Annotated in this window: 115 protein-coding genes, 3 tRNA genes and 2 pseudogenes (2 of these 120 running past the window's edge); 58 read left to right on the forward strand and 62 right to left on the reverse strand. The window is 69.9% G+C overall.

The features are described from left to right. The 8 genes and pseudogenes from lipA to J7656_RS04155 form a co-directional block, all read right to left on the reverse strand. Positions 1-882, reverse strand: partial view of a lipoyl synthase gene (lipA, locus tag J7656_RS04125; RefSeq protein ID WP_017344031.1) — the 5' portion only. It extends 57 nt beyond the left edge of the window; 882 of the gene's 939 nt are visible here — the first part of the coding sequence; its start codon is at positions 880-882; the stop codon falls past the left edge of the window. A 90-nt stretch (positions 883-972) separates the two neighbouring features. Continuing rightward, on the reverse strand, positions 973-1,974 hold the full coding sequence (locus J7656_RS04130; protein ID WP_017344032.1) for a hypothetical protein: 1,002 nt from the start codon (positions 1,972-1,974) through the stop codon (positions 973-975). 75 nt (positions 1,975-2,049) lie between these two features. Further along, the gene (locus tag J7656_RS04135; RefSeq protein ID WP_017344033.1) at positions 2,050-2,526 is read right to left on the reverse strand and encodes a toxin-antitoxin system TumE family protein; all 477 of its coding nucleotides are present in this window, start codon (positions 2,524-2,526) and stop codon (positions 2,050-2,052) included. Positions 2,527-2,529: 3 nt separating this feature from the next. Beyond that, complete coding sequence (locus J7656_RS04140) at positions 2,530-3,120, reverse strand: DUF7342 family protein (protein ID WP_211554193.1); 591 nt, start codon at positions 3,118-3,120, stop codon at positions 2,530-2,532. A gap of 52 nt (positions 3,121-3,172) precedes the next feature. Further along, positions 3,173-3,456: pseudogene (locus J7656_RS15155) on the reverse strand (type II toxin-antitoxin system RelE family toxin). Continuing rightward, the gene (locus J7656_RS04145; protein WP_017344035.1) at positions 3,449-3,727 is read right to left on the reverse strand and encodes a ribbon-helix-helix domain-containing protein; all 279 of its coding nucleotides are present in this window, start codon (positions 3,725-3,727) and stop codon (positions 3,449-3,451) included. The pseudogene J7656_RS15155 and the gene J7656_RS04145 overlap by 8 nt, the downstream one beginning before the upstream one ends. 357 nt (positions 3,728-4,084) lie before the next feature. Next, positions 4,085-4,156: transfer RNA gene (locus tag J7656_RS04150), tRNA-Thr, on the reverse strand. Positions 4,157-4,246: 90 nt separating this feature from the next. Then, positions 4,247-4,912 carry a DUF7114 family protein gene (locus J7656_RS04155; RefSeq protein WP_017344036.1) on the reverse strand — a complete coding sequence of 222 codons (666 nt, stop codon included), beginning with the start codon at positions 4,910-4,912 and terminating at the stop codon, positions 4,247-4,249. A gap of 59 nt (positions 4,913-4,971) precedes the next feature. On the opposite strand from J7656_RS04155, the gene J7656_RS04160 reads away from it, so the two are divergent. From J7656_RS04160 to J7656_RS04170, 3 genes are all read left to right on the forward strand, one after another. After that, on the forward strand, positions 4,972-5,679 hold the full coding sequence (locus tag J7656_RS04160; RefSeq protein WP_211554194.1) for an enoyl-CoA hydratase/isomerase family protein: 708 nt from the start codon (positions 4,972-4,974) through the stop codon (positions 5,677-5,679). Between the two features lie 91 nt (positions 5,680-5,770). Continuing rightward, positions 5,771-5,841, forward strand: a tRNA-Gly gene (locus J7656_RS04165). A 624-nt stretch (positions 5,842-6,465) separates the two neighbouring features. Further along, entirely contained in the window at positions 6,466-7,632 is a 1,167-nt protein-coding gene (locus J7656_RS04170) for an inorganic phosphate transporter (RefSeq protein ID WP_211554195.1), read from the forward strand. Positions 7,633-7,684: 52 nt separating this feature from the next. Here J7656_RS04170 and J7656_RS04175 read toward each other — a convergent pair whose 3' ends face one another. Next, complete coding sequence (locus J7656_RS04175; RefSeq protein ID WP_017344040.1) at positions 7,685-8,344, reverse strand: undecaprenyl diphosphate synthase family protein; 660 nt, start codon at positions 8,342-8,344, stop codon at positions 7,685-7,687. Between the two features lie 79 nt (positions 8,345-8,423). Here J7656_RS04175 and J7656_RS04180 point away from each other — a divergent pair, with 79 nt between their 5' ends. The 6 genes from J7656_RS04180 (at position 8,424) to J7656_RS04205 (ending at position 13,634) form a co-directional block, all read left to right on the forward strand. Then, positions 8,424-8,966, forward strand: coding sequence for a DUF8056 family protein (locus J7656_RS04180; RefSeq protein WP_017344041.1), 543 nt, complete (start codon positions 8,424-8,426; stop codon positions 8,964-8,966). A gap of 60 nt (positions 8,967-9,026) precedes the next feature. Further along, a complete protein-coding gene (locus J7656_RS04185) occupies positions 9,027-9,497 on the forward strand; it encodes a DUF5812 family protein (protein WP_017344042.1) in 471 nt (156 codons plus the stop codon). A gap of 80 nt (positions 9,498-9,577) precedes the next feature. Then, positions 9,578-10,462 carry a protein translocase subunit SecF gene (gene secF, locus J7656_RS04190; protein ID WP_017344043.1) on the forward strand — a complete coding sequence of 295 codons (885 nt, stop codon included), beginning with the start codon at positions 9,578-9,580 and terminating at the stop codon, positions 10,460-10,462. Further along, complete coding sequence (locus tag J7656_RS04195) at positions 10,462-12,054, forward strand: preprotein translocase subunit SecD (RefSeq protein WP_211554196.1); 1,593 nt, start codon at positions 10,462-10,464, stop codon at positions 12,052-12,054. Before secF ends, J7656_RS04195 begins: the two co-directional genes overlap by 1 nt. 177 nt (positions 12,055-12,231) lie before the next feature. Then, complete coding sequence (locus J7656_RS04200) at positions 12,232-12,936, forward strand: metal-dependent transcriptional regulator (protein ID WP_017344045.1); 705 nt, start codon at positions 12,232-12,234, stop codon at positions 12,934-12,936. Then, positions 12,933-13,634, forward strand: coding sequence for a TMEM165/GDT1 family protein (locus J7656_RS04205; protein ID WP_017344046.1), 702 nt, complete (start codon positions 12,933-12,935; stop codon positions 13,632-13,634). The genes J7656_RS04200 and J7656_RS04205 overlap by 4 nt, the downstream gene beginning before the upstream one ends. Before the next feature lie 31 nt (positions 13,635-13,665). Here the strand turns inward: J7656_RS04205 and rnhB are convergent, their stop codons facing one another. The 3 genes from rnhB to J7656_RS04220 all read right to left on the reverse strand — a co-directional run bounded on the left by rnhB (position 13,666) and on the right by J7656_RS04220 (position 16,566). Beyond that, positions 13,666-14,373, reverse strand: coding sequence for a ribonuclease HII (gene rnhB, locus J7656_RS04210; RefSeq protein ID WP_017344047.1), 708 nt, complete (start codon positions 14,371-14,373; stop codon positions 13,666-13,668). A 48-nt stretch (positions 14,374-14,421) separates the two neighbouring features. Further along, the gene (locus J7656_RS04215; protein WP_017344048.1) at positions 14,422-14,793 is read right to left on the reverse strand and encodes a 30S ribosomal protein S8e; all 372 of its coding nucleotides are present in this window, start codon (positions 14,791-14,793) and stop codon (positions 14,422-14,424) included. A 138-nt stretch (positions 14,794-14,931) separates the two neighbouring features. Next, positions 14,932-16,566, reverse strand: a complete 1,635-nt coding sequence (locus J7656_RS04220; RefSeq protein ID WP_017344049.1) for a potassium channel family protein — start codon at positions 16,564-16,566, stop codon at positions 14,932-14,934. Positions 16,567-16,734: 168 nt separating this feature from the next. Between J7656_RS04220 and J7656_RS04225 the strand changes: the two are divergent. The 4 genes and pseudogenes from J7656_RS04225 (at position 16,735) to J7656_RS04240 (ending at position 18,789) form a co-directional block, all read left to right on the forward strand. Beyond that, positions 16,735-17,132, forward strand: a pseudogene (locus J7656_RS04225) (ArsR/SmtB family transcription factor). Next, the gene (locus J7656_RS04230; RefSeq protein WP_017344051.1) at positions 17,129-17,407 is read left to right on the forward strand and encodes a DUF7521 family protein; all 279 of its coding nucleotides are present in this window, start codon (positions 17,129-17,131) and stop codon (positions 17,405-17,407) included. The pseudogene J7656_RS04225 and the gene J7656_RS04230 overlap by 4 nt, the downstream one beginning before the upstream one ends. Positions 17,408-17,472: 65 nt before the next feature. Beyond that, positions 17,473-18,174: a helix-turn-helix domain-containing protein gene (locus J7656_RS04235; RefSeq protein WP_017344052.1), complete on the forward strand. Its 702-nt coding sequence runs from the start codon at positions 17,473-17,475 to the stop codon at positions 18,172-18,174. 69 nt (positions 18,175-18,243) lie between these two features. Beyond that, positions 18,244-18,789 carry a DUF1684 domain-containing protein gene (locus J7656_RS04240; RefSeq protein ID WP_017344053.1) on the forward strand — a complete coding sequence of 182 codons (546 nt, stop codon included), beginning with the start codon at positions 18,244-18,246 and terminating at the stop codon, positions 18,787-18,789. Between the two features lie 96 nt (positions 18,790-18,885). Here J7656_RS04240 and dpsA read toward each other — a convergent pair whose 3' ends face one another. After that, on the reverse strand, positions 18,886-19,434 hold the full coding sequence (dpsA, locus tag J7656_RS04245; RefSeq protein ID WP_017344054.1) for a DNA starvation/stationary phase protection protein DpsA: 549 nt from the start codon (positions 19,432-19,434) through the stop codon (positions 18,886-18,888). 214 nt (positions 19,435-19,648) lie between these two features. Between dpsA and J7656_RS04250 the strand changes: the two genes are divergently transcribed. The 6 genes from J7656_RS04250 to J7656_RS04275 all read left to right on the forward strand — a co-directional run bounded on the left by J7656_RS04250 (position 19,649) and on the right by J7656_RS04275 (position 23,471). Beyond that, positions 19,649-20,302, forward strand: coding sequence for a DUF7384 family protein (locus J7656_RS04250; RefSeq protein WP_017344055.1), 654 nt, complete (start codon positions 19,649-19,651; stop codon positions 20,300-20,302). A 24-nt stretch (positions 20,303-20,326) separates the two neighbouring features. Next, a complete protein-coding gene (locus J7656_RS04255; protein WP_017344056.1) occupies positions 20,327-21,274 on the forward strand; it encodes an HhH-GPD family protein in 948 nt (315 codons plus the stop codon). Between the two features lie 62 nt (positions 21,275-21,336). After that, a complete protein-coding gene (locus J7656_RS04260) occupies positions 21,337-21,912 on the forward strand; it encodes a DUF7342 family protein (RefSeq protein ID WP_211554197.1) in 576 nt (191 codons plus the stop codon). Continuing rightward, entirely contained in the window at positions 21,909-22,352 is a 444-nt protein-coding gene (locus J7656_RS04265) for a toxin-antitoxin system TumE family protein (protein WP_017344058.1), read from the forward strand. The genes J7656_RS04260 and J7656_RS04265 overlap by 4 nt, the downstream gene beginning before the upstream one ends. A 68-nt stretch (positions 22,353-22,420) precedes the next feature. After that, positions 22,421-22,819: a DUF5778 family protein gene (locus J7656_RS04270; protein ID WP_211554198.1), complete on the forward strand. Its 399-nt coding sequence runs from the start codon at positions 22,421-22,423 to the stop codon at positions 22,817-22,819. A 34-nt stretch (positions 22,820-22,853) separates the two neighbouring features. Next, positions 22,854-23,471 carry an alpha/beta hydrolase gene (locus J7656_RS04275; protein ID WP_211554200.1) on the forward strand — a complete coding sequence of 206 codons (618 nt, stop codon included), beginning with the start codon at positions 22,854-22,856 and terminating at the stop codon, positions 23,469-23,471. A gap of 20 nt (positions 23,472-23,491) precedes the next feature. Here J7656_RS04275 and J7656_RS04280 read toward each other — a convergent pair whose 3' ends face one another. The 7 genes from J7656_RS04280 to J7656_RS04310 all read right to left on the reverse strand — a co-directional run bounded on the left by J7656_RS04280 (position 23,492) and on the right by J7656_RS04310 (position 30,900). Further along, positions 23,492-24,736, reverse strand: a complete 1,245-nt coding sequence (locus J7656_RS04280) for a glycosyltransferase family 2 protein (protein WP_211554202.1) — start codon at positions 24,734-24,736, stop codon at positions 23,492-23,494. Between the two features lie 355 nt (positions 24,737-25,091). Further along, a complete protein-coding gene (locus J7656_RS04285) occupies positions 25,092-25,421 on the reverse strand; it encodes a transcription factor S (protein ID WP_211554204.1) in 330 nt (109 codons plus the stop codon). 539 nt (positions 25,422-25,960) lie between these two features. After that, entirely contained in the window at positions 25,961-27,052 is a 1,092-nt protein-coding gene (locus J7656_RS04290; protein WP_211554206.1) for a putative sulfate/molybdate transporter, read from the reverse strand. An 88-nt stretch (positions 27,053-27,140) separates the two neighbouring features. Next, complete coding sequence (locus tag J7656_RS04295; RefSeq protein ID WP_211554207.1) at positions 27,141-27,881, reverse strand: DUF8135 domain-containing protein; 741 nt, start codon at positions 27,879-27,881, stop codon at positions 27,141-27,143. Continuing rightward, entirely contained in the window at positions 27,878-28,861 is a 984-nt protein-coding gene (locus J7656_RS04300; RefSeq protein ID WP_211554208.1) for a hypothetical protein, read from the reverse strand. The genes J7656_RS04295 and J7656_RS04300 overlap by 4 nt, the downstream gene beginning before the upstream one ends. 110 nt (positions 28,862-28,971) lie before the next feature. Beyond that, positions 28,972-29,808 carry an RAD55 family ATPase gene (locus J7656_RS04305; protein WP_211554209.1) on the reverse strand — a complete coding sequence of 279 codons (837 nt, stop codon included), beginning with the start codon at positions 29,806-29,808 and terminating at the stop codon, positions 28,972-28,974. A gap of 3 nt (positions 29,809-29,811) precedes the next feature. Further along, entirely contained in the window at positions 29,812-30,900 is a 1,089-nt protein-coding gene (locus J7656_RS04310; protein ID WP_211554210.1) for a beta-ribofuranosylaminobenzene 5'-phosphate synthase family protein, read from the reverse strand. A gap of 168 nt (positions 30,901-31,068) precedes the next feature. On the opposite strand from J7656_RS04310, the gene hemC reads away from it, so the two are divergent. The 4 genes from hemC to J7656_RS04330 all read left to right on the forward strand — a co-directional run bounded on the left by hemC (position 31,069) and on the right by J7656_RS04330 (position 34,518). Further along, a complete protein-coding gene (hemC, locus tag J7656_RS04315) occupies positions 31,069-32,253 on the forward strand; it encodes a hydroxymethylbilane synthase (RefSeq protein WP_211554212.1) in 1,185 nt (394 codons plus the stop codon). Beyond that, positions 32,246-33,142 carry a uroporphyrinogen-III C-methyltransferase gene (gene cobA / locus J7656_RS04320; RefSeq protein WP_211554214.1) on the forward strand — a complete coding sequence of 299 codons (897 nt, stop codon included), beginning with the start codon at positions 32,246-32,248 and terminating at the stop codon, positions 33,140-33,142. The genes hemC and cobA overlap by 8 nt, the downstream gene beginning before the upstream one ends. Further along, on the forward strand, positions 33,139-33,900 hold the full coding sequence (locus tag J7656_RS04325; protein ID WP_026046276.1) for a uroporphyrinogen-III synthase: 762 nt from the start codon (positions 33,139-33,141) through the stop codon (positions 33,898-33,900). The genes cobA and J7656_RS04325 overlap by 4 nt, the downstream gene beginning before the upstream one ends. 216 nt (positions 33,901-34,116) lie before the next feature. Then, positions 34,117-34,518: a hypothetical protein gene (locus tag J7656_RS04330; RefSeq protein WP_211554215.1), complete on the forward strand. Its 402-nt coding sequence runs from the start codon at positions 34,117-34,119 to the stop codon at positions 34,516-34,518. Here J7656_RS04330 and J7656_RS04335 read toward each other — a convergent pair whose 3' ends face one another. The 3 genes from J7656_RS04335 to J7656_RS04345 form a co-directional block, all read right to left on the reverse strand. Further along, the gene (locus J7656_RS04335) at positions 34,519-35,610 is read right to left on the reverse strand and encodes a DUF4382 domain-containing protein (protein WP_211554217.1); all 1,092 of its coding nucleotides are present in this window, start codon (positions 35,608-35,610) and stop codon (positions 34,519-34,521) included. A gap of 129 nt (positions 35,611-35,739) precedes the next feature. After that, complete coding sequence (locus tag J7656_RS04340) at positions 35,740-37,065, reverse strand: 5'-deoxyadenosine deaminase (protein ID WP_211554218.1); 1,326 nt, start codon at positions 37,063-37,065, stop codon at positions 35,740-35,742. A gap of 551 nt (positions 37,066-37,616) precedes the next feature. Continuing rightward, positions 37,617-38,117, reverse strand: coding sequence for a CBS domain-containing protein (locus J7656_RS04345; protein ID WP_026046277.1), 501 nt, complete (start codon positions 38,115-38,117; stop codon positions 37,617-37,619). Positions 38,118-38,231: 114 nt separating this feature from the next. Between J7656_RS04345 and J7656_RS04350 the strand changes: the two genes are divergently transcribed. Then, entirely contained in the window at positions 38,232-38,726 is a 495-nt protein-coding gene (locus J7656_RS04350) for a metal-dependent hydrolase (RefSeq protein ID WP_211554219.1), read from the forward strand. 125 nt (positions 38,727-38,851) lie between these two features. After that, positions 38,852-40,492, forward strand: a complete 1,641-nt coding sequence (locus tag J7656_RS04355) for a hypothetical protein (protein ID WP_017344075.1) — start codon at positions 38,852-38,854, stop codon at positions 40,490-40,492. 255 nt (positions 40,493-40,747) lie between these two features. On the opposite strand, the gene J7656_RS04360 is transcribed toward J7656_RS04355, so the two are convergent. From J7656_RS04360 to J7656_RS04370, 3 genes are all read right to left on the reverse strand, one after another. Then, positions 40,748-41,368, reverse strand: a complete 621-nt coding sequence (locus tag J7656_RS04360; RefSeq protein ID WP_155118216.1) for a PIN domain-containing protein — start codon at positions 41,366-41,368, stop codon at positions 40,748-40,750. Between the two features lie 6 nt (positions 41,369-41,374). After that, a complete protein-coding gene (locus J7656_RS15245; RefSeq protein WP_082224272.1) occupies positions 41,375-41,593 on the reverse strand; it encodes a UPF0175 family protein in 219 nt (72 codons plus the stop codon). A 202-nt stretch (positions 41,594-41,795) separates the two neighbouring features. Further along, a tRNA-Met gene (locus J7656_RS04370) sits at positions 41,796-41,949 on the reverse strand. Positions 41,950-42,143: 194 nt separating this feature from the next. Between J7656_RS04370 and J7656_RS04375 the strand changes: the two genes are divergently transcribed. Both J7656_RS04375 and J7656_RS04380 read left to right on the forward strand, forming a co-directional pair. After that, on the forward strand, positions 42,144-43,532 hold the full coding sequence (locus J7656_RS04375; RefSeq protein WP_017344077.1) for a DUF7115 domain-containing protein: 1,389 nt from the start codon (positions 42,144-42,146) through the stop codon (positions 43,530-43,532). Positions 43,533-43,638: 106 nt separating this feature from the next. Continuing rightward, entirely contained in the window at positions 43,639-44,874 is a 1,236-nt protein-coding gene (locus J7656_RS04380; RefSeq protein WP_017344078.1) for a mechanosensitive ion channel family protein, read from the forward strand. A 39-nt stretch (positions 44,875-44,913) separates the two neighbouring features. Here the strand turns inward: J7656_RS04380 and J7656_RS04385 are convergent, their stop codons facing one another. The 3 genes from J7656_RS04385 to mutS all read right to left on the reverse strand — a co-directional run bounded on the left by J7656_RS04385 (position 44,914) and on the right by mutS (position 50,262). Continuing rightward, on the reverse strand, positions 44,914-45,435 hold the full coding sequence (locus J7656_RS04385; protein ID WP_211554220.1) for a hypothetical protein: 522 nt from the start codon (positions 45,433-45,435) through the stop codon (positions 44,914-44,916). A gap of 104 nt (positions 45,436-45,539) precedes the next feature. Continuing rightward, entirely contained in the window at positions 45,540-47,369 is a 1,830-nt protein-coding gene (gene mutL, locus J7656_RS04390; protein WP_017344080.1) for a DNA mismatch repair endonuclease MutL, read from the reverse strand. Next, positions 47,359-50,262, reverse strand: a complete 2,904-nt coding sequence (gene mutS, locus J7656_RS04395; RefSeq protein WP_017344081.1) for a DNA mismatch repair protein MutS — start codon at positions 50,260-50,262, stop codon at positions 47,359-47,361. The genes mutL and mutS overlap by 11 nt, the downstream gene beginning before the upstream one ends. Positions 50,263-50,371: 109 nt before the next feature. Here mutS and J7656_RS04400 point away from each other — a divergent pair, with 109 nt between their 5' ends. Next, entirely contained in the window at positions 50,372-50,929 is a 558-nt protein-coding gene (locus J7656_RS04400; protein ID WP_017344082.1) for a DnaJ domain-containing protein, read from the forward strand. Between the two features lie 27 nt (positions 50,930-50,956). On the opposite strand, the gene mobA is transcribed toward J7656_RS04400, so the two are convergent. Next, the gene (gene mobA / locus J7656_RS04405; RefSeq protein WP_211554221.1) at positions 50,957-51,643 is read right to left on the reverse strand and encodes a molybdenum cofactor guanylyltransferase; all 687 of its coding nucleotides are present in this window, start codon (positions 51,641-51,643) and stop codon (positions 50,957-50,959) included. Between the two features lie 140 nt (positions 51,644-51,783). Here mobA and pdxS point away from each other — a divergent pair, with 140 nt between their 5' ends. Next, on the forward strand, positions 51,784-52,692 hold the full coding sequence (gene pdxS / locus J7656_RS04410; RefSeq protein WP_211554222.1) for a pyridoxal 5'-phosphate synthase lyase subunit PdxS: 909 nt from the start codon (positions 51,784-51,786) through the stop codon (positions 52,690-52,692). A gap of 355 nt (positions 52,693-53,047) precedes the next feature. Here the strand turns inward: pdxS and J7656_RS04415 are convergent, their stop codons facing one another. The 5 genes from J7656_RS04415 to J7656_RS04435 all read right to left on the reverse strand — a co-directional run bounded on the left by J7656_RS04415 (position 53,048) and on the right by J7656_RS04435 (position 58,086). Continuing rightward, positions 53,048-53,524, reverse strand: coding sequence for a hypothetical protein (locus J7656_RS04415; protein WP_211554224.1), 477 nt, complete (start codon positions 53,522-53,524; stop codon positions 53,048-53,050). A gap of 96 nt (positions 53,525-53,620) precedes the next feature. Continuing rightward, complete coding sequence (locus tag J7656_RS04420) at positions 53,621-54,028, reverse strand: hypothetical protein (RefSeq protein ID WP_026046279.1); 408 nt, start codon at positions 54,026-54,028, stop codon at positions 53,621-53,623. A gap of 488 nt (positions 54,029-54,516) precedes the next feature. Continuing rightward, positions 54,517-55,620 carry an ABC transporter permease gene (locus J7656_RS04425; RefSeq protein ID WP_249191506.1) on the reverse strand — a complete coding sequence of 368 codons (1,104 nt, stop codon included), beginning with the start codon at positions 55,618-55,620 and terminating at the stop codon, positions 54,517-54,519. Positions 55,621-55,702: 82 nt separating this feature from the next. Continuing rightward, positions 55,703-56,626, reverse strand: coding sequence for an ATP-binding cassette domain-containing protein (locus tag J7656_RS04430; RefSeq protein WP_211554229.1), 924 nt, complete (start codon positions 56,624-56,626; stop codon positions 55,703-55,705). Beyond that, the gene (locus J7656_RS04435; RefSeq protein ID WP_211554231.1) at positions 56,623-58,086 is read right to left on the reverse strand and encodes a hypothetical protein; all 1,464 of its coding nucleotides are present in this window, start codon (positions 58,084-58,086) and stop codon (positions 56,623-56,625) included. Before J7656_RS04435 ends, J7656_RS04430 begins: the two co-directional genes overlap by 4 nt. 232 nt (positions 58,087-58,318) lie before the next feature. On the opposite strand from J7656_RS04435, the gene psmA reads away from it, so the two are divergent. After that, positions 58,319-59,131: an archaeal proteasome endopeptidase complex subunit alpha gene (gene psmA, locus J7656_RS04440; RefSeq protein ID WP_211554232.1), complete on the forward strand. Its 813-nt coding sequence runs from the start codon at positions 58,319-58,321 to the stop codon at positions 59,129-59,131. Positions 59,132-59,249: 118 nt separating this feature from the next. Continuing rightward, on the forward strand, positions 59,250-59,648 hold the full coding sequence (locus tag J7656_RS04445) for a helix-turn-helix domain-containing protein (protein WP_017344090.1): 399 nt from the start codon (positions 59,250-59,252) through the stop codon (positions 59,646-59,648). 330 nt (positions 59,649-59,978) lie between these two features. On the opposite strand, the gene J7656_RS04450 is transcribed toward J7656_RS04445, so the two are convergent. Together J7656_RS04450 and J7656_RS04455 are read right to left on the reverse strand one after the other, a co-directional pair. Continuing rightward, on the reverse strand, positions 59,979-60,362 hold the full coding sequence (locus J7656_RS04450; RefSeq protein WP_211554233.1) for a DsrE family protein: 384 nt from the start codon (positions 60,360-60,362) through the stop codon (positions 59,979-59,981). 2 nt (positions 60,363-60,364) lie between these two features. After that, the gene (locus J7656_RS04455) at positions 60,365-60,610 is read right to left on the reverse strand and encodes a sulfurtransferase TusA family protein (protein ID WP_211554234.1); all 246 of its coding nucleotides are present in this window, start codon (positions 60,608-60,610) and stop codon (positions 60,365-60,367) included. Between the two features lie 160 nt (positions 60,611-60,770). On the opposite strand from J7656_RS04455, the gene J7656_RS04460 reads away from it, so the two are divergent. The 3 genes from J7656_RS04460 to J7656_RS04470 all read left to right on the forward strand — a co-directional run bounded on the left by J7656_RS04460 (position 60,771) and on the right by J7656_RS04470 (position 62,976). Continuing rightward, positions 60,771-61,028 carry a DUF7542 family protein gene (locus J7656_RS04460; RefSeq protein WP_017344091.1) on the forward strand — a complete coding sequence of 86 codons (258 nt, stop codon included), beginning with the start codon at positions 60,771-60,773 and terminating at the stop codon, positions 61,026-61,028. A gap of 63 nt (positions 61,029-61,091) precedes the next feature. Continuing rightward, positions 61,092-61,940, forward strand: coding sequence for a universal stress protein (locus J7656_RS04465; RefSeq protein ID WP_211554236.1), 849 nt, complete (start codon positions 61,092-61,094; stop codon positions 61,938-61,940). A gap of 97 nt (positions 61,941-62,037) precedes the next feature. Next, a complete protein-coding gene (locus tag J7656_RS04470) occupies positions 62,038-62,976 on the forward strand; it encodes an acetamidase/formamidase family protein (RefSeq protein WP_211554237.1) in 939 nt (312 codons plus the stop codon). A gap of 36 nt (positions 62,977-63,012) precedes the next feature. Here J7656_RS04470 and J7656_RS04475 read toward each other — a convergent pair whose 3' ends face one another. Continuing rightward, complete coding sequence (locus J7656_RS04475; RefSeq protein WP_211554239.1) at positions 63,013-65,049, reverse strand: ATP-binding protein; 2,037 nt, start codon at positions 65,047-65,049, stop codon at positions 63,013-63,015. Between the two features lie 193 nt (positions 65,050-65,242). Here J7656_RS04475 and J7656_RS04480 point away from each other — a divergent pair, with 193 nt between their 5' ends. Continuing rightward, positions 65,243-65,605 (forward strand): DUF5518 domain-containing protein, encoded by a 363-nt coding sequence (locus tag J7656_RS04480; RefSeq protein WP_211554241.1) that lies wholly within the window; start codon positions 65,243-65,245, stop codon positions 65,603-65,605. Between the two features lie 542 nt (positions 65,606-66,147). On the opposite strand, the gene J7656_RS04485 is transcribed toward J7656_RS04480, so the two are convergent. Both J7656_RS04485 and J7656_RS04490 read right to left on the reverse strand, forming a co-directional pair. Continuing rightward, positions 66,148-67,812, reverse strand: coding sequence for a tryptophan--tRNA ligase (locus tag J7656_RS04485; protein WP_211554243.1), 1,665 nt, complete (start codon positions 67,810-67,812; stop codon positions 66,148-66,150). Positions 67,813-67,904: 92 nt separating this feature from the next. Beyond that, the gene (locus tag J7656_RS04490) at positions 67,905-68,714 is read right to left on the reverse strand and encodes a TOBE domain-containing protein (RefSeq protein WP_211554245.1); all 810 of its coding nucleotides are present in this window, start codon (positions 68,712-68,714) and stop codon (positions 67,905-67,907) included. A 104-nt stretch (positions 68,715-68,818) separates the two neighbouring features. Between J7656_RS04490 and J7656_RS04495 the strand changes: the two genes are divergently transcribed. From J7656_RS04495 to J7656_RS04505, 3 genes are all read left to right on the forward strand, one after another. Next, on the forward strand, positions 68,819-69,814 hold the full coding sequence (locus J7656_RS04495; RefSeq protein ID WP_211554247.1) for an ABC transporter substrate-binding protein: 996 nt from the start codon (positions 68,819-68,821) through the stop codon (positions 69,812-69,814). Between the two features lie 71 nt (positions 69,815-69,885). Continuing rightward, positions 69,886-70,599 carry an ABC transporter permease gene (locus tag J7656_RS04500; RefSeq protein ID WP_211554547.1) on the forward strand — a complete coding sequence of 238 codons (714 nt, stop codon included), beginning with the start codon at positions 69,886-69,888 and terminating at the stop codon, positions 70,597-70,599. Beyond that, a complete protein-coding gene (locus J7656_RS04505) occupies positions 70,599-71,351 on the forward strand; it encodes an ABC transporter ATP-binding protein (RefSeq protein WP_017344100.1) in 753 nt (250 codons plus the stop codon). The genes J7656_RS04500 and J7656_RS04505 overlap by 1 nt, the downstream gene beginning before the upstream one ends. Before the next feature lie 479 nt (positions 71,352-71,830). On the opposite strand, the gene J7656_RS04510 is transcribed toward J7656_RS04505, so the two are convergent. Genes J7656_RS04510 through J7656_RS04520 form a run of 3 tightly spaced genes read right to left on the reverse strand, consistent with a single transcriptional unit; the run spans position 71,831 to position 73,587 of the window. Then, the gene (locus tag J7656_RS04510; RefSeq protein WP_017344101.1) at positions 71,831-72,382 is read right to left on the reverse strand and encodes an HIT family protein; all 552 of its coding nucleotides are present in this window, start codon (positions 72,380-72,382) and stop codon (positions 71,831-71,833) included. After that, a complete protein-coding gene (map, locus tag J7656_RS04515) occupies positions 72,382-73,290 on the reverse strand; it encodes a type II methionyl aminopeptidase (protein WP_017344102.1) in 909 nt (302 codons plus the stop codon). The genes J7656_RS04510 and map overlap by 1 nt, the downstream gene beginning before the upstream one ends. Before the next feature lie 60 nt (positions 73,291-73,350). Further along, on the reverse strand, positions 73,351-73,587 hold the full coding sequence (locus tag J7656_RS04520; RefSeq protein ID WP_211554549.1) for a DUF2249 domain-containing protein: 237 nt from the start codon (positions 73,585-73,587) through the stop codon (positions 73,351-73,353). Between the two features lie 130 nt (positions 73,588-73,717). Between J7656_RS04520 and J7656_RS04525 the strand changes: the two genes are divergently transcribed. Continuing rightward, positions 73,718-74,050 (forward strand): CGCGG family putative rSAM-modified RiPP protein, encoded by a 333-nt coding sequence (locus tag J7656_RS04525; RefSeq protein WP_211554248.1) that lies wholly within the window; start codon positions 73,718-73,720, stop codon positions 74,048-74,050. Positions 74,051-74,056: 6 nt separating this feature from the next. Here the strand turns inward: J7656_RS04525 and J7656_RS04530 are convergent, their stop codons facing one another. Further along, on the reverse strand, positions 74,057-76,108 hold the full coding sequence (locus J7656_RS04530) for a histidine kinase N-terminal 7TM domain-containing protein (RefSeq protein ID WP_211554249.1): 2,052 nt from the start codon (positions 76,106-76,108) through the stop codon (positions 74,057-74,059). 74 nt (positions 76,109-76,182) lie between these two features. On the opposite strand from J7656_RS04530, the gene J7656_RS04535 reads away from it, so the two are divergent. The 4 genes from J7656_RS04535 to J7656_RS04550 all read left to right on the forward strand — a co-directional run bounded on the left by J7656_RS04535 (position 76,183) and on the right by J7656_RS04550 (position 80,351). Continuing rightward, complete coding sequence (locus tag J7656_RS04535; protein ID WP_211554250.1) at positions 76,183-76,650, forward strand: peroxiredoxin; 468 nt, start codon at positions 76,183-76,185, stop codon at positions 76,648-76,650. Positions 76,651-76,733: 83 nt separating this feature from the next. Further along, a complete protein-coding gene (locus tag J7656_RS04540; protein WP_211554251.1) occupies positions 76,734-77,927 on the forward strand; it encodes a hypothetical protein in 1,194 nt (397 codons plus the stop codon). Positions 77,928-78,099: 172 nt separating this feature from the next. After that, entirely contained in the window at positions 78,100-79,281 is a 1,182-nt protein-coding gene (locus J7656_RS04545; protein WP_211554252.1) for a S49 family peptidase, read from the forward strand. Next, the gene (locus tag J7656_RS04550; protein WP_017344106.1) at positions 79,278-80,351 is read left to right on the forward strand and encodes a hypothetical protein; all 1,074 of its coding nucleotides are present in this window, start codon (positions 79,278-79,280) and stop codon (positions 80,349-80,351) included. Before J7656_RS04545 ends, J7656_RS04550 begins: the two co-directional genes overlap by 4 nt. Positions 80,352-80,414: 63 nt before the next feature. On the opposite strand, the gene J7656_RS04555 is transcribed toward J7656_RS04550, so the two are convergent. The 3 genes from J7656_RS04555 to J7656_RS04565 all read right to left on the reverse strand — a co-directional run bounded on the left by J7656_RS04555 (position 80,415) and on the right by J7656_RS04565 (position 83,825). After that, the gene (locus tag J7656_RS04555) at positions 80,415-81,329 is read right to left on the reverse strand and encodes a DMT family transporter (RefSeq protein ID WP_211554253.1); all 915 of its coding nucleotides are present in this window, start codon (positions 81,327-81,329) and stop codon (positions 80,415-80,417) included. A 100-nt stretch (positions 81,330-81,429) separates the two neighbouring features. Continuing rightward, on the reverse strand, positions 81,430-82,476 hold the full coding sequence (gene idsA3, locus J7656_RS04560) for a geranylfarnesyl diphosphate synthase (protein ID WP_211554255.1): 1,047 nt from the start codon (positions 82,474-82,476) through the stop codon (positions 81,430-81,432). Continuing rightward, positions 82,473-83,825, reverse strand: coding sequence for a ribonuclease J (locus J7656_RS04565; RefSeq protein WP_121596176.1), 1,353 nt, complete (start codon positions 83,823-83,825; stop codon positions 82,473-82,475). Before J7656_RS04565 ends, idsA3 begins: the two co-directional genes overlap by 4 nt. Positions 83,826-84,112: 287 nt before the next feature. Here J7656_RS04565 and J7656_RS04570 point away from each other — a divergent pair, with 287 nt between their 5' ends. From J7656_RS04570 to J7656_RS04590, 5 genes are all read left to right on the forward strand, one after another. Then, entirely contained in the window at positions 84,113-84,766 is a 654-nt protein-coding gene (locus J7656_RS04570) for a hypothetical protein (RefSeq protein WP_211554257.1), read from the forward strand. Then, positions 84,763-86,085, forward strand: coding sequence for a hypothetical protein (locus J7656_RS04575; protein WP_211554259.1), 1,323 nt, complete (start codon positions 84,763-84,765; stop codon positions 86,083-86,085). Before J7656_RS04570 ends, J7656_RS04575 begins: the two co-directional genes overlap by 4 nt. Positions 86,086-86,166: 81 nt before the next feature. After that, positions 86,167-86,409, forward strand: coding sequence for an LSM domain-containing protein (locus J7656_RS04580; protein WP_017344111.1), 243 nt, complete (start codon positions 86,167-86,169; stop codon positions 86,407-86,409). Next, positions 86,406-86,582: a 50S ribosomal protein L37e gene (locus tag J7656_RS04585; protein ID WP_017344112.1), complete on the forward strand. Its 177-nt coding sequence runs from the start codon at positions 86,406-86,408 to the stop codon at positions 86,580-86,582. The genes J7656_RS04580 and J7656_RS04585 overlap by 4 nt, the downstream gene beginning before the upstream one ends. Positions 86,583-87,008: 426 nt before the next feature. Further along, positions 87,009-88,043, forward strand: a complete 1,035-nt coding sequence (locus J7656_RS04590; protein ID WP_017344113.1) for an LLM class flavin-dependent oxidoreductase — start codon at positions 87,009-87,011, stop codon at positions 88,041-88,043. 492 nt (positions 88,044-88,535) lie between these two features. Here the strand turns inward: J7656_RS04590 and J7656_RS04595 are convergent, their stop codons facing one another. The 4 genes from J7656_RS04595 to J7656_RS04610 all read right to left on the reverse strand — a co-directional run bounded on the left by J7656_RS04595 (position 88,536) and on the right by J7656_RS04610 (position 92,706). Further along, positions 88,536-89,648, reverse strand: coding sequence for a deoxyhypusine synthase (locus J7656_RS04595; protein WP_017344114.1), 1,113 nt, complete (start codon positions 89,646-89,648; stop codon positions 88,536-88,538). Between the two features lie 73 nt (positions 89,649-89,721). Then, a complete protein-coding gene (locus J7656_RS04600; RefSeq protein ID WP_017344115.1) occupies positions 89,722-89,994 on the reverse strand; it encodes a ubiquitin-like small modifier protein 1 in 273 nt (90 codons plus the stop codon). Positions 89,995-90,016: 22 nt separating this feature from the next. Beyond that, positions 90,017-91,441: a DUF8167 domain-containing protein gene (locus tag J7656_RS04605; protein ID WP_017344116.1), complete on the reverse strand. Its 1,425-nt coding sequence runs from the start codon at positions 91,439-91,441 to the stop codon at positions 90,017-90,019. Further along, a complete protein-coding gene (locus tag J7656_RS04610) occupies positions 91,438-92,706 on the reverse strand; it encodes a potassium channel family protein (RefSeq protein WP_017344117.1) in 1,269 nt (422 codons plus the stop codon). The genes J7656_RS04605 and J7656_RS04610 overlap by 4 nt, the downstream gene beginning before the upstream one ends. A gap of 139 nt (positions 92,707-92,845) precedes the next feature. On the opposite strand from J7656_RS04610, the gene J7656_RS04615 reads away from it, so the two are divergent. Beyond that, complete coding sequence (locus J7656_RS04615; RefSeq protein WP_017344118.1) at positions 92,846-94,021, forward strand: NAD-binding protein; 1,176 nt, start codon at positions 92,846-92,848, stop codon at positions 94,019-94,021. A 27-nt stretch (positions 94,022-94,048) separates the two neighbouring features. On the opposite strand, the gene J7656_RS04620 is transcribed toward J7656_RS04615, so the two are convergent. From J7656_RS04620 to sdhC, 6 genes are all read right to left on the reverse strand, one after another. Continuing rightward, entirely contained in the window at positions 94,049-94,684 is a 636-nt protein-coding gene (locus J7656_RS04620) for a uracil-DNA glycosylase (RefSeq protein ID WP_017344119.1), read from the reverse strand. Positions 94,685-94,752: 68 nt separating this feature from the next. Further along, positions 94,753-94,980 carry a hypothetical protein gene (locus tag J7656_RS04625; protein ID WP_007345225.1) on the reverse strand — a complete coding sequence of 76 codons (228 nt, stop codon included), beginning with the start codon at positions 94,978-94,980 and terminating at the stop codon, positions 94,753-94,755. A 301-nt stretch (positions 94,981-95,281) separates the two neighbouring features. Then, the gene (locus J7656_RS04630; protein ID WP_017344120.1) at positions 95,282-97,111 is read right to left on the reverse strand and encodes an FAD-binding protein; all 1,830 of its coding nucleotides are present in this window, start codon (positions 97,109-97,111) and stop codon (positions 95,282-95,284) included. A gap of 53 nt (positions 97,112-97,164) precedes the next feature. Beyond that, positions 97,165-98,049 (reverse strand): succinate dehydrogenase/fumarate reductase iron-sulfur subunit, encoded by an 885-nt coding sequence (locus J7656_RS04635; RefSeq protein ID WP_017344121.1) that lies wholly within the window; start codon positions 98,047-98,049, stop codon positions 97,165-97,167. Between the two features lie 7 nt (positions 98,050-98,056). Continuing rightward, the gene (locus J7656_RS04640; protein ID WP_004596874.1) at positions 98,057-98,428 is read right to left on the reverse strand and encodes a succinate dehydrogenase hydrophobic membrane anchor subunit; all 372 of its coding nucleotides are present in this window, start codon (positions 98,426-98,428) and stop codon (positions 98,057-98,059) included. Between the two features lies 1 nt (position 98,429). Beyond that, positions 98,430-98,855 (reverse strand): succinate dehydrogenase, cytochrome b556 subunit, encoded by a 426-nt coding sequence (gene sdhC, locus J7656_RS04645; RefSeq protein WP_017344122.1) that lies wholly within the window; start codon positions 98,853-98,855, stop codon positions 98,430-98,432. A 203-nt stretch (positions 98,856-99,058) separates the two neighbouring features. On the opposite strand from sdhC, the gene J7656_RS04650 reads away from it, so the two are divergent. The 5 genes from J7656_RS04650 to J7656_RS04670 all read left to right on the forward strand — a co-directional run bounded on the left by J7656_RS04650 (position 99,059) and on the right by J7656_RS04670 (position 102,797). Next, positions 99,059-99,253, forward strand: coding sequence for a cold-shock protein (locus J7656_RS04650; protein ID WP_004596869.1), 195 nt, complete (start codon positions 99,059-99,061; stop codon positions 99,251-99,253). Positions 99,254-99,425: 172 nt separating this feature from the next. Then, a complete protein-coding gene (locus tag J7656_RS04655) occupies positions 99,426-100,142 on the forward strand; it encodes a TetR/AcrR family transcriptional regulator (RefSeq protein WP_211554261.1) in 717 nt (238 codons plus the stop codon). Beyond that, positions 100,139-101,515 (forward strand): MFS transporter, encoded by a 1,377-nt coding sequence (locus J7656_RS04660; RefSeq protein ID WP_017344124.1) that lies wholly within the window; start codon positions 100,139-100,141, stop codon positions 101,513-101,515. Before J7656_RS04655 ends, J7656_RS04660 begins: the two co-directional genes overlap by 4 nt. A 296-nt stretch (positions 101,516-101,811) precedes the next feature. Next, a complete protein-coding gene (locus J7656_RS14915; protein WP_249191495.1) occupies positions 101,812-102,186 on the forward strand; it encodes a hypothetical protein in 375 nt (124 codons plus the stop codon). Between the two features lie 134 nt (positions 102,187-102,320). Beyond that, a complete protein-coding gene (locus J7656_RS04670; protein ID WP_004596863.1) occupies positions 102,321-102,797 on the forward strand; it encodes a 50S ribosomal protein L11 in 477 nt (158 codons plus the stop codon). A gap of 109 nt (positions 102,798-102,906) precedes the next feature. Here the strand turns inward: J7656_RS04670 and J7656_RS04675 are convergent, their stop codons facing one another. Beyond that, the gene (locus tag J7656_RS04675) at positions 102,907-103,638 is read right to left on the reverse strand and encodes a DUF4013 domain-containing protein (protein ID WP_017344125.1); all 732 of its coding nucleotides are present in this window, start codon (positions 103,636-103,638) and stop codon (positions 102,907-102,909) included. Between the two features lie 107 nt (positions 103,639-103,745). Here J7656_RS04675 and J7656_RS04680 point away from each other — a divergent pair, with 107 nt between their 5' ends. Beyond that, positions 103,746-104,033, forward strand: coding sequence for a DUF8072 family protein (locus tag J7656_RS04680; RefSeq protein WP_211554263.1), 288 nt, complete (start codon positions 103,746-103,748; stop codon positions 104,031-104,033). A 30-nt stretch (positions 104,034-104,063) separates the two neighbouring features. Here the strand turns inward: J7656_RS04680 and J7656_RS04685 are convergent, their stop codons facing one another. Both J7656_RS04685 and J7656_RS04690 read right to left on the reverse strand, forming a co-directional pair. Next, positions 104,064-104,519, reverse strand: coding sequence for a universal stress protein (locus tag J7656_RS04685; protein ID WP_211554265.1), 456 nt, complete (start codon positions 104,517-104,519; stop codon positions 104,064-104,066). A gap of 103 nt (positions 104,520-104,622) precedes the next feature. Next, positions 104,623-106,527, reverse strand: a complete 1,905-nt coding sequence (locus tag J7656_RS04690; RefSeq protein ID WP_211554267.1) for an ATP-binding protein — start codon at positions 106,525-106,527, stop codon at positions 104,623-104,625. Positions 106,528-106,631: 104 nt separating this feature from the next. Between J7656_RS04690 and J7656_RS04695 the strand changes: the two genes are divergently transcribed. From J7656_RS04695 to J7656_RS04705, 3 genes are all read left to right on the forward strand, one after another. Then, positions 106,632-106,967, forward strand: coding sequence for a DUF7113 family protein (locus J7656_RS04695; protein ID WP_017344129.1), 336 nt, complete (start codon positions 106,632-106,634; stop codon positions 106,965-106,967). 69 nt (positions 106,968-107,036) lie between these two features. Next, positions 107,037-107,744, forward strand: a complete 708-nt coding sequence (locus tag J7656_RS04700; RefSeq protein ID WP_017344130.1) for a DUF2270 domain-containing protein — start codon at positions 107,037-107,039, stop codon at positions 107,742-107,744. 135 nt (positions 107,745-107,879) lie between these two features. Beyond that, complete coding sequence (locus J7656_RS04705; RefSeq protein ID WP_211554269.1) at positions 107,880-109,268, forward strand: M28 family peptidase; 1,389 nt, start codon at positions 107,880-107,882, stop codon at positions 109,266-109,268. A 65-nt stretch (positions 109,269-109,333) separates the two neighbouring features. Here the strand turns inward: J7656_RS04705 and J7656_RS04710 are convergent, their stop codons facing one another. After that, complete coding sequence (locus J7656_RS04710) at positions 109,334-109,525, reverse strand: hypothetical protein (RefSeq protein WP_017344132.1); 192 nt, start codon at positions 109,523-109,525, stop codon at positions 109,334-109,336. A 47-nt stretch (positions 109,526-109,572) separates the two neighbouring features. After that, on the reverse strand, positions 109,573-109,821 hold the 3' portion of the coding sequence (locus J7656_RS04715) for a helix-turn-helix domain-containing protein (RefSeq protein ID WP_017344133.1). Its footprint extends 492 nt past the window's final position; the window shows 249 of its 741 coding nt (coding positions 493-741); its start codon lies beyond the right edge, outside the window; the stop codon is at positions 109,573-109,575.

Consider the following 109,821-nt stretch of genomic DNA (forward strand, 5'->3'; position numbering starts at 1 on the left):
GCGCACCAGCGCCTCGACGAACAGCTCGCCGGCCTTGTACGACGACCGAACCATGGCGCCCGACGCGCAGTAGAGGAAGTCGAACTCCTCCTCGGCGACCCGCCGCCACGTCTCGAAGACGTCCGGGTGGACGTACTCGAACACGTCGAGGTGCGAGCGCGACGGCTGGAGGTACTGGCCGAAGGTGACGACGTCGACGCCGACCTCGCGGAGGTCGCCGAGCGTCCGGTACACCTCGTGGTCGTACTCGCCGACGCCGAGCATGAGGCTCGTCTTCGTGTGGATGTCCGACTCGCGGTCGACCCGGTCGAGGACCGCGAGCGACTGCTCGTAGTTCGCGCGGCGGTCGCGGACCGGCCACTGGAGCCGCTCGACGGTCTCGACGTTGTGGGCGATCACGTCCGGCTCCGCCTCGATGATGCGGTCGATCGCCTCGGGGTCCCCCTGGAAGTCCGGGATGAGCGTCTCGACGAGGATCTCCGGGTCGCGGCGCTTGATCTCGCGGATCGTCTCGGCGAAGTGCGCCGATCCTCCGTCCGCGAGGTCGTCGCGGTCGACGGACGTGAGAACGACGTAGTCCAAGCCGATCTCCGCGACCGCGTCCGCGACGTTCGCCGGCTCGTCAGGGTCGAGCGGCTCCATGCCGCCCGTCTCGACGTCACAGAAGTTACAGCCGCGCGAGCAGCGGTCGCCCATCAGCATGAACGTCGCCGTGCCGGGGCCGTCCTCTCCCGACCAGCACTCGCCCATGTTCGGGCAGTTCGCCTCCTCGCAGACCGTGTGAAGGTCGCGGTCGCGGAGGGTGGACTTGATCTCGGTGAAGCGACTCCCGGACGGCGGGCGCGACTTCAGCCAGTCCGGCTTCCGGCGGCCGCGTTGCATAGTCGACCCTTAGCGTCCGAGCGCAAAAGCGTGCGGGTCGGCGGGGGTCGCCGCCGGTTCGAGCCGGAGCGGCGCGGCGGTCCCCTCGACTCAGGCCTCGGGGACGAAGACGTTCATCGACGGCGTCTGGATCCCCTGGAACTTGTTCTTCCAGTTGTACGCGATGTTCAGCACGCGCCGCCGATTCTCGGGCGGTCCCGTCACCACGCTCACGGAGGTCCCGTCCTCCGGGATCTCGACGCGCGTGTCCGCCCACTCGAAGCCGGCGAGCAGCTCCGAGGGGTTCTCGACCGTCACCGCCCCGCTGTTCTTGTTCACCTCGTAGAGGCGGTAGGAGTCGGTTTCGAGGAGCCGCTTGATCTCGTCGAGGTCGTCGTCGAAGTGTTCCTCCAGCGCGTCGGCGGTGTGGTAGCCACAGATGATCAGGTGCGCGAACGTCTCGACGTTGCGCGGGTTCTGCTCGGCCTCGCGGAGGTGATCGAAGTACGCGAACTTCTCCTCGCGGTCGAGTTCGAGAATCGCGTTGACGATCCGCGCCGCCTCGCGCTGCCTCTCCGTCGAATCTGGGTCCGCGAGGACCTCATCCGCCCGCGACCCCGTTTTCTGGCCCCGCGACACGTCGAGGACGTTTTTGAGGTGTTTCGCGCGGTCGTACACCGCCGACTTGTACGACCAGTCGCGGACGTCGTCCGGGTAGTCGTCGAACCGCCGGAGGAGGGCCTCGCGGTCCTCGGGGAACCCGATCTCCTCGCGGAAGTCGCTCCACGCGGTGGCGTCTTCGAAGAGTCCGAACTGCGTCAGGGTGTCCTGTCCGAGGTTCGCCCGCGTGCCCCCGCTCGCGACGAACTTCGCTTCGAGGAACGTCTCGCCGTCGGCGGCGTCGACGATCAGGTCGCCCAGCGAGTCGTAGGAGTTGCCGGCGTGTCGCACCGCGGTCCGGTCCGGGAAGTCGGCCCGGATGCGCTCCGCGAGGGCCTTCGCGAGGTCGGGTTCCCCCTGTTCTTCGAGGTCGGGGTCGGGTGCCGTGCCGTTCGCGAGCTGCGCCGTCAGCTTCTCCGTGGCCTCGACCCAGCCGCGCTCGTGTTTGCCCATGTGTCGTGTCAGTCGGAGAGTGGGAAATAAAAAAGCGCCTACCGCGGGGAGATTCGATCGCTTACCGGCGCCGGTTCAGGGCGGGTTGCTCACGGCGTTGAGCGGCGCGTACGAGTCCGCGTGATAGGCGACCCGCCACAGTTTACAGACGGCGCGGGTGACCAGCTCCTCGGGAGACTGCGTGATACAGGACGCCTCGACCTCGTCGGGGTCCGAACTCGCGTCCGGAGGCGGATGGTAGTGCTCCGGCCCGGTGGCGTGAACGTAGTCGCCGTCGTGGGGATGGTTTCCCCACCGGAGGTTCACGCCCGTGGGATCCGTGTAGTGGTACTTGTAATCGCCTCGCGTCGTCCACGTGACGTCGAGGCGGGCCTCGTCGGCGTCGCGGAGTCCGTCCGCGAGTTCGACTTCGAGCGCGGACGGATTGATATAGTCGTCGAGGCGGGCCGTGGCGAGCGGCTCCATCTCCTCGACGGTGTCGCGGATCGCGAGCAGCGCCGGGCGGTCGGTCGCCCCGCGGAGGGCGTGGGCCTCATGTTGTGGCTCCGGCATCGATCACACGGGAACGCCGTCGTCGCCGGAGCGACGGTCGTCGTCGACGAACCGCTCCGCGTTGCCGACTGCGAGGGCCGCGTTCGCGAACGCGAGGTTCCGCCGGAGCGTCTTCCACTCGCGAATCGTCTCCGGATCGGGGTCATCTGACTCGGACTCGGACGCCGCGAGCGCGTGGTTCGTCTGGTCGACGGTCAGTTCCTCGGGCGATTCGACGCCGTACTCCGACTGGAACTCGCCGAGCCGCGTCCGCATCTCTCGGATCCGAGCGACGAGGTCGTCGGTGGAGACGCGTTCGAGGATCTCCGCGGCCTGCTCGACGACCAGCGACTCCGGCGAGCGGCGGTACAGCGTCCCGCCGTGGTCGCCGTTCTCCGTCTCGACGAACCCCTCCGTCGCGAGCGCGTTCAGGTGTTTGCGGGCGGTTTTCGGCGCGGTCCGCGCCTCCTCCGCGACCGTCTCGGCCGAGACGGGGTCGTACGCGTGCTCGATGACGCGCCGGACGCGTTCGTACGGCGTCGTTTCGGCCTCCCACTCGGCGCCGACCGCCTCATTGACGTCTTCGAACTCCCCCGGTGGGCTTCCGTCGTCCATGCGATCACACTGGATATGAAGGAATATAGTAGTTCGGAGAGGATCATGTTACTTAATCGTCGTTAGCGGTGTACGCGCCGCCCCGACGCTTGATACGTGCAACGACGAGCCGCTCGTCGTCCTGCCGGAAGCTCACGGAGAGCCGGAACTCCCCGATCGGATTTTCTTGTACGGACTGTTCCGGAGCGGTTCACCGTAGTCGGGCGGGTCGCGCCACGGTGAGTCGACGATCTCGTCGAGCTTATCGAGAATTTGTTTTTGATCGGCAGGAGGGAGTCCGTCGAGGTCGTCTTCGGCCGTCGCGGAGAGTTCCCACGCCCTCCCGTTGTCATTCATCCGTGTCGAACCGCTCGCGGGCTTCCTCGGCGCTCGTCGTTCGTCCCTCGCGGATGTCTTCTTCGGCTTCGAGCAGGGCGACGAGTTCGTCGCGGTCGAACGTCGGGAACTCGACGGCGTCCCGAAGCGTGTACCGGATGAACTCGCTCCGGCTGTTGAACCCGCGTCCCTGCCACGTATCGTCTATCTGTTCGAGGAACGACTCGGTGAGTTTGAAGTTGACCGTGGCGATGTCGTCGCCGCCGTCGTCGTTTGTGGTTGCTTCGGACATATAAACGTAATACGCTGGTCTTACCGATAGTCGTTTCGGCGGAGGCTCACTCACCGCGTAACCGACGTGGATAGCCGCATCGAGGAGCAGTTCTATCACATTCCTGACTACGGTTCATCGTCCATCCCGTGAGTGTGGATTAGTGAAATCCGGGGTGTCGATTGAGGGGACGCACCCCCGGTCAATTTTGGGTCTAATCCGCCGCTGTCTGTGAATCAGTTTGTGTGTCCTGACACTTCACCGAATCGCATTACGGCGAGGGATGCCCTGTTTAGCGAGAGACGCGAATCTCGAACGGGTTTCGTTCAGACGAGTGTATCGATAAAAGTGTGCGTACAAGGAGTGTACGGAGGAAAGAGCCTGAGGGGGGATTTGAACCCCCGGTCTCGTCCTTACCAAGGACGCGCTTTACCGCTAAGCTACCCAGGCACGCAACCAGTCGTTGACCGGATTCGACTTTAGGGGTTTCGATTCGTGGGCGCGGCGTCGGGGGATCGACTCCGCCTCGTCGTCCGCCGGTCAGCGGTCCGTCGCGCTGACGGCCCGCTCCGAGATGTCGGCGATGCGGTCGGCGGTCGCGTCCGGCAGCGCCCGGCCCGCGGGCGGGAACTCGCCGTCGCAGTCGGCGGCGAGGTCGCGGGCGTATTCGAGCAGCTCCTCGGGCGGGTCGCCGCCGACGGCGGTGGTGCCGGCGACGACGGCGAGCTCGAGGGCGTCCACCTCCAGGTTGCGGTCGAGTCCGGCCGCCGTCTCGGCATCCGTGCCCTCGCGGTCGCGCAGCGTCTGGTCGCGGCCGAACGAACGCACCACGTCGACCGCGGGGCGGGCGGCGTCGGTACAGGCTAAAAGCGAGAAGCCGCGGGAGACGAGCACGTCGGCGGCGAGGATATCCATGTCGGCGTCGATGTCGGCCGCGGCGGTCGCCGCCGTCACCCACGGCTCCTCGCGGGCCACCGTGCGGGTGAGTCGCAACCCTTCGTAGATGAGCTGCACGCCCGCGGCGCGGTCGGCCACGTCGCCGAGGTCGACGTCGGGCTCCAGCGCGCGAGCGGTGACCAGCGCCAGCACGCCGGGGGTCACCGCCGCGTCGAGGAGCCGACCGTCAAGGGCCTCGCGGAGCTGTTCGGGTTCGACGTCCGCGAGCGCATCGCGCGCGGCGTCACGCGCTCGCGCGGCATCGTCCATTGCCGTTCGGTAGACGAGCGAAGGGCAAAGACCTTTGGAAACGAACGGGATCCGGTACCGTGATCCGGACCCGAACCGACGGCGACGTGCGCGTCGTCACGCTCGACCGCCCGGAGGCGCGCAACGCGCTTCGGCCCGCGGACCTGACCGCCCTGCGCGAGGCGTTCGCGGAGCCGGAAGCCGAGGAAGGCCCGCCGGTGACGCTCCTGCGCGGCGCGGGCGACGCCTTCTGTGCCGGCGCCGACCTCGACGCGGTCGCCGCGCTCGACGATCCGGAATCGTTCGCGCGGCGAGGGCAACGCGTCGCCGCCGCCATCGAGGAGTCGCCGTCGGTCGTCGTCTGCGGGATCGACGGCGCTGCCCGTGGTGGTGGAGTGGAGTTGGCGCTGGCGGCCGACGTTCGAGTTGCGACCCCGCGGGCGACGCTGGCCGAGCCCGGCGTCTCCTTGGGGCTGTTCGGCGCCTGGGGCGGGACCGTCAGGCTCCCGCGCGTCATGAGCGAGGGTGACGCGCTCGACTTCGCGCTCTCGGGGCGGGTCCTCGACGCGGACGCCGCGCTGCGGACCGGGCTCGTCTCGCGCGTCGTCGACGACCCGCGCTCGGTGGCCGACGAGATCGCGGCTGGCGAGTCCGACGCGCTCGCGGCGATCAAGCGCCGGATGCGTGACCGGCGTGAGAGCGGGACGCAGGAAGATGCGGAGGCCGCCACGTTCGCCGATCTTCACGACGCGCACGCGGACGAGATCGCGCGACTGCGGGGAGAGTGAGCGACGAAGCGGCGACGAGGACAACGACGCACCGCAGTCCCGATGTGACAGGTTTAAGTGAGTCTCCGACCAACTGCGAGATGCGAAGCACGCACCGGTAGTGTAGTGGTATCACGCAACCTTGCCATGGTTGCAACCCGAGTTCAAATCTCGGCCGGTGCACTCCTTTCAGTCGTGCCCCGGCCTGACTCCCGCTCGCTGCGTCGCCGGCGCTACGCGCCGGCTGCCAGAGGGACCCTCGGTCCCTCGCTGCTCGCGGGAGTCTCGGCCGGTGCATTTCTCGAACGTAGTGAGAGGAATCGCCGAGAGGGATTTGAACGCTATCAGTTATTTATAAATCGGCGGCAGGTCGGCGGAGCACACCTCCAAAGCCCCAGCCGCGAGGCGGACGCACACTCGCTGCGCTCCGCACTCGGTCGCTACCGCTCCCTCGTTGCGGTGCTTGCGTCGTCTGCGCCCGCCTCGCGACTGCCCCTTTGAGTCCCGCCCCGCACCGCAACCGCGCCTCACGCCTCCCCAGCCTCGTCGCTGGCGGCCTTCGCTGCGCTCCGGCCGCCAGCGACTCCCTCGCGCGTGCTCCTCGCGGCCGCCTTCGGCGGCCACTTGGAGGCACGCGCCACCGCCCCGTTCATTTATAAACAACTCAGAACTGCTCGCATCGTCATTTAAATACCGTCCGCGTTCGCATCCGTCTCGCTCGTGACCGCTCCGCGAGCGCCGTGTGTGCGGAGCTGACAGCGACAGACCCGGTCCGTTTAACAGCGCGTGTGTTCTCTGTTCGGGTATATGGTTGAGCTTCTTCTTTTCGTCGGCATCGCGGTGGCAGCGTTCGTCGGATACAACATCGGCGGGGCGACGACGGGGCCGGCGTTCGGACCGGCCGTCGGCGCGGACGTGATATCGAAGGCGGGCGCGGCGGCGCTGATGTCGGTGTTCTTCTTCGTCGGTGCGGGGACGCTGGGCCAGCGCGTGGTGACGACGCTGGGCGAGGACCTCGTCACCGGCGCGAACGTGTTCACGCTGGAGACGAGCATCATCGTCCTCTTCTTCATCGGCGGCGCGCTGTTCGTCGGCAACTACGCCGGAGTCCCGGCGTCGACATCGATGACGGCGGTCGGCTCCATCGCCGGGCTGGGAATCGCGACGAACACCCTCGACTGGGCGGTGATGGGCGAGATCGCGATCTGGTGGCTCGTCGCGCCGATCATCGGGTTCTGGGTGTCGGGCGTCGTCGGGCGCTACTTCTACTCGGCGATCGACCGCTGGGTGGCGATCGAGAGCACCGACGGGGCGCTGTTCGAGTTCGACCGCTCCGGACTGATCCCGCGGCCGGTCCTCGGCCCGAACACGACGCGGCGCGAGCTGACGGGCGGAATCGTCGTCATCTCCATCGGCTGCCTGATGGCGTTCTCCTCCGGGACGTCGAACATCGCGAACGCCATCGCGCCGCTCGTCGCGCTCGACGGCGTGGAGATGACGCCGATGATCCTCCTCGGGAGCGCCGCGGTCGCGGTCGGCGCGTTCACCATCGCTCGGCGGACGCTCGACACGCTCGGCAACGACATCACCGACCTCCCGCTGACGGCCGCCATCGTCGTCGCGGTCGTCTCCTCGGGGATCGTCATCAGCCTCTCGGCGGTCGGCATCCCCGCCTCGTTCGTGATCATCGCGACGATGTCGATCGTCGGGCTGGGCTGGGGGCGCGCAACGCGCACGGTGACGGTGCGACAGGGGATCAAAGGCGAGAAGGAGCCGACGGTCTCCGTCGGCGCGCTGACGGCCGACGAGATGCCGGAGATCGGCGAGGGGGACGCGAGCGACATCCCCTCGGCCTCAGACCTGTTCAACCCGGGCACGAGCGCGCGCGTCGTGTTGATGCAGAACATCGTGCCGATCCTCTCGACCGTGGGCGCGCTGGTGACGTTCACCGCGCTCTTCGCGTTCGTCTGGTAGGCGGTCTTCGGGGGTGCCGAGCGGCGCCCGCTACCTGCCGAACCGGCGCTCGCTACCTACCGAACCGGCGCTGTCGGTCCTGGAAGTCTAAGACCGCGCGGAGGTACTCGCGTCTGCGAAAGTCCCGCCAGTTCACGTCGGTGAAGTAGAGTTCGGCGTACACCGACTGCCAGATGGCGAAGTCGGAGAGCCGCTCGGCGCCGGTCTTGATGACTAAGTCGGGCTCTTCGGGGAACAGCAGCCGCTCCGCGACGTCGGTCTCGTCGATGGCCTCGGGCGTGATCTCGCCGGCCGCGACGTCGCTCGCGAGCTCGCGGACCGCGCCGGCGAACTCTGCCTTGCCGCCGAGGCCGACCAGAATCCGGACCGGGGCGTCGGCGTCAGCGGCAGTGCCCGCCTCCGTCGCCGCGTCCGGGCTCCCCTGCTCCGGCCCCCCGTCGACTTCCGGACCGCGGACCACGGTCTCCGTCGGTGTGTCGAGCCGCCGTAACTCACGAACGAGCGTCGGGGCGACCGCGCGGTCGAGGACGGAGACGGAGACGGTGACGCGCTCCGCGCCGTACTCGAACGCCCAGCCGATCGCCGACGAGAGCGTGTCGAACGCGCCGTCGGCGAGGAGGTCGCGCTCGGTGACCACCAAGGCGACGTGTGCCGGGGGCTCGGCGTCGTGGAGGCGGTGGCGCGTCGCGAGGTAGGCGTCGTAGAGACCCACGTAGGGAGGATCCGGTCGCGCCTATAAATGGCTTCCCGCCGACGAGGGATTTAATCCGCCGACGCGCCTACCGCGTGTAATGGCAGAGAGTTACCGCGGGGTGTTCGGCGCGATCCCCTACGCGTTCCGCGCGACCGAGTCGCTGACGATGCGCGCGTACGCCGCGCTCGGCGCGCTGGCGGCCGCGTTCGTCGCGCTCATCGTCACGCTCGCCCTCGTCGTCTGGATGGGCGAGACCGTCTCAGCGCAGGGGGGGACGTTCCTCTTCTCGCGGTCGCTGTTCGTGGTCGCCGGGCTCGGCGCCGTCGGCCCGCTGCTCGCGCCGATCCTGTTCGTCGCCCGCCGCCACCGCCGCGGCGACCGCGTCGCGGACACGTACGACCGGTGGATGGGGGTCGCCGGCTTCCTGTTCCTGCTCTCCCTATACCTCGGGATGGTCATCTCGGCGCCCGAAGGCCTCCGGGACCCGACCGACTCCGCCGTGATCGGGGCGCTGTACGCGCTTCCGCAGTTAGCCGGGTTCGTCCCGCCCGTCGCGGCCGCGCTCGCCGTCTTCGCGACGCACTTCCGGCTCCGCGGCGGGTCGGACGACGACGCGGACGTCAACGACGTGGCGACGTAGACGCGAGTCACCGCCGACGGCTCGAAAGCCGGAAGTCGGCCGAGCGACTACCCGGACGCAATGACCGACGAGAAGGAGAGCACGTTCCTCGTCACGCACGTCGAGAGCGACTCGGCCGTGCTGAAGGACGTCCACGACGGGCAGGTGCACACGCTGAGCTCGAACCCCGGTCTCGACGTCGACGACGCCGTCGAGGCGACCGTCGCCCCCGATCCGCCGATGGAGGTCACCTATCAGGTGATCGAGGTCGCGGAGCGCCGGTCGCTGTCGATCGAGGAGAGCCCGGAGCCGCCGACCGTCCACGAGCGCGAGCTCGCCGCGGAGACCGAGACGGGAGAGCTCTCCCGAGAGGAGCGCGCGGGCGTCGGCGAAGTCCACGTGTTGACGCCGCCGGAGTCGGAGACGGAAGCGGCGGTCGCCGACGTGATAGACGATCGCGAGGGGACGCTCTCGCGTGCGGCCCGGCTCGGCGTGAACCGCGTCGAGGTCCGGTCGGAGCCGGGCGTCGTCGCCGTGCGGTACCTTCCGTAGCGCGGCCGACCGGAGCGCCGTCGTCGCCGTACCCTCGGAGATAAGAAGGCTTATTCGCGCCCGCGGAGGAAGCGGTATTTATGGTAGCGATCGAGGTGCCGGAGGTCAACTACACCGACTACTCGAACCGGCAGCTCGCGGCGGTGCCGCTCGCGTTCCTGGTCCTCGCGCTGGCGATCATCGGCGGCTGGTTCGTGGCCACCGGTGCGCCGGCGAACCTCGGACTGGAGTTCACCGGCGGCGTCGAGCTGCGAGTCGCGGACGAGGCGAACGGCGACGTCGAACAGCAGATTCAGACGGCCTTCGACCGCCAGCCCGACTCGGTCCGGACGATCCCGGGCGACGACGTCGTCGTCGTCACGTTCCAGGCGGCCGAAGACGACCCGGAGGGACTCGCGAACGACCTCCAAGACCAGGCGGAGGCGGCGGGGTTAACCACGACCGCCGTCGATCAGGTGTCGCCGAGCTTCGCGAGCGACACCGCGCGGACCGCGCTGTTCGGCGTGGCCCTCGCGTTCCTCGGGATGAGCGTGCTCGTGTTCGCGCTGTTCCGGACGTTCGTCCCCTCGCTCGCGGTCGTCGCGTCCGCGTTCTCCGACCTCGTGATACCGGTCGCGGCGATGAACCTCCTCGGCATCGAGATGACGCTCGGAACGATCGCGGCGCTTTTGATGATCATCGGCTACAGCGTCGACTCGGACATCCTGTTGAACGACTCCGTGCTGCGCCGGACCGGCGAGTTCTACGAGTCGGTCAGCCGCGCGATGCGGACCGGGGTGACGATGACGCTCACCTCCATCGCCGCGATGGTCGTGATGGCGGTCGTCGCCTCGGTGTTCGGCGTCGGACTGCTCCGTGACATCGGGATCATCCTCTCGGTCGGGCTCTGTGCCGACCTGATGAACACGTACCTTCTGAACGTCTCGCTGCTTCGCTGGTACAAGTTCGAGGGGGTGGCGCGATAATGCTCGAACCGATCAAGGAAAACTGGCGGATCCTGCTGCTTGTCGTCGTCGTGCTCGGGTCGACGGTGGCGCTGTTCGGCCCCGGATTCGGCCCGGAGCCGGCGCCCGGCGAGAACGCGAGCGAGGCCAAACAGGGGATCACGAACCTCCAGTACGGGCTCGACCTCGCGGGCGGGACGCGCGTCCGAGCGCCGCTCTCGGGGTACACCGCCACCGACGTGGCGCTCGGAGGTGAGAGTCCCGAGGCGGTCGCGGAGGCGGTCGCGGCCGAGCTGGACAACGCCTCGACGCGGGATGTCGGCGTCGTCCCCGACGAGAGCGCGGTGGAGGTCACGGAGCCGTCCGTGACCGAGTCCCAGTTCCGGGCGGCGATGGACGCCGCCGGCTACGAGTACGGCGGGATCCGCTCGGGCGTCACTCAGGAGACCCGAGACGCGACGATGGAGATCATCCAAGGGAAGATCAACGAGGCGGGCCTCTCCGGCGGGAGCGTCCAGCAGGTCCAGTCGATCACCGGCGAGTACTTCATCCTCGTCGAGGTGCCGGGACAGGGCCGGCAGGAAGTGATCGACCTCCTCGAGGACCGCGGGACCGTCCGGATCGACATCGCGTACCCCGACGGGAACGGCACCGCGGTTCAGGAGGGGGCGCTGATCCAAGACGACTTCGAGGAGATCGGGACCGCGACACAGAGCGACCGCGGCACCGGCGCGTACGTCCCCGTCACGGTGCGTAACACCGCCGAAAGCGGCCAGTCGCCGGCACACGCCTTCCAAGACGCCGTGGCGCAGCGCGGCTTCGCCGACGCGTACCAATCCCAGGCGGACCGATGCGGGTACAACTCGGAGACCGGGGAACTCGAGAACTCGAACCCGTGTCTCCTGCTCGTCGTCGACGGGGAGGTCGTCAACTCCTTCGGGATGGACCCCGGCCTCGCCGGCAGCATGGCGGCCGGCTCGTGGGCCGACACGGGGAACTTCCGTCTCACGACCGGCGAGTTCACCGAGGCGCAGACCATCTCGCTGAACCTCCGCGCCGGCGCGCTCCCGGCCGACCTCGACATCAGCGGCGAGGGGACCTCCTCGTCCATCTCGGCCTCGCAGGGTGAGAACTTCCGGACCTACTCGCTCATCATCGGCGTGCTCTCGGTGTTCGCCGTCGCCGGGATGGTGTTCCTCCGCTACCGGGAACCGCGCGTCGCCCTGCCGATGATCGTCACCGCGCTGGCGGAGGTGTACGCCCTGCTCGGGTTCGCGGCGCTGCTCGGCTACCCGCTGGAGCTCGCGGTGATCGCGGGCTTCATCGCGGTCGTCGGGACCGGGGTCGACGACCTCGTCATCATCGCCGACCAGGTGATGAGCGAGGGCGACGTGAGCTCCCGGACGGTGTTCAACTCGCGGTTCCGGCAGGCGTTCTGGGTCATCGGCGCGGCCGCGGCCACGACCATCATCGCGATGTCGCCGCTGATGGTGCTGTCGCTCGGCGACCTCTCCGGGTTCGCCATCTTCACCGTCCTCGGCGTGCTGATCGGCGTGCTGATCACCCGCCCCGCCTACGGCGACATCCTGCGCCGCCTGCTGACGGTCAGGTGACCCGGCTCTGACCCCGCGGTCGCCTGTTCCCCGGCCATATGTGACGCTCGATCAGTTGTCTCGCGTCCGGCGCGCTCTTTTTCTCGTTCGTGATCCCGATAGGGGCGGCACTAGGGCTCTATCAGAAAACGGCAGATGATCCGACAAACTATTAGTTTAGACCAGTCAAAAAAGTCTATGCCCACCGACGCCGTCGAAGATTATCTCAAGGCGATCTATCGGATCGAGTCGCGGGCGGGGCCGCCCGTCTCGACCTCGCAGGTCGCGGAGGCGCTCGACAAGACCCCCGCGACCGTGACGAGCATGGTGGAGACGCTCTCCGACCGGGGGCTGCTCTCCCGCGAGAAGTACACAGGCGTCGAACTCACCCCCGCCGGGGAGGTCGCCGCGCTGGAGGTCGTGCGCCGGCACCGCCTCATCGAGGCGTTCCTCGCCGAGCAGCTGGACTACGAGGCGACCGAGGTGCACGACGAGGCCGACGCGCTCGAACACCACGTCAGCGAGGAGTTCACGCGACGCGTCGAGCGGGTCCTCGACTACCCCGCGGCCGACCCGCACGGCGACCCCATTCCCCCGGCGGACCTGTCGACGCCGGAGGACGCCGGGACCGCGCTCGTCGCAGCCTTGGCGCCCGGCGAACGGGGAACCGTCGCCCGCATCAGCGACCGCGACCCCGACGTGTTGGAGTTCCTCGTCGACGCGGGGATCACCCCGGGAACGACCGTCGAGGTCGTCGACGTGGCCTCGTTCGGGCTCGTCACCGTCCGGACGAGCGACGGGGACGAACACGGGCTGCCCGAGGCGGTCGCGGACCGCGTGTACGTCCGCCGCGCCGCGGAGTCGAGCGCCGCCGGAGACGGCCAGGAGGCAAGCGACGCATGACCGGCTACGTCGAAATCCTCGTCGTCGCGTTCGCCGCCCAGCTCGCGGTGCTCCCGGGCGAGAAGGTACAGCTGATGATCGCCGGGCTCGCGACGAAGTACGACCCGAAGATCGTCGTCGCCGCCGCGGGGTCCGCGTTCGCCGGGTGGACCGCCGTCGAGATCGCGTTCGGTCAGGCCCTCCAGTCGGCGCTCCCGCCGCTCGTGCTCAACGCCGTGACGGCGGTCCTGTTCTTCGTCTTCGCGGTGCTTCTGTACCGCTCCGCCCCGCCCCGCGGGACGAGCCCCGAGGCGGAGCGCACGGACGGCGGGATGGCCGCGTTCGACGACCTCTCGCTGCCGGGGCGGCTCGATCGGTACTCGGGGTCGCTCGGCGGCTTCCTGCCGATCTTCGCGCTCACCGCGACCGGCGAGTTCGGCGACAAGACCCAGCTGGTCACGATCGGCTTAGCGGTCCAGTACGGGGCGACCTCCGCCATCTGGTTCGGCGAGATGCTCGCGATCATCCCGGTGAGCCTCGCGAACGCGTACTTTTTCCACAAGTTCGCCGGGCGGGTCGACATGCGCCTCGCTCACCTCGGCTCCGCGCTGCTGTTCGCCTTCTTCGGCGCGGACACCGTGTTGGCGATCGCGACCGGCTTCTCGGTGTGGGAGGCGTTCGTCGGGGCGGTCGGCGGGCTCGTCGCAGGACTGTTCTGAGGGCGACCCTCCGTCGCCCTTTCGAATCGGCTCAGAACTCGTCGAGCGCGGACTGCTCGGCGGCCGCGAGAACGTCGTCGCAGGTCGCCCACGAACGGCGGGCGCAGTCGGGGAGGTCGCCCGTCTCGGCGACGTACTCGCGCAGGAACGACCGGGTCGCGGGGTCGCTCGGGTAGCCGCTCCCGAGGTCGTCGTACTCGGGGTACTCAGCGTTTATCGCAGCCATTCGCCGGTCGCGGCTCACCTTGGCGACGACGCTCGCAGCGCCCACGACTGGATCGTCTTCGTCGGCGCCGTGGGCGGCCGTCACGTCGACCGCCGGGAGCGGTCCCCCGTCTGGGGGGTCGCTCTCGCCGTCGCCCTCGACGAACTCGCTGAGGCGCCGCGCGAACCGCTCCTCGCTGGTGTCGCCCGCGTCGGCGACGACGCGGACCGGTTCGGCGACGTCCGCGGGGAGGTCCGCGAGCGCGTCGCGGACCGCCCGCGCCTGCCCCCGAACGGTGAGCGTGTTCATGTCGGTGTCCGGGCGGTCGATCTCGGCGGGCTCGACGCGGGCGACGCCGACGGCGACGTCGGGGTCGCTCCTGAGGGCCGCGGCCATCTCCTCGCGCCGAGCCGGCGCGATCCGCTTCGAGTCGCCGACGTCGGCCGGCAGGCTCGCCGGGTCGGCGATCACCGCGGCCGCGACCATCGGGCCGAGCGCGGGCCCCTTGCCGGCTTCGTCGACGCCGAGGTACACGCGTGGCTGGTGGACGTGCGAGGGGAAATACCTTCAGAAAGGTCGCGCTTAGTCGAGCAGGACCGCGCTGACCTGGCCGGTCTGGCCGGGGCGGGAGGTGACGCGCGCGCGGCCGGCGGACGTCTCGATGATGGCGCCCTTGGTGACGATGTTCCGGCGGGCGTAGTTGACGTTCGCGGGGTTGTCGACGACGTTCTCGATCTCGGCCTCGCTGACCTCGCCGTCGTCGGCGACCTGCGCGACGTTCGTCGAGAGCGCGCGGACCTTCTTGTCCGTGCCGCGGGCGTCGATGTACTGGAGTCGCGTCTCGCCGACCGTGGTCTCGGCGGGCTCGCGGCCGAGCTGGTGGCGCTTCTTGTTCGAGGCGTGCTTGAGTCGGCCGCCGGTCCGCTTGCGCGCGGAGCGTCCCTGGTCTTTCATACGGGTACGAACAGCCAGCGAATACTTGAAGCGTTCGACTCGTCCCGGCGGGATCGGCGGTGCGAGCGGGATCAGCGCCGCGACCCGGACCGGCGGCGCGGGCCGAATTCGTAGAGCGAATCCGCAGAGCGAACCCGCTCAGGCGAACGCGCGCTCGAACGCGCGGACCCCCTCGTCGGTGCCGGCGACGACGAGCCCGTCGCCCCGCTCGATCCGGGTCTCCGGGCCCACGTCGGTGACGAGCTCGTCGCCGCGCTCGACGGCGATGACGGTACAGCCGGTGGTCTCGCGGACGGCCGCTTGCCCGACCGTACGGCCGGCCAACGCGGGCGCCTCGCTCTTGACGACCTCGACGTGGGTGTCCAGCGAGAGCACGTCGCGGTCCGCGAGGACGGCCGACGCCGACATCCGCCCGGTCACCGTCGAGAGGGAGAGGACGTAGTCGGCGCCGGCGCGGTGCATCTTCGGCACGCTCTCCGGGTCCTCGACCCGCGCGAGCAGCTCCACGTTCGGCGCCAGATCGCGGACCACGAGCGTCGCGAACTCGGCCGTCGTGTCGTCGGGAAGGGCGAGGACGACGGTGCGCGCGTCGTCGACGCCGGCCTCCCGGAGCGTCTCCGGCTCGGTCGCGTCGCCGACTACGTCGATCGCCTCGCCGCCGTCGCGGTCGACGACGGTCACCGGGAGGTCGGCCGCTTCGAGGGCGTCCACGACGGTCTTCCCGACCTGTCCGTACCCGACGACGACGGTCTCGCCCGCGCCGAACCGGCGGGCCGCCGAGTTGGTCAGGTCGACGAGCCGCTCCACCTGCCCCTCGGTCCCCGAGACGAGGAGGACCGTCCCCGCGGACAGCGTCGCGTTCGGCGGCGGCGCCGCCTCGAACGACCCGTTGAACCACGCGCCGATCACGTCGACCCCCGTGCGTTCGCCGATCCGGCTGCCGGCGAGCGTCGAGCCGGCGAGGCCGCTCCCGTGGTGGATCGACACCTCCGCGATCCGCAGGTCACCGACCGCGACCGCCGAGTCGAGGTCGGTCCGCACCGCGGTCGTCACCTTGGAGGCGAGGCTCTCTCCGAGCAGCGACCGCGGGGAGAGTACCTCGTCCGCGCCGGCGAGGCGGTGGTACCGCTCGCGGCTCGGGTCCTCGACGACGCTTATCGCGCGGACGTCCGTCGAGAGCTCCTTCGCCGCGAGGACGATGCTCGCGTCGACGCGGTCGGAGACGTCGGTGACTAGGGCGCGCGCCGACCCGAGGCCCGCGCGCTCGAGCCCCCCGGTCGTCTCGGGGTCGGCCCGGATCACCCTGTGGCCCGCCTCGTAGAGGTCCAGCGCCCGGTCCGGGTCGCGCTCGACGACGACGTACGGAACCGATTCCGACTCGAACTCGTCTAAGAGCGCATCGGAGCGCGCCGTGTCGGAACACACCACGACGTGTCCCTCCAGGTCCCCCTCTAGCGATCGGGGGACGGTCGTCGAGAACGCGGACTCGAGGAGCGGGGTCGCGACGACGGGGAGCGCGCCGATGAGGAGCATCATCCCGACGAGGTCCATCACGGCGACGAACGCGTGTATCTGCTGGCTCTGCCACGAGGACGAGTCGCCGCCGAACCCCGTCGTGGTGAACATCTCGATCGCGAACTGGACCGACTCGATCAGGGTCCGGGGGTCGTTCTCGTACACGCGCATCCCCCACCGGTAAGCGACGGCGGTGAAGGTGAGCACGACGCCGAGAAATATCGTGTACAACACGACTCGTCGCTTCCACGTGTCCATCGAGCCGCGATACGCCGCGGCCGTACAAAAACGGGGGGACTCGCTCGGGTCGACTCCCGCGCCCATGCGCAGTCCCTCTGCGGGTCGGACCGGGAGGTGGACGGTCGAACCGTCCCGGCACTGGACCGAAGTTCGATGGTTTAAGTTCCGGGGGCCGAACCGTCAGGCATGGTGCGGGACCCGTCGCGAGAGTCGGAGCCGCCGTCGGTCGACGAGGTGCTCGACGCGCTGGCCGACGACGCGGCCCGGCAGATCGTCGCGGCGCTCACCGAGCCGAAGACCGCGAGCGAGCTCTCCGAGGAGTGCGACATCCCCTGTCGACGACCTACCGGAAGCTGGAGAAGCTCACGGACGCCTCCCTGCTGTCGGAGTCGACCGACATCCGGCGGGACGGACAGCACACGACGCGGTACTCGGTGTCGTTCGACGCCGTCACCGTCTCGGTCGACGGCGACGGCGAGGAAGACGCGGACCGCCGCGAGTTCGACGTGGAGTTCTCTCGGCCGGAGCGGACCCGAGACGAGCGACTTGCCGACCTGTGGTCGGAGCTACGAGAGGAAACATGAACCCCTACATCGACCTGACTATCATCGCCGCAAAGACCGCCATCCTGGCCCTCGGTGGCAGCATCACCTACTACGCGCTCCGCGCGTACAACCGGACCGGCGACCGCTCGCTGCGGGAGCTCGGCGTCGGCTTCGGCATCGTCACCGTCGGGGCGCTGCTGGGCGGCGTCTCCCACCAGATTATCGGCGCCGACCTGGCGGTCGGCATCGCCATCGACGGCCTCCTCACGGCGGTCGGGTTCGCGGTCATCGTTTACTCGCTGTATCTGGAGTAGGCTTCGCGGCTTTCGACGCGCGACGAACGGTACCCTTTTGCGGCGCTCGGCCGTCCGTTCATGGCATGAGCGACGCACGCGAGGAGCTCTCCCGCCGGATCGCCGGCGAGATAACGCTGAGCGACGACCCGGGGGCGACGCTCCGGAAGTGGCGGACCGACTTCGACGTCTCGCAGACGGAGCTGGCCGAGCAGCTCGGCGTCTCCTCGTCGGTCGTCTCCGACTACGAGAGCGGTCGCCGCGAGAGCCCGGGGATCGGCGTCGTCCGCCGCACGGTTGAGGGCCTGCTCGACATCGACGAGCGGCGCGGCGGCGGGCGGCTCCGACAGCACGCCCGGGTGCTTTCGGCCGGGTTCGAGAGCGACATCGTCCACGACCTCCGCGAGTACTCGACGGCGGTGCCCTTAGCGGAGTTTTACGAGGCGATGGGCGCGACGGAGATCGTCCGCGGCGACCACGACCACGTGAACGGGCACACAGTCATCGACTCGATCCAGGCGATCACGCGGCTCTCCAGCGAGGAGTTCTACCGGCTGTACGGCCAGTCGACGAACCGCGCGCTCGTGTTCACGCGGGTGACGCGCGGCGAGTCGCCGCTCGTCGCGCTCCGGGTCGTGAGCCCCACCCCAAACGCGGTCGTGCTCCACGGGATCGAGGACGGCGACCTCTGGGACCACGCCGCCGACCTCGCCCGCGTCGACGGCGTCTCGCTGGCGACGTCGAACCGCGACCTCGACGACTGCCTCGCGGACCTTCAGGCGCTGTGAGCTGACGGCGGGGACGGAGAGGGCAGCCGAACCGCGGGCCTGAAACGGCCGGCGCCCGTCGGTCCGGCCATGAGCGAGGACTACGCCGAGCGGCTCCGCGCGAACCGCCGGGAGAAAGACGAGTTCTTCGACGACCACCCGCAGTCGCCGATTCCGCCGGAACAGCGCGACGAGTTCGACGGGCTCGACTACTTCCCGCCGAATCCGGACTACCGCGTCGAGGCGACCGTCACGGTCCACGACGATCCCGAGCCGGTCGAGATGGAGACGACCGCGAGCAACCCGGTCCGGTACCTCCGGGTCGTCACGTTCGCGTTCGAGGTCGACGGAGAGGAACACACCTTGGCGGGCTACCGACAGGAGGGCGACGACGGCGCCATCTTCGTCCCCTTCCGCGACAAGACGACCGGTCAGCAGACGTACCATCAGGGGCGCTACATGGAGCTGGCGCCCGAGCGCGACCTCGACGACGGCGACAGCGTCACGATCGACTTCAACCTCGCGTACAGCCCGTTCTGCGCGTACAGCGAGACGTTCTCCTGTCCGCTCCCGCCCGAGGAGAACTGGCTGGAGATCGTGATCCCGGCGGGCGAGCGGGCGCCGGACATGGACTGAGCGGCGGGAGCGTCGCTGGCGTCGCCACTCTGCGGGGCGTGAAAAACACGAAAATCGGATTCCGGAACGGCCCGAGAGCAGTCCGTCGCGGTCGGCTTACTCGAGCGTCTCGCTCGTGACGAGCGTGTCGTCCTCGAGGTAGTGCTCGAGGTGGTGGCCGTGTTCCTCGACGTCTTCGAGGACCTCGCGGAGCTGCTCTTCGGTGTTGTAGTCGCCGAGGTTGTTGGCGAGCTGGATGTGCTCGCGGAGCTGCTCGGTGATGTCGCCGAAGATCTCGAGGTCGTGTTCCAGCGACGTCCGGATGTCGTAGGCGTCGGCGTCCTCGGGGGTCACCGGCGCGTGTTCCTCGTAGTTCGCGCCGCCAGAGAGCGGCACGCCGCCGAGCGCCTGTGCGCGTTCGGCGAGCACGTCGGCGCCCTCCTCGAGGTCGGCCGCGACCTCGCCGAGGTACTCGTGGATGTCGAGGAACTCGGCGCCCTCGACGAGCCAGTGGTGTTTCTTGACCTGATGGTAGAGGACGTACGTCGCCGCGAGGTCGCTGTTGAGCGCGTCGACGAGCTGTTCGGCCTTCTCCTCGGGGACGCGGAGCGCTTCGCTCTCGTGAACGTCGCCGTATCGCTGACGGGCCTGCTTTTGGGTACTCATTTCAACTGTACATACGCGCGCGACCTACTTAATAGTTCCTACTTAGAAAACTACTTTTTCAATATTCAAAAGAATATTTTCAAACTTATCGACGGCGCCGACCGGATCCCGCTGTGGGGCGAGCGTCTCGCGGTCGAGCGTCGCGGTCAGCGTCGCCGGCGCCCGGTCGAGTTCGGCCGCAAGGACGATACGGGCGCGGCGCCGACCGACGCGTATGACCTTCGCCGACTTGTTCGAGCGCGCGGCCGCGTTCGACGGCGACCTCGACGAGGCGGACGTGCGCTCGGCGCTCGACGACGTGCGATCAGCGTCAGACCGGGACGACGGCGACGCCTCCCGCGACGGCGACGCGGTCGCCGACCCCCTCGACCCCACCCCGGCCCGCGTCGTCGCCGACGCGGACGCGCTCGCGGCGGACCTGCTCGTCGGCGGCGCCGCGCGCGATGCGCTCGACGCGCTCCGATCGCACGCGTGGACGACGCTGGTCGCCAGCGACCCGCTCCTCGACGACGCCGAGGCCGTGATCGCGTCGCTCTCGGACGCCGACCTCGCGGCTGACTGGCGGGCCGCGGTCGAGACGTGGCGCGAGCCGGTCGCGCAGCCGCCGGGCGATCACCCCGCGCTGGCCTCCGCCTACCGCGGCGGCGCGATGCAGGTCGTGAGCCTCGACCCCTCGCTGACCGGGCCGGGGGCCGCCGCCGGGCTGCGCGACCGCATGCCCGTGAGCGTCCGGGAACCGCGCGCGTTTGCGACGGTGTTCGACCCTGCGAAGCTGTACCCGGACGCCGTCGGCGGAGAGTATCCGGGTCCCGACCGCGACCCACGGACGATGGCGGCGGTCGACGCCGGCGGCGACCAGCACCGATAAACCGCCGCCGGTCGGACCGGAGGTATGACCGACTCGGAGGGTGCCGCCGCGGGCGACGACGCCGGAGAGTCGCCGGCGCTGCCGGCCGACCTCGACGCGGTCCGCGACGCGCTCGTCGACTGGTACGAGGCGGACCACCGGGAGTTCCCGTGGCGCCGCACCGAGGACCCCTACGAGGTCCTCGTCAGCGAGGTGATGAGCCAGCAGACTCAGCTCGACCGCGTCGTGCCGGCGTGGGAGGACTTCCTCGACGAGTGGCCGACCACGGCCGACCTCGCGGCCGCCGATCGCGCCGACGTGGTCGCCTTCTGGTCGGACCACTCGCTCGGATACAACAACCGCGCGAAGTACCTCCACGAGGCGGCCGGCCAGGTCGAGGACGACTACGACGGGTCGTTCCCGGAGGACCCCGACGGCCTGAGCGAACTGATGGGCGTCGGCCCGTACACCGCCAACGCGGTGGCGTCGTTCGCGTTCGACAACGGCGACGCCGTCGTCGACACCAACGTGAAGCGGGTCCTGTACCGCGCGTTCGATGTCCCGGACGACGACGACGCGTTCGAGCGGGTCGCGTCCCGGCTCATGCCGGCGGGCGAGTCGCGTGTCTGGAACAACGCGATCATGGAACTCGGCGGCGTCGCCTGCGGGAAGAAGCCCCGCTGCGACGAGGCCGGCTGTCCGTGGCGCGAGTGGTGTCACGCCTACCAGACCGGCGATTTTACCGCCCCGGACGTGCCCGAGCAGCCGAGCTTCGAGGGGAGCCGCCGGCAGTTCCGCGGGCGGATCGTGCGGCTGCTCGGTGAGTACGACGAGATGAAGTTGGACGCGCTCGGCCACCGGATCCGCGTCGATTACGCACCGGACGGCGAGCACGGCCGGGAGTGGCTCCGCGGGCTCGTCGACGACCTCGCGGACGACGGGCTGGTTCGACTCGAAGAGCGGAGCGATCGGGCGGTCGTTCGATTGCGGTAGGGGAGTTCGTGGAATATTCCGTGCGAGAAAGTTTTATCCCGTAATACCCCGAAGAGCGGCGTATGGACGACCCCCGTGACGAACTGAAGGCGGGCGATGCGGAGCGCGCGGACGCGCCCGACTTCGAAGCGTTGGCGCCGCCGGAGGAGGCGGTCCACGGCGATCGAACGCGGGACGACTTCCTCGACGCCGTCCTCGCGCTCGATTCGCCGGCGACGGCGGGCGAGGTCGCCGATCTGGCTGGCCACGGCGTCGACGCCGCCCGGGAGTACTTGTCGTGGTTCGAGCGCATGGGAGTCGTGACGAAGGCCACGAACTCGCCGGCCACCTACGAGCGGAACCAGGAGTACCTGAACTGGCGACGCGTCCAGCGCCTCCGCCGGGAGTACACGACCGAGGAGCTCATCGGCCTGCTGGAGGAGGAGTCCGAGCGTGCCACGGCGCTGCGACGGGAGTTCGACGCCGACGACCCGACGGACGTCGCGATCGCGGCCCGCGCCGAAGCGACCGACCGCTCCATCGAAGCGGTCTGGGAACGGCTCGCCGCGTGGCAGACGGCCCTCCGACGGGTGGCACTGCTCGAACGCGCGCTCGCGGCCGAGTCCGGTGACGCCGCCGACCGGCGATCCGCTGTATGAGCGGCGGAGCGGGAGACGAGTCGGACTCGCCGAGCGGTGCGCCCGTCGATTTCGACCGACTCGACGCGATCCGCGAGCGGTTCGCGACGGACGACCGGTTCAGTCGAGTCGACGGGGAACCGGCGGGCGCTCCGGACCGATTGGTCTGTGTCTACAACGACCGGTTCTACCCGGGGCGAGTCCGCGCCGCTCGGCTGGAGGTGGTCTGGTACGAGAACGGGGACTTCTCGATCCACTACCACGAGGAGTACGAAGCCGGGGCGTTCGACCATCGGTGGGACAGACACCCTTCCGACCATAACGCGCGCGACCACGTCCACCCGGGACCGGATGCGCCGACCCCCGGTGACGACGCGTCCCACCCGCCGGACTGGCGAGACGTCCTGTCGGGCGCGCTCTCGGAGGTTGAAGCGCGGCAACGGGCGTTCTGGGAGGAGTAGCGCCCGGTCCGGTTCGGTCCGCCCCGTGAACCGTCACCCGTTTATTACGGGAGCCGGAAGGGAGACGCATGAGCGAGACCGTCGACTCGGACCTGTACGCCCGGACGAAGGCCCTGTTAGAGCCCGGCGACATCGAGTTAGTGGGCTGTATCGTCCACACGGACCTCGACGGCCAGCAGGACCTGGAGATGCACGAGCTGACGGTCGCCGCCAACGAGGTCATCGCCGACCACGCGGGGAAAGGCGAGACGTACATCGAGGCGGGCAACGACGACACGAACTTCTCGTCGAACCAGTTTCAGGGACTCACGCTCGACGGCGAGGAGTTCGTCTGGGAGTGTCAGCAGCTCCTCCGCGACGGCGCCTTCGACATCGTGTTCTACTACGAGGCGACCGTCGACCAGGAGGCGCTCGCGGCCGACCTCGCCGATCTCGACGACGTCGACCGCGTGACGCAGGTCCCCTGAGCGGGAGCGACAGCGAGCCCCAGATCCGACTCCCGTGACCGACACCGTCCTGATTCCCGGCGGCCGCGACGTGCGCGCCACGCTCGACACCGCAGCGAGCGACGCCGACACGGTCGTCGTCGCCTGCCCGCCGCACCCGCAGCAGCGCGGCCACCGCGGCGACGAGCGGCTGGTGGCCGTGAGCGACGCCCTGACCGACCGGGGGATCGACTGCCTCCGGTTCGACTACGGCGACTGGGACGAGGGGTACGGTGAGACCACCGACGCGGATCGGGCGGTCGGCTGGGCGCTCGACCGCTACGACCGCGTCGGGCTGTTCGGCTTCTCGTTCGGCGGCACGGTCGCGCTCGTCGCGGCCGCGTCGCGGCCCGAACTGGCCGGTGTCTGCGCGCTCGCCCCGACGGCGCGCCTGAACCCCGACGTCGACGCGGTCGCGGCGCTCGACGACCTCGTCGAACGCGGCGTGCCGGTTCGGATCCTGTACGCGACGCGCGACTCGACGGCGGACTGGAAGCCAGTGGTCGAGCGGGCGGAGGAGTTGGGCGTCGAGACGGTCGCGTTCGAGTCCGACCACTTCTTCATCGGGCGGATCGGGGAGATAAGCGAGGCGGCCGCGGCGTTTCTCGGACCGCGGCTTCGCGACGATTTATAAGCGGCAGCGCTTCGTCCGGACTATTCGCTCCCGACCTTCGTCGTCACCCGGAACGTCTCGGGCGGGCTGAGGATGCCGGCGACCGTCCCCATCGAGTGGACGACGGTGATCAGCGGGGCCAGCGGGACCGCCAGCGCCCACCGGCGGTGGTCGTCGCCGTAGTAGCCGACGCCGAGGAGGAACCAGCCGAGCGTACACAGCGCCAGTCCCATCGACGCTACGAAGAACAGTCCGCTGTAGGCGATCGTCACGCTGAGCAGCGACAGCGGGACGACGAGCAGGGTGACGATCGGCGAGAGCGCCCACGCGTAGTTGCGGACCCTCGTCAGCAGTTCGTACCGGAACGGGAGCATCGCCGACGCCTGGAGGTTTCCGGCCGCCCAGCGGCGGCGCTGCTGGACGATCTCGTACAGCGACGGCGGCGCCTCGTTCCGGCAGACCGCGTCCGACAGCGCGAACGTCACGTCGAACTCCCGGAACGCGGCCCAGACGAACGCGGTGTCCTCGACCAGCGTCTCGCGGTCCCACGTCGTCTCGTCTTCCACCTCGGTCCGGACCGCGATGCCGCCGCCCCACGCGAACAGCGGGATCGAGAGGCGCGCGAACGCGCGCTGTTCGACCTGGACGCCCATCCGGTAGATGTCGGCCAGGTAACTGAGGTTCGACCCAGTGAGTCGGGGCTTCTCGCGGAGCTGGACGATGTCCGCGTCCGGGAGGCCGTCGAGCGACTCGACGATACTGTCCTCGTCGAGGTACAGCACGAACTCCCGCTGAGGGTCCAGCGCCTGGCGCGCCCACTCCTGGGCGCGCCCCTTCCGGACCGCGTCACACGCGAACTCCTCCGGGACGACGTGGACGGTCGCCCCGCTCACGTCGATCTCCGACTCCGCGATCACGTGGACGTCGTCGAGCCCCTCGGGCAGGGAGTCGACCGTGTCCTGAACGACTTCGGCGGCGTCGACGGTCATGATACGGACCTGAATCTCGTCGAGGCCGTACTCGTTGGGCGGCGCCTCGTAGCCCGCGCCCACGACTCCCGTGAGCACGAACCAGACGAGCGCGGTCGCGCCGAAGAGGAGCGTCACGCCCCAGAGCGCGATCCCGAACAGCGACCCGAGTCCGCCGTCGCCGACTGCGGTGGTTGCCGCCGCCTGCGCGGGAGCGGTGCCCGGGCCGGAGAGGACCGTCGGTGCGAACAGCGTCGCGAGGCCGCCGACGACGAGCGCCAGCGTCACCCCGATCAGTGCGATACGTTCGGTGTTCATCGTGCCCCCCACTCCCGCGCCGAGCCCTATGAACCGTCCAAACGTTACAGGAGAATTCAGTCGTATTTCGACCGGATTTACGCGCTTAATCCGATCTGATTCGAGACAATCCACAGACTGCGGCGCTATGGTGCGTGTTGGTATGTTTCACGGTGTCGGCTCTGTGTTTCGCGGTTCGAGCCGTCGATCGGCCCGGGTGCTCGGGGCGCGCGCGTCAGCGGTCGCCGATCAGCTCCGCCGCCAGCCGCTCGCCGCGGGCTGGCCTCCGCCGGGGTCCTCGGGAGGGGCGCGGCCGGGGAACGCGTCGCCCCCGCGTCGACCGCGCGTCGCCGTGGAGCCTCCCGCGCTAGCGCGGTCAGTTGTACCCGCGCCAGCGGTGGCCGCACTCCTTGCATTTAAAAAACCGGGTCGGCGGCTCGTCCGCGGCGCCGGTCTGTTTGATCGTGTACCACGCCTCGCCGTGGCCGCACTCGTCGCAGACGACGTCTGTCGCGGTCGGCTTCCCCTCGAAGTTGGCGCCCTCCTCCGTCTCGATCACCTCGTCGCCGGTCTGTTCGGTCGTCGACTCGAACTCGGCCGCGAGCCCCTCGTCGCGCTCGGCGGTGCCGCCGCAGTCGTCGTTCTGACACACCATCTCCCCGTCGCGAGAGACCATCATCGAGCCGCAGTCGTCACAGAACTGCATATACGTGTTCGACAGGGGGTCGAGCGGTTTAGGTCCGGTGGGTGCGATCGAGACGAAGAAGCGCGAGGGGATTTATAAACGAGCTCACACCGAGATTGCGGTCGACGTATCGGGAATCGCTGCCGTGGGCTCTCCGAAAACCTCTGCCGCTCTTTTATAAATAGGTGTCAGTAGCTCAGCGTTGAACACCGCCAAATCCCCAGTCGCTGGCTTATAAATAGCTGAGAACAGATCGGCGGCGAACACCGCCAAAGCCCCAGCCGCGAGGACTCGCGCGGCTTGCTGCGCTCCTCGTCGCTCACTCCGTTCGCTCCTGCGGTGCTTACTGCGCCGTGCTTCGCCCTCGCGGCTGCCCCTTTGAGTCCCACCCCGCACCCGCACCGCACAGCACCGCACCTCACGCCTCCCCAGCCTCGTCAGCCGGCCTCCGCTACGCTCCGGCCGGCTGACTCCCTCGCGCGTGCTCCTCGCGGCCAAGGGCCGCTCGCAGGCACGCGCCACCGCATCTCGTTTATAAGTGGTTTCCCCTCACTGGCCCGTCAGCCGCCGACCCGCTCCCACACGAGGTGAACGGCGATGCCGACGAGGAACGCGACGCCGAGGTTCGTCGCGATCGCGAGGAGGCCGATCCCGACCGAGAGGGCGCGGTTTCCCGAATCAGTGACGTTGCGCGCCAAGGAGACGGCGACGATGGCGAGGAGCGCGCCGAGCATCGCCAGCGGGAACGCCGCGATGAGCGCGGGCGTGGCGAAGAGCGCGGCGACGAGGTAGCCGGCGCCGAGGACGACGTTCGCGCCGCCGGTCCGCGCGCCGAAGGCGTACTTGCCGGCGACCCCGTCGCAGCCGTGGCACATGGGAATCCCGCCGAGCGGCACCGCGATTAGGTTGGTGATCCCCATGCTCGTCGACAGCTCGTCGGGGGTGACGTCGGCGTCGAGCAGGTCCGAGAAGAGGAGGGAGGTCGCCAGCGCGGCGTTGCCGATGGTCATGGCCAACTGCGCGACCACGCCGTCGAAGGTGGCCCGCGTGAGCGCCGTTCCGAACGCCGGCGTCGGCGGCGCACCGGGCAGCCGTGGCGTCGGCACGCCGGCGACGACGAGCGCGGTCGCGACGCCGAGGAGGGCAACGGCCAGCGCGCTCGCCTTCCCGTGGCCCGCGAGCGCGAACGCGGCGGCGACCGCGACACCGACGAGCGCGACGAGCGGGTCGTCGACCGCGAGTTCGATCCCCGTCTCCAAGAGGACGAGCCCGACCGCGAACTGGACGCCGCGGATGACGGGCTCGCCGATCCAGCGCTCGACGTACGCGAGCGTCCCGGACAGTCCGATCGCGAGGAGGACGACGCCGAGGATCATCCCCGCGAGCGCGAGCTCGGCGTAGGTGAGCGCGCCCGCGATCGCGAGCGCGGCCAGCGCCTTCATCGGCTCGACGGACACCGGGAGGCCGTACCGGACCCCCCAGACGACCTGGAACGCGCCGAAGGCGACGAGCGCGTGCGGCAGCGACACGTCCGTCAGCAGCGCCAGCGCGACGACGAGCGGAATGACCGTAATCGAATCCCCTATCGCGCCGGTGACCGCCCCCGACCCGAACTCGATCGACCGGTACCCCTTCGAACCGAATTTCACCACGTGACGAGGGCATTATCTGCCGAGGTGACTTGAACGTGTTCAGAAATTTCTGGTGGATGCGCTACCGTCAGAGAGAAACTACTTACGGTTACTCTTCGTCGAAGGCGGGATCCTCCGCGTCGACCATCGGGCAGTCGCGGACTCGGAACCGAGAGAAGTCGACCGACTCGACGATTTCGGTCCCCTCGTGGGTACACGCCGTCTCCGGCGGCGCCGTGAAGTGCGGGCACTGCTGGCAGTAGCTCCGCTTGTCGACCACGCGCTCGTCACCGGTCGTCCCCGACCCCGGCGTCTGCCCCAGATCGCCGACCGCACCGCCCTCGGCGGCGTCGTCGAACTCGGTCGCGTCGGCGCCGACCGACGTCCCCTCGTCGAGCGCCTCCCACACGTCCTCCTCGCCGACGTCGCCGCTCCCCATGGACTCGAAGGGATCCTCGTCGGTCGGCGAGCCGGCGGCGTCGGCGTCCAGTTCGGCGAACGGGTCGTCCGCCGGGGCGCTCGGTTCGGGGTCCGCGGACGCGCTCGGCTCCGGGTCCGCCCAAGCCGATGTCTCGCTGCCGTCGTCGGTAGCTGCGGCGTCCGTTTCCCACCCGATATCGGCGTCGTCGGAGCCGCGGGCGTCGTCTCGGGCGGGGTCGGGGCCGTCGTCGACTCCCTCGCCGAGCGCCGCGAAGGGGTCGTCGGCTTCGTCCGCGTCGGGCTCGTCGAAGCCGTCGTCGGTCTCGTCGCTCGGTTCGTCGCCGAACGGATCGTCACCGAAGGGGTCCCCGTCCGAGTCGTCGTCGCCGAAGGGATCGGCCTCCGGGTCGTCCGACCGGTCGTCGCTCATCGACGGTCTCCGTCCGGTCCGCCGTCGCTCGCGGCGGTGCTCGTCCGGTCCGTCGTCCGGCCCGTCTCGTCGCCGTCGTCGGCAGCGACGTCGCCGTCGATAGCTGGCGCATCCCCGACGAGGAGCTTCGACGTGCCGAGGAAGCCGGTGTTCGGCTCCAAGTCCTCGAACCGGCGCCCGCAGTGGGGACACTCCGGCGCCGACAGCAGCCCCAGTTCGACGCCGCCGCCGCAGTGGTCGCAGTCCGCGGTCCGCACCCCGTGTCGGTTCGCCGTCCGCGTCAGCGCGTCCACGCGCTCGCGATCGGCGCGGTCGCGCTCGGCCGCGTCGAGCCGGCGTTTGACTCTGACGACCGCGTTCGCGACCCGCGAGAGCTTGTCGTCGATCTCGGTCAGTTTCTCCCCCGAGATCCCGTCGAGGTCCGCCTCGACGGCGTCCAGTCGGTCGTCGACGCCGCCGAGTTGATCGTCGACCCCATCGAGGCGGTCGTCGACGCCGTCCAGTCGGTCGCGGACCGCGTCCAGGTCGTCGAGGCGGTCGTCGAGCGCCTCCAGCCGCTCCCGGAGGTCGTCGACCCGGTCCGCGGACGGCGCGTCGGCGACGGCCGCGTCGAGGCGGTCGAGCCGGGTGGCGACCTCTTCCAGTTCGTCGGCGAGCTCGTCGATCCGCGCCGCGGCCGCGCCCTCCGCGTCGCCGGCGTCTCCGTCGTCCTCCGCGCCCCCCTCGGCGGCGTCGAGCGACTCCACCTCGCGGTAGAGGTCGACGAACCGCTCGCGGAGGTCGGCGACCTTCTCGTCCAGCTCCGCGTCGAGGTCGTCGAGGCGGGCCTCGATCGCCGCCACCTCCTCGGAATCGGGGACGTCGATCTCCTCGGACTCCGCGAGCGCGACGAGCGCGCGCTTGAGGAGCTCCTCGCGGCTCACGCCGGCGTCCTCGGCCGCGGCGTCGAGGGCGGCCGCCGCGGGGTCGAGGTCGCTCATCGCGGATCCTCCGTCATCTACCTGCCGTTGCGGGGCGAGGCTTAAGTAACCTGTCGCGCCGTTCTCCGGATCGATACTCGGCGACCGCCCGGTCCGGTGTCGGGAATCAGCTACCGGATCTTCCGCACGTCGCTGATGTCGAACCCGCCCTCGTGGATCTCGGTCTCGAAGCGAACGATGTTCTCGGCCTCCAGCCGCGAGAGCACCCCGCGGAACTCGCGGACGAACATCGTCCGGGCGCGCTGGGAGCCGCCGCTCTCCCAGGAGAACTGGAGGGTCCCGCCCGCGGCGTCCATCAGGGTGCCGAACTCGCGCTCGCGGAGCGCGTCGGTGTTCACCAACACGAGGACGAGGGCGTTCCACTCGTAGGCGGCCTTCTTCAGCCCCTTCATCACCATTGCGACGTCGCTCCAGTCGGTGTCGTCGGAGACCATCGAGACGAGGTCGGTGACGGAGTCGATGCAGACGAGGCTCCGCTCGCCGTGTTCCGAGAGGTAGTCGCCGAACGCGGTGAGCACGTCCTCGTACTCGCCGCGGTCGCCGAGCTCGGTGATCGACGCCGTCGCCGTCTCGTACCAGTCGCGCGGCACGGGCGACAGCTGGAAGTACTCCGGCGAGAGGTCGCGGAAGGAGATTTCGTCGACCGCCGCGTCGACTATCTCGTCGGCCATCGTGTACCCCATCTCGCGGGTGATCGCCTCGGTGTCGGCGGTAAAGGAGATGTAGTGGACGGACTCGGGCAGCGTCGCGTCGGCGTCGACGTCGCCGTAGTAGAGGTCGAACAGCTCCTCGTCGGCGCCCGCCAGCGCGTTCATCGCCGCGCTGGTGTACGCGAACTCCCGGGCGCCGGCGCCCGCCTCGCCCGCGAGCAGCACGACGCTTCCCGGCGGCGCGCCGCCCCCGAGGATCGAGTCGAGGCGCGCGACCCCGAACGGAACACTGGACATGGGTTAGGCCCCGTCGCCGCGGGGTTTAGTGTTACCCCTCTCCGGGTCGGCCGAGGGCAGTTCCGTCCCGCGCTCCGCGTCGATCCGCGCGCCCTCGTTCGAAGCGCGGACGACGGACACCTCGCCGCCGACTCCGGCCGCGTCGAGCGCGCGCTCGCCGGCGTCGCGCGCCGCCGCCGCGCGCTCCGCGTCGGTGACCCCGTAGACGGTCGGCCCCCACGAGGACTGCCCGGCGCCGAACACCGACGCGGCGCCCGACAGCGAGTCGACGACTTCGCCGACCGGCGGCCGGTACACGCCGCCCTGCTCGTCCGCGTACCACGCGCCGTTGAGACGGCCGATCTCGCCGACGGCGGCCCCGAACGCCTCCGCGTTTCCGGTCGCGACCGCGGGGAGAACGCGCCGCGTGACGATCCCGCCGATCCGGTCGGCGAGCCCCGGCTCCGCGCGCTCGACCGCGGTCCGCATCGCGTCGTCCTCGGCCGCGCCGCTCCGGCCGGCGTCCGCCTCGGGCTCGACGAGCAGGAACCGCCAGTCGTCGGGGACGGCGTGGCGCGCGGCCACGGGCGGGACGGTCCACTCGCCGTCCGCCGGGCGGTCCGTCGTGAAGCGCGCGGTCGGGTGGCCGGCGTCAAGGACGAACCCGCCCTCTTCGAACGTCGCGACGCCGACCCCGGAGCGCCCGCCGCGGCCGAGGGCCGGAGCGCGCTCGCGCACCCGGCCCGGCTCGCCGTGGGCGGTCGCGACCGCCGCGAGCGTCGCCGCCGCCAGCTGCGTCCCGCTGCCGAGGCCGGCGTGTCGCGGGAGCGACTCGCGGACCGCGATCCGGGCGCCGTCGACGCCGAGCAGGTCGACGGCCGCGGTCGCGTACTCGCGGGCGTCGTCGCGCACGCTCGGAGCGGAATCGGCCGACTCCGAGGAGGTCCCGTCTGCCTCGTCGACCGTCACGCGCACCGCCGCGGCCGGCTCCGCGTCGACGACGACGCGAGGGCTGGCGAGCCCCACGCCGAGGGCGCCGTACAGCCGCTCGTGCGAGAGGCTGAGGTTACAGAAGCCGAAGTGGAGCCGGGCCCCGGCGCTCGCGCGTGCCATCTCGTCGTCGCTTCGGGGCGGACTGATAAAGGGTCCGTGACCGTGGCGGGAGTTGCCTCGGACCCGGCGAGCGGACGCCTGAACCCCGCGAACGCGGCACCGGACGGTCGCGGCCGCTGAGGCGGCCGAACTGGTGCGCTTTTGAACGCGGGGAACCTCCGTTCGCGTATGACCGAAACGCTCAGGCTCGCGACCCGCGGGTCAGACTTAGCCCTTCGACAGGCCGAGACCGTCCGCGAGGCGCTGTCGAGCCGGCGCCGCGACGTCGAACTCCGGCAGGTGGAGACGCGCGGCGACCAGATCCCCGACGAACTGATCCACCGCCTCGGGAAGACGGGCGCGTTCGTGCGCGCCTTGGACGAGGAGGTGCTCGCCGGCGACGCCGACCTCGCGGTCCACTCGCTGAAGGACCTCCCGACCGAGGAGATGGCCGACCTCGTCGTCGCTGGCGTCCCCGAGCGCGCCCCCTCCGGCGACGTGGTCGTCCACCCCGACGGGTTCGGCATCGAGGACCTCCCGTCGGGCGCCGTCGTCGGCACCGGATCGCTCCGCCGGGGCGCGCAGATCCGCGCGGCGCGGCCGGACCTCACCGTCGAGCCGATCCGCGGCAACGTCGACACCCGGCTGGAGAAGCTGCTCGCGCCCGGCCTCCAGGCGGAACACGAGCGCCGACTGATCGCATCGGGCGAGGAGAGCGCGCTGACCGCCGAGGGCGACGGCGCGGAGGACGAGGGCGGCGAGGGCGACGAGGCCGAAACAGACAGCGACGAAATCGACGAGGAGTTCGACCGCACCGTCGAGGAGTGGTTCGACTCGCTGTCGGACCTCGAACGCGCGGCGATGGAGCGGCGGGTCGAGACCGAGTACGACGCGGTCGTCCTCGCTGAGGCGGGGCTCCGCCGCTCGAACCTCTTCCACGAGGTGGAGACGACGCGGCTCCCGCGCGAGGAGTTCGTCCCCGCGGCCGGACAGGGCGCCATCGCCGTCACCGCGAGCGACCCGGAGGTGATCGAAGCGGTCCGCGACGCGGTCGACCACTCGCGGACCCGCGTCGCGGTCACCGTCGAGCGGACGGTCCTCGGCGAGCTCAACGGGGGCTGCGTCGCGCCGATCGGCGTCTCCGCGATGGTTCAAGGCGAGCACGTCCACGTCCGCGCGCGGATCCTCTCGACCGACGGCACCGAGGAGGTGGCCGACACCCGCGACCTGCCGATCCGGTCGCACGCGACGGCCGCCGCCGAGTTCGCCGCGGACCTCGCGGAGCGTGGCGCCGACGACCTGATCGCCGAGGCGCGCGAGGCGGCGGAGACCGGGGAGGACAGTGAAGCGGAGACCGGGGAGGACGATGAGTGAGGACGCTGCCGGCACCGGCGCGGGCCCCGGATCGAACGCGGACGAGCCCCCGACGCGCGGTCGCGACGACCGAGTCGGCACCGTCTTCCTCGTCGGCTCCGGGCCGGGCGACCCGGACCTGCTCACGGTCAAGGCGAAGCGGCTGATCGAGTCGGCCGACGTGGTCCTCCACGACAAGCTCCCGGGTCCGGAGATCCTCGGCGAGATCCCCGAGGCGAAACGGGAGGACGTGGGGAAGCGCGCCGGCGGCGAGTGGACGCCGCAGGAGTACACCAACCGGCGCATGGTCGAACTGGCTCGCGAGGGGAACCGCGTCGTCCGGCTGAAGGGCGGCGACCCGTTCGTCTTCGGCCGCGGCGGCGAGGAGGCGGAACACCTCGCCGCCGAGGGGATTCCCTTCGAGGTCGTCCCGGGCGTCACCTCGGCCATCGCCGGCCCCGCGGTCGCCGGGATCCCGGTGACCCACCGCGACCACGCCTCCTCGGTCTCGTTCGTCACGGGCCACGAGGACCCGACGAAAGAGGAGTCGGCGGTGAACTGGGACGCGCTCGCGGCGACCGGCGGGACCATCGTCGTGCTGATGGGCGTCGGGAAGCTGCCGGCGTACACCGCCGCGCTCCGCGACGCCGGCCTCGACGGCGACACGCCGGTCGCGCTCGTCGAGCGCGCCACCTGGCCCGACACCCGCGTCGCGACCGGCACGCTCGACACTATCGTCGACGCCCGCGACGAGGCGGGGATCGAACCGCCCGCGGTGACCGTGATCGGCGACGTGGCGGCGACCCGTGACCGCGTCGTGACCTTCCTCGAAAACGCCGGCTCGGCCCCCGTACAGTCGGCGAGCGAGGACCAGAGAGAAGACGGGTCGGCCGGGGGTGACGAGGCGTGAGCGGCAACGGGGGTCGAAGACCGCGCGTGGCCGTCTTCCGGCCGGACGACGAGCGGATCGAGTCGGCCGTCGACCTGCTCCGCGATCTCGGCGCCGAGCCTGTCGCCGACCCGATGCTCGAGGTCGAGCCGACGGGGGCGGTTCCGGCGGACGCGCCGCTCGTCGTCCTCACGAGCAAGACCGGCGTCGAACTGGCCGCCGAGGCGGGCTGGGAGCCGGGCGACGCCGACCTCGCCGCCATCGGTCCCGCCACCGCCGCGGCCGCCCGCGAGGCCGGCTGGACGGTCGACGTCGTCCCGGAGGAGTACACCTCCGCCGGCCTCGTGGCGGCGCTCGAACCCCGCGTCGCGGGCGAGCGCGTCGTCGTCGCGCGCTCGGACCACGGCAGCGACGTCCTCCTCGACGGCCTGCGCGAGGCCGGCGCCGACGTGACCGAGACCGTCCTGTACCGGCTCACGCGACCGACCGGCGCGGGTGACGCTGCCGAGCTGGCCGCAGCCGGCGACCTCGACGCAGCCGCGTTCACCTCCTCGCTGACCGTCGACAACTTCCTCGCGGCGGCCGCGGACCGCGGCGTCGAGGACGCGGCTCGCGCCGGACTCGCGGACGCGGTGGTCGGCGTCATCGGCCCGCCGACCGCGGAGACGGCCGCGGACCGCGGGGTCGACGTCGACGTCGTCCCCGACGAGGCGTCGTTCGAGGCGCTCGCGACCGCGGTCGTCGACGCGCTCGACGTGGAATCGCCCCGCCAGGACTGACGCGCTGGGCCGGACGAGGGCCGCGACACTTTCTGTTGCGCTCCCGCCGAATCTCTCGCGATGATAACGGACGGGCGACCGCGCCGGCGACGCCCGCACGTACTTCTCGGCGCGGATGGCGCGGAAACCGGACCGCGCTGTCGACCGGATCGGGAGAGTATCAAATTGAATATTTTGAGGGCGTAATTTATACCCTTGTACGTGATAGAGGGTGCCATGGAACCGAGCGAGCGCTGGCTGCTGCGGGTCGAGGACGATGTCCTCGTCGTCGAGTTCCCACACGGGACTGGACTGAGCCCCGCGGACGGCGAGGCGCTCCTCGATCGGTGGCGGGGCGCGACGGACCCTAACACCGTCAACGCCGTCGTGATCGTCGTGCGGACGAGCCGTCCGTGTTCGGACGCTGGCCGTCGGGCGCTCCGCGAGTCCGCGCAGATCGCGGTCGCCCGTGGCGTCGACCGCTTCGCCGTCGTCGGTCAGCGCTCGAAGCGGCGGTACCTCAAGCGGACCATCGACGTCGAGGGCGTTGACACCGAGGCGTTCAACGACGACGACGCCGCGCTGCGGTGGGCGAAGTGCCCGTCCACGGCCCCCTCGTCCGTCGAGACCTCCTCGTAGTTAGCTCCCGCTCGCGGTCTCGTTATCCGCGTCGTCCGTCTCGTTGCCGCCGGTAGTGTCGTCCTCCTCGTCCTCCTCCTCGTCTGCTTCCGACTCGTCGCCTTCGTCTTCCTCGTCTTCGTCCTCTTCCTCCTCTTCGTCTTCGTCCTCTTCGTTCTCATCCTCTTCATCCTCCCCGTCCTCCTCGTCCTCGTCGTCGATCTCGTTGACGTCGACGTCGCGGCCCGCGACCCCGCTGCCCGAGATCACGGGTTTGAGGATGTATCCGTTGTTCTTCCCGCGCTTGACGACGTTGATGTCGAAGACGAAGCTCACCGCCTCGTCGGGCGTGACCTCGAACTCGTTCGTGATCTGGAGCTTCTCGCTCGGGAGCTTCACGTCGACCGCCTCGCCGTCGACGATCCCCGTCACCTCGGAGACCTCGAGTTCGATCTTCTCGTAGCTGCCCGCCGGGATCTCGCCGTCGAAGACGGCGATGGCGTCGTCCTCGACCACTTGCGTGAGATCGACCGTCGCGCCGTCGAGTTCGACGACGGTGAAGCCGCGATCCTCGTCGTCATCTTCGTCGTCCTCATCCTCATCCTCCGCTTCGACGTCTTCCTCGTCGTCCTCGCCGTCATCGACGTCCGTCTCGTTCGCGCCGTCGTCCTCGTCCGCCGTCTCGTTCGCGTCGTCGTCACCGGTTTCCGTGGCGTTCTGCTCGGTGTCGTCGTCCTCGGCGGCTTCTTCCTCGTCTTCCCCGTCTTCTTCGTCGTCTTCGTCGTCTTCATCGTCGCCGTCTCCGGCCTCGAAGATCCGAGCCCGGTCGAGGGTGACGTCCAGCCGGTCGAAGTCGCCGATGTCGGCCGGGGCGTCGCTGATGAGGAGCCTGAAGTTGCCCGTGAGTGTCTCCGAGCCGTCGGAGCCGTCGGAGCCGTCCGACGACGGGAGAGCCGCGTCTCCGGCGCAGCCGGCGAGCAGCGTCGCGCTCGCTCCGGCACCGAGGGCCACGAACTTCCGTCGGCCGAGGCCGTCGGTCGACACGCCCGTCAAGCGGTCGTCGCCTGTCGTTCGCGATCCGTCGTCGCCTGTCGTCTGCGATCGGTCAGTCATCGTGAGTGAACGAACGGGCCGCAGACGGGTATAAACGAGCGATACTCCGTCCGAATTTGTGCGGATAAAGCCGGTTTTAGCGCCGGTCGACGGGGTTCGAGACCAAACGGGCGGGCTCGACGACGCGGGCTACGGTTCCGCGGTGTCGATGCCGGCCGCCTCGACCACGCGCTCGGCGTGTCGCGTCGCGCGCTCGCGGACCGCCGCCGCGTCGATCCCGACGTGTTCGCCGTCCGCGTAGCGGACCTCGCCGTCGACCATCGCGAAGGTCACGTCGTCGCCGTGGGCGGCGTACACTAAGTGTGAGAGCGGGTCGTGGACCGGGGTCGCCCGCATGAGGTCGGTCGTGATCCCGATCACGTCGGCGCGGTGCCCCTCGCGGAGCGCGCCGAGGCGGTCGAAGCCGGCGGCCCGGGCGCCGTTGGTCGTCGCCATCTCCAGCACGGTCGGGGCCGGGAGGCGGGTCGGATCCCGGGCGTCGACCTTGCCGAGGAGGCTCGCCTGCCGCATCTCGGTGAAAGCGTCGAGGGTGTTGTTGCACGGCGGCCCGTCGTTGCCGAGCGCGACCGTGATGCCGCGGTCGAGGTAGTCCTGAACCGGGGCGATCCCCGAGGCGAGTTTCATGTTCGAGGAGGGGCAGTGGGTGACGACCGTGTCGGTCTCGGCGAGCACCTCGCGCTCGCGCTCGTCGGTGTGGACGCAGTGCGCGAGCGTCACGTCCGGTCCCGTCAGCCCGACCTCGTCGAGCCAGAGGACGTTCCGCTTCCCCGTGTCGGCCTCCACCGTCTCGATCTCGTCCTCGTTCTCGCTGGCGTGAGTGTGGATCGTCACGCCGTCGTATCGGTCGGCCAGCTCGCGGCAGCCGCGCAGGCACTCCTCGGTACAGGTGACGGCGAACCGCGGCGTGACCGCGTAGCGGACGCGACCATCAGCCGCGCCGTGGTACTCGCGGATGAGGGCCTCGCTCTCCGCGAGCGCGGCGTCGGTCTCCTCCAGCAGGCTGTCGGGAGAGTCCCGGTCCATCAGCACCTTGCCGAGCCGCGCGCGGATTCCAGTCTCGATCGCGGCCTCGAACGCCTCCTCGGCGTGGTTCACGGAGAGGTGGTCGACGACGGTCGTCGTCCCCGATTCGAGACACTCCAGGTAGCCCAGCTCGGCCGCGGCGCGCGTCGCCTCGGCGTCCATCGCGGCCTCCATCGGCAACACGGCGTCGAACAGCCAGTCGAGGAGGGCGTCGTCGTCGGCGATCCCCCGCCCCAGCGACTGGACGGAGTGGACGTGGCCGCCGACGAGCCCGGGCGCGACGATGTCGAACGCGCGCCGCTCGTGGTCGGGGTAGCGGTCGCGGAGGGCGCTCTCCTCGCCGACCGCGGCGATCGTGTTCCCCTCGACGACGACGGCGCCCTCGGGGATGACGGTCTCGGAGTCGGCGACGACGGTTCCGGCGATCAGCATGTCCGTCCGTTCCTGACGGTCGACCGGTAAGAGGCTGTCCGTTCGCGACCCCCCGATCCCGTCCGTTCGGGGCTGCCGGGCGATCGAATGTCGAGACAGCGGATCGGCCCGCCGACAGCGACATGATATTTAAATGCGGATGAGCGGTCGTCGCGATCGTTTATAAATGGCTGTGTGGTGGCGCGTGCCGGTGAGCGGCCGATAGGCCGCGAACCGCACGCGCGAGGGAGTCGGTCGCCGAGCGAAGCGACGGCGACCGACGAGGCTGGGGAGGAGTGAGGTGCGGGGCGGTGCTGTGCGGGCGGGACTCAAAGGGGCAGCCGCGAGGCGGGCGCAGGTGACGTAAGCACCGCAACGAGGGAGTGAACGGAGTGAGCGACCGAGTGAGGAGCGCAGCGAGCGTGCGCCCGCCTCGCGGCTGGGGCTTTGGCGGTGTTCGCCGTCGATCGACAGTCACCCATTTATAAGCGAGCGACCGGGGATTTGGAGGTGTTCACCGCCGAGCTATGGTCGGCTATTTATAAATAGCTCTTAGAACGACTCGATCCGTCCTATTCTAGTCGGCGGTCGCGAAACGCGCGGATCACGTCCTGCCGGGCGATGATCCCAACGATCCGCCCCTCCTCGTCGACCACGGGAACACGATTAATATCCGGGTCGTCCCCGACGAGGAGGTCCAACACGTCGTCGACGTCGCTGTCGGGCGTCACCGTCGCCACGTCGGCGCTCATCACCTCGGAGATGGGCCGGTCCGCGTTGCGGAGCATGTCGACGCCGAGGTCGAGGTCGGCCCACGGGCGCTTCACCTGATAGGAGAGCGTGTCGACGAACGGGGGGAGGCCGATCGGGATCCACAGTGTCTCGTCCTCGGGCTCGAACAGGTCGACGAGGTCGGACTCGGTGATCACGCCGACCACCCGCTCGTCGTCGTCGACGACCGGAAACCCGCTGAACTCGTAGCGGGCGAACCGCTTGAACACGTCGGCGACGTCGTCGTCGGGCGAGACCGTCTTCACGTCCGGTTCCATCAGGTCGCGGGCGGTCAGTGTCATACCGAAGCGTCACGGCGGGAGGCCGTAGGCGTTTCGCCCCGGCGGCGCGGCGGGACGCACGACGTGCTGCTCGCCGACGCAACGGACTTAGGGACCGGGAACGCAGTCGCTCGCATGCACCGGAAAGGTCACGTCGGGGCGTCGCTCGTCGTCTACGCCCCGCTCGGGTTCCTCGTCACGGCCCTCGCCTCGATAGAGGTCGGGCTCGTCGGCGCGGCCGGCGTCGCCTCGCTGGCGATGGTCCCGGATCTCGACATGCGCGTCCCCCTCGTCAAACACCGGGGGATCACCCACACCGTCTGGTTCGCGCTGCTCGTCGGCGTCGCCTTCGGGATCGTCGGGCTGGCGGCCGGCCTCCAAGGCGGCGGCGTCGAGGCGCTGCTGTTCGGCGGCGCCGCGTTCCTCTTCGGCGCCGTCACGATCGTCTCGCACCTCCTCGCCGACGCGCTGACGCCAATGGGGATCCGGCCGTTCGCGCCCGTGCGAGACACCGAGTACACGCTCGACCTGTTCACGGCGGCGAACCCGCTCGCGAACTACGCGCTGTTGGGGATGGGCGGCGTCGTCGCCGCGGTCGCGCTGGTCACGGGCGACGCAGTGCCGGTGTAGAAAACCTACATCCACCTGCCGTCGCGGAGTGAAATCAGCCACGAGACGAGTTGTTAGGCTGGTATTCATACATGAGACATTGTCACACAGATTCAAGTAGAGTGACAATAATCGTGATTTAACCAATGCGATTGCGGGACCTCGCGGACAAAGACTGGAACAGTTACGAGCAAAAACGGTTCATCAGGGATGACACGAAAGCAAAAACGGACGATTTTGATCCGGAGTCGTTCAAACACGATGGGTTCGATGACCGGGAAAAGTATCTAGAGACGTACGTCCCTGCGTTGGCGGATCCGGACCGCATCCGAACTGAGTTGAACGATTTTACCCCACCTCGACTCACGGCGATCAACGACTCACCGTACCAATCCCTCGTCATTAGGTACGGAATTCTCCGTCAACTCATTCAACAACCGGACTACAGTATGGCGAAAGGCGATCTGCTGGATGCGGTTCAAAACTGGCAGCGCTCGTTTATCGAGGCGTACGACGAAGACTCGTTCGAAGAGACGGACGATCTCCTCCATCTCGCGCAGGCTGCTGTCGACTACCAAAACCAGATCGATGACTCGGAGTTACACATGGTGTACAGCTACTTCGAGCTCCACAATCGGGCACAGGATAGTAAACACGAGTACTACACGTGGCTGGACTTCTTCAAACGTCTCTCGTCGTTCGGACGCTTCCCGAAGGTCTCTCGATCGGACAGCCCCGAGCACGCCCTCGACACGATTGAAAAAGGACTCTGGTCGCTTCAGGAGCAAGCCCTCGTGTATGAGGTAAACGACGAGTCGACAAAGGAACTCGTCGGAATCCCGGAGGACTATATCGAGGTTGTTCGAGACTGGCTGTACTACGAGATGTCGGAGGAGAACCTGCTAGCGATGCTCGAAACGCTCGATGTATTCGACCGACAATCAGTCTTGATCGATGCTCGCGAGCGCTTCGGGGTAGAAGGGAAGAACTACGGCCGGAACGAAAACCGCCGCGAGAATATCGCTAAGGCAGGAATATTCCCGAGCGAACTTCTGAGAGAAGTCGTCGATAAAGACGAATTAAAAAAGATCGTCGACCGCTACGGGCTCGACGCCCACAAGCGGAAGACGGACGATATGGTCTCTGCGATTATCGAGTACTTCGAGCAGTCACAGAAGTCGGTCGAGCAAGGAGAGCCGGCAGTCGATCTCTACCTCGATGCGTACGAGGATATCGCCGACGGGGCTGTTAATCAGGTCCCTCCTCAACTCCAAGATCTAATTGATGCTGATAACGCCGAAGAGAAGCTCGATATCCTCTTCGAGGAGGCCACGGGAGAGATCTTCCGCGAGGCGTTCAACCTAGAGGGAGTGAACCAACTCGGTCAGAAGGCGACCGGGATGGTCGCTGACGGCGAGATTGAGCAGGACGGGAATTGGCTTCTGTGGGACAACAAGCGCCGTCGAGAGAAGTTCAAACTGGGAAGCGACACCCGGAGTAAAATCAAGAACTACATCGACACAAAAGACAAACAGCACGATGTCGAGTGGTTCCTGATCATCGCACCGGACTTCACAGAGCAGGCGGCGATGAACGCCGAGCAACTCGAAATGCAAGTCGGGAAGGACATCCGACTGGTTCGCGCAGCGGATCTGAAGGAGCTCGCGCAACTCTGGAAAGAGGAGTACGCGGATACCAACCGAGAGTTACCGTTGTCCGTCTTCTTCGGCTCGGAGTTCTTCGACGTTGATAGAGCCGCTAGGTTGCTCGAACTGGAGTTCTCATAGTCTAGTTGATGACTGTACTGTATATGTTAAGTAACAGATATACGGTGAAATAAAAAGTCCGATCTGACGCAGCATCGCCGACATTTACTGCTCATGCAGCGTACTGTGAGAGTCAACGCCGAGCGCACGATATTGGCGGTTGGTGAGAACGGTAGCAGCGCTTGACAACACCCACCTGATCAAATAAAGTAGGTGGAGAACGTTATCGAAACACACGTGTGCTTTGTATTAATGTGTGAAAATATTCTCAATTCATCATAGAATTTCAGTTATGTCAGACACAGGTGAGTAATATCCATTTTCGCTAATCCAAGCGGATAACCAGTCATTTGCAGTTTCTATTTCAACAATATCCTTTGAGACGCATCTGGCTAGTAATCCAAGGGATCCAGTGTATTCAATATCATACTTGTCTGCAAAATCGCGAGCATCGCCGTCATCAGTGGCAACTGGAACCCCGTGAGCAAAAGAGGCATGTACAGCTGTAGCTTCTCCCCAGTCCAAGCGAGACATACACTCGGTGACAAAATCAACACCGGTTTCTGTATCTATATCAACTTGATTCATTTCAGCAGAGAGTAATAAATGATTGATTCCTTTGTCGATATTGTTATTATTGTGTGCCATCTCAGAAAAGGAGGAACATTTTATTAAATAACTTGTATTTTCAGTGTTTGAACGCCTTGGCGATGGCATTAGGTCAATTGCGTCATCTAAAAACTCGTATCCTTCCCGTTCTCCCCTCTCAGTCTCAATTATTACTGCTTTTGTGACTGCTGGTGGCTCATCAAAACTTTCGCAAAGCTCTGACATCGATTCAGTTTTTGAAAAATTAGAAATAACGGTTGTATCCAATATAATCTCAAAATCTGACATTCAGAATTAGATATCTAAGGCAGTCTGAACTTCATACTCAGCATCCTCAAGATTACTAGGACCCAGTCGGCAGTTCACAGCACTCTCAGATAGTACATCTCTAAATCGCTGGCGAGAGATCTCTGCGAATTCTGCTGCCTCACCCAGAGTCATTTCGCCGAGGACATACAGTCCTACAGCTAGCGCGAGATCAGAATCCCCTTCTGCCATCTCTGGATGGCTCATCTTGTTATCGTGATATTACTTGTGCCACTATTTTACTCTACCGGAGGTTCCGTTATCTGACGTATATTTTATCCGATGTGAATTACGATTACTGGATCGACCCGACCGCTTCGTGTACATTCTTGACAGAACGTGAACCTTGTTAAGACTGTCCAGCCCCTCTACGGAGGGTTATCACTCAACATGTGAATATTATGTTAGATGGCCGGGGTGGGCTCCGAACCCACGATCTCCGCATGTCCCAGGTCCGAGGCTCGGCGGAGCCACGGGAAGGACGCGGACGCTTCCAAGGCGTCACCGCACCGAATCTCCGAACCCTATGAGTGCGGCGCTATGTCCAGCTAAGCCACCCGGCCTCACCTTTTCGTACCGCGATGAGACTCTTTAACCTTCCCATCCGTCGGGAGGTTGTGAACCGATCGCAGATCGCCGCGGGCGGCCGCTTCCGAAGCGGTTCCGTGTCGCGGAAGCCGCAGCGTCGCGACCGGTTTCGCCGCGCGCTCGCGGCCGACCCAGCGGATTTATGCCGGGCGCGGCGTATCCCGGGCGTATGAGCCTCCCCGAACTGCTCGCGGCGACCGTCGGCGACGAGGACGTCGTCGCCGAGGTGCCGCTGGGCGGCGACGATCGACTCGCGGTCACGCCCACCCGGACCCTCGTCTTCCGCGGCGACGGCCTCCTCTCCGACGAGTCCGTCGACGAGTACGGCCACGACGTCGAGCGGATCGAGGTCTCAACGGGCCGCCGCAAGGCGAAGATCACCCTCGGGTACGGCCTCGACGGCGACGAGACGCTCTCGGTCCCCTCGAAGCGCGTCGACGACGTCCTCCACCCGATTCTCGCGGGCGTCCTCTCGGCGAGCGGCGTCACCGGCCCCGGTGAGACGGTCGTGCGCACCTTCCGCTTCTCGGAGCTCACCCTCATCGTCACCAGCGAGCGGCTGGTCAAACACGTCGGCTCTGCCGTCTGGGACGCCGAGTTCGAGGAGTTCCACTACGAGGACCTCACCGGCCTCGACTTCGAGGAGGGGACCGTCGCCACCGCGGTCGTCCTCGTCCACGACGGCCGCTCGGAGCGGTTCAAGGCCCCGAACGAGTCCGCCCGCGCGGTCCGGGAGACGCTCGCCGACGCGGTGTGTTCGTTCCACGGCGTCGACAGCTTAGAGGAGTTCCGCGTCGCCGCCGCGGAGACCGAGGAGTCGGCGCCGGACGCGGAGGCAAGCGGAACGACCGACTTCGGGGAGGGGCCTGATCCCCTCTCGGCGTCCCCCGCCGCCGACGCGGAGGCCGACGCCGACGGGCCCGAAACGGAACTGGACGGCGCGACCGGCGCCGCCGATCCGACCGCCGAGTCCGCTCCCAGCTCCGCGACCGACGACGCCGCCGACCCGGGCGCCGCGGCGTCGCAGTCGGCCGAGTCGGCTGTCGAGTCGGTTTCCGAGTCGTCGGAAGCCAACGACGACGATCCGCTGGGCGCGGACCCCCTCGCAACGGACGCGAGCGTCGACGACGCGACGGCGGACCCCCTCGACGACCCGACCGCGACGGAGTCTCCGGACGCGGACGCGACGGACCCGCTCGACGCGGACGCGACCGAGCCCGCGTCGGCCGCCGAGGGGATCGAACAGGAGGCCGGAGACGAGTCCGCGTCCGCGGTCAACGCTGAGGCGCTCTCGACGGACGCCGCCGGCGCCGAGTCGGCGACCGGAGACCCAGTCACCGACTCCGAGGTCGTCGCGCCCGACGCCGACGCCGACGGTCCCGTTCCCGGGGACGACGCGTTCGACGGGTCGCCGTTCGAGAGCGCCGGCGTCGAGGACGCTGACCTCGCGAGCGAGGTCGCCGCGCTGCGGCGCACCGTCGAGGCGCAGTCCGAGCGGCTCGACCGGCAGTCGGCGCTCATCGAACAGCTGATCGAGGAGCTTCGCCGGGGTCGGTGACGGACCGCTTTACCTCCGCGGCCCGATCCCCGGGAGCGGCCGCCCCGATTCTCTCGGCTGAGACTCGCGTCGGATCCGTTATCCGGCCGGCGGCGAACCCTCGACCGTGATCAGCGGACTGGGCGCCCGGGTCGGCGCGGTGTTGAGCGACGTCTCGAGCACGGAGGGGCGACTGGCGGTCACCGCCGCCATCGCCCTCGGGACGCTCGCGGTCGGGTGGCTACTGTTACCGAAGGCTGTCCGCGCCGGCGAGCGGACGGCCTCGGGCTGGGTCGAGCGGCTCGTCGACGATCGCCTGGCGGAGTCGACCGAGGGCGCCATCGAGACGTTCCGCGACGGCGTCCCGTCGTCGTTCCTCCTGCGGCTCGCGGTCGGAATCCTACAGATCGCGCTGTTCGCGCTCGCGGGCGTCGCAGTACTGACGCTGTGGGGACAGTTCGGACTCGTGATCGCGGTGTTACCCGTCGCCGAGGACGCCCTCACGGTCGGCGCGCAGGTCGTCGTCTCGGCGGTGTTGCTCGGCGGCGCCTACGTCGTCAGCGACGTGATCGAGGCGTACGTCGCCGACCTGTCGGCCGACAGCGACCGGATCACCGCCCACCAGGAACAGCTCCTCACCCGGCTCGCGCAGGTCGGCCTGCTCGTACTTGCCGGCATCACCGTCCTCGGGGTCTGGGGCGTGAACCTCGGCGGCCTCCTCGTCGGCGCCGGCTTCCTCGGGATCGTCCTCGGGATGGCGGCCCGGCAGACGCTGGGCTCGATGCTCGCCGGCTTCGTGTTGATGTTCTCGCGGCCGTTCGAGATCGGCGACTGGGTGGAGATCGGCGACGAGGAGGGGTTCGTCACCGACATCACGATCATGAACACCCACATGCGGAACTTCGACGGGGAGTACGTCGTGGTGCCCAACGACATCGTCGGCAACCAGGCGATCACGAACCGGAGCCGCGAGGGGCGCCTCCGGATCCATATGGAGGTGGGGATCGGGTACGACGACGACCCCGACGAGGCGGCCGGGATCGCGGAGGACGTCCTCTCCGGGATCGACACGATCGCGAACAACCCCGAGCCGTACGCGATCCCGTCCGGGTTCGGTGACTCCGCGATCCTCCTCGACCTCCGGTTCTGGATCGACCCGCCGACCCCGCAGGCGCGGTGGCGCTCGAAGGCGACCGCGGTCGAGGAGATACAGGACCGCTTCGCCGACGCCGGCATCTCGATCCCCTACCCGCAGCGGACCGTCACGTACCCGCCCGAGACGGCGGAAGCGGACGAGACCGTCGAGCGCGTCGAACGGGCCGACGAGCCGGTCGACGGCCGCCCGAGTGACGGCTCGGTCTGAAACTCTCCGGCGTTCCTCGGACCGCGATCCCGGACGCGCTTATAGACTCTCGGACGGTCCCGTGTACCCGCTCGGGAGCTCCGAGCCGCGGCCGGTGAACAGCCGCTCGAATCGCTCGATGCGCTCCAACACATAGCTGAGCGCCGCCGTGAGCGAGTCTGCGCCGATGGACAGCAGGTGGCGCGCGCCCTTCGTGCGGTCGGCGTGATAGAAGCTGATCTCGCCTTCCGGCTCGGTGTTCCGCTCCGGCATCACCACGAGGTCCTGTCTGCTGGGGTCGTGCCGGAAGACGAGGACGTCGGTGAGCGAGTCCGCGCCGTAGGTGACCACGTCGTGGAGGACGCTCCACTTCTCCGGCGTCTCCTCGGCGAGCGCGTCCGTGTCGACGACGTTCCGCATGGTCGTCGCCGTCGAGACGCCCTTCAGGCCGGACCCGCGCCGCTCCCGAAGCCACGCGAGGATCCGCTCGACAACGTCGCGGAGGCCATCGGGGCCGGAGAACCGGCCGGCCGACCGCTCCGCCGGCAGCGACCCCCGCGTCACTTCGGTCCGCTCTCCCATGCGAGAACCCCCGTCCTCATCGTGTTAATAGATACCGGTCGGGGTCCTCACCCGTTTCGCCGCCAAGCCCCCGATTCCCGGACAGAGGGCCGCCGACCCGCGACTCACCGGTCTCGGCCGAACCCCGCCGCGAACGTCGCCTCGTCGACGGCGAGGACGGTCGGGCGTCCGTGCGGGCAGGCGTACGGGCGGTCGCACTCCCCGAGGCGGTCGAGCAGGTCTCGGAGGTCCTCGTCCCCGAGTTCTGAGAAGTCGCCGCGCTTCAGCGACGGGTGACACGCGAGGTCCGCGAGCAGGTCCTCGCGCGCGTCCCGCGAGGCGCCGCGACCCCTTTCCGCGCCCGAGAGCGCCGCAAGCGCGTCGCGGAACGCGTTCGCGTCCGCCGTCCGGCCGAACGGCGCGGGGACGGTCCGCAGGCGGCGCGTGCCGCCGCCGAACGCCTCGGTCTCGAAGCCGAGCGCGGCGAGGTCGTCCGCGTGCGCCCGAGCGGCCGCGGCCTCGTCGGTCGACAGCGAGAGCGTCGCCGGCGGGTCGAGCGTCGCGGTCGACACCGGGTCGCCGTCGAACGCCCGCGCCAGCCGCTCGTAGTTCACCCGCTCGTGAGCGGCGTGGCCGTCGATCACGAGCAGTTCGTTATCGGCCTCGACAAGAACGTAGAGGTCGCGGAAAACGCCGATCGGCTCGGTGTCCGCGAACGCCCCTGCCCGCGAGCCGTCGCCCTCGCCCACCGGTTCGAGCGCGCTTTCGAGGTCGGTGTCGACGTCCGCGGCGCGCCGGAGGTCGGCGCCCGTGAGCGCGTCCTCGACGACCGACGAGACCGCGTCCGCGACCGCGTCGGCGTCGCGGAGCCCCACCTCCCGCTTCGCCGGGTGGACGTTCGGGTCGACGCGGGCGGGCGGGAGAGAGACGTCGACCGCGGCGACCGGCTCGCGGCCGTCGGGGAGGAGGCGACCGTAGCCGTCGCGGACCGCGGCCGCGAGCCGGTCGTTCCGGACCGGACGCCCGTTCACGGAGACGCGGACGTGGTCGCGGGTGGAGCGGGTGACAGAGGGGTACGCCAGCGCGCCGGCGACATCGACGGAGACTGGGTCCGCGTCGCGCGCGCCCGCCGCGTCCCCGCCGTCGACTCCGAGGTCGACGCTCGCGTCGACGGTCGTCGACCGGCTCGCCGTGTCGCGGTCGTACACGCCGAGGAGGGCGTCCGTGCGGTCGGTCCCGGGCGTCGACAGCGTCGCCGACCCGTCGTGGTCGAGCGAGAACGCGACGGACGGGTTCGCCAGCGCGTAGTCGGCGACGAGCGCGGAGATCCGCGCGAACTCGGCGGCCGCGCCGGCGAGCGACTCCCGGCGTGCCGGCCGGGTCGCGAACAGGTCCTCGACGACGACCGTCGTTCCCCGGGCGCGGCCCGCGGGCTCGACTGTGACGTCCTGCCCCCCGCCGGACTGCTCCGCGCGCTCTGTGTCTCCCGCGGTCCCATCGACGACGACCCGGGTGCCGACTCCGTCGCCGGGACTCGTCACGAGTTCGAGGCGGGCGGCCTCCGCGATCGCCGCGAGCGCCTCGCCGCGGAAGCCGAGCGAGTCGACCCCGACCGGGTCGCCGTCGGGCGCCAACTTGCTCGTCGCGTGCCGCTCGACGGCGCGGGCCGCGTCCGCGCGAGCCATCCCTCGGCCGTCGTCCGCGACCCGGATCCAGTCGGTGCCGTCGCCGTCGACGGCGACCTCGACCCGGGAGGCGCCCGCGTCGAGCGCGTTGTCGACGAGCTCGCCGACGACCCGCGCCGGCCGCGTGACGACTTCGCCGGCCGCGATGCGGTCGACGGTCTCCCGGTCGAGCCGGCGGACGCGACCCTCGTCGTCGGCCGAATCATCCCGGGATTCGGCGGCGTCTCCGGAGCCGGACGCGCCGCGACCGCTCTCTCGCTCACCCGTCATCGTCGACTCGGGATTGGAGGTCGTGGAGGGCGTTCAGCGCCTCGATCGGCGTCATCCGGGCGAGGTCGAGGTCGCGGAGTTCCGCGGCGAGATCGGGGGGCGCGCCGGCGGCTTCCCTTTCGGCGTCGCTCGTCGGCGGATCCGTCTCGGTCGAGCCGTCGCCCGTCCCCGGTCCGGCCCGGTCCTGCTCGTCCGACGCCTCCTCCGCGAGGAACTCCTCCAAGGACGCGTCGCCGTCGCGGTCCGCGTCGTCCTCCGGATCTCCCTTATCCGTCGTTCCCTCCGCACCGGTCTCGGTCCGGTCCGCCTTCCGGTCCCTGTCCGCCTCCTCCGCGGCGACGAGGTCGCGAGCGCGGTCGACCACCGGGGCGGGGACCCCCGCGAGCTCCGCGACCTCGACGCCGTACGACGACGAGGAGGCGCCGGGGACGACCCGGTGGAGGAACGTCACGTCGCCGTCCTCGCGGGTGGCGGTGAAATGGAGGTTGAAGACGCGCTCGCGCTCGTCGGCGAGGTCCGTGAGCCCGTGGTAGTGGGTCGCGAAGAGGGCCGTCGCGCCGAGCTCGTCGTGGAGGAACTCGGCGGCCGCGCGGGCGATGGCACGGCCGTCGGTCGTCGCGGTCCCTCGGCCGACCTCGTCGAGCAGGACGAGCGAGTCGGCGCCCGCGTCGTGGAGGATCTCCGTCAGCTCGCTCATCTCGCGCATGAACGTCGACTGCCCGCCCGCGATGTCGTCGGAGGCGCCGACCCGGGTGAACAGCCGGTCGAAGACGGGGACCGTGGCGGCCTGCGCGGGGACGAACGAGCCGGTCTGTGCGAGCACGACGGCGAGCGCGACCGACCGCATGTACGTCGACTTCCCGCTCATGTTCGGCCCCGTGATCACGGCAACCGAGCCGCGCGGGAGGTCCGCGTCGTTCGGGACGAACGACTCCTCGGCCCGCTCGACGACCGGGTGTCTGCCGCCCTCGATCTCGATGCCGGCGGCGGGGTCCCCGGCGGTGGCGGATTCGCCGTCGCCCGCGTGCGCGGCGTCCTCGCGCAGCTCCGGCCGGACGTAGTCGCGTTCGACCGCGACCGCGGCGAGCGACGCGAGCGCGTCGAGCTCGGCGAGCGCGTCGGCGAGGTCCTGGATTCTCTCGGTCTCGGCCGCGACGCGCTCGCGGACGTCGACGAACAGCTCGTACTCCATGGCGTCCGCGCGCTCGGCGGCGCCGACGATCTCCTCCTCGCGCTCCTTCAGCTCCGGGGTGACGTAGCGCTCGCTGTTCTTCAGCGTCTGTCGGCGCCGGTAGTCGTCGGGGACTCGGTCGAGGTTCGCGTCGGTCACCTCGATGTAGTAGCCGTGGACCTGGTTGTGACCGACCGACAGCGAGTCGATCCCTGTTCGCTCGCGCTCGCTCGCCTCCAACTCCGCGACCCACTCGCGACCCTCGCGCTCGGTGGTGCGCAGGTCGTCGAGGTCGTCGTCGAACCCCTCGCAGATCACCCCGCCCTCGGTGATCTCCTGCGGCGGGTCGGTCGCGATCGCGCCGTCGATCAGCTCGCGGACCGCGGTCAGCTCGTCGAGCCGGTCGCGGAGGTCGCGGAGGTGATCGGTCCGGGGGAGCGCGGGGCCGCCCTCGTCGGCGGCGTCCGTCGCATCGGTGCGGTCGCCGCCCGCCCCGCCCGCCCCGTCCGCCCCCGCCAGCGTCGCCTTCAGCTCGGGGACGACCGCGAGCGTCTGATGGAGCGAGCGCAGGTCGCGGGCGTCGGCGCGCCCCCGCGAGACGCGGCTCACCAGGCGTTCGAGGTCGTAGGCGGTCGCGAGCGCGTCGGCGACCGCCTCCCGGGCGAGGCTCCGGTCCGCGAGCTCGCCGACCGCGTCGTGGCGGCTCCGGATCGCGTCCGCGTCGACGAGCGGGCGCCGGAGCCAGCGCTCCAGGCACCGCCGGCCGAGCGCACAGCTCGTCTCGTCGAGGACGTCGAACAGCGTGTCGCTCGCGCCCAACCCGCGGTTCTCGAACAGCTCCAGGCTCCGCTGGGCGGCCGCGTCGAGCCGGAGCCGGTCGCGGGGGTCGTACCGCCGAATTCTGGTGACGTACGACAGCGGGCCGTCGTCGCCCTGCGTGTACTCGGCGTACGCCAGCACCGCGCCGGCCGCACGCAGCTCCGCGTCGGAATCGAACCGCCGGTCGGGCGCCGGGAGGTACGGCTCCAGCCGCTCGGTTGCGGTCCGCCGGTCGAAGGCGCCCGCGTCGTAGTCGTGGGTCGTCCAGCCCCGCTCCGCGTCCGGCGGGTCGAACTCGGGCGCGTCGGGGCCGGAGATGAGTTCCGCCGGGGCGATCCGGTCCAGTTCGCCCGCGACCGCGTCCCGGTCGCCGGACGTGACGAGGCACTCGCCGGTGGAGACGTCGACGGCGGCGAGGCCGACGGTCGCCTGCGGGGAGTCGCCGTCGCCCTCGGCCGCGACCGCCGCCACGTAGTTCGTCGTCCCGGCTTCGAGGAGGTCGTCCTCGACGACGGTGCCGGGCGTGATAACCTCGGTGACGGCGCGGTCGACGAGGCCGGACGCCTGCTCGGCGTCCTCGACCTGGTCGCCGAGCGCGACGCGGTAGCCCGCGTCGAGCAGCGATTCGAGGTACGGCGCGGCGTTGTCGATCGGGATGCCCGCCATCGGGTAGTCGCCGGTCGAGTCGGAGCGCTCCGTCAGCGTCACCTCGCAGATGCGGGCGACGGTCTCGGCCGCCTCGCAGAACGCCTCGTAGAAGTCGCCGACCTGGAACAGCACCAAGGCGTCCTCGTGGGCGGCACAGAGGTCGGCGTACTGCGAGAGCATCGGCGTGAGCTCCTCGCGGGCGGCCGCGATCCCGGGCGGCAGTCCGGTCGCCGTCTCTCGGTCCGCCGGTTCCATACCCCGTACCCGGGCGGCCGCGGGCATAAACGGTACGGAGGCGGCGGGAAGTAGCGTGAGCCTCGTGGGGCGCCGAGAGCCTTACGGTCCTCCGCCCCCGAATACGGCCGTGACGAACCGAACGATCGTCGTGGGGCTCGCCGGGGCGTTCGTCGGCATGACGGCGCTGCTCCTGATCGGCGGGGTCGTCCTCCACCCGATCGCGCTGGCGCTCGCGGTGCCGTTCGGCGCCGTCTCCTACTTCCTCTGGTACCACGCCAGCGGGCGCCTCCACGACCAGGCGCGGCGGTCGGCCGAGGCGGCGGGCCCGACGGAGCGCGAACGCGCCAGACAGCGCGCTCGCGCCGAGGCCAACAGGGAGCGCGCCTACCGCGCCGCCGGCACGGACGGCGGTCGCGGTCCGAATGCGGGTCCGGGGACGGGGCAGCGCGGCGCTCGCGGTCCCGGCGGAACCGGGGCCCGAGACCCGCGCGACCGCGCGCCGGCGGCCGACCGGATGAGCGAGCGGGAGGCGTACGAGACGCTCGGGCTCGATCGGACGGCCGACAGCGAGGCGGTCCGCCGGCGGTACCGCGAGCGCGCGAAGCGGCTCCACCCGGACGGGGAAGACGGCGACGAGGAGGGGTTCAAGCGGCTCAACGAGGCGTACGAGGTCTTGAAGAACTGACCGAGGTTCGCTGCCTGTCGCCGGCTCTCACTTCGCCTCGACGGCGTCGGCGACCGCCCGCTCGGCCTCGTCGAGTTCGGACTGCGTGTTGACGTTCGTGAAGGTGCGCTCGGTCGTCAGCGACCGGATCGCCTTGTCGTCGACGACGACCTCGTCCAGTTGGTCCACCATCGCGAGCACCTTCCGGTCGCCGCGGTCGAGCGCGCGGTCGCAGGCGGCCGCGGCCGGCTCGGTCGCGTAGACGGCCTGCGTCGTCTGGTACCAGCGGTCGTCGAGCCGCGGGACCGCGGCCTCGATCCCCGGCTCCGCCGCCTGCTCGCGCAGGGAGACGAGGAACGACGGATCGACGAACGGCATGTCGCAGGCGACGACGGCGGCGTACGGGTCGGTCGCCGCCCGACAGGCGTTCCGGATCCCGGCGAGCGGTCCGAGGTCCGGTTCCTCGTCGAGCGCCCAGCGGACGGGGAGCGGGAGACCCGACAGGGCCTCCGTGATCGCATTCCGTTGGTCGGGGCGGCAGTTGACGACGAGTTCGTCGACGACCGGGTCACCGCCGCTCGCGCGGTCGGCGCCGGGCGGGACCGGGTCGTCGGTCCCCGCGAGCCGGTCCGCGACGCGGCGGATCATCGGGACGCCGGCGATCGGCGCGACGGCCTTGTCGGCGTCGCCGAAGCGCGTCGAGCGGCCGCCCGCGAGGATGGCTCCGGTGGTCACGCCAGCGGCTTGGACGGCGGGGGACTTCGCGGTTGCGGTGGCGCCGCGCGCGGCGAGCGGACGGGCCGTGAACGCGGGTTTCGCCCGGTCCATCCGCCCGAAAGCGACCCGTTAAGTGGCCGGCGACCCATCGATCCGATATGGCTGAGGCCACCGATCTGGAGGAGCTGAAGCGGGGGACCGAGCTGGTCAAGCGCGGCTTCGCGCAGATGCAGAAGGGCGGCGTGATCATGGACGTCGTCAACCGCGAGCAGGCCCGCATCGCGGAGGACGCCGGCGCGGTCGCCGTGATGGTGCTCGAACACGTCCCGGCCGACATCCGCAAGCGCGGCGGCGTCGCGCGGATGCCCGACCCCGAGCGCGTCCCCGAGATCATCGACGAGGTGTCGATCCCGGTGATGGGGAAATCGCGGATCGGCCACCGCAAGGAGGCGGAGATATTGGAGTCGCTCGGCGTCGACATGATCGACGAGTCGGAGGTGCTGACGCCCGCCGACGACGAGTACCACACCGACAAGCGCGACTTCACGTCGCCGTTCGTCTGCGGCGCCCGGAACCTCCCCGAGGCGCTCCGCCGGATCCGGGAGGGCGCGGCGATGATCCGGACGAAGGGCGAGGCCGGCACCGGCGACGTGAACCAGGCCGTCAAACACCAGCGCACCATCAAAAACCAGATCCGCACGCTCACCGGTCTCAACTACGAGGAGCGCGAGAAGTGGGCCCGCGAGCACGGCGCCCCGCGCGACCTCGTCCACGAGACCGCCGAGGCCGAGCGGCTCCCGGTCGTCAACTTCGCTGCGGGCGGCATCGCGACGCCCGCCGACGCCGCGCTGATGATGTACCACGGCTGCGACGGCATCTTCGTCGGCTCCGGTATCTTCGGCGCGGAGGACCCCGAGGCGATGGGCACCGCCATCGTCGAGGCCGTCAACAACTGGGACGACCCGGACGAGCTCGCGCGCATCGCGAGCGGCACGGGCAAGGGGATGAAGGGCCAGTCCAACGAGGACATGGAAGAAGAGGAGAAGCTTCAGGGCCGCGGCGTTTAAATAGGTCTTTTCGGCAGCGCGGCGACTTCTTATAAATGGAACTGCGGTGGCGCGTGCCTGTGAGGCCGCCCCGCGGCCGAACAGCACGCGCGAGGGAGTCGGTGGCCCGGAGCGAAGCGGAGGGCCACCGACGAGGCTGGGGAGGTGTGAGGCGCGGTCGCTGTGCGGTGCGGGGTGGGACTCAAAGGGGCAGGCGTGAGGACGAAGCACGCCGCAGTAAGCACCGCAGCGAGGGAGCGAGCGAAGCGAGCGACTGAGCGAGGCGCGCAACAAGGCGCGCGAGTCCTCACGCCTGGGGCTTTGGAGGCGTCCCCCGTCGATACGCAGTCAACGGTTTATAAACGAGAAACCACGCTCATCGAGATGCGCTCGTTCGCGTCGAGAGTCGACTAACAGCCACCCCGGCCGCATACCCGACGAGCCCGATCACGACCGCGAACAGCAGTCCGTATTTAAACCCGTACTCGATCCCGCCGAGCAACTCCGCGCGTGCCGACTCGTACCCGTATCCCAGCATTCGCGGGTGGTTGTACCGGGTTGACCCCGCCCAGCGACCGGTGAGGGAGCCGACGAGCGGCGGGAACGCGAACCACCAGAGTCCGACGAGCCACAGCGAGCCGACGGTCGGGACGAGGCCCGCACCCGCGAATCCCGCCGCGATAGCGATCCCGAGCGCCAGCGTGATCCAGCCGAGGGAGAGCCCGACGTTGAGCCCGAGCGCGAATCCGAGGGAGGCGAGCAGGAGGAGGCCGACCACCGTCAGCGCGAGGAGCTCCCTCGCCGGCGACTCTCCGACGATGTGTGGCGAGGAGCGCACACTTTCGAGGACCATGCCCGGCAGGTGCGTCGCCGCGCGCAAAATCCGTTTCGGGGCTCGGGAGTCAGTCGGACCACAGCGAGGGCGGTCGATGAAGTCGACGGGAGCGGCTCACCGCTCGTCGTCGTCGTACACCCACGCCCCGACGACCTCCTCGTCGCCGTCGCGACGCCAGCGGACCGTCACGACGTCCGGGAACCGGATCGAAATCTGTACCGCTTCCCCGTCGATCGCGTCGTCCGGGTCGAGGTCGTCGTCCAACTCGGCCCACGCGAGGGTGTCGGACTCGCCCGCCTCGTAGTCGGTGCTGACGTTGGTCACGAACACGTCTCCCGCGCGGAGCCGCTCCGTCCCGCCGGTGTGTTCGATGGTCAGTCGGTTCGGCGCGTCGTCCGCGCCCTGGTACTCGAACGCGAAGCAGGCGAACTCCTCGCAGTCCGTCAGTTCGCGGTACCCGAGGGCGCCGAACCCGACCGCGCCCGCACCGAGGAGGATGACGGCCCGCCGCTTGGGGGACATGGATAGGCTCGCGTCGCGGCGATAAATAGGAGTTTGGCTGAGCAATCGTGTTTATAACTGACTGTCTGTGGATCGCCGGCGAACGCCGCCAAAGCCCCCAGTCGCTTACTTATAAACGCTCGACTACTGACCAGCGGAGAACACCGCCAAAGCCCCAGTCGCTTACTTATAAACGCTCGACTACTGACCAGCGGCGAACACCGCCAAAGCCCCAGTCGCGAGGCGGCCGCACGCTCGCTGCGCTCCTCGGTCGCTCACTCCGTTCGCTCCCTGCGGTGCTTACGTCGCCTGCGGCCGCCTCGCGACTGCCCCTTTGAGTCCCACCCCGCACCGCTCCGCACAGCACCTCACGCCTCCCCAGCCTCGTCGGCCTCCCTTCGGTCGGCCGACTCCCTCGCGGTCGGCTCGCGCCCTCCGGGCGCTCGCCGGCGCGCCGTTTGAGTTTTAAATAGCACGGCGCGGTGCGGCTGATCGACCACCGCGCGGAGTCAGTTCCGCAGCGCCTCAACCGGGCGCTCGTTGGCCGCCTTCCAAGCGGGGTACGCGCCGCTGACGATCCCCACGCCAACGCCGAAGACGAGAGCGAGCAGGAGGTAGTAGCCGTTCGTCGGGTCGAGCACGAGCGCGGCGTCGACCGCGGGCGTCGCGATGACGAGCCCGGCGACGAGCAGGACCGTGAGCAGCGTGCCGGCCGCGGCGCCGGCCGCGCCGATCAGCCCGGCCTCCGCGAGCAGGACGCGCAACACGTCGCGGCGGGCGACGCCCACCGCGCGCATCACCCCGATCTCCTGCCTGCGCTCGACGGTGCTCATCAGCATGACGTTGAGGATCGAGACGCCGGCGACGACTAAGGAGATCGCGCCGAGCCCGAGCAGGAACGTCGAGAGCAGGTCGAAGAACTCGTTGATCTCGTCGACGAGCGCGGCTAATTCGAACAGGTCGACGCGCTCCTGTCGGGCGTTCACCTCCTCGCGGATGGCGTCCGCCGCGGCGCGTGCCTCCGCCCCCGAGTCGGAGATGACGAGCGCCTGCGCGTAGCCGTCGGCCGAGAACGCCGACTCCGGCAGGAAGACGGCGTCGTCGGGCGCCACCGGGCTGAACGTCTGGCTCTCGACCAACACGGCGATCACCCGCACCTGCGACCCCGCGATCTCGACGGTGTCGCCCGCGCCGGCGTCGAGGTCCGCCGCGATCCCCGCGCCGAGGATCGCGCCCTGCCGGTGGCGCTCGGGGAGCCGCCCCTCCGCGGCCTCGTACGCCAACGCCGGCTCCTCGATCCCGTACACCGTCGCGAACGTCTGGTCGCCCTGCCGCGCGACCGTGGCGCTGTCGGAGTATAGCGGCACCACGGCCGGTTCGCCGACCGCGCGCCGGATCGAGGCGACGTCCGCGTCCGAAAGAGATTCAACGCCCGCGTCAGCGTTCGGCGAGACGACGACCTGCGTCCCGATGTCGCCGATGGCGTCGTCGGCGCCCAGCGCAAGCACGTTCCCGAAGATGCCGAGCGCCGCGACCGCGAGGACACCGATACAGACGCCCAGCACCGCCAACACCGTCCGAACGCGGTTCCGTCGCAGGTTGCGCGAGGCCATCGACACCGCGGGCCGCCAGCCGCGGAGCCAGCCGGCGCGGCCGCTCGCTCGTCGACCGTCGCCGCTCACGGGTCCCCACCGCTCATTGGCTACCCCAGTCGGCCCAGTTGCTCTCGGATTCCGGTTCGTCGCCGCTTTCCGGTTCGTTGCCGCTTTTCGGCTCGTTGTCGCTTTCCGGCTCGTCACCGCTTTCCGGCTCGTCACCGCTTTCCGGTTCGGCGTCGGACATCGATCCGGCGCCGTCCGGCAGCCCGCCGGTCATCTTCCCGTCGGTGAGGTCGACGACGCGGTCGGCGTACTCCTCGACGAGCGGGTCGTGCGTCACCGCGACGACGGCAACCCCCTCGGCCTTGACGCGTTCGAACTCCGCGAGGATCGCCTCCCCCGTCTCGGTGTCGAGGTTCCCCGTCGGCTCGTCCGCGAGCAGCACGGCCGGCTCGTTGATCAGCGCGCGGGCGATGGCGACGCGCTGTTTCTGCCCGCCGGACAGCTCGCTCGGCTCGTGGTCGAGCCGGTCTCCGAGCCCGAACCGCGAGAGCAGGTCCGCGGCGCGGTCCGTCGCGTCGCCGGGGTCGAACGCGGTCGGCATCGCGACGTTCTCGACCGCGGTCAGCGTCGGCAGCAGGTGGAAGTCCTGGAAGACGAACCCGATCGACTCCTTTCGCGCCCGCGTCCGCTCCGCGACGGAGAGGTTCGTCACGTCGACGCCGTCGAGGAGTCGCTGCCCCTCGGTCGGGTCGTCGAGCAGCCCGAGCACGTTCAGCAGCGTCGACTTCCCGGAGCCGCTGGGACCCACCACGGCGACGAACTCGCCGGGCCGCACCGCGAAGTCGACGTCGTCGAGCGCGACGACCGGCTCGCCGCCGCCGCTCGGATAGCGCTTGACGACGCCCCGGAGCGCGACGCCGTGGCCGTCGCTCGGGGCGGCCTCGACCGGTGAACCGTCCGTCGACTCGGTCGACCGCTCGCTCGCGGGCTCCGCGTCGAGTTCGACATCCCCGCTCACGGCGCCGACCCGTCTCGTCGCCGCCCCGTCGACCCGCCGATGCGTCCGGTCCTGACCGCGACGCCCACCGCGCCGGCGAGGCCGACGAGCGCGAGGCCGCTCGCGACCGCGCCCGCGGCGCCCACGCCGCCCGCGCCGATCCGGCCGAGCGTGCCGCCGGCCTCCTCGTCGTCGTCGGGTTCGGGCGCCGCCACCGTCAGCGTCTCCGTGTACCGGACGCCGCGCTCGGTGTAGGCGACGCGGATCGGGATTTCGTCGGCGACCGAGGCGTTCACCGCGGTCGGCAGGTCGAAGCCGACGAAGTCGCTCGCGCCGAGCGTCCCGACGAAGTACTCCTCGCCCGCCGGGGTCGGCTCGACGCCGGGCGCGTCGCCGACCGAGACCACCGCGCCCGTCATCTCGCCGCTCCCCGCGTTGCCGAGGTTGGCGTCGATGACGACCGCGCCGTCCGCGGTCTCCCGCACGGTCGCGTCCGTCACGGTCGGCGTCGCCTCGCGGACCGGGTAGGTCACCGTCGACTCCGCGGTGCGGTCGGCGCCGCGCTCGTTCCGCTGGTCCGTGTCGGCCCGGAACGCCGCGGTGACCGTCACGTCCGAGCGCCGGTCGAGCGGCCCGAGGTCGACGATCACCCGCCGCTCCTCGCCGGGCGCGACGTCCTCGACGACGAACGGGCCGACGTCGACCGTCTCCGCGCCGTCGCCGCCGTCGCCGGATCCTTCCGCACCGTCGCCAGACCCGTCCGCGCCGCCCGCGCCGTCGACCGCGGTCCCGACCGCTCGGAGGCTGACCCGGTCGGCGGTCGTCGTACCAGTGTTGACCACGGTCACCTCAACGGGCGAGTCGGCGATCGGCGGCGACTCGCCTTGGCCGCCGGCGTCGCCCGTGTCGAGCCCGCCGCCGCCGCCGAAGATGCCCTGAATGCCGCCGACGCCGAGGTCGCCGGCCGATGTCTCGCTCCCGTCGTCGGTCCGGAGGTCCTCGGGGTCGAGCGCGCGAGTCCGGAGGTCGAGCGCGACCTGCGTCGGCCGCACCTCGATCACCGTCTCGCGGCTGACGGTCACGAACTCGCCGCTCGTCGACTGGTTCGCCACTGCCTCGACGGTGAGCCGCTTCGCGCCCGGCTCGTCGAACGCCGTCCACAGCGTCGCGTCGAGGGAGTCGCCAGCCGAGAGGGCGCCGACGCCGGAGACGCTGTCGAGCACGTCGCCGTCCGCGTTCCGAACGCGGACCTCGGTGACGTTCGCCGCCGCGTCGCTGCCCCCGGAGTTCGAGACGGTGACGTTCAGCGCCGTTCGCTCGCCGACGGTCGGGCCGCTCGGCGACGCCCCGACCTCGCCGACGGTGATCCGCGCGTCCGGTACCGCCGCCGCGCCCCCGACCGCGAAGGCCCCGCCGACGGCCGCGAGCAGCGCCAGCGCGGCCAGCAGCGCGGCTGTAGTTCTTGTGTGCGTCAATGTCATATCTCCTAAGCGACCGCCGTGGATATATCCGTCGGCGACGGAAGCGGGCCCGTGGCGCCGCTTTGCGGTGGACGCGACGGCGGTCCGCGCGGGGCCCCTCACGACCGGCGACCAGCCGGACTTCGGGGTTTCGGCGGCCTCCGAGACGTACCGGTTACGGACCCTTTTTCAACGGCCCGACGTAAGGAAGGGTAATGAGCGAACGCGACACCGCGCGAGCGGGTGATGGGCGATGATGGGGAACAACGACCAGCAGGCGTACGACCGCGGCACGTCGCTGTTCTCGCCCGACGGGCGCATCTACCAGGTCGAGTACGCCCGCGAGGCGGTCTCGCGCGGCGCGCCGAGCGTCGGCGTCCGGACGACGGACGGCGTCGTCTTCGTCGCGATGTCTCGCCCCTCCTCGTCGCTGATGGAGGCCGAGAGCATCGAGAAGCTCCACAAGCTCGACGACCACGTCGGCACCGCGAGCGCGGGCCACGTCGCCGACGCCCGCCAGCTGATCGACCTCGCGCGCCGCCAGTCGCAGGGGAACCGCCTGCGCTACGGCGAGCCCGTCGGCGTCGAGACGCTGACGAAGTTCGTCACCGACCACATCCAAGAGAACACGCAGCGCGGCGGCACGCGCCCCTACGGCGCCGCGCTCCTCATCGGCGGCATCGACGACGGCGAGCCGCGCCTGTTCGCCGCCGACCCCTCGGGCACGCCCAACGAGTGGAAGGCGACCGTCATCGGCGGCGGCCGGCAGGAGATTCAGGGCCACCTCGAAGACGAGTGGACCGACGACCTCTCGCTTTCGGACGGCATCGAGCTCGCGGTCGCGGCGCTGGCCGCCCACGACGACGAGTTCGAGCCCTCGGACCTCGCGGTCGCGACCGTGACCGAGGCCGACGGCTTCCGGACGGTCCCGGTCGAGGAGGTCGAGGCCGCGTTCGAGGCGGCGGGCCTCGACGTCGACGACGAGGAGGACGATGAGACCGACGCGGACGACACCGACGCGGAAGACACCGACGCGGACGACACCGACGCGGGCGCCGGCGAGTAGCGGCTCCGCCCAGACGCCCTCGACCGGCTAACGGTCGGCGTTCGTCGGCCGAGTGCGCGGAATTGTATACCTCACACACAACACTTTTAGCGCCGGGACGCCATACGTACACTGTAAAATGCCCGATTCGATGTCCGAACAGCTCCAACGGGACATGGAGTGCGAGGGGTTACTCGAGTGTTTCCACGGCCTGAAGCAGTTAGACAAGGACTGCTACCAGACGCTCGTATCAGCCGACGAGGCGCTCACGATCGACGAGGTCGCCGAGCGCGTCGACCGGGAACGCTCCACCGCCTACCGTGCGGTTCAGCGGCTCCTCAAGGCCGGCTTCATCCAGAAAGAACAGATCAACTACGAGCAGGGTGGCTACTACCACGTGTACATGCCGACGGACCCGTCGCAGATCGCGGACGACATGCAGCGGCTGCTCAACGACTGGTACGCGAAGATGGGACAGCTCATCGGCGAGTTCGAGGACAAGTACGAGCAGCCCGAGCGCGCTACCGTCAAGAACTGACCGAGCTTCCGCAGCGGCCGACCGAGCTACCCCAGCGGCCGACCATTCGGTCGTGACGCGGCCCGACGCGCGGAACTCGGCGTGCGAGCGGTCGGTGTCGGTATCGTGTCGTTTCTTCGGTGGAGCAGTCGGCTCGCGGTCAGATTCTTGTTCCGGCGGTCGGTGCGATTCGGACGGAGTCGCGCCCGGCTCTCCGTTCCCAGTCGCTGTACCGCTTCGAGCGGTTCCTCGCAGTCCGGACAGGTCTCTTCGGCGGGTGCGTGTGCGGTTTTCCCACATCTTCCGAAAACAGGTGTGACGGGAAAACCGGGGGTGACGCGGCGCCGACGCTCAGAACGTGAACACGTGGTCGGCGTCGTCGGCGGCTTCGAGGAACGTGACCGCGCCGGCGAACTGCGTCGTCAGGTCGTCGTCGATGGCGTCCTGCTCCCACTGGAGCATGTCCAGCGTGGTCGTACACGCGACCGAGGTGACCGCCTCACCGCCGTCGGCGATCAGCTGGTCGAGCATGTCGTAGGGGTTCGGCATCCCCTCGTCGAGGAGCGGCTGGACCGAAGAGAGGTCCTTCTCACCCTCCAGCAGGTGCGTCAGCCCGTCGAAGGTGAAGTAGAGGAACACGTCCGTGTCCATCGTCAGCGCGACGTGGCCGAGGTTGGTCGCCATCGCGAGGTTCTTCGGGTCGTCGTCGGAGATGATGATGCCAATTTCGTCCATGCTCACTCCTCCTTGCGGACGTAGTGGGTGTACACGTCGTCGCCCTCCTCCTGTTCGAGGAGCGTGACGCCGTCGGTGCCGGTCGCCCATCCGTCGATGTCGCTCACGCTGCCGGGGTCGGTCGCGACGACCTTCAACACCTCACCGGGGGCGAGGTCGTCTATCGCGCCCTTCGTCTTCACGATGGGCATCGGGCAGCTCAGTCCTTTCACGTCCAGGGTCTCCGCGATGTCGAGTTCTGTGCTCATGGGTCAGTTGTTTGTACGCAACAGACAATACTCTCTGTGGTGGTTTTAATCTTGCGCATCTGGGTCAATACTAGTAGAAGCGCCGCGACGACCGACGTCGGATCGGTCGGACCCGGTGCCGATGGCGGCACTTACGGTCGTCGGGGCCGAAGCGGATCCTATGGCGACGACCGTTCGGGTTCGCTGCACCGACTGCGCGTACGAGGAGTCGTTCGACTCGCTCCGCCGGGCGCGGACCGCGCTCGACGAGCACGAACGCGCGACGAGCCACGCCGTCGACTGGGAGATCGGCGGACTCTCTTCCGGGGTCGAGCGCGCGGGCGACGACGCCGGCGTCTGCGGCCGAGAGGGGTGTGCGAACTCCGACTCGCCGCTGCTCGATCACGACCCGTCCGCCGCCTCGGACCCGAGCGACTGAGTCCGCTTGTCGTGTGTATTGTACAACAAAAACAATATTACCGTCGGGGACGAAGGGGTAGGTATGCGTATCGTATTCGCGACGGACCTCTCGGACGCGAACGAGGCGGCGATCGAGTCACGGACCTGTCTCGACTGCCTCGACAACATCGGCGTCACGGAGGTTCATCTGCTGACGGTCGTCCCGGACAACGTCTCCAGCGGGCTGCCGGGGATGGACGCCGCCACCGACGCCCGCGAGGCGCTCGCCCCGCAGCGCCGCGTGTTCGAGCGCGCGGGGTTCGACGTGGAGACGCACGTCGCCCGCGGGACCCCGCACCGGCGCATCAACGGCTTGGCCGAGCGCCTCGACGCCGACATGATCGTCGTCGGGTCGCGCGGCGAGGCCCCGCTTCGGAACCGACTCATCGGCGGAACCGTCCGCAACGTCGCGCGGACGGCAGTCAGACCGCTGCTCGTCGAGCGAATCGAGGAGACGCCCGACGGCCACGCGGTCAGGAAGGAACACCTGTTCCAGAACGTGCTGTATGCGACCGACTTCTCCGAGAACGCGGCACGCGCCTACGACTTCTTCCCGGCGCTGACGGGCGCGACCGAGCGGGCGTCCCTGCTCCACGTCGGCGGTCGGGAGGACTCGGCGTCGATGCGGGACGCCGAGGAGCGGCTGGACGAACTGGCGAGCGACCTCCGCGATCAGATGGGGATCGACGTCGAAACCAGCGTTCGGTCGGGGAACCCCGTCGAGGAGATCACGGCCGAAGAGGAGCGTGTGGGCGCGACGACGACGCTCATCGGCGCGCGCGGGACGAGTCGGCTCCGGCGGCTCCTCCTCGGCAGCACCGCGGAGTCGATCGTCGCGCGCGGGACGAACAACGTCCTGCTCGTCCCGCCCGAAGCGACGCCGTCGCGGTGACGTTGCCGCGGTGACTCGGTGCGGTGACGTTGCCGCGGCGACTCGGTCCGGTGCCAGCGGCCGAGGTTTTTGGCAACGGCGCGTCCAAGACGAGGTGATGACACGCGAGACGATCACGCACCGCGACGGCCACGTGTACGAGTTCGGACCCGAGATGGACCCGGTGTACGAGGCCGCCGACGGCGAGTCGCTGACGGTCGAGACGGTGGACAGTCTGAACGGCGAGATTCAGGCGGACGACGACCTGCTCGACGCGATCCCGGAGGAGGTCAACGCCGCCACCGGCCCGATCGCCGTGGCGGGCGCGAGCCCCGGTGACGTTCTCGCGGTCGAGATCGAGGACGTGCGCGTCGCCGAGGACCGCGGCCGCGTGCTCACCGCGCCCGGATTCGGCCTGCTTCAGGACGACCCCGATATCGACCACCCCGCGACGCGGATCACTGAGGTCGACGGCGGCGACGCGAGCGGCGCCGCCGACTCCGGCGCGGAGACGATCGACTTCGAGGGGATCGACGTGCCGATCGAGCCCGTGATCGGGACGATCGGCGTCGCCACGGGCGGCGAGACGGTCTCGACGCTCACGCCCGACGACCACGGCGGCAACCTCGACACGACCGACGTGACCGACGGGACGACCGTCTACTTCCCGGTCTTCCAGGAGGGCGCGATGCTGGCGCTGGGAGACGCGAAGGCCGCGATGGCCGACGGGGAGATGTGCGGGACCGGCGCCGAGATCGCGGTCGAGGTCGACGCGACGCTCTCGGTGATCGAGGATCCCGCCGTCTCGCCGGACCGGCCCCTCCTCGACACCGGCGACGCGGTGAAGACGGTCGCGAGCGCCGAGACGATGGAGGAGGCGGTCGAATTGGCGAACGGCGACATGCTGGATCTCCTGGCGCACGACCACGGGTTCTCGCGCACCGACGCGTACCTCTTTTCGAGCCTCGTCGGCGGCTTAGAGGTCAGCCAGGTGGTCGACCCGCAGGTGACGGCGCGGAACGCGGTGCCGAGCGAGTACCTCTCGCTGCCGTTCTGACCGGCAGCCAGCGGGAAATAGGGCGTCAGCGAGACCTCAGCGCTCCGACCGCTCCGCGAACCGCCGCGCGGCGTCGCTCAGGCCGGGATCGGTCGCCGTCTCGCTCTCGTCGGCTTCGACCTCGTCGATGTCGGCGTCCGCGTCGTCCGGCGCGTCGGTACCGGGGTCGGCGCTTCCGCCGTTGGCGGTGACGTCGGCGTCCGCGTCGTCGTCGGCGTCGAGTCCCACACCGTCATCCGGTCGGTCCCCGACTTCGGACGGGTCGGCGTCCGGCGGGTAGTTCAGCTCGGCGGGCGGGACGAAGACGCGCTCGACGGCGCGGACGATCTCGGCGACCTGTTCCTCGTCGAGGCGGTCGGCGTACGCCTCGCGGACGAGGTCCGGGACCGCGTAGGCGTAGCTGCCACGGCCGGCGTGGCGGATGAGCCCCACGCGCCGGATCGGCCGGTGGCGGCTGTACGCGTGGCCGGAGTCGCCGTCGCCGCCGGCGTCGATGTGGGCCGCGACGGGGTCGCTCGCGCCCTCTCGGCGGTAGTGGCGGAGCATCCCGCGCGAGAGCTCCGGGAGCGCCTCGATCCGCGACCGGAGCTCCTCGATGACGGCCTCTCGGGTGCCGAGTTCGATCGCGTCGTCGAACCGGAGCGCGCTCTCGGCGACGTCGTCGCGGGTGACCGGGTCGACGTCGTCGGGCGTGCTCGACTCGGATTCCGGGGCGGGCCCCGCGGCGCCGGCGTCCGCGGCGTCAGCATTCGTGGCGTCGGCGTCCGCGGCGCCACCGTTCGAATCGTTGGTGTCCGCGGCGCCGCTGTCGTCGACCTCGGCGCCGCCGTCGGCGGCCGAGGCGCTCGATTCGGTTGCGGTCTCGGCCTCCGATTCGTCCGCCTCCTGCGCGCGCTTCTCGGTCGCGGCGACCGCCTCGTCGTACGACTTGAGTACGGACTGGTCGTCGTCACCGTCGCGGGCGGCGTCGGCTCGCTCAGGGATGCCCGCGGCCCGACCGCCGCCGCCGCGGTACGGCGCCTCTGCCTTGCCCAGCAGCGCCTGCGCGAACTGGTCGGCCATGTCGCTCAGGTCGCGGGCCTCCTCCAGCTCGCGTTCGAGGTCGGCGATCCGCCGGTCCTTCTTCTCTAACTCCTGTTTGAGGTCGGCGATCTCGGACTCGCGGCGCTCCTTCTCGTCGGAGATGGACTCGAGCTCGCCGACGAGGTCGCTGGAGACCGACTTCAGCTCCGGGCGCTCGAAGTCGTCGAGTCCGGGGGTCGCGCCCGCGTCGAACGTCTCCTTGCGGTGGAACTGGATCCGGCGGATCGACTCGTCCCAGTCGGTCATCAAAAAGGCCTCACCGTCGCCGAGGTCCTCGACCGCGCTCGCGTACTTCGAGCCGAGGATGCGCCCGACGACCTTCGTGTCGTTGTCCCAGGTGAGCCGGTGCCAGCAGAGCCAGTCGCACTGGGTGATGAAGTCCTTTTTCACGTCGGCCGGGCGCTGACTGATCCCGACGATGCCGAGGCCGTGTTTCCGGCCGCGCTTGCCTACCTTGATCAGCATCTTCCCCGTCTCGTCCATCCCGCCGCCCTCGGGGATGTACTCGTGGCACTCCTCGATGACGAGCAGGAAGGGCTTCTTCATCCGCTTCTCCTTCGCGAACAGCTGTTTGACGACCTCTAAGAGGAGCTCGTTCGCCGTCTCCTCTTCGAGGTACCCGGAGACGTCGAGGATGATCGGAACGTTCTGTTCGAGGGCCAAGTTGGCGAGCTTCTCCGCGTGTTCGGGGGAGACAACGATGTCGCACTCGTCGTCAGCGCCGGCGTGAAGAATTTCATATTCTTCCTTTAAACCGTAATATTCACCGTCTGTGTCCACGATCATGACAGGAAATCCGTTAGATAGCAGATTTTCTATCACGACACTTGCGGTGTTGCTCTTCCCGGACCCGCTCTTCCCCGTGATGAAGGACCGGCCGGTGAGCACGTCGACGACCGGGAGTTCGACCGGAGAGCCGGGTTCCGCCGTCGCGTCGCCGCCGATCCCCTCGCTGACGTCCGCGACGTGGATCGCCTCCTCCTCGCTCATACCCGTGAGAGGTGGCGCCCGCCTCATAAACTATCGCCTCGCTCGTTGGTTGGCGGTGCCGGTGATCGCGAGCGGAGCGCGAGTGGAGCGGAAGTCAACCGCACGCGGGGCTCAACTGGACCGCACACCGAGCGCGACCGCGACGCGCTCCGGGTCCGCAAGACGTATGCCGCCGCCGGGAGTCAGGCCGCGCATGGACACCGAGAACACCCTCCTCAACGCGGTGGTCGGCGCTATCGCGTCGGCCGTCCTCTCGTTCACCGGCATCTCACCGCTCCTCGGCGGCGCGGTCGCCGGGTATTTAAACGGCGACGACGGGCTGCGGGTCGGCGCGCTCTCCGGCGCGATCGCCGCGATCCCGATCGTCGGGCTGCTGCTGCTCGCGCTGGTTATCCTTCCGTTCCTGGGCGTCTTCGGGTTCCCGCTCGAAGTCGGCCTCGCGGCCGGGGGGATCGTCCTCGTCACGGCTCTCATCGTGTTGGGCGGCGTCGCTTACTCCGTGGTTCTGAGCGCGCTCGGCGGACTGCTGGGCGTGTACGTAAAAAACGAACTGTAAGCCGATCGCTGGTACTTATAAATAGCAGAATCCGGATCGGCGGCGGACACCTCCAAAGCCCCAGCCGCTTATTTATAAATAATCGACGGTGGACCGGCGGCGGATACCTCCAAAGCCCCAGTCGCTTACTTATAAACGATTACTAGCGGATCGACGACGAACACCGCCGAAGCCCCAGTCGTTCGTTTATAAATAGCAGAACCCGGATCGGCGGGGGACACCGCCGAAGCCCCAGCCGGGAGGACAGCGCACGCTCGCTGCGCTCCTCACTCGGTCGCTCACTCTGTGCGCTCCCTCGTTGCGGTGCTTGCGTCGCCTGCGCTGTCCTCCCGGCTGCCCCTTCGAGTCCCACCCGACCGCGACAGCACAGCACCTCACGCCTCCCCAGCCTCGTCAGTCGCCGTCGCTTCGCTCCGGCGACTGACTCCCTCGCGCGTGCTCCTCGCGGCCGCCTTCGGCGGCCACTCGGAGGCACGCGCCACCGTACTGTCTATTTATAAAGAGACGGCGTGAGAATCGGCTCGCGGCTCAGCGAAGACGCCTCAGTGTTCGCCGCCGGTGCCGCGCCGGTCGGAGTCGAGGTCGATGTCGAGGTCGTCGAGGAGTTCCTCGGCCTCCTCGCGCTTCTCCTGATGGTCTTCGAGGAACTCGCGCATCAGCTCGGCGGCCTGCTCCTTACAGCCGCCACAGAGGCGCTCGCCGTTGACGCACTCGGAGTAGACGGTCTTGGTGAGCTCGTCGTCGTCGCCCGCGAGCAGGTAGGCGTACAGCTCGTAGACGGGGCACTCGTCGGCCTCGCCGCCCAGTTCGCGCTGCTTCTCGGCGGTGTCGCGGCCCCCCGTTGTGGCGGCCTTCACCTTGTCGTAGCCGTCCTCGGGATCGTCGAGCAGGGAGATGTGGCTCGCGGGGATCGACGAGGACATCTTCCCGCCGGTGAGCCCAGTCATGAACCGGTGGTAGATCGAGGAGGGCTGCCGGAAGCCGAACCCGTCGTGGTCGATCTCGACCTCTCGGGCGACCGACTCGGCCTCGCTCCGGGTGAGGTCGAACGCGTCGACGTGGCCCTCGAACACGCGCTTCTCGCCGTCGACCGCCTCGATGAGCGCCTCGAACGCCTCGTCGGTCGCGTTGCGGTCAAAGAACCGCACGCGCGGCCGGAGGGGCTCCTTCCCGCCGGCTTCGAGCTTGTCGAGCGCGGTCGACTTCGCGGCCGCGAGGTCGACGCTCTCGCGGTCGCTCTCGGGCGGCTCGTAGTCGGCCAGCCACGCGGCGGCGTCCTCGCAGCGCACGTCCGCGTCGGAATCGGACGCCTCCGCGGCGAGCGCGTCGTAGGCGGCCCGGACCAGCCGACGCTCGTCGTCGTCGAGCTCGAAGGAGGCGAACGCCTCGGTCACCTTGAAGTAGCGCACCCGGGTCGCGAGGTCCCGAGTGAGCCGGACGTGCGGGTCCTGGTCCGGGCCGACCGGAATGACGGTCGGCTTCGGCTCGTCGACGAGCTGGGGGTAGAGGATGTCCGCGGTCTGGGTGATCACGCTCTGCATGTGCGAGATGTTCGTCTCGCCGTCGAAGCCGTAGATCGCCTCGAACTCCGAGAAGTTCGCCTTCGACCCCAGCTCGAAGCCGAGGTCCTGGACCTGGCGGTTGTCGGACTGGCGGTACAGCTCACCCTCCTCGGCGTCGAAGCCGAGCGCGAGCAGCGAGAGGAGGTAGTTGCGGGCGTGCTCGTCGATCTCGTCCCACGACATCCCGCGGGCGGAGTGGGCCTCGAGGTCGGCGATGAGGCCGAACGCGTCGCCGCCCTGCCGTTGGTGCCAAATGATCTCGTCGAACACGAGCTTGTGGCCGATGTGCGGGTCGCCGGTGGGCATGAACCCGGACAGCGCCGCGAACGGCTCGTCGTTCGCCATCGCCTCCGCGACCGCGTCGTACTCGCGGTGCCCGAAGATGACCCCGCGGCGCATCAGGTAGTGGGGGTCCGGCACCTCGTCGGCGACCTCGTCGAACGCCTCGATGCCGAACTCGGCGAACAGGTCCGCGTAGTCCCCGACCGACGCCGACCCCCACGGGTCGAGCGCGACGTCCTCGGTCGGCTCGTCCGCGCGCTCGGTCCCGCCGTCGGTCCGGGGAGGCGCCGGCGCCTCGCGGGCGGCGTCGGACTCGCGCCCGCCGCCCGCCGGCGTCGCCCCCTCGGGGGTGTCCTCGTCCATACCACCTCTCCCGTCGGTCGACGCAAAAACCGTTCGCTTGCGCGGGAGCGGTTGTCACGCGTCGGGCGGGGACAGCTGTCCCCCGCATCGGGTCACTCCGCCTGCGGCACCAGTCGCGTCGCGGTCGCCTTCCACCGGATCGAGACCGGGTCGCCGGGAGCGAGGCCGAGCCGATCGATGCTCTCGGCCGTGATCAGCGCGGCGACCGCGACCCCGTCCGAGCCCCCCTCGGCGTCGTCCGCCTCGCCCGAGTCCGCCGCCGCCCCTACCGCGATCCGAAGCGTCGACACCGTCTCGCCGGGGTCGACGGCGGAGATTCGCCCGTTGAGGCGGTTCCGCGCGCTCGTCGCGTCCGGGTCGACCGCGTCGGCCGCGTCGTTGACCGTGACCGCGTCGGCGCCGATCCGGACCTGGACCGCGTCGCCGACGGCCACCGTCCCGCGGTCGTCGCCGGAGTCGTCGGCCTCACCGCCTCCACCGTGGAGCCCGGAGAGCTCGCCGACCGGGGTGTCGACGACCGCGAGCTCTCCGTCGACGGCGGTCACGGTGCCGTCGAGTACCGTCTCCGGCACCGCCGCGGTCGCAGCGAGGACGGCCTGGAGCCGGTCGTAGCGGTCGAGCAGCGCGCGGCCGGACGCCGCGAGCCGGCTCCCGCCGCCGCCCTCGCCGCCGCGGCGCCGCTCGACGAGCGTCCCATAGGCCTCCTCTAAGTCCTCGATCCGCGAGAGCGCTCGGGCCCGGGAGCGTCCGAGGTCCGCGGCCGCGCCCGCGACGGACCCCGCCGCGTCGACCGCGCGCAGCAGCGCCGCGTCCCGACCGTCGAACTCGACGCCGTCCTCGATGAGCGCGGCGCGGCCGCGACCCGCCGCCGCGTCCGGATCGGATTCGGTCGGCTCTCCCATGTCCCGCGGTTGCGGCCGGGCCGTGATGGCGTTTTCGACCGGCCGGGACCCCTCGCTTGCCGCGGCACGCAACTTATATGTGGGACCGCACCACCGTTGTATCTATGCTGATACAACGACGGAAGTTCGTGGCGGCGCTGGGCGCCGGAGCGGTCGCGAGTACGGCCGGCTGTTCGTCGACGGACGGCGGCAACGGGGACGGAGGCGACGGGGGGAGCGGCGACGGAAGCGGGGGTAACGGAACCGACGGCGGCGAAAGCCCCGAGGAGTCGATCGGCGTCGCCGGCGAGACGCTGACGCTCACGACGACGACGAGCACGTACGACACCGGGCTCTTAAACGAGATCCACACGGACTTCGAGGAGATGTACGGCGTCACCGTCGACGCCGTCGCGCAGGGGACCGGCGCGGCGTTGGAGACCGCCCGCAACGGCGACTCGGACATCGTGATGGTCCACGCCCGCGGGCTCGAGGACGAGTTCATGCGGAACGGGTACGGGATCAACCGCCGGGACCTGATGTTCAACGACTTCGTGATCGTCGGGCCCGAAAGCGACCCGGCGGGGATCGAGGGGATGGGATCCGCGACGGAGGCGCTGACGGCGATCGCCGAGGCGCAGGCGCAGTTCGTCTCCCGGGGCGACAACTCCGGGACGCACACGAAAGAGCTGAACCTCTGGGAGGCGGCCGGCACCGAGCCCGGCGGCGACTGGTATCAGGAGACCGGTACCGGGATGGGCGAGGCGCTGAACATCGCCAACCAGCAGGGCGCGTACACGCTGTCGGACCGCGGGACCTACATCTCGCAGCGCTCGGAGATCGACCTGACGATCCTCGTTCAGGGGCCGATCGAGGACGGCCCGGAGATCCTCGCGAACCCGTACGGGGTCATGGCGGTGAACCCCGGCGTCCACGACAACGCCAACTACGACCTCGCGATGGCGTACATCGGCTGGATCACCAGCCCGGAGGTCCAGGAGTCCATCTCGGAGTATCAGGTGAACGGCGAGCAGCTGTTCTTCCCCGAGGCCGTCTCCGAGGACCCGAACTTCCAGCAGTACGTTCCGGAGGGTTGGAGTAGCGAGAGCGACGACGAGTAGCCGTGCCATTCGCAGCGACCGCACAGCTCGGCCCGGCGCTGTTCGACTCGGCCGCGCGCCCGGCGTTCGCCCTGCTCGAATCGACGACCGGCCTCGCGCCGGCGCTCCTTGACGTCTCGTTCAGGGACGGGTACGTCGGGAGCGTCATCGCCGTCTCGCTGTACGTAAGCCTCACCGCGGTGGCGCTGAGCACGCTCGTCAGCGTGCCGGCCGCCGTCGCGATCGGGCTCGCCGACTTCCCCGGGAAGGGGTTCGTGAAGTCGGTGGTCAACACCGGAATGGGATTTCCCAGCGTGGTCGTGGGGTTAGTCGTGCTGTTCGCGGTCTCCAACCAGGGGCCGCTCGGGTCTCTCGAACTGATCTTCACTCGCGAGGCAATGATCATGTCGCAGTTCGTCCTCGCCACGCCCCCGATCACGGCGATCAGCCTCGCGGCCGTGGGCGGCGTGGACGACGGGGTCCGCGACGCCGCCCGCGTCCTCGGCGGCACGCGCGTCGACGTGGCGCTGGTCGTCGTCAAGGAGGCGCGGTACGGGATCGCGACCGCGGTGCTCGCCGGCTTCGGCCGGGCGATCAGCGAGGTCGGGTCGGTGCTCATCGTCGGCGGGAACATCACGAGCGCGTCCGGCATCTCGAAGACCCGGACGCTGACGACGGCCATCCAGCTCGAAGCGCGGCAGGGCCAGTACGAGACGGCCATGGTTCTTGGCGCCGTGTTGGTCACCCTCGTGTTGACCGTCAACGCGATTGTCGTCCGCTTCGGCGACCGGGGGGTGACCGGCTGATGCTCCGCGCGACGGACGTGTCCCTGTCGTACGACGAGGAGGCCGTGTTCCGCGACCTCTCGATCGAGGTCGGCGAGGGTGAGGTCGTCGCTGTCATCGGCCCCTCCGGCGTCGGCAAGACGACGCTGCTCCGGACGCTCGCGCTCGCGCTCGAACCCGACGAGGGTGCCGTGACGCTCGACGGGACCGACGCGTGGGCGGTCGACGAGGCCGAGCGACTCGCGCTGCGCCGCCGCGTCGGGATGGTGTTCCAGGAGGCGAGCCTCTTCGACGGGACGGTCGCGCGAAACGTCGAGTACGGGCTTCGGGTCCGGCGCTCGTGGAGCGACCGGCTCGCCTCGGTGCTCCGGCTGAACGGCGCCGCCGACGCGGTCCACGAGTCCCTGGAGGTCGTCGGGCTGGCGGACAAGACCGACCAGCCGGCCGACTCGCTCTCTGGCGGCGAGGCCCAGCGCGTGTCGTTCGCCCGCGCGCTGGCGTACGAGCCGGACGCCCTGCTGCTCGACGAGCCCACGTCGGACCTCGACCCGCGGAACACGGCCGTCATCGAGGAGGCGATCGGCGAGGCGAGAGACAGGGGGATCGGCGTCGTCGTGGCGACCCACGACATGCACCAGGCTGAGCGCGTCGCGGATCGCGTCGCAGTGCTGTTGGACGACGGCATCTCGGAGATCGGGCCGACGGAGTCCATCTTCGAGGATCCCGAGAACGAGCGCACCCGGAAGTTCATCTCGGGCGAACTGGTGTACTAATAAATATCGAGGAGTGACGGGAGCCGAGTCGGATCCGGCGATCTGAGATAGGTGATCGACGACGCTGCGGCGAATACCTCCAGAGCCACGGCCGTTCACTTATAAATGACTGACTATGGATCGACCGTGAACACCGCCAAAGTCCCATTCACTCGTTTATAAATGATTGACTATGGATCGGCGGAGAACACCGTCAAAGGGGCAGTCGCGAGGACTCGGGGGCCTTGCTGCGCTCCTCGCTCACTTCGTTCGCTGCGGTGCTTGCTGCGGCCGCCTTCGCCCTCGCGACTGCCCCTTTGAGCCCCACCCGACCGCAACCGCACAGCACCTCACGCCTCCCCAGCCTCGTCGCTGGCACCCTCCGCTCCGCTCCGGGAGCCAGCGACTCCCTCGCGCGTGCTCCTCGCGGCCGCCTTCGGCGGCCACTCGGAGGCACGCGCCACCGCGCCGGTTATTTATAAGCGATCGACACCGCCGCTTCAGACGTCGAAGTCGAGTTCGACCGCATCGCCCGCGTCGGCGTCGCCCGAATCGACGACCGCGTCGTCGGCCGCGAACCCGTCGTGGAGGTGGTCGTAGGTGCGCTCTATCGCCTCCACGATCACCTTCGTGTCGCCGGTGACGGGCATGAAGTTCGTGTCGCCGCTCCACCGCGGGACGACGTGCGTGTGGAGGTGGTCGACCGAGCCGCCGGCGGCGTCGCCGCCGAGGTTCTGTCCGGTGTTGACGCCGTCGGGGTTCATGTCGCGGCCCAGCGCGTCGAGCGTCGCCGCCTTCAGCTTCGCGTGGTCGAGGAGCGCCGCGTCGTCGAGGTCGGTCGGATCCTCGACGTGCTCGTCCGGGATGATCATCGCGTGGCCGGGGTTGTACGGCGCGTTGTTGAGCAGGACGTAGTTGCGGTCGCTGCGCGCGACGATCCGCGCCTCGCGGGCGTCCTCGCGCTCGGGGAGCACGCAGAACGGACAGCCGTCGATCGGGTCGGCGTCGCGCTCGACCCACTCGATCCGCCACGGCGCGAAGATCCGGTCCATCAGTCGTCGAAGCCGTGGATGCCCGCGGTCGTCACCTCGACGCCGTCCTCGGTGACCAGGAGGGTGTGTTCCGCCTGACTCACGAGGGCGTCGTCGTCCTCCTTCAGGACGGGGTACCCCTTGATCGCGTTCGCCTGCTTGAGCCGGCGGAGCGCCATCTCGGCGCGGTCCGTCTCCAGCCACCGCGCCGCGAACGGGAGGTCGTCGAACGCCTCGATTTCCTCGAGCGCCTGCCGCGCGCGGCGGTCGCGCACGCTCGCGGAGCCCTGCTGTTCGAAGATCTCCTCGACGGTCCCCTCGCCCACCTTCCCGCGACCGTCGGTGGCGAACGGCTCGATCGCGACCGCCTGCCCGGGCTCTAACTCGACCGAGCGGTCGACGCCGCGGTTCGGCACCGTCGGCCCCGTGTGGGCGTCGTACCGCTCGACGCCGTGCCCGGAGAGGTTGAGGACGGGCGTGTAGCCGTACCCGCGGATCACGTCCTCGATCGCCTGCCCGACGACGCCGACCTCGACGCCCGGGCCGGCCTCGTCGAGCGCGGCCTCCAAGGCCATCTCGGCGGCCTCGACGAGCTCCGGGTTCCCGGAGTGGTCGACCGTCACCGCGGCGTCGGCGATGTAGCCGTCGACGTGGACGCCGACGTCGAGACACACCATCTCCTCGCCGAACTCCGTCTCGTCGTCGCGGCCGGGCGTCGCGTGCGACGCCTCCGGGTCGACGCTGATGTTCACCGGGAACGCGAGGCCGGCCCCCTGCTCGCGGACGAAGTCCTCCGTCCACTCGGCGACCTCGAGGTGGGTCCGCCCCGGCTCGACCATCTCGCGGGCCTCGTTCACCGCCTCGACCAGCACCGCGCCCGCCTCGCGGTAGCTCTCGACCGCGTCCTCGTCAAGAGGTCCGTGACTCATGGCTCCGGGTTCGGCGACCGCGCGCAAAGAGGTTGCGGAGAGCGGTCGATCCTCCGCCGTTCAGGCGCGCGTGATCTCCACGTGCCACTCGTCGTCCGTCGGGTTCGCCGTCTCGTGGGCGTACCCCCGCTCCGCTAACACGTCGTACAGCGGCACCGGCTCGAAACCGTTCACCAGACGGAGCGTCTCCCCGTCGTCGAGGCGGTCGAGCGCGGCCACGATGTCGCCGAACGGTTCGCCGTCTATCTCGCGGGCGTCCAGCCGCTCGTCAGCGTCGTCGAACGGGTCGGGGCCCATGGATCGGCCGTGGCGTCCCGTGGTGATGTAGCTCCCCCCGAAATCGTTCGGGGGGATCGTCCGGCCCCCGGGGATCCGCTCGAACATGTTCGCTCGAAGACGTACGGGGCCGGGGTGCCTCCGTTCGGACATGTCGAGCACCCACTCGGACGGCGACGGCGACGCGGACCACGACCACGGCGCGGACCCGGTGACCGACCGCGTCCACGAGAACTCGTGGTCCGCGAACCTCGAAGGCCCCGAACACGCGGACGACCGCGACCTCCTCGTGCGACAGGCGATCGAGGCGGTCGAACACACGGCCGCGGGCAACCACGTCAACCTCGTCACCCACGGCGACCACGGTCACCCCGAGGAGTACCTCTTCCCGGCGCTCGACGTCGCGTTCGGCGACGAAGACGTCGACTGGGAGTACGTAGAGCAGTGCGGCTGCGGCGGGCACGTCGTTCGCGTCCACGTATAGTCCGACCTATCCGCTTTCGCTGTCCGCCCGCGGAAGCCACATCCGCACCACCGTCCCGGTCGGCTCGCGGGTGTCGATCTCGAGGTCGCCGCCGGACTCCGTGACGATCCAGTGTACGAGCCAGAGGCCGAGGCCGCTCGCGTGTTCGAGCGCCGTCTCCCGCGCCTCGGAGAACACCGTCCGCTCGACCGGCGGGATCCCCGGGCCGTCGTCGGCCACGTCGATTCGGAACCGGTCGCCGTCGGCGACGACCGTCGCCTCCACGTGCGGGTCGTCGCCGTCGTTGTGGACGACGGCGTTCTCCAACACGTTCCGGACCGCCGACTCGAGCAGTTCGTCCGCGGAGACAACGGCCGAGTCGGGGATGGTGACGGTCACCGTCGCCTCCGGGAACGACGACTCGAGCGACTCGCAGAGGCGGTCGACCAGCTCGGCGAGGTCGATCTCGGTCCGTCCGGCGTCGCTGTGGAGCGCGACGTCGATCTCGCGGGCCTGGTCGCTGAGGTGGGTCAGGGTCCGCACCTTCCGGTCGATGATGTCGAGGTAGGGGTCGCCCTCCTCGTCGACGTGGTCGCGGAGCAGGTCGGCGTACCCGCCGATGACGTTGGTGTCGTTTTTCAGGTCGTGTCGCAGCACCCGGTTCAACACCTGAAGCCGCTGTTCGTACCGCCGGGCGTCCGTGACGTCGGTTGCGGTGATGACGACCTCGCGCGTGTCGGCGAACAGTCGCTCGATCACCGTCTCGAACCGGCGCCAACTGCCGTCGGCGCACGCGATCCGATGCGTGAGCGACTGCGGTTCGGCGCCTTCGAAGGCGCGCTCGAAGGCCTGCTGCGCCTCGCGCCGGTCCTCGGGATGGACCAGGTCGATGACCGGGCGTCCCTCGATCTCGTTCGGCCGGTGGCCGATCAGTCGCTCTATCGACGGGCTCACGTACCGGACCAGCCCGTCCTCGCCGCAGACCGCGATCACGTTCGGCGACTTCTCGATAAGCGCGCGATAGCGCCGCTGGAGCGTCTCCCGCTCGGTCACGTCGCGGAACAGCAGGACCGTCCCGCCGCGGGTCGTCCCCGGCCCCGTGATGTCGTGGACGTCGACCGTCAGGAACCGCGGCGCGCCGTCGCCGTCGACCGTCACCCGGAACTCGTCGTCGGACGCCGCCTCCGCCACCGCGTCGGCGACCGACGGGACGTCCGCGAACGCCTCGTCGGCGTGGACGCCGAGCTCCGCGTCCGGGAATAGCGCCTTGGCCGGGTCGTTGTTGTCGACCACCCGGCCGTGGGCGTCGCAGACGACGACGCCGTCGGAGAGGTTCGCGAACACCGCGTCGCGAGCGATGGGGGAGACGTCGAGCAGCCGGTACCGGAACACGACCCACGCCAGGAGCGCCGAGGTCCCGCTGAAGGCGATCGGCGTGAAGTCGACGACCCCGTCCTCCGGCCCGACGAGCCCGGCGATGCCGGCCGCGCCGAGCGCCAGCGGCGCGACGCCGGCGACGAAGAGGACGGCGGCCTGCCGGCGGAACACGCCGTCGCGGGAGACCGCGGCGTAGCCGAGGACGGCGTAGGTGAACAGGTTGACCGCGTAGGTGTAGCCGACGAACCCGAGCAGCGCGGGCGTCGGCGCGTACTCCAGGACCCGGAAGCCGCCGGCGTCGACGAGGGCCGGATCAACGTAGAACAGCGGGTCGACGCCGACCGTCCAGACGGCGACGGCGAAGGCGACGGGGACGACCCAGAAGAGCGCGAAGCGGCGCCGGTCGAGCCACGCGGTTCGGTCGACGTACGAGAGGACGAAGGCGGGCCACGCGACCGCTAAGCCGGCGGAGCCGAGCCAGACGAAGCGGTTGAAAAACAGCGTGAGATCGAGCGACGTCGCCGACAGCTGGGCCGCGTACGCCAGCGACCAGACGCCGGCGGTGCCCGCGACGCCGACGAAACTCCGCAGGAGGGCGTGGCCGCCGCGCGAACGGTTCCCGACCGCGTACGCGGCGAACGCGAAGGACGCGACGGCCGCGACGAGCAACGGAACCGTGTACGGCGTCGGTTGCCACGCCATCGATACCGATAGGATGCGAGAGCCCGGTAAAAAGGGACCGAATCCCCTAACCCGTTTGAGAAGAGTAGGTTCGTATGCTCGAACCGGGCGACTCCGCACCCGAGATCACGCTCACCGACCACCGCGGCCAGACGGTCACTGTCGACCCGGCCGCGGCCAGTCATACGGTCGTGTACTTCTATCCCCGCGCCGACACGCCCGGCTGTACCGCCGAGGCGTGTAGCTTCCGCGACGAGTGGGACGCGTTCGAGGACGGCGACGTCGCCGTCGTCGGAATCAGCGACGACCCCGTCGAGGACCTCGAACCGTTCGCCGCCGAGTACGACCTCCCCTTCACCCTCCTCTCGGACCCCGACGGGGAGGTGTCGAGCGCGTACGACTCCTACGGCGAAAAGCAGATGTTCGGTAACACCTTCGACGGCGTGTTCCGGAACACGTACGTCCTCGACGACGAGGGGACCGTTGTCCTGGCCTACGAGGGCGTCTCCCCCGAGGACCACGCCGTCGAGATTCTCGACGACGTCCGCGCGCTCGACGACTGAACGCCGACCGGTCGTCGCCGAGAGGAATCCGCCGACGGCTGCCACCCGGTAGTATTATTACCTGTCACGAGTCACGTGAAACGATGCCCTCCAAGCGAACGTTCGCGAAGCGCCTAGCGGCGCTCGCGGCAACCGGGCTGGGAGTCGGCGGACCGATCGACGCCCTGACTTCGGAACCGCCGCCCGACGGGACTCTCGCGGTCGAACCGGGCGCGACCGGCGCCGGAGCGAGCGACGGCGATCCGACGGGCGACGACGCGACGAGCGGCCGCGACGGCGCCGGCGCCGGCGCCGACGGACCGCAATCGGCGGTCGCGGCCGGAACCTACGACCCGGCCGCGGCGGCGTCGAACGCCGTTGATACCGTCGTGACCGGACGGGTCGACCCCGCGGTCCTGACGGCGACCGGCCTGCCGAGCGGGATCGGGAGCCGACTCCGGCGACTGCTCGACCGATACGAAAGCGTGTCGCTCGCCGCCGTGCGGCAGGCGACCGGCGGCGCCGCGCTCACCGCGGACGGGCCGGAGGGGTGCGCCGTCGCGGTCGGCGACGTCGACGCGGCCGCGCTGAGCGCCGAGCTCGATGCCGACCCCGAGGTGGCTCGCGAGGCGGACGACGACTCGGGATTCGCCCGGTTCCGAGCGCCGAGCCTCGGGTCGGCGGTCGGCGTGGCCTCCGGTGAACTCGTGGCCGCGTACGGCCCGACCGCCGGCGTCGCCGCGGCGCACCGCGATGCCGGAATCGGTGGAGGCGTCAACGGAGGGAGCGTCGACAGCGGGAGCGTCGACGGAGGGACCGTCGACGGCGGAGCGCGGCGGCGGTCGGGCGCGAGCGCGAGCTACGGTCCCCTCCCATCGCTGCTCGGGGGCGACGCGACGGTGTGCGTCGACCTCGGGCCGGACGCCCGCGATCACCTCCACGACCTGCTCGCCGACGCACCAGACGAGCTCCGCACCGCGGTCGACGCGTCTGGCGCGGTCGGGGCGTCGCTCCGCCTGACCGACGGCGGATCCGCCGCCGGCGACGGGGCCCCCGGTGAGCCGAGCGTCGCGCTGCGGTACGGCGCGGTCGCGGACCCTCGACGCCTCGACAGGGAGACCGCCGAAGCGATTGCGCGGGCCGCCCGCGAGGGCGAGACCTCGCTTTCGGACGCGACCGTCACCCGCTACGGGCGGACCGTTATCGTCGACGGCGCGGCCGAGAGCGACCTCTTCGCCGCCCACGCCTCGCTGTTCGACGGGACCGTCGGCGACCCGATCGAGGTGGCCGACGCGTGAGCGACGCAGTCGATCGTAGAAACACCGACCGCGTGAGCGGCGCCACCGACCGCGGGAGAACCGCCCGCGAGAGCGGCGCAGCCGTATCGACCAGTGACAGACGCGCGAGCGAACCCACGATGACGACGAGAGACAACATGTTACGACAGCGGTATCGAACGAGGACGAGTCGATGAGTTCCGAGGACTCGCCTTCGAGGACTCCCGACGAACCGACGGACGACGCGGAGACGGCGAGCCCGGATCGATCGACGCCGGGGACCGACCGACCGCGGACGACGATCGAGAGATCGACCGCGGACGACGCGTCCGGGTCGCTCCTCGACCGGATCGAGACCCGACACGCGGTGGGGGTCGCGGCGATCCTCGCGGTGGCCGCGGGGCTGCTCGTCGCGCCCGGCGTGTACGGCGCCGTGACGGGGCCCGACGGGACGGTCGCCGTGATCGAGATCGACGGCACGATCGACTCGGGGACGGCCCAACACGTCGAGGACAACCTCCGGGACGCCCGCACGAACGAGTCGATCGAGGCGGTCGTCTTGGAGGTCGACAGCGGGGGCGGCCTGCCCGCGCAGAGTGAACGGATGTACGCGGCCGTCGACCGTACTGCGTCGGTGATGCCGGTGTACGCCGCCGTCGACACGCTGGGCGCGTCCGGCGCCTACCTCGCGATCGCGCCCGCCGACCGGATCTACGTCGCGCCCTCCGCGCAGGCGGTCGGCAGCGTCGGCGTCGCCGGCACCGCGCCGGCCCCGAGCGGGCCGAACGCGGGGACGACCGGCCCGGACAAGGCCGGCAGCGACCCGGACACCCAGCGCGAGCGCCGACAGACGCTCGCGAACCTCTTCATCGAAAACGTGATCGAGCAGCGCGGCGAGGAGATCGAGCTCGATCGCGAGGCTATCGCCCACGCCGACGCGTACCTCGGAACCGAGGCGGTCGAGAACGGCTTCGCGGACCGGTTCGGCTTCGTCGACGGCGCGGTCGCCGACGCCGCCGCGGAGGCGGGGATCGACGACTACGCGGTCGACACCCGCCGCACCGAGAGCCGCATCCCCGGCGGCCTCTCGCTCCTCGAGCGCGACGACGGGACGGTCGTCGTCGCCGAGGAGCGGGACGACGAACTCGGTGACGGGCTCATCCTCGCGGTCGCGCCGGCGGCGTGGGACGAGACCGTCGGCGACGACGTGATCATGACGAGCTACACCGCGCGGCTGCCGGCGGACGGCGGTGAGGCCGACGCGGCGACGAGCGGCGCGGCCGCGACGAACGACGACGAGTCGGCCGCAACGGGCGACGACTCCGCCGCGGCGATCGACGCCGCGGTCGCGGCGAACGGAGGTGTCGGCGCGTGAGCGTCGACCTGCGAACGACGGTCGGCGCCTTCGCGCTGGTCTTCCTCGCCGTGATCGGCGTCGCCGCCGTCGGGGGCGTCGTCCTCGACGACGCGCCGCCCGAGACGGCGTCTGTCGCGGACGATCACTGGCAGCTGGACGCGGTCGAACCCGAGACCGTCAGCGAGGGCGGCGAGGTCGAGATGGAGAGCACCGAGCCGTCGAACACCGTCGTCGTCCACCTCGGTAGCGGCGGTGCCGGGCTCGGCGGCGGGACCTCCATCCTGCCGATCGAAGACGGCGACTCGCCCGCGGAGGCGGACATCGGCTCGCTCGGCGGCGTCCGGCGCGGCGTCGCACCGCTGACCGCGGCGCTCGTCGAGAACGGCCACGAGGTCCGCTTCTACGGCGGGATCGCGAGCGGTGAGACGCTGCCGTCGATGCTCTCGGACGCGGACGCGTTCGTCACCACGAGCCCCGGCGCGCTGTCGGCGACCGACGCCGACGCGGTTGAGTCGTTCGTCGACGCCGGCGGCCGGACGCTCGTGACGAGCGATCCGGGCGGCGCCGGCGTACTCACCGACTTCGGCTCGCCGTTCGGCGTCTACGGCGAGGCGGGCTACGTGTACGACATGGAGAACAACGACGCGAACTACCTCAGCGTGCTCGTCGAGCCGACCGGGCCGGGGGCGCTGACGGAGGGCGTCGAGGAGGTCGTCCTCCGCGGCGCCGCGCCCGTCGGCGTCGCCGACGGACCGGCGACGCTGGCCACCGCGGAGACGTCGCGACTGTCGACGACCCGCGAGGCCGGCGCCTACGGCGTCGCGGTCCGCAGCGACTCGCTCGCGGTGGTGGGCGACTCCAGCTTCCTCGAACCGGAGAACGCCGGCCGCGCCGACAACGGCGTCCTGATCGGCAACGTCGCGGACTTCCTCGTGACGGGCGAGGCGCCCGACGTGTCGTTCGGCCCGACCGGCCCCGGCGGCGTTCCGCCGGGCGGCGCGGTCCCGCCGGGCGGAACGACGCCGCCCCCCGAGCCGACCGACCCATCGGGCAACGGGAGCGATCCGTCCGGGAACGCGACCGCGTAGCCGTCGCGGGCTCCCGGTTCCGTGCGGCGTAACGCGACGGACTGCGGCCGTGACGCCCTTCTTTTATCCCGGGAACCGGATCCCGGCCGCCGCGTCGGCGATTTCGCGCCGTTTCAACAGTCCGAATCCGAGGACGATGACGGCGAAGCCGGCGACGGTGAACGGCGTGACCGGCTCGGCGAGCAGCAGGGCGCCCGCGACGGTCGCCACGATCGGAACCACGTACGAGACGAGGTTGATCTCGAAGGGGCCGAGCCGGTCGAGCAGGGTGAAGTAGATGGTGTACGCGACGGCCGACGAGAGCAGTCCGAGGAACGCCAGCGCGACGAGCGCGCGCGGCGCGACGGCCGGGAGCCGCTGGCTCTCGCCGATCCCGAGGCTGAGCGCGTGGATGGCGAGCGCGCCGAACCCCATCGCCCACCCGGTGAGCGCGACGCTGGAGAACGAGGTCTCGACGGTCCGGAGCCCGACGCTGCCGACCGCGACGGCGATGACCCCGATCGCGATCAGCCCGACGCCGACCGCGACGCCGCCGCCGAGGTTCGCGGGGTCCGGCTGCGCGACGAGCCCCACGCCGAGGAACGCGAGGACGACCCCGACCGCGCCGCGACGATCGAGGTCCGCGCCGCCGATCCAGACGGCCGCGACCGCCGCGGTCGCGATGGGGACGAGGCTGTACGTGATCGAGGCGATGCCGCTCGTGGTGTACTGCTGGCCGACGAACAGCAGGGCGTTGTTCGCGGCCACCGAGAGCCCGCCGCTGAACCCGATCGCGGCGAGGTCGCCCCGGGTCCGCGGGAACGGACCGTCCTGCGTGACGAGCACGTACGATATCAGCGCCAGCGCGGCCACGTCGAACCGGTAGGCGGCGTACAACACCGGCGGGTAGTAGTCGAGGCCGACCTCGATGGCGACGAAGGAGCCGCCCCACAGCAGGGCGAGCGTGAAAAACAGGATGACGTCTCGGTACCGTGACACGGTCGACCGAACGCGGGCCGCGGGTAAAGCGGTGTCCGTCGCGGCCCGGACCGCCGGTGCCGCCTCGGAGGGCGGAAAATCGCCCGCTAAGAAGGTCCGCTCAGTAGCCGCGGACGATGAGGTAGTCCGCGAGGTCCTCGAGCAGGCTTCGGGAGCCGCTCTCGGGGAGCAGTTCGAGGTGTTCCTTCGACCGCGCGGTGAGGTCCTCGGCGGTGTCGCGGGCGTACTCGATGGAGCCGACCTCCTCTAAGGCCGCGACCGCGTCGTCGATGGCCGCCTCGGTCACCTCGGCGGGCGTGTCGGCGTCCACGAGGTCGTCGACGTCGACCCCCTGCTGGCGGGCGTGGAGCGTAATGAGCGTCTCCTTCCCCTCGACGAGGTCGGAGCCGCGCTGCTTGCCGAGCTCCTCCGAGGGGACGGTCAGGTCGAGCACGTCGTCCTGGATCTGGAACGCGCGGCCGGAGTCGATCCCGTACTGGTAGAGGGCGTCGACGACGTCCTCGTCGGCGCCGAGCAGGAGGGCGGGCGTCGCGGCCGACGCGCCGTAGAGGACGGCGGTCTTCAGCTCGACCATCTCCAAGTACTCCTCGGGGAGGATGTCGTCGCGGCTCTCGAAGGCGACGTCGAGCGCCTGCCCCTCGCAGATCTCGGTACAGGTCGACGCGAGCATCCGCATCGCTTCGAGCCCGTGTTGCGGGTCCGCGCCCGTCTCGGTCATGAACTCGAACGCCTTCGAGTAGAGCGTGTCGCCCGCGAGGATCGCCGTCGAGACGTCGTACGCCTCGTGGACCGCGGGGACGCCGCGCCGCAGGTCGTCCTCGTCCATGATGTCGTCGTGGATCAGCGTGAACGACTGGATCACCTCGATGGCGACCGCGGCCCGCATCACGTCGACGTCGTCGCCGCCGAGCGACGGGAACGCGCGGAAGTCGGCGCCCATCGGCTCGGTGCCGGTGACCGCCTCCGCGGCCAGCGTCGTCACGGTCGGGCGGAGCCGCTTCCCGCCGGCTTCGAGGATGTACCGCGTCGCCTCGTACAGCCGCTCGGGCTCTTGGACCGGCAGCTCCTCGTCGATAGCGGCGTTGACGAGCTCACGCCGCTCGCGGATGGCCTCCAGCACCCGCGCCTCCTTCGTCTCGCTCGTCATTCGACGAGCTGGATGGTGGACCCGTTCTGCGTGACGTGGACGTCACGTCCGAGCTTGTACCCCTGCGACGTCGCGAGGTTCACGTACGGCGACCGGCCCTCCAGCGTCTGGTGGCCGGGGATGAGGTGCTGGGGCTGGAGCGCCTGGAGCATCTCGTAGTGCCCCTCCTCGCGGAGGTGGCCGGAGACGTGGATGTCGTCGTAGAGGCGCGCGCCCTGCATCCGGAGCAGCTGTTCGCTCTGGTAGCGCTGGCCCTCGTTGGTGGGCTCCGGGATGACGCTCGCGCTGAAGACGACCTTGTCGCCGTCGTCGATCTCGTACGGGGTCTCGCCGCGGCCCATGCGGGTGAGCATCGCGCGCGGCTCGCCCTGGTGGCCCGTCACGATGGGGAGGAAGTTCCCCTTCCCCTCCTTCATGATCCGCTTGAACGCGCGGTCGACGGACTTCCGGTGGCCGTACATGCCGACGTCGCCCTGGAAGTCGACGAAGTCGAGCCGCTCGGCCGTCCCGGAGTACTTCTCCATCGAGCGCCCGAGGAGGACCGGCTGACGGCCGATCTCGCGGGCGTACTCGACGAGGGTCTTCACGCGGGCGATGTGGGAGGAGAACGTGGTGGCGACGATGCCGCCCGTGTAGTCCTCCATCGATTTCAGCGTGTCCTCGACGTGCTTCTTCGCGTACGACTCGGAGGGGGTCCGGCCCTTCCGGCCGGCGTTCGTACAGTCCTCGATGTACGCGAGGACACCCTCGTCCTGACGGCCGATCTCGCGGAACCGCTCCATGTCGATCGGGTCGCCGATGACGGGGTCGTGGTCCAGGCGCTTGTCGAGGCCGTAGACGACCGCGCCCTCGGGCGTGTGGAGGACCGGGTTGATCGCGTCGATGATGGAGTGGGTGACGTTGACGAACTCCATCTCGACCTGCTCGGAGTCGCCGATCGCCATCGTGGCGCCCGGCTTCATCTTCACGAGGTCGTTGTCGACCTGGAACTTGCCCTCGTCTTCGATCTGCTGGCGGACCAACTCGATCGTGTACGGCGCGGAGACGATCGGCGCGTCGTAGCGGTGGGCGAGCTTCGGGATCCCCGCGATGTGGTCGAGGTGACCGTGGGTGGGGACGATCGCCTGGACGTCGCCCTCCAGTTCGCTCATGACCCGGTCGTCCGGGATGGCGCCCATGTCGATCAGGTCGAGGCTGTGCATGCTTTCGGTCTCCACGTTGTCGTGGATGAGGACCTTACTGAGGTTCAGGCCCATGTCGAAGATGACGATGTCCTCGCCCGCGCGGACCGCAGTCATCTGTCGACCGACCTCTTCGTAACCGCCGAGTGTCGCAATTTCGATTTCCATGGTGTTGTCGTGTCTGACGCCGTGGTCGGCGTCGGTCACTGATACCCCGCAAGGAGCCGTCGGCGCACCGTCGTACCGCGCGTCGTTGAAGGCCCCGCTACGGCCGAGTCGTCGCGACTCACCGTGTCCCGCGGGAGTGTGGTACCTCGGCGTACTCCCGGGCGCGTTAAAAACTCCCGGGTTCGGCTCCGCGGCGCCGGTTCGCGTCCGAAGCGGCTGTCCGCGGCCGCCGCGCGGTCGGATCGCGTCCCACAAAGCGTTTCACGCTCTCGGTCGAACCGCCGCCGATGACGGACGTCCCCCGCCGCCGAGCCCTCCTCGCGGCCGCGTCAGGGATCGCCGCCCTGGCCGGCTGCGCCGGCAGCGAGACCGCGTCGAACAGCTACCCGAGCAGCAACCGACCGATCGACGGGTACGAGCTGGAGAAGGCGCGCGACGAGCGCGGCGGCGCGCTGGTCGCCTCTGGCGACGAGCTGCCGTCGCTGTCGGCCGACGAGCGCGCGTTCCAGCGCCGCAGCACGCGACGCGTACTGGTCGCCGACGAGGACCTCGACGAGCTCACGTTCGCCGGGACGCGCGCGGGCGAGCGGCTCCGGACGTTCCTCGCCGCCACCGACTTCGAGTCGTCGTCGGCGTACCTCCTCGCGATGCCCGTGCGAGCGTGTCGGGAGGTCCGGTTCCGGTCGGTGTCCGTCGAGCCTGACGAGCTCGCGAACGACGACCTCCACCCCCACGCCGACTTCTGTCAGGCGTACCGTCCCGCGGACGTCGACTGCGACGCCGACGAGACCCACACCGTCGGGTTCGCGATCCGGCTCCCCGTCGCCGCCGAGCGCTCGACCGGGAGCGGCAGCGGCATGAGCGGGTCCTGTCAGGGGCCGGAACCGCCGGCTGTCTTCAACGCGTCGGCGGGGGCCGACAGCGGTGGTGATGAGGCGTGACCGCCGACCCCCGTTCCCGCCGCGGGTTCCTTGCCGGCGTCGCGACGGCGGGCGCGGCGGCGCTCGCGGGCTGCTCCGGACTCCCGTTCGCCGGCGACGAGGAGCGTCGGGAGGCGCCCGCGTCGCTCCCGTCGGACGTCGTCGAACCGGTCGAGTGGCCGGCGTCGCCGTTCCCGGTCGCGGTTCCGGGGTCGCTCGCGGAGGTCCACGAGTCGCGGGCCCGCGGGCTGCTCGACGACGTGCCGGTCGACCCGGACCTCCCAAACGCTGGCGTCGCCGAGGCGCTCGCCGCCGACCGCGAGCAGGCGACGCGGCGCGTGGACGCCGAGGTGGCCGACGAGTGGCCGGTCGACGTCCTCTCCGCGTGGCGCCGGCGCCGGGAGGACGCCGCGGAGGTCCGCGGCGCGTACCGCGCGGCCACCGGGACCGACGACGGCGCGGATCTGGCCGCCCGGCGCCGCGCGGTGCGCGACGACCGGGGGGCGCTCGCGTCGGACCTGGAGTACCGGGCCAACTCGCCGACCGAGGCGGTGCTGGCGTACGAGCCGGTCGAGTCGCTGCTCGCGGAGTGTGAGGGGTACATCGCACCTCGCGTGACGTACCCGAACGACCCGGTCGCCGAGCCCTTCCGGGCCGGTGAGGCGGTCGCCCGCGTCGAGCGAGCGAGCGCGGCCGCGGCCGACGCCGCGGGGCTCCGCGAGGCGTACCTCGACGAGCGCGGGGGCCGCAACGGGACGGCGCCGCGGTGGGCGTCGCTGGTCGCGGCCGCCGAGGGACTGCGGGGGTCGGTGAGCCGGACGCGCGCGACCGTCCGCGAGCGCACCGGCGGCGAGGACCCCCTCGCCGACGAGGACCTGAGCGGGACCGTCGCGCAGGAGCTGGTCGCCGTGAGCGACCTCCGGGTCGAGTCGGCGGTCGACGACGTGCGGCGCGCGTCCGACGCCGGCGAGTACGCCACCGTCGCGATCGAGGCCGGGACCGCCCTGGCCGAGATCGAGGCGTACCGGGCGGCGGTCGACGAGATCCGCGACGGTGAGTACCGGGCGGTCCCCTCCGAGTCGTCGGTCGGGTCGGCCGCCGAGCGGGCGCGGACGGCGGTCGGCGAGGTCGTCGACGGCGGGGGCCCGCTGGCGACCCGGCTCGTCCGACCCGGGCTGGAGGCGATCGGGTACGTCGCCGACCGGATCGAGGAGGGGTACGGCTCGGTCCGTCGGAGTCAGGCCGAGCTGGCCTACGCCGCCCTGTACGCGAACGCGGTCCCGGCGGCGGCCGTGTTCGTGCGCGAGCGGCTGGCGCGAGGGCCGGTCGGGGACGACTGACGGAACGTTCGTGTCAAACCGACCGGCCTCGGGGCCTGCGTCCCGGTATTTTTATTACCGCGACGGGCGGCGGTACGGACAATGAGTGGACGACCCCTCGACGTGCTCGAAGCGTCGCTCGAGGAGCCCGTGACGGTACACCTGAAGGACGGTACGACCTACTACGGCGTCCTCGGCGGTTACGACCAGCACATGAACGTCGTCATCGAGCCGGAGGCCGACGTGGACGACCGCGTCGACGACGACCTCGACGGCGAGTTCGCGGTCGCGATCGAAGACACAACGATTATACGCGGCGATAACGTCGTCACCATCAAAGCATGACCGGCGCAGGTACGCCCTCTCAGGGGAAAAAGAACAAGACGGTTCACGTGAAGTGTCGACGCTGCGGCGAGAAGTCCTACCACGTCAAGAAGGAGCGCTGTGCCTCCTGCGGCTTCGGCGAGTCCGCCTCCCGGCGCGACTACGCCTGGCAGTCGAAGACCGGCGACAACTGAGCCGCGATTTCTTCGGTTTCTTCTCGCTTCTACTCGCGTAGCTACGCGTGTGACGGTCGTTTATTTATAAATAATGAGTATGGATCGACCGCGAACACCTCCAAAGCCCCAGCCGGGAGGCGGGCGCACACTCGCTGTGCTCCTCGGTCGCTCGCGTTGCTCGCTCCCTGCGGTGCTTGCGTCGTCTGCGCCCGCCTCCCGGCTGCCCCTTTGAGTCCCACCCCGCCCCACACGGCAACCGCGCCTCACGCCTCCCCAGCCTCGCGGCTCCCTCCGCTTCGCTTCGGTCGCCGCGTCCCTCGCGCGTGCTCCTCACGCCCTGCGGGCGTTCGGAGGCACGCGCCACCGCACAGCATCCATACTTGCGGTTCGCCACGACGCCGCCGGGACCCAAACCGTTTCCCGCGGCGATGGCCGAGTCGGGACATGGACCTCTCAGTCGTCGACCTCTCGCCGGTCCCCCGGGGCGGCACCGCGGCGGACGCGTTCGAGAACACCGTCGACGCCGCGAAACACGCCGAGCGACTGGGCTATGAGCGGTTCTGGGTCGCCGAACACCACGGGATGGGCGACCGCCTCGCGGGCACCACGCCCGAGGTGCTGCTCGGGCGGCTCGCGGGCGCCACGGAGTCGATCCGGATCGGGAGCGGGGCCGTCCTCATGAACCACTACAGCCCGTTCAAGGTGGCCGAGTCGTTCGGCGTCCTCGACGGGCTCGCGCCCGGCCGCGTCGACCTCGGCATGGGGCGCGCGAACGGCTCGCCCGCGTCCGACCGCGCGCTCGGCACCGACCGGCGCGTCGAGAACCCGAACGAGGACCACCGCGAGCGGATCACCGCGGTCGTGAACCACCTTCGCGGCGACTACCCCGCCGAGCACCCGTACAGCGACCTCTCGGTGCCGGGGTCCGACTCGGGACCGGCCGTCCCGTGGGTGCTGGGGTCGAGCCCGTCGAGCGGCGAGATAGCGGGGGAGCTCGGGCTCCGCTACTGCTTCGCCGGCTTCATCCGCCCGGGGTTCGCCGAGCGCGCGTTCGCGGCGTACCGGGAGGCGTTCGACCCCGACGGGACGCCCGGCGGGCTCGACGAGCCGCGGGGGATGGTGGCGGTCAACGCTGTCGCGGCCGAGACGGACGAGGCCGCGGCCCGGCGACGAGCGCCCGCAGAGGCGACGTTCCGGCGGATGCAGCGCGGCGAGCTGGGCGACGAGACGCCCACGGTCGAGGAGGCGGTCGACGAGCTCGGCGGGGCGCCCGACCCGACGCCCGCGACGCTGGACGACGACGAGTGGCCGCGGTCGATCTCCGGGAGTCCGGAGACGATTTCGGGGCTGTTGGAGCAGCTGGCCGACCGCGTCGGCGTCGACGAGGTGATGATCCAGCACACCGTGCCGGACCACGAGGACGCGCTCGACTCGCACGCGCTCCTCGCCGAGGCGATGGATCTGGACGGGCGCGAATAATCCGGATCCGAGGTGGTGGACGTTCTCGACCGCTCAGTTTGGTGGGGAAGCCGATCGGCGGTGACGGACGCAGCCAAAGCCCCAGCCGCTTACTTATAAATGGCCGCTGGCGGATCGGTGACGGATACCGCCAAAGCCCCAGCTGCTTACTTATAAACGGCTGCTGACGGATCGACGGCGAACACCGTCAAAGCCCCAGCCGCGAGGGCTCGCGCGGCTCGCTGCGGTCCTCGTCGTTCGCTCCGCTCACTCCTGCGGTCCTTGCGTCGCCGTGCTTCGCCCTCGCGGCTGCCCCTTTGAGTCCCGCCCCGCACAGCACCGCAACCGCACCTCACGCCTCCCCAGCCTCGTCAGTCGCCTCCGCTTCGCTCCGGCGACTGACTCCCTCGCGCGTGCTCCTCGCGGCCTCCGCTTCGCGCCGGCCGCTCGCAGGCACGCGCCACCGCGGATCGATTTATAAACGATGACGCGGTCAGAATCGCGGTCGCGTTCCTATTCCACGCGCTCGCGGGCGGCGGCGATAAGCATCGGAAGCATCACCGTCGCGTCGCCGTAGACGGAGGCGTTGCGCGCGTCCTTCTCTAACTTGCCCCACGAGCGCGCCTCGTCGAGGCTCGCGCCCGAGAGCCCGCCGGTCGCCTCGGGGTCCATCGTGATCTGGACGGCGTAGTCGTAGGCGCGCGGCGTGACGAGCATCGTCTGGAGCGTGAAGTTCTTCGGGACGCCGCCGCCGACGAGCAGGCAGCCCGCGTCGTCGGCGTCGAAGGCGAGGTCGGTCAGCTCCGTCATGTCCGCGAGCGCGTCGAGCGTGAACTCCGCGGTCTGGGCGTACATCCACGCCTGAAGCCCTAACACGGAGTCTTGGACCGCGGGGCAGTAGATCGGCACGTCGCACTCGTAGGCGGCGGCCGCGACGCCCGGCCCCTCCGGGACGTCGTCGCGCTCGTTCACCTCGGCGTTGGCGCGGCCGAGTTCGCGCGTGAGGTCGGCGATGGAGACGGCGCCGTCGCCCGCTCCGCTCGCCTCTTCGATGTCGGAGTCGGCCTCCAGCGCCGGGAACACCTCCTCACGGAGGTGCCCCTCGAAGTCGGCGAAGTGCTCCTGCGGGAGGTAGACGTTGTAGATGCGGTCGACCCCCTCGTCGCGGAGCTCCTCGTCGTGCTCGCGGGGGGTCTTCTCGGGGTCGTGGGTGCGCCCGTGGTGGTGTTTCCCGCCGATGGCCTCGATGGAATCGTGGGTGAGATTCGCGCCGGTCGTGACGAGGGCGTCGACGTAGCCGTCGCGGATGAGGTCGGCGACGATCCGGCGCATCCCCGCGGGGACCATCGCGCCCGCGAGCGAGAGGAACACGGTACAGTCCTCGTCGTCGAACATCTCCGCGAGCACGTCGCCCGCCTCGTTGACGGCGGCGGCGCCGATCCCCGCGTCCCCGTAGCCGTCGACGAGCTCGCTCACCGTCATCCCGGCGGTCGCGCGCGTGTGGCCGACCGGGTCCTCGTGAAACTCCTCGCGGTGCGGGTGGTGGCCGCCGTGTTCGTCGCCGTCGCCGTGGTCGCCCTCGGCACCCGCCGCGTCGTCTCGCGTTCCCTCGTCGCTGTCGGTCATAGCTCCGGGTGGGGCCGGCGCGCGTTTGAAACGCCCGATCCGAGCGCGGGCCGCCCGCGGCCTCACGGAGCGGCTACCCGCCGCTTACGGGCGGGAACAGCGCGAGTTCGTCGCCCGCCTCCAGCGTCGCGTCGAGCCCCTCGTCGTGGTGGACGCTCCGCCCGTTCCGGAGGACGTTGATGTGGTCGGCCACGGTCCCGTCCTCGATGACGCGGTCCCGGAGGTCGGGATGCGCGTCCAGCAGCGCGTCGAGCGCGTCGCCGACCGTGTCGCCCGGCTCCGCGTCGACGGTCACCGCGCGGTCGCCCGCGATCTCCGCGAGGTCGGCGAACAGCTTCCACTCCATGGCGGATCCCCGCGCGGGCGACTCAAGAGCGTTGCGTCCCGTCGGGATCGGCCGCGGTGTCGGCGTCGCTCCGGTTCGCGTCGTCGCCACCCGCCGTGCCGTCGTCGCCACCCGCCGTGCCGTCTTCGCTCCCGCCCGCGTCGTCGGAACCGGTTTCCTCGTCGACCTTGGCCTCCGCGTCGAAGTCGGTCCCCTCATCGATGTCGTCGAGTTCGGCGTCGCGCGCGGCCGCGGACGCCGTCTCGGCCCCTCCGGCTTCCCCGTCCGCATCGGGCGGCGACGCGGCGGCCGTCTCGAACCGACGGATTGCGTCCGGCCGACCGACGAGGTACACTAAGTCCCCGGCGCCGAAGGCGTACGCGCGCGGCGGGATCGGCTGGACGGGCCCCTCCGCCGGGCGGACCGCGGCGACGACGGCCCCGACCTCGCCGACGGTGCTCCCGTCGAGGTCGCTCCCGACGCCCACCGCGACCGAGGCCATCGTCTCGTCGGCGGTGCGCAGCAGGGAGGCGAACTCGCGGTCCGCCTGCGGCTCCGCGGGGAGGGTCACGAGGCGGTAGTCGCCCTCCTCGGTCAGGCGTTCGGCGTCCGACTCGTCGAGCGCGACGGTGACGACGTCGCCGGCGACGCCGCGCAGCTCGCCGGTCGCGACGCGCTTCGGCTCCGGGTCGTCGCGCCACAGCTGGACCGTGTCGCCGACGGTCGCGTTGTTCGGCGGGTCCGCCGCGACCGCGACCGCCGCCGACCCCGGCGCGAGCGTCGGGCCGAGCCCCGCGGCCCGGGAGCCGACCGCGAAGAACTCGACGCTCCCGTCGGCGTCGAGGTCGACGTCGACGTAGCCGACGCTGTACTCGTCTTTGAGCCGGGAAACGAGCCGGTCGCGGAGCTCCGCCTCCGAGATCTTCCGCGGGAACAGCAGGGTCGTCTCCGCGAGCTCGGCCTTCTTCTCCGGCGAGGCGGGGTCGTACGTGTCCATGTCGCGGATCTCGTCGGCCGGCGGGAGCGTCACCGCGGTGAACCGCCCGACTGCGCGGACCATTCCGCTCAGCTCCCCTTCGAGCTGCTTGGCGCCGGAGAGCGCGAACACGTCGACCGCGAGCCGGTCGCCCGCGTACCGGCCGACGGGGGCGGTCACCGCCGCGACGCCGAGAGAGACGAGGTTGAAGAACACGCTCTCGGGCGCCAGGAGGGCGGGATTGTCGCCGATCGCGACCGACCCCAGCGAGGTCGTGTTGAGGTATAAGGCGACGACCGAGACGCCGAGCAGGCCGGTCACCCCCTCGGGGATCTCCGCGCGGAAGTACCAGCGGTAGGCCAGCGCCGCGCCCCCGGCCACGAGCGTGGCGACGACCGCGAACGTGACGAGCGTGACCGCCGCCTGTCGCGGCCGCGCGAACCCCACGTCGACCGCGGCGAGGGCGGTAAGCGGGACGAGCGAGGGGCTCACGCGGCCACCTCCGCGAACCGGTCGATCGCGTCGCGGCTCCCGACGACGAACAGGTCGTCGCCGGCCGACAGCGACTGCGAGCCGTCGGGCGCGATGATCCACGACTCGTGGCGGGCCGCGAGGACGGCCACGTCGTACGCCTCGCGAATCTCGGCCTCGCCGATCGTGTGGCCGTCGAGCGGTCCGCCGGCGACGACCGAGACCTTCCGGAACCGCTTCCCGGCCCGGCGCAGCAGGGCCGTGAGCTCGTACTCGCGGCGGGTGCCTCGCGACAGCACCAGCACGCGCCCGCGGTCGGCGCGGAGGAGGGCCGCCGCCTCGGAGCGGTCGAGCGCGAGCGTCACGCGTCCCTCGCCGCCGGTCGTGGTCGGGGCGGTCGCCGCCGGCGGGGAGGCGACGGCGTCCTCGCCGCCGTCGGTCCGCGCGTCGTCGTCCGGGTCTGGGCCGTCGCCCGCGGCGGGAGCGGGTTTCGGCGCCGCGCCGCCCCCCGGCTCCGGCTTCCCGCTCGACCGGGCGGCGATCACGGCGCCCTCGGCGTCGAGGTCGGGGGTGATCACGCGGACGACGTCGCCGCGGGCGATTCCAGTCGGGACGAGCGCCGACACCGACACGGCGCGCTTCCCCGCGGGCACGCGCTTCGAGAGCGCGCCGGTCGGCGGCGCGGCGGCCACGGTCGCGCGCGCCTGCTCGTCGATCCGGACCGCCACGTCGGCGAGGTCGAGCTCGGTCCGGAGCCGCTCCGCGAAGCGGTCTTCGAGCTCGGCGAGCGGCAGGTCGGCGGGGAACGTCCAGTCGCCGTCGAGGATCGCCGTCCGCGTGTCCGCCGGCAGCGGCGGGTACCCCTCCATGTCGTTCACCTCGCCGGCGACCTCGACGGAGACGCGCCCCCGGCCGCCGACGAGCTCGATCACGTCGGTCGAGAGCGTCCGGTCGCGGAGCTGCTTGAGCGAGATTCGCTTGGGGACGCTGGCGCCGAGCCGGTCACCCTGCGCGTGGGCGTACATCGAGAGCATCAACACCACGACGATCGCCGTGAGGATCGCCGGCGCGCGCTCCGACGAGCGGATCGTCTCGTCGTTGAGCGCGAGCAGCCCGCCGTTGATCCCGGCGATCGCGAGCGATAACACGACGACTCCGAGCCCGGGGATCGTCACGTCCGTCACGTACTTGAACACGAACCCGAGGGTCCCGGCCACCAGCGCGGGGACGATCCCGGTGATGACGCCGAGGTAGACGCCGAAGACGATCTCGACGGGCAGCGACATACGCCCCTCAACCGGCGGGGCGGTTAAACGTGTGTCGGCGCGGATCGCGTCGCGAGAGGCGGGAGCGGACGCACGCGAACTCGCAGAGGAAGCGCTCCGGCCTCGCGGGGTTTAAGTCCGGTCTCGGCGACGCGGAGGTATGGAGCTGACCCGGGACTGGGTGACCGTCCGAGCGTCGATCCTCCTGACGTTCGCGGTCGCGGTGCTGTCGATCCTCGCCGGGCTCGCTCAGATCGGGGGGGTAGGAGTCTCCGGGCCGCTCGCCCCGCTGGTCCCAGACTTCATCCGCCAGACCGTCGGCTTCACGGGAACGATCACGGGGTTCTCGATGCTCGGGAGCGGCTTCGCGCTGAAGAACGGCTACCGGGTTGGCTGGTACTCCACGGCCGTCCTGCTCCCGCTGACCGCGATACAGGGACTGATGCAGGCGTCGGTGCTTTCGTTCCCGCTGGTCGCGCTGTCGGTCGTGTCGGTGCCCGCGCTGGCGTACAACCGACGGCGGTTCGACAGGAAGTTCTCGCCCTCACCGACGCAACTGGCCGCGGGCGCGGCGCTCGTGACCGCGGTCTCCTACGGGACGGTCGGGACGTACGCGCTCCGCGACCAGTTCAACGGGGTCGAGACCATCGTCGACGCGTTCTACTTCACCGTCGTCACCGCCTCCACGGTCGGATACGGAGACGTGATCCCGGCGACCGGGCCGGAGTCAGACATCGCCCAGCTGTTCGTGCTCTCCTCGCTCGTGATGAACGTCGCCGCCTTCGCGGTGGCGCTCGGGGTCCTCCTCACGCCCGCCATCGAGGCGCAGCTCTCCAAGGCGCTCGGAAAAATGACCGACAGACAGATCGACCTCCTCGACGACCACGTCCTCGTGCTCGGCTACGGGGACCTGACGGAACCGATTCTCGAAGAGCTCGCCGCCCGCGACGGCGTCGAGTACGCCGTCGTGACGCCCGACGAGACCGCCGCGAGGCGGCTCGCCGAGCGCGACATTCCGGTGTTTACCGCGGACCCGAGCGACGTCGACCCGCTCGAACGGGTGAACCTCGCCGGCGCCCGCGCGGTCGTCGCCGCCACCGAGGACGACGCGCGCGACGCGCTCGCCATCCTCACCGCTCGGCAGCTCAATCCGGACGTTCGGATCGTCGCGGCGGTGACTCAACGTGAGAACGTCGACAAGCTCCGCCGCGCCGGCGCCGACCAGGTGATCTCGCCGACGACGCTCGGCGGGCACATCATCGTCGACTGCGCGTTCGGCGCCGACAGCAAGGAGGCGACCGAGGGAATCCTCGACGACATCGACCTCGAGGACTGAGCGTCCCGGCGGGACCGACCCGGCCGATCAGCGGCTCTGTCGCCCCTTCGTCTGCCGGTAGTCCCGGCTCAACACGTTCTCGCGCATGTGATCGCGGAAGGCGTCGGCCTCGTCGTCGGTCATCTCCGCCGGCTCCTTCATCGGCACCAGCTCGAATCCGCGCCCGCGGATGGTCGTCGCGTGTTCGGCGTCGACGTCGAAGGAGTCAGGCCGGCGCGTCGTGTACTCGACCGCCAGCTCGTGAAGCGGTCGCTCGCCGACCGGCACGATGATCTGGGGGTTTATCATCCGGATCTCCGCGTTGAGGAACGGTTCACAGGTGCCGACCTCCCGGTCCGTGGGCCCGCGGTCGGGGTGTCGACACCGCGTCAGGTTCGTGAAGAAAATGTTCTGGACGTCGGGCTCCGCGGCGTCCGGCTCCGAGCGGACGAACCCGAGGTCGCCGAAGATCGACTGGACGCGCTCGCCGCCGCCCTCGCCGGTGAAGGGGACGCCGTTGCGCTCGGCGGCCGCCGTCGGCCCCGTCCCGACCACGAGGAACTCGGCGCCCACGTCGCCGTAGCCGTGGACGACGCGGTCGCGGGCGCCGCACAGTTCCTCGCAGTTCTCGCAGTCGGTGTCCATCGCGAACGGGTTCTCGAACTCCGTCTGGTTCGCGTCCACGGTGGCCCTGCGCGCTCCGCGTCCCTAAACGCTCCGGCGCGGGCGCGACGCGGCGAAAAGACGCCGCGTCAGTTCGGCACGTAACAGTCGCCGTCGCAGTCGACGAGCCCCTCGCTGCGGAGGGTCTTCAGGATGCTGTATAAGGAGAGCTTCTTCATCCCGAGCGACTCGCCCATCTCGGAAACGGTGGCGTCGCCGTTCGTGGTCAGGTAGAGGTACACGAGCTTGGCGCGAGGCGACTGGAGCTCCCGGGGGAGCGACGGGGCCGTCGCGGACGCGGTCTCCGTTTCGAGCATCTTGTCCGATCCGTTGAGTTCGACGATAATAAACCCCCATTTCAACAGTCGTCGAAACGCTCGGAAGGCACTCGAAAGCGTTTGAATCCGGCGAATACGGCACATTCGAGCGAAGTACGTCGATCGACGAACGCTTAATCGACGCGTATCGACGGTCAGTTTCGATCGTCGACGGATAGCAAACCGTGAACGATCCGGATCGATCAGGCGAGACGCGGCGGGGCGTGACGGGGCGCGACGGCGCCCGGCGGGGTCCGCGCCGGGACCCCCGCGTCGCAGCGGCCGAGCGCCGGCGGCCGGCTCAGTACGAGCGGCTCTTCGGCTCGTACGTCTTGTTCTCGCCCTCGAGGACGACCGGCTTGTACCACAGCTCCGGCTCGCCGTCGTTCCACGAGATGAGCGTGTGCTTCAGCCACTCCTCGTCTTTGCGCTCCTGGTGTTCCTTGCGCCAGTGGGCGCCCCGGAACTCCTCGCGGGCGAGCGCGCCCATCGTCAGCGCCTCGGCGATGTCGAGGATGTTCCGCGTCTCGATCGTGTGGATGAGGTCGGTGTTGAACGTCCGCGAGGGGTCAGACACCGCGACGTCCTTGTACGCCTCGCGGGCCTCGCGGAGGTCCGCGAGCGTCTCCTCTAACCGGCCCTCCTCGCGGAACACGTTGACGTTCGCCGTCATCGTCTCCTGGACCGCCGAGCGGATCTCCGCGTGGTTGCGACCCTTCCGCGAGAGCAGCTCGTCGACGCGCTCCTGCGCGCGGTCGACGGCGCCCCCGACGACACTCTCGGCGTCGGTCGCCACGGCGCCGCCGTCGGCTGCGGCGGGGTCCGAGCCGTCCGTCTCGCCGACCTCGACGCCGAACTCGTAGTCGGCCGGCTCCCAGTCGCTGGACCGGCCCGTCGTGACCTCGGCCTCGCCCATCTCCTCGCCGGCGGCGTGGCGCCCGGCGCGCTTGCCGAAGACGATGAGCTCCGGCAGCGCGTTGCCGCCGAGGCGGTTCGCGCCGTGGACGGAGGCACAGGCGCACTCGCCGGCCGCGTACAGCCCGTCGATGACGGTCTCGCCGAACTCGTTCGTCTCGATGCCGCCCATCGCGTAGTGCTGGCCGGGCTTGACCGGCATCGGCTCCGTGAGCCCGTCGGCACCCTCGAAGTCCTCCGCGAGGTGGAGGATGTTCTCCAAGCGGTCGAGGATGCGCTCCTCCCCGAGGTGCCGCATGTCGAGGTGGACGTACTCGTCCTCGATGCCGCGCCCCTCGTTGACCTCGGTGAGCTCGGCGCGGGAGACGACGTCGCGGGAGGCGAGCTCGCCGTCGTTGTTTGCGTAGCCGTGTTCGAACATGAACCGCTCGCCGTCCTCGTTGTAGAGGATGCCCCCCTCGCCGCGGACGCCCTCGGAGATGAGGACGCCGGTCGACGGCAGCGTCGTCGGGTGGAACTGGATGAACTCCATGTCTTCCATCGGCACGCCCGCGCGGTACGCCATCGCGACGCCGTCGCCGGTGTTCGCCACCGCGTTGGTGGTGTGGTCGAACACCTGCCCCATCCCGCCCGTCGCGAGGATGACGCCGTCCTTGGCGCGGAAGCCGCTGATCTCGCCGCTCTGGATGTCGTAGGCGACCACGCCGTGGCAGGTCCGCTCCGCGGGGTCGTCCTCGTCGGTGACCGCGAGATCCATCACGTGCCACTCGTCGTACACCGTAATGCCGCGTTTGACCACCTGCTCGTACATCGTGTGGAGCATCTGGTGGCCGGTCTCGGCGCCCGCGTACGTCGTGCGCGGGAACGAGAGGCCGCCGAACGGCCGCTGGGAGACGCGCCCGTCGTCCTCGCGGGAGAACGGCATCCCCCAGTGTTCGAGGCGGATGACCTCCTCGGGGCTCTCCTGACAGAGGGCCTCGACCGCCGGCGCGTCGCCGAGGTAGTCGGACCCCTTCATCGTGTCGTACGCGTGGTCCTGCCAGGAGTCGGCGTCGCGCAGCGCCGCGTTGATTCCGCCCTCCGCCGCGCCCGTGTGCGACCGGACGGGATGGAGCTTCGACACCATCGCCACGTCCGCGCCCGCTTCCTGTGCCGCGATCGCCGCCCGGAGTCCCGCCCCGCCGGCCCCGACGACGACGACGTCGTGTTCGTGCATTGTTGGTATGTAATTTCGTAGGTTCCGGAGTCCCTTGATACTGTCTGTCGGGATTACCAGAATTTCAGATTGTTTTTGACCGCCTCGCGCTTCAGCTCCTGGATGTGCTCGGTGAGGGGGATGTCCTTCGGGCACACCTCCGTACAGGAGAACTGCGTCTGACACCGCCAGACGCCGTGCTCCTGCTCGATGATCTCCAGGCGCTTCTGTTTCATCTCCTCGCCCTCGCGCTCGTCCATCGCGAACCGGTACGCCTTGTTGATCGCGGCGGGCCCGAGGTACTCGTTGTCGCCCGCGGCGATGTTGCACGAGGACATGCACGCGCCACACCAGATGCAGCGCGTGGACATCTTGATCTTCTCGCGGTTCTCCCGGTCCTGCCGCTGCTCTTCGAGCTCGCCGTCCGGGTACTCGTTCGTCTGGAAGTACGGCTCGACGGCCTCCATCTGGTCGTAGAAGTGCTCCATGTCGACGACGAGGTCCTTCGTCACCTCGGCGTGCGGGAGCGGCTCGACGCGGACGGGCTCGTCGAGGTCGGAGATCTGCGTCTTACACGCCAGCTTCTGGCCGCCGTTGACGAACATGGCGTCGGAGCCGCACACCGCCTGTCGGCAGGAGTGGCGGAACGTGAGCGAGGAGTCGTACGTGTCGCGCGCGTACATCAGCGCGTCGAGGACGGTCATCCCCTTCGTGAACGGGACGTGGAACGTGTCGAACCGCGGCTCCTGTTTCCCCTCGACCTGCGGGTCGTAGCGGAACACCTTCAGCTCGACCGTGCTCTCGTCGGCGGCCGCCTTCTCGGCCTCCTCCTCCTGTCGCTGCTCGCGGCGCTCGGCCGCGCGGCGCCGCTTCTCGGCGCGGCGCTCGTCGCCCTTCGAGGCGGGCTCCGTCTCGGTCTCGGTCGATTCCTCGGTCTGCTTCGGAATTTGCGTGCTCATGGTCGGTTCAGTAGAGTCCGATGCCCGCCCACGCGTTCGCGGTGCGGATTCCCTGGGCGATCAACACGACGCTCGCGGCGACGAGCGTCCACTTGATCACGGTGCGTTTCGTGCCGGTGAGCCCCTGGTTCACCAAGGCGTTGTAGACGCCGTTGACCCCGTGGAACGTCGCGGTCACGAGGAAGAGGATCATCAGCGAGTAGTAGCTCAGCTGCTCCATCCGAGCCGAACTGGCGAGGAACGACACCTCGTCGGCGTGGTGGACGAAGTGGAGCAGGAAGAAGTGGAACGCCAACACCACCAGCAGGAAGACCGCCGTGACCCGCTGGAGGAACCACATCCGGCCGCCCGACTGGAACGAGGAGTAGCGCTCTGCCATCTCAGAACGCCCCCGCGATGAACGTCGGGACGGACGCGACGGTGATCGCTCCGGTGAGGATCAGCGACGCGTAGAAGCTCTTGTCCTGTGCGTCCAGCCCGATTCCGAGGTCCGTGAGGAGGAGTCGGGTGCCGTTGAGCATGTGGAACACCGCCACCGCGAGCAGGCCGACCTCCAGGAGCCGCACGAGCAGCAGCCCCTCTAAGGAGACGATGGTCTGCGTGTACACGTCGGTGCCCGCTGCGATCGCCGCCTCGCCGGCGCCGGCCGCCGGAATCCCCGTACTCAACACGGCGATGTGCGTGAACAGGTACCCGATGAGCACCCATCCCGTGAACTTGTGGAAGATCCACGCCCACATCCCCGCCTCGAACTCCCGCCAGCGGCCGAAGTCCTCGATGAGGCCTCGATTGTACGACTGACTCATACCTAACGGTTCTGAACCGGGGTCGTATAGTAGTTACTAACACGGCGTTGCTCGCTCCCGCGTCCCGGAACTCGGCCGCCTCTCGCGGGCGGGGCGGGCATCCCCGACCGGAGCCCGTTCGGTGACGTTTCCGTGCGACATCGTTCCACGCGGCGATCCGTCGCGGAAGCCTTATATGTCCCAGTCCCGCTTCTTCGGTCGCAATGGCGAAAGGCGAAGTTGACTTCTTCAACGACACTGGCGGCTACGGTTTCATTTCGACTGACGACGCGGACGAGGACGTGTTCTTCCACATGGAAGACGTCGGCGGCCCGGACCTCGAAGAGGGTCAGGAAGTCGAGTTCGACATCGAGGAGGCGGACAAGGGTCCGCGCGCGTCGAACGTCACCCGTCTGTAAGTCGGCGACGACACCCGAGGCGAATCGGCTTTTCGACTGTTCTCGTCCCCACAGCGGCGGCGCCGACGCGCGTTTCGCCGCGGGCGACGGGCCGCGCCGGCGGCGGTCGAACTCGCCACCGGACGGCCCCGACCGATAGGGATTTACCGCTCGCTGACTGACCGGTCAGTCAATGAGCGACTCGCCGAGCGCGGCAGCGGAGATCATGGACGGGGTGTACAGCGCCCTCCGCGCTCACGGCTACGCCGACCTGACGATGCAGGACATCGCCGACGAGTGTTCGAAGAGCAAGTCGCTGCTCCACTACCACTACGACACGAAGGAGGACCTCCTCGTCGCCTTCTTGGAGTACATCATCTCCGACTCCGAGGAGCGGATCGCTGCCCGCGCGGACGACCCGCCGGTCGACCGGTTAGTCCAGTTCGTCGGCTGGTTCGTCTTCGCGCCCGACGAGGCCGACCGCGAGGCGTTCCACATCGCCCTCTTGGAGCTTCGCACGCAGGGGCCGTTCAACGAGCGGATCCGCGAGCAGCTGGCGCGCAGCGACCGGCTGCTCCGCGGGACCGTCGCCGACATCCTCGCGGACGGCAGCGAGGAAGGCGTCTTCCGCGACGTCGACGTCGAGGAGACGGCGGCCCTGCTCGTGGCGACCCTCGACGGCGCGCGGACCCGGCAGATCACGCTCGCCGGCGCCGAGCGCGGCGACGAGGGCGACGGCTACACCCGCGAGGTCGCGGAGGCGGCGCTCCGACGGATCGTCGGGCCGCTGCTCGCCGACGGGGTCGACCTGCCGCCGCTCGACGACGCGATCGACGAGCTGCGGCGCGATTCAAACGATTCTGAGAACGAGAGTCAGGAAGCCGACGAGCCAGCGGACGACCCCGAATGACTCGCTTCGGGTTCGAGCGGCCGCCGCCGGTCCTGCTCGCGGTGATCGCGAGCACGTTCTTCGTCGGCTTCGGCGGCGGCGTCGTCTTCCCGATCTTACCGAACCTCGGCGCGGTCCTCGGTATCTCGGCGTTCATGGTGGGCGCGATCCTCTCCGCGAACCGGTGGGTGCGGCTCGTCGCGAACGCGCCGGCTGGCGCCCTCGTCGACCGGTACGGGACGCGCACGCCGTTCGTCATCGGGCTGTTCGTCGAGGGGGTCGCCACGCTCGGCTACGTCGTCGCGCTCGCGATGCCCCCCGCCGAGTCGCTCCGCCCGCTCGCGGCCTCGCTGCCGAGGTTCGCGGCCGGCCCGCTGGTCGTCGGCGCGGAGGAGTGGTTCGCCCCGATCGACGTCGCCGTCGCGCCCGAGACGTGGTTCCTGCTCGCGCGGATCCTCTGGGGGCTCGGCTCCGCCGCGGTGTTCGCGACCGCCTACACCATCGCGGCCGACCTCTCCGACAGCGGCTCGCGCGGGACGAACATGGGGATCGTCCGCGGCGGGATCACGATGGGGTTCCCGGCCGGCCTCGTGCTCGGCGGGATCGTCTCCGCGCTCGCGGGCAACGTCGCCGCCTTCACCGTCGCCGCCGCGTTCGCGCTCACGGCCAGCGTGGTCGCGTACCGCTACGTCCCGGAGACGCACGTCACCGGCGACCGCTCGGGAGATTCGATCAAGCCGTGGGAGGTCGACACCGCGATCCCGGCCGTGACGGTCGGCTTAGTCAACTTCGGGCTGATGTTCGCGTACATCGGCGCGCTGTTCTCCACGCTCGTCTTGTTCCTCGGCGCCGAGGACATCTCGCTGTTCGGCCTCGCCCCGCAGGGCACTTCCGGGCTGTTCATGGCCGGCACGGTCGTCTCGGCCGCGTTCTTCATGCTCGTCGGCGGGCGGGTCTCCGACACCCGGGACTCCCGGACGCCGATCCTGCTGGCGTTCCTCGCCGTCTCGTTCGTCGGGTTCCTGCTGCTCGCGCGGGCCGGGTCGGTCCTCTCTTTAGGCCTCGCCTGCGTCTTCATCGGCGCCGGACAGGGCGGGACGAGCGGCCCGATGATGGCCCTCCTCGCGGACCTCACCCCCGACGAGCGGATGGGGCGCGCCTCGGGGACGAACAACGTCCTCGGCGACGTCGGCGGCGGCCTCGGACCCATGGTGTCGCTTCCCCTCATCGAGGCGGTCGGGTTCACCCCCATCTACGCCGCCTGCGCCGCTCTGCCGCTGCTCGCCGGGGGCGTCCTCCTCCTCGGCGTCCGCCGGGAGACCGGGACGTTCCTCCCCGGCCGCGTCGCGGACGAGGCGGGTTCGAGCGACCCGTCGAAGGTCGTCGACTCGTAGTCGAGGGGGCCTTCGACCAGCGCAGCTACGGTTTATAAACGAACGAGGCGGTGGCGCGTGCCTGCGAGCGGCCCTTGGCCGCGAGCAGCACGCGCGAGGGAGCGGTGAGCGCTCGAAGAGCGCGAACCGCGAGGCTGGGGAGGTGTGAGGTGCCGTGCGGCGCTGTGCGGGGGCGGGGTTCAAAGGGGCAGCCGGGAGGCGGCCGTAGGCGACGCAAGCACCGCAACGAGGGAGCGGTAGCGACCGAGTGAGGAGCGCAGCGAGCGTACGGCCGCCTCCCGGCTGGGGCTTTGGAGGTGTTTGCGGCCGATTCGCTGTCAACTGTTTATAAACGAGCGGCTGGGGCTTTGGAGGTGTTTGCGGCCGATTCGCTGTCAACTGTTTATAAACGAGCGGCTGGGGCTTTGGAGGTGTTTGCGGCCGATTCGCTGTCAACTGTTTATAAACGAGCGGCTGGGGCTTTGGAGGTGTTTGCGGCCGATTCGCTGTCAACTGTTTATAAACGAGCGGCTGGGGCTTTGGAGGTGTTTGCGGCCGATTCGCTGTCAACTGTTTATAAACGAGCGGCTGGGGCTTTGGAGGTGGTCACGGTCGCTCCGGCATCGACTATTTATAAACGGGCGGCTAGAGATTCGCTAGCGTTCCACTCGGTATCGCTCGATCTTTTATAAACACGCACTGGACCAGCGTCGCTCGCCGAATGGGTGGTTCACCGCCAGTTACCCGATATATATGGTGTGCGAACCGCTGACTCCCCCTGCCCGAAAGAACAACCGTTAAAAGTCGGCGACGGGTTCGTACGGACATGGCTGGAACTATCGAAGCGCTCGTCCCCGGCGGGCAGGCCAACCCCGGCCCGCCGCTCGGTCCCGAGCTCGGACCGACGCCGGTGGACGTCCAGGACGTCGTCGCGGAGATCAACGACGAGACCGCTGCCTTCGACGGCATGGAGGTGCCCGTCACCGTCGAATACGACGACGACGGCTCCTTCACCATCGAGGTCGGCGTGCCGCCCACCGCGGAGCTCATCAAGGACGAGGCCGGTTTCGAGACTGGCTCCGGCGAGCCCCAGGAGAACTTCGTCGCCGACATGTCGATCGAGCAGGTGAAGACGGTCGCCGAGCAGAAGTCGAGCGACCTGCTCGCGTACGACACGAAGGCCGCCGCCAAGGAGGTCGGCGGCACCTGCGCCTCCCTCGGCGTCACCATCGAGGGCGAGGACGCCCGGACGTTCGACGACCGCGTCGACGCCGGCGAGTACGACGACGTCCTCGACGAGTAACGCCCCTTTTCGCGACTCTCCGACTTTCGGCGCCGCTTTCGATTCCGACCCGTTACACCGCGGGCCGTTCCGACCCGTTACACTGCGGACCGGCTACACCGTGGACCGGCTACACCACGGGCCGCTCCGCGGGCTCCGGCTCGGGCGGTTCGGTCGCGACCGGCCGCACGTCGGCCCACGTCCAGCCGACGATCGCGGCCGCGGCGACGAGCGCGTAGAACTGGACGAACACGCCGGCGATCGTCCCGAGGACCGGAACCACGGAGAGCACGCCGATCGCGAGCGCGCCGGCGAGGACGACGACCGCCGCCGTGAGCCAGCCGGTCGCGTACGCCCGCTTCGTCACGACGCCCCAGAGCGTCCCGACGGCGAACCCGTCGCCGACCCGTCCCGAGTCCGCGACCGCGGCCAGCGCCGCCGGCGTCACGTAGAGCCCGACGAGCGACAGTCCGAGAGCGACGAGCCCCGCGACGAGGACGACGATTCCGACGACGAACGTGCCGAGGAACGTCCCGGCGCCGCCGTCGCCGGCCCCCGGAACCACGACGAACGCGCTGAGACTCACGGCCACGGCGGCCGCGACGACCGCGAGCGGGAGCAGCGAGTAAACGAACGCGACCGCGAACGCCTTCAGCCCGTCGACGAAGAGCTCCCCCCACTCCCCGAAAACCGGCGGCTCGCCGTCGCCGTCGGCGGTGCGCCGCAGGACCCGCGTCAGGTAGCCGAGGACGAGGATCGAGGGGATGACGAGCGGGCTCGCCAGCAGCAGAAGCCCGCCGATGACGGCGGTGGTGACGGCGTCGTCGCCGTCGCGAAGGTAGGTGAGCGATGCTTCTATCATGATGATTCTCACACTTCTAACGCGCCGCGAGGTATTAACCTAGTACGGCGGCGTTCAGCGGCCACCGGAGCCGACGGATTTTATCCGACCCGACCCGACTCGTCGGTATGCCGGATCTACACCCGATCGCGAAGCGGATCCACAACGTCCAGCCCCGGCCGGTGCGGCTCGAACTCGACACCGGCGACAGCGGCGTCTTCGAGTTCTCATCGACGGAGTTCTTCCAGCGGGAGTTCCGCGGCGAGGGCGTCCGGACCGACGACGACCGCGACGCCGACTTCCGGCTGATCAGCTCCGACGACTACGAGCGCATTCTGCTCGGTCGCTCCGGGTCCGACGAGGAGGGGTGGTCGATGGTCGGCGAGGTGATCGCGGCCGAGCGCGCCGAGGAGTGAGGGGACGGCGGGTCGCCCGCGGAGCCCGACTCAGCGAACGACCGTCACGGGCACCTCGGCGCGGCGCACCACGCCCTCCGCGACGCTGCCGAGGAGGACCCGCGAGAGCCCGGTCCGCCCGCGGCTCGCCAACACCACGTGGTCGAACGGTTCGCCGGGAGCGTCGTCGTCCTCGCCGACGGGCTTCTCGCCGCCGGCCACCTCGAGGATCGTCTTCGTCGGGCGCCCGACCTCCAGCCGCGTGTCGATCCCCTGATCGACCGCCTCCGCCGCTTCGGAGAGAATCCGCTCGCCGCGCTGCTTGGCGCTGGCGTACCACTGGTCGGAGGCTCCCGGGAACCCGCCCTCGGCGCCCGTCGCCGAGTCCGCGGGGTTGATCACGTGGAGCGCCGTGAGGTCGGCGTCCGGCCACTCGGCGGCCGCGAACCGCAGCGCTTCGGCGGCCTCCTCCGACCCGTCGACCGCGACGAGGATGCGTTTGCTCATACGCGGCGGTTCGCCCGCTCCGGCAATAAAGGGCGGCGGCGACTCCGACGGGGCGGCAATCCGGGGCGCGCCGCGTCGCGCAGAGGGGCGCGGATACGTCTCGTCAGTCGTGCCGCGTCACGCACTCCGAGAGGCCGATCAGCTCGACGGGCTCGGAGTTGTCCGGGGAGTAAACGACCATCTGCCCCTTCTCCATGTACGGCACCTTCCCGGCGAGGTTCGTCGGGATGTTGACGCTGGAGATCGCGTCCTCGTCGCCGAGGTTCAACACGATCTTCGTGTTGACCTGTTTAAACACCGACTCCGCCACGTCCTGCGGGTCCTGCGTGATCAGAAAGAGGCCCAACCGCTCCTTTCGGCCCTGCTTCGCGGCCTCCGTGAACTTCTGGACGACCTTCTCCGCCTGGACGTTGTCGGCGTCGGCGAGGAAGTTGTGTGCCTCGTCCATGCCGACCAGCAGCGGCGTCTCCTTGATCCGGTCGCTCGCCGGGTCGTTCGAGAGCTTGTCGTCGACGAGCAGTCCCGCGACCGCGAGGACGACGATCTCCTTCTGCCGGGAGGTCGGCAGGTGGTAGGTGGGGACGACCGAGAGCCCGCCGGGGCGCACGAGCGTGTGGTCAAGCTCCGTGATTGGCTTTGCGTCCTGATCGAACACGCCGCTCGGGACGCCCCGCACCCGACGCTTGACGGCATCGAACGTCGCCTCGTGGACCCGACCGCTCTCGTGGAGCTCCTCTTTGAGCGCCGGGTCGTCGAGGTACGAGAGGAACTGGCTGTAGGTTCCCGAGTCCCCGTAGTTGTCGAAGAAACGGTTGAGAAGCGTCAACAGCGCGGGGTACTGGTTGTCGTTGAGCCCGGACCCCGCGACGAGCCACGGCATGTCGTCCGCCAGCGAGAAGGGGATCGTGAACTCGACGCGCTCGGCGCGGTGCCCCTCGCCGGGGTACGTCGCGTTCGCGACGCGCGGCACGAGGGCGACGGTGTCGTCGTGGCCGCCGTGGGCGATCCCCTCGCGCTCTAAGCGTCGCGCGAACGCGTCGTCGAGGTCGGGGTTGTCGTCGTGCATCTGCGCGTACTCGTCCTGCGGGTCGAACTGGACGACCGCCATCCGCGACTCGCGGCCGTCGCCCATCGGGTAAGTCCGGTCGGAGTCGAGGTACTGCCGGAGGACGTTCTTCGAGGCGTGGGTCTTCCCCGACCCGGTACCGCCGGCGACGAGCGTGTGCCGGAACGCGAGCGGGTCGCCGTCGCCGTAGTCGTCCTTCACCCGGTAGTCGACGGTGGGGGGTTCGGCCGCGGTCCGGACCTTCTCGCCGCCGACCGAGAGGTGCCCGAGGAAGACGCCGTCGTCGGGGATCTTCAGTCCCGTCTTGATCTCGGCGTCGTCGGCCGCCTCCTCGACGACGGCGCCGGGCTTTGGCACCCGGTCCGTCATCCGGCGCTTCATCCCCTCGCCCTCGCCGTAGACGACGGACATCGGCTCTAAGTCGGCGACGAACTTGTAGTCGCGCTCGGCGAACTCGTCGCGGCGCATCTGCCGGCGCGCGTGGATCTCCGTCGCGTCGTCCGACTGGAACTCCTGCGCGTACTCCAACCCCGTGATCCGGCAGAACAGCCGCTCTCCGTCCGGGTACGGGATCAGGAGGTACTTCCCGAGCCGCACGGACTCGCGGTTCCCGGTCGTGACGAACGCCTTCAGCGACGTCTCCTCTTCCTCCTCGGCGACCCGGAGCCCCTGTGACACCGACACGACGCCCAGCCCCGAATCGGTGCCGGCCGGCGTCGCGTCGTAGTCGGCGAACGCGTCGTCCTCGCGGTCGTCGCCCGCGTCGGACTCGGATCCGCCAGACGAGGCGTCCGCCCGCGGGGCGTCCCCGGGCGCGTCGGCGGCGTCGGCGCCGTCGGCGGCGTCAACGGCGCTTCCGCCGTCGGCCGCGGAGTCGGCCTCGTCCGCGCGGCCGTCGGCGTCGTCGTCACCGCTGAACTCGGTGAAATCCTCCAGCGTCATGGCGGATCCACCGGCCGCCGGGCCGAAAGCGTTTGCCCTCGCGTCGCGAGGGAGGGGAATCCCTCCCGCGGCGCCCTTATCCCGCTTGACCCCGTACCTGTGGCATGATACTCGTTCGCGGCAGCGGCGGCGGGACGGACCTCACCGGCACGGTGTTCGAGCGCGGCGAGGAGCCGCCCGCGTACAAGGGCGCGCCGAACGAGGACGCCCCGTACGTGTGGGTGTGCGACGCCTTCTACGAGGTCGAGAGCGGCGGCTCGCCGCTCGTCGTCGACGGCGAGGAGATCCGGGTCGCCTTCGAGGAGCCGATGCCCCGCGGGTTCGACACCCGCGAGCAGGCCGTCGAGGCAGCTCGCGACCACGTCCGCACGCAGTTCGCGCGGATCGGCGTCGACCCCGCCGACGTCGAGGTCGAAGTATCCGCGGCGGACCCGGCCTGAGACCGTCGGAGAGTTCCGTCTCTCGCTTTCGGTTGGTGGTTTTACCCGTGCGCCCTCGGTACGGCCGGTATGTCCGACCCACCGGAGGACTTCGATCCCGAGTCGCGCGAGGAGCGCGAGGTCGCCGCCGAGGCAGCGACCGACCGGTCCGACTTCCTCTCACTGATGGCCCACACCTACCGCGGCGAGCTCGGGCGGACCAGTTCCTGGCGGACTCGAATCGACCGCACGACCAACTGGGCGGTGGTGGTGACCGCGTCGCTGCTCACGTGGACCTTCTCGAACGAGTCGCGGCCGCACTACGTGCTCCTCATCGGGCTCGTCATGCTCAGCGTCTTCCTCGGCATCGAGACGCGCCGGTACCGTACCTTCGACGTCTGGCGGTCTCGCGTCCGCCTCTTAGAGGAGAACGTGTTCGCGAACGCGCTCGACCCGGAGGGCGTCGAGGAGTCCAACTGGCGGCGGCTCCTGAGTGAGGACCTCCGCGAGCCGACGATCAAGATGCCGACCGTCGAGGCGGTGTCCCGGCGGCTCCGGCGCGTGTACGCGCCGCTCTTCTCCGTCCTCATCGCCGCGTGGGTCGTCAGACTCACCGTGTTCACGCCGTCGGGGAGCGGCGTCGTCGAGACGGCCGCGGTCGGCGCGCTCCCGGGCGCGCTCGTCCTCGCCGCCGTCGCCTGTTTCTACCTCGTCGTGCTCGCGCTGACGCTGCGGCGGGCCCCGCGGCGGGCCAAAGGCGAGATGCAGACCGCCGGGAACGGCGACGAGTGGAAGTAAACTACCCTTCCCTACTTCGCTTGGGGGCAATGGCCCCGCTCGCTCGTTGAGGGTAGGGCTTCCGCCTCGAATTAGGTGAGCCGGCCGCGGCTCCGCTTCCCGAACCCCTTTTCGCCCGCGGCCCAACCGGACCGTATGACCGAGCTACCGGACCGCGTCGTCGGCGACGCGCGGACGAGCGACTTCGGGTGGAGCCTCCTCACGGACCTGACCGACATCGGGAACCGGATGGCCGGCTCTGCGGGCGAGCGCCGCGGCGCCGAGCGCGTCGTCGAGGCGTTCGAGGACGCCGGGCTCCGGAACGCCGGCCTCGACGAGTTCGAGATTCCCGGCTGGTGGCGCGGCGAGTCGTCGCTCGCGGTGTCGGGCGCGGTCGAGCGACACCACGCGAACTCCCACGAGGTGATCGCGTTACCGGGCACGCCGAGCGGTGAGGCGACGGCTCCGCTCGTCGACGTCGGCGACGGCACCGACGAGGAGTTCGCGGCCGCGGGCGACGCGCTGGAGGGTGCGATCGCCATGGCCTCCTCGCGCACGCCGGAGAACCGAGACCGGTGGATCCACCGGATGGAGAAGTACGTCGCGGCGGCCGAGCGCGGCGCCGTCGGGTTCGTCTTCCGGAACCACATCGAGGGGGCGCTCCCGCCGACCGGCGAGATCGGCTACCACAACCGGCCCGGCCCGATCCCCGCGGTCGGCGTCTCGAAGGAGGTCGGCGACCGACTCTCGCGGCTCGCCGAGGCGGCCGAAGGCGACGGGTCGGGAAGCGGCGCCGCGGAAGACGACCGCCCGACGGTCTCGCTCGACGTCGACTGCCGGAACGAGCCGACGACCTCGGTGAACGCCGTCGCGGACGTCGGGCCGGACACCGAGGAGGCGGTGTACCTCACCGCCCACGTCGACGCCCACGACGTGAGCGACGGCGCGAACGACAACGGCGCCGGGTCGGCGCTCGTCGCGGAGGTCGGCCGCCTGCTCGCGACCGTCGAGGACGACCTCGACACGCGGGTGCGCCTCGTCACCTTCGGCTCGGAGGAGATCGGGCTGTGGGGGGCGTATCACACCGCGGAGACGACGCCGGAGGAGAAGATCGCCTGCGTGGTCAACCTCGACGGCGCCTGTAGCTCTCGGAATCTCCGCGTCGGGACGAACGGGTTCGCGGGGATGCGCTCGACGTTCGAGGCGGTCGCGGACGCGTTCGACGCGCCCCTGACGACCGGCGAAACGATCTCGCCGCACGGCGACCAGTGGGCGTTCGTTCAGGAGGGGATCCCGGCCGTGATGGCCTCGACGACGAGCGACCAGTCCGGGCGCGGGTGGGGCCACACCCACGCCGACACCCTCGACAAGCTCGACTCGCGGGACCTCCGCGAGATGGCGACGCTCGTGGCCGCGGCCGTCTACCGGTTCGCGACGGGCGACGTCGAGGCCGAACACCGGTCGCGGGAGTCGATCCGCGACGCCATCGACGAGGGGTACGTCGAGGAGCTGAAGACGGGCGGGCGGTGGCCCTACGACGAGTGACTACGGTGGGGAAAATCGAGGATAGCGCGGCGGCTCACGGATCCCTCGCCGATCCGCCGTCCGACTCACTCCTCGTCGGAGTCGTCGCAGACGCCGAGCGGGAGCGATTCAGGGACGTCGCCGTCGCCGTCGAGGCCGGCGTACGCGTCGTCGATGAGCCGGGCCAACTGCGTCTCGGGGCTCACGCCGCGGGCGGCGGCGAGGGCCGCGAGGCGCTCGTACTGCTCGTCCGGCACGGAGACAGTTCCATCGTCCATACGCGGCGCTCCGTCCCGAAGCTACAAAAGCGTTGGTCTGGCCCCGCTCACGGTGAATCCGACCGGTCCGCCTCGCGGACGGCGCCGACCGGCTCGCCCTCCGCGAACCGGTCGAACAGCGCGTTCATCACCGTCGACTCCGCTCGTGAGAGGTGTTCCCACACCGTCGTCGAGCCGAGACCCAGCTCCGCGGCGACCTCCTCGACGCCGACGCCCCCGCCGTGGTCGTAGTAGCCCGCGGCGATCGCGGTCGCGAGGACCTCCCGCTGCCGGTCGGTGAGCCCGTCGAGGAGGCC

The organism is Halorubrum ruber, assembly GCF_018228765.1.
Classification (GTDB): domain Archaea; phylum Halobacteriota; class Halobacteria; order Halobacteriales; family Haloferacaceae; genus Halorubrum; species Halorubrum ruber.

Bases quoted from the DNA above. Each gene is read 5' to 3' on its own strand.
- secF (WP_017344043.1), top strand. From the start codon at position 9,578: ATGGTAGCGATCGAGGTGCCGGAGGTCAACTACACCGACTACTCGAAC.
- J7656_RS04420 (WP_026046279.1), bottom strand. From the start codon at position 54,028: ATGTCCCCCAAGCGGCGGGCCGTCATCCTCCTCGGTGCGGGCGCGGTC.
- J7656_RS04510 (WP_017344101.1), bottom strand. From the start codon at position 72,382: ATGGACCGGATCTTCGCGCCGTGGCGGATCGAGTGGGTCGAGCGCGAC.
- J7656_RS04360 (WP_155118216.1), bottom strand. From the start codon at position 41,368: ATGTCAGATTTTGAGATTATATTGGATACAACCGTTATTTCTAATTTT.
- J7656_RS04215 (WP_017344048.1), bottom strand. From the start codon at position 14,793: ATGAAAGACCAGGGACGCTCCGCGCGCAAGCGGACCGGCGGCCGACTC.
- J7656_RS04375 (WP_017344077.1), top strand. From the start codon at position 42,144: ATGAGCCTCCCCGAACTGCTCGCGGCGACCGTCGGCGACGAGGACGTC.
- J7656_RS04260 (WP_211554197.1), top strand. From the start codon at position 21,337: ATGGACGACCCCCGTGACGAACTGAAGGCGGGCGATGCGGAGCGCGCG.
- J7656_RS04535 (WP_211554250.1), top strand. From the start codon at position 76,183: ATGCTCGAACCGGGCGACTCCGCACCCGAGATCACGCTCACCGACCAC.
- J7656_RS04600 (WP_017344115.1), bottom strand. From the start codon at position 89,994: ATGGAGTGGAAGCTGTTCGCCGACCTCGCGGAGATCGCGGGCGACCGC.
- J7656_RS04475 (WP_211554239.1), bottom strand. From the start codon at position 65,049: ATGAGCGAGGAGGAGGCGATCCACGTCGCGGACGTCAGCGAGGGGATC.
- J7656_RS04545 (WP_211554252.1), top strand. From the start codon at position 78,100: ATGAGTTCCGAGGACTCGCCTTCGAGGACTCCCGACGAACCGACGGAC.
- J7656_RS04505 (WP_017344100.1), top strand. From the start codon at position 70,599: ATGCTCCGCGCGACGGACGTGTCCCTGTCGTACGACGAGGAGGCCGTG.
- sdhC (WP_017344122.1), bottom strand. From the start codon at position 98,855: ATGAGTCAGTCGTACAATCGAGGCCTCATCGAGGACTTCGGCCGCTGG.
- J7656_RS04490 (WP_211554245.1), bottom strand. From the start codon at position 68,714: ATGGGAGAGCCGACCGAATCCGATCCGGACGCGGCGGCGGGTCGCGGC.
- J7656_RS04385 (WP_211554220.1), bottom strand. From the start codon at position 45,435: ATGGGAGAGCGGACCGAAGTGACGCGGGGGTCGCTGCCGGCGGAGCGG.
- J7656_RS04455 (WP_211554234.1), bottom strand. From the start codon at position 60,610: ATGAGCACAGAACTCGACATCGCGGAGACCCTGGACGTGAAAGGACTG.
- J7656_RS04630 (WP_017344120.1), bottom strand. From the start codon at position 97,111: ATGCACGAACACGACGTCGTCGTCGTCGGGGCCGGCGGGGCGGGACTC.
- J7656_RS04615 (WP_017344118.1), top strand. From the start codon at position 92,846: ATGGAGCTGACCCGGGACTGGGTGACCGTCCGAGCGTCGATCCTCCTG.
- J7656_RS04350 (WP_211554219.1), top strand. From the start codon at position 38,232: ATGCACCGGAAAGGTCACGTCGGGGCGTCGCTCGTCGTCTACGCCCCG.
- J7656_RS04680 (WP_211554263.1), top strand. From the start codon at position 103,746: ATGCCGGATCTACACCCGATCGCGAAGCGGATCCACAACGTCCAGCCC.
- J7656_RS04305 (WP_211554209.1), bottom strand. From the start codon at position 29,808: ATGTCCAGTGTTCCGTTCGGGGTCGCGCGCCTCGACTCGATCCTCGGG.
- J7656_RS04250 (WP_017344055.1), top strand. From the start codon at position 19,649: ATGACCTTCGCCGACTTGTTCGAGCGCGCGGCCGCGTTCGACGGCGAC.
- J7656_RS04640 (WP_004596874.1), bottom strand. From the start codon at position 98,428: ATGGCAGAGCGCTACTCCTCGTTCCAGTCGGGCGGCCGGATGTGGTTC.
- hemC (WP_211554212.1), top strand. From the start codon at position 31,069: ATGACCGAAACGCTCAGGCTCGCGACCCGCGGGTCAGACTTAGCCCTT.
- J7656_RS04355 (WP_017344075.1), top strand. From the start codon at position 38,852: ATGCGATTGCGGGACCTCGCGGACAAAGACTGGAACAGTTACGAGCAA.
- pdxS (WP_211554222.1), top strand. From the start codon at position 51,784: ATGGCTGAGGCCACCGATCTGGAGGAGCTGAAGCGGGGGACCGAGCTG.
- J7656_RS04595 (WP_017344114.1), bottom strand. From the start codon at position 89,648: ATGACCGACAGCGACGAGGGAACGCGAGACGACGCGGCGGGTGCCGAG.
- J7656_RS04335 (WP_211554217.1), bottom strand. From the start codon at position 35,610: ATGACTGACCGATCGCAGACGACAGGCGACGACGGATCGCGAACGACA.
- cobA (WP_211554214.1), top strand. From the start codon at position 32,246: ATGAGTGAGGACGCTGCCGGCACCGGCGCGGGCCCCGGATCGAACGCG.
- J7656_RS04610 (WP_017344117.1), bottom strand. From the start codon at position 92,706: ATGTCGCTGCCCGTCGAGATCGTCTTCGGCGTCTACCTCGGCGTCATC.
- J7656_RS04465 (WP_211554236.1), top strand. From the start codon at position 61,092: ATGCGTATCGTATTCGCGACGGACCTCTCGGACGCGAACGAGGCGGCG.
- J7656_RS04495 (WP_211554247.1), top strand. From the start codon at position 68,819: ATGCTGATACAACGACGGAAGTTCGTGGCGGCGCTGGGCGCCGGAGCG.
- J7656_RS04330 (WP_211554215.1), top strand. From the start codon at position 34,117: ATGGAACCGAGCGAGCGCTGGCTGCTGCGGGTCGAGGACGATGTCCTC.
- J7656_RS04530 (WP_211554249.1), bottom strand. From the start codon at position 76,108: ATGGCGTGGCAACCGACGCCGTACACGGTTCCGTTGCTCGTCGCGGCC.
- J7656_RS04625 (WP_007345225.1), bottom strand. From the start codon at position 94,980: ATGCTCGAAACGGAGACCGCGTCCGCGACGGCCCCGTCGCTCCCCCGG.
- J7656_RS04300 (WP_211554208.1), bottom strand. From the start codon at position 28,861: ATGAGCGACCTCGACCCCGCGGCGGCCGCCCTCGACGCCGCGGCCGAG.
- J7656_RS04170 (WP_211554195.1), top strand. From the start codon at position 6,466: ATGGTTGAGCTTCTTCTTTTCGTCGGCATCGCGGTGGCAGCGTTCGTC.
- J7656_RS04670 (WP_004596863.1), top strand. From the start codon at position 102,321: ATGGCTGGAACTATCGAAGCGCTCGTCCCCGGCGGGCAGGCCAACCCC.
- mutS (WP_017344081.1), bottom strand. From the start codon at position 50,262: ATGGAACCGGCGGACCGAGAGACGGCGACCGGACTGCCGCCCGGGATC.
- J7656_RS04435 (WP_211554231.1), bottom strand. From the start codon at position 58,086: ATGACATTGACGCACACAAGAACTACAGCCGCGCTGCTGGCCGCGCTG.
- J7656_RS04660 (WP_017344124.1), top strand. From the start codon at position 100,139: ATGACTCGCTTCGGGTTCGAGCGGCCGCCGCCGGTCCTGCTCGCGGTG.
- J7656_RS04700 (WP_017344130.1), top strand. From the start codon at position 107,037: ATGTCCGACCCACCGGAGGACTTCGATCCCGAGTCGCGCGAGGAGCGC.
- J7656_RS04685 (WP_211554265.1), bottom strand. From the start codon at position 104,519: ATGAGCAAACGCATCCTCGTCGCGGTCGACGGGTCGGAGGAGGCCGCC.
- J7656_RS04710 (WP_017344132.1), bottom strand. From the start codon at position 109,525: ATGGACGATGGAACTGTCTCCGTGCCGGACGAGCAGTACGAGCGCCTC.
- J7656_RS04140 (WP_211554193.1), bottom strand. From the start codon at position 3,120: ATGGACGACGGAAGCCCACCGGGGGAGTTCGAAGACGTCAATGAGGCG.
- J7656_RS04415 (WP_211554224.1), bottom strand. From the start codon at position 53,524: ATGGTCCTCGAAAGTGTGCGCTCCTCGCCACACATCGTCGGAGAGTCG.
- mutL (WP_017344080.1), bottom strand. From the start codon at position 47,369: ATGACGGGTGAGCGAGAGAGCGGTCGCGGCGCGTCCGGCTCCGGAGAC.
- J7656_RS04205 (WP_017344046.1), top strand. From the start codon at position 12,933: ATGACCGGCTACGTCGAAATCCTCGTCGTCGCGTTCGCCGCCCAGCTC.
- J7656_RS04280 (WP_211554202.1), bottom strand. From the start codon at position 24,736: ATGAACACCGAACGTATCGCACTGATCGGGGTGACGCTGGCGCTCGTC.
- J7656_RS04635 (WP_017344121.1), bottom strand. From the start codon at position 98,049: ATGAGCACGCAAATTCCGAAGCAGACCGAGGAATCGACCGAGACCGAG.
- J7656_RS04565 (WP_121596176.1), bottom strand. From the start codon at position 83,825: ATGGAAATCGAAATTGCGACACTCGGCGGTTACGAAGAGGTCGGTCGA.
- J7656_RS04580 (WP_017344111.1), top strand. From the start codon at position 86,167: ATGAGTGGACGACCCCTCGACGTGCTCGAAGCGTCGCTCGAGGAGCCC.
- J7656_RS04470 (WP_211554237.1), top strand. From the start codon at position 62,038: ATGACACGCGAGACGATCACGCACCGCGACGGCCACGTGTACGAGTTC.
- J7656_RS04525 (WP_211554248.1), top strand. From the start codon at position 73,718: ATGTCGAGCACCCACTCGGACGGCGACGGCGACGCGGACCACGACCAC.
- J7656_RS04185 (WP_017344042.1), top strand. From the start codon at position 9,027: ATGACCGACGAGAAGGAGAGCACGTTCCTCGTCACGCACGTCGAGAGC.
- J7656_RS04425 (WP_249191506.1), bottom strand. From the start codon at position 55,620: ATGGCCTCGCGCAACCTGCGACGGAACCGCGTTCGGACGGTGTTGGCG.
- idsA3 (WP_211554255.1), bottom strand. From the start codon at position 82,476: ATGACGAGCGAGACGAAGGAGGCGCGGGTGCTGGAGGCCATCCGCGAG.
- J7656_RS04695 (WP_017344129.1), top strand. From the start codon at position 106,632: ATGATACTCGTTCGCGGCAGCGGCGGCGGGACGGACCTCACCGGCACG.
- J7656_RS04180 (WP_017344041.1), top strand. From the start codon at position 8,424: ATGGCAGAGAGTTACCGCGGGGTGTTCGGCGCGATCCCCTACGCGTTC.
- J7656_RS04480 (WP_211554241.1), top strand. From the start codon at position 65,243: ATGGACACCGAGAACACCCTCCTCAACGCGGTGGTCGGCGCTATCGCG.
- J7656_RS04650 (WP_004596869.1), top strand. From the start codon at position 99,059: ATGGCGAAAGGCGAAGTTGACTTCTTCAACGACACTGGCGGCTACGGT.
- J7656_RS04345 (WP_026046277.1), bottom strand. From the start codon at position 38,117: ATGACACTGACCGCCCGCGACCTGATGGAACCGGACGTGAAGACGGTC.
- map (WP_017344102.1), bottom strand. From the start codon at position 73,290: ATGAGTCACGGACCTCTTGACGAGGACGCGGTCGAGAGCTACCGCGAG.
- J7656_RS04585 (WP_017344112.1), top strand. From the start codon at position 86,406: ATGACCGGCGCAGGTACGCCCTCTCAGGGGAAAAAGAACAAGACGGTT.
- J7656_RS04285 (WP_211554204.1), bottom strand. From the start codon at position 25,421: ATGCAGTTCTGTGACGACTGCGGCTCGATGATGGTCTCTCGCGACGGG.
- J7656_RS04265 (WP_017344058.1), top strand. From the start codon at position 21,909: ATGAGCGGCGGAGCGGGAGACGAGTCGGACTCGCCGAGCGGTGCGCCC.
- J7656_RS04230 (WP_017344051.1), top strand. From the start codon at position 17,129: ATGAACCCCTACATCGACCTGACTATCATCGCCGCAAAGACCGCCATC.
- psmA (WP_211554232.1), top strand. From the start codon at position 58,319: ATGATGGGGAACAACGACCAGCAGGCGTACGACCGCGGCACGTCGCTG.
- J7656_RS04485 (WP_211554243.1), bottom strand. From the start codon at position 67,812: ATGGACGAGGACACCCCCGAGGGGGCGACGCCGGCGGGCGGCGGGCGC.
- J7656_RS04155 (WP_017344036.1), bottom strand. From the start codon at position 4,912: ATGGACGATGCCGCGCGAGCGCGTGACGCCGCGCGCGATGCGCTCGCG.
- J7656_RS04255 (WP_017344056.1), top strand. From the start codon at position 20,327: ATGACCGACTCGGAGGGTGCCGCCGCGGGCGACGACGCCGGAGAGTCG.
- J7656_RS04310 (WP_211554210.1), bottom strand. From the start codon at position 30,900: ATGGCACGCGCGAGCGCCGGGGCCCGGCTCCACTTCGGCTTCTGTAAC.
- J7656_RS15245 (WP_082224272.1), bottom strand. From the start codon at position 41,593: ATGAGCCATCCAGAGATGGCAGAAGGGGATTCTGATCTCGCGCTAGCT.
- J7656_RS04540 (WP_211554251.1), top strand. From the start codon at position 76,734: ATGCCCTCCAAGCGAACGTTCGCGAAGCGCCTAGCGGCGCTCGCGGCA.
- J7656_RS04195 (WP_211554196.1), top strand. From the start codon at position 10,462: ATGCTCGAACCGATCAAGGAAAACTGGCGGATCCTGCTGCTTGTCGTC.
- J7656_RS04690 (WP_211554267.1), bottom strand. From the start codon at position 106,527: ATGACGCTGGAGGATTTCACCGAGTTCAGCGGTGACGACGACGCCGAC.
- J7656_RS04270 (WP_211554198.1), top strand. From the start codon at position 22,421: ATGAGCGAGACCGTCGACTCGGACCTGTACGCCCGGACGAAGGCCCTG.
- J7656_RS04200 (WP_017344045.1), top strand. From the start codon at position 12,232: ATGCCCACCGACGCCGTCGAAGATTATCTCAAGGCGATCTATCGGATC.
- J7656_RS04520 (WP_211554549.1), bottom strand. From the start codon at position 73,587: ATGGGCCCCGACCCGTTCGACGACGCTGACGAGCGGCTGGACGCCCGC.
- J7656_RS04295 (WP_211554207.1), bottom strand. From the start codon at position 27,881: ATGAGCGACGACCGGTCGGACGACCCGGAGGCCGATCCCTTCGGCGAC.
- J7656_RS04240 (WP_017344053.1), top strand. From the start codon at position 18,244: ATGAGCGAGGACTACGCCGAGCGGCTCCGCGCGAACCGCCGGGAGAAA.
- J7656_RS04460 (WP_017344091.1), top strand. From the start codon at position 60,771: ATGGCGACGACCGTTCGGGTTCGCTGCACCGACTGCGCGTACGAGGAG.
- J7656_RS04655 (WP_211554261.1), top strand. From the start codon at position 99,426: ATGAGCGACTCGCCGAGCGCGGCAGCGGAGATCATGGACGGGGTGTAC.
- J7656_RS04145 (WP_017344035.1), bottom strand. From the start codon at position 3,727: ATGTCCGAAGCAACCACAAACGACGACGGCGGCGACGACATCGCCACG.
- J7656_RS04590 (WP_017344113.1), top strand. From the start codon at position 87,009: ATGGACCTCTCAGTCGTCGACCTCTCGCCGGTCCCCCGGGGCGGCACC.
- J7656_RS04340 (WP_211554218.1), bottom strand. From the start codon at position 37,065: ATGCTGATCGCCGGAACCGTCGTCGCCGACTCCGAGACCGTCATCCCC.
- J7656_RS04135 (WP_017344033.1), bottom strand. From the start codon at position 2,526: ATGCCGGAGCCACAACATGAGGCCCACGCCCTCCGCGGGGCGACCGAC.
- J7656_RS04220 (WP_017344049.1), bottom strand. From the start codon at position 16,566: ATGGACACGTGGAAGCGACGAGTCGTGTTGTACACGATATTTCTCGGC.
- J7656_RS04130 (WP_017344032.1), bottom strand. From the start codon at position 1,974: ATGGGCAAACACGAGCGCGGCTGGGTCGAGGCCACGGAGAAGCTGACG.
- J7656_RS04705 (WP_211554269.1), top strand. From the start codon at position 107,880: ATGACCGAGCTACCGGACCGCGTCGTCGGCGACGCGCGGACGAGCGAC.
- J7656_RS04675 (WP_017344125.1), bottom strand. From the start codon at position 103,638: ATGATAGAAGCATCGCTCACCTACCTTCGCGACGGCGACGACGCCGTC.
- J7656_RS04570 (WP_211554257.1), top strand. From the start codon at position 84,113: ATGACGGACGTCCCCCGCCGCCGAGCCCTCCTCGCGGCCGCGTCAGGG.
- J7656_RS04450 (WP_211554233.1), bottom strand. From the start codon at position 60,362: ATGGACGAAATTGGCATCATCATCTCCGACGACGACCCGAAGAACCTC.
- dpsA (WP_017344054.1), bottom strand. From the start codon at position 19,434: ATGAGTACCCAAAAGCAGGCCCGTCAGCGATACGGCGACGTTCACGAG.
- J7656_RS04235 (WP_017344052.1), top strand. From the start codon at position 17,473: ATGAGCGACGCACGCGAGGAGCTCTCCCGCCGGATCGCCGGCGAGATA.
- J7656_RS04445 (WP_017344090.1), top strand. From the start codon at position 59,250: ATGCCCGATTCGATGTCCGAACAGCTCCAACGGGACATGGAGTGCGAG.